Below are 115,343 nucleotides of genomic sequence, written 5' to 3' on the forward strand. Positions count from 1 at the left end.
TGAACGAGCAGATGAAGGCGATCCAGAAGGAACTCGGTGACGGCGAAGACGGCCGTGACGAGATGGCCGAACTGGAAGAACGCATCTCCCGCACCAAGCTCTCCAAGGAGGCCAAGGAAAAGGCCGAGGCGGAGATGAAGAAGCTGCGCCAGATGAGCCCGATGTCGGCAGAAGCCACCGTCGTGCGCAACTACATGGATTGGCTGCTTGGTCTGCCATGGGGCAAGAAGTCCAAGATCAAGACTGATCTGAACAAGGCTGAGGAGATTCTCGAAGTCGATCACTTCGGTCTCGACAAGGTCAAGGAACGTATCGTCGAATATCTGGCCGTGCAGGCACGCGCCACCAAGATTCGCGGACCGATCCTGTGCCTCGTTGGCCCTCCAGGCGTTGGTAAGACTTCCCTTGCCAAGTCCATCGCCAAGGCAACCGGCCGCGAATATGTTCGCATGGCGCTGGGTGGCGTACGCGATGAGGCGGAAATTCGTGGTCACCGCCGCACCTACATCGGCTCCATGCCGGGCAAGGTCGTGCAGTCCATGAAGAAGGCCAAGAAGACCAACCCGCTCTTCCTGCTCGATGAAATCGACAAGATGGGCATGGACTTCCGTGGCGATCCGTCGTCGGCTCTGCTCGAGGTGCTGGATCCGGAACAGAACTCCACCTTCATGGACCACTACCTTGAGGTGGAATATGACCTGTCCGACGTGATGTTCATCACCACGGCGAACACGCTCAATATTCCAGGCCCGCTGATGGACCGTATGGAGATCATCCGCATCGCCGGTTATACCGAAGATGAAAAGCGTGAAATCGCCAAGCGTCACCTGCTGCCTAAGGCCATCAGGGAACATGCGTTGCAGCCGGACGAGTTTTCCGTCAGCGACGATGCGATCATGGCGGTCATCCAGCAGTATACCCGTGAAGCCGGCGTTCGTAGCTTCGAGCGTGAATTGATGAAACTGGCACGTAAGGCCGTGACCGAAATCATCAAGGGCAAGACCAAGTCCGTGGCTGTAACGGCTGCCAACATCAATGACTATCTGGGCGTTCCGCGCTTCCGTCATGGTGAGGCTGAACGTGAAGATCAGGTCGGTGTTGTCACCGGTCTCGCATGGACCGAAGTTGGTGGCGAACTGCTGACGATCGAAGGCGTGATGATGCCGGGCAAGGGTCGTATGACCGTGACCGGTAACTTGAAGGAAGTGATGAAGGAATCGATTTCGGCAGCGGCATCCTATGTCCGTTCGCGCGCTGTTGATTTCGGCATTGAGCCTCCACGTTTCGACAAGAGCGACATCCACGTTCACGTTCCCGAAGGTGCCACTCCGAAGGACGGCCCATCGGCAGGTGTGGCGATGGCAACCGCCATCGTATCGATCATGACCGGCATTCCTGTTTCCAAGGATGTCGCCATGACCGGTGAAATCACACTGCGTGGTCGTGTTCTGCCCATCGGCGGCCTCAAGGAAAAGCTCCTTGCAGCTCTGCGCGGCGGCATCAAGAAGGTGCTCATTCCGGAAGAAAACGCCAAGGATTTGGCCGAGATTCCGGACAATGTGAAGAACGGAATGGAGATCATTCCTGTGTCCCGCATGGGTGAGGTTATCGAGCATGCGCTGCTGCGCAAACCCGAGCCGATCGAGTGGGATGGCAGCATTGAGACGCCACTCGTTGCCACCGTCGAAGGTGTCGATGACGCCGGTCAGACGATCGCACATTGAGGTTTTACGACCTCACGTGAAGCCATATTGGTAAAAAACACACAAAGGCTGGCAGAAATGCCAGCCTTTGTTGTGAAAAAAGCAGCTAGACCTCTTGTTTTTCAGGCGATTCCGGCGCTTTTGAGTTGCGGGTCGCAGGTAGCTAGCTATTCTGCGCCCGGCTTAATTTGAGTCGTTTCAAACCATAGAAAGGGGTGGAAACATGAATAAGAATGAGCTCGTTTCCGCAGTTGCCGAAAAGGCCGGTCTCACTAAGGCAGATGCTGCTTCCGCAGTTGACGCTGTATTCGAAACCGTCCAGAGCGAACTGAAGAATGGTGGCGACATCCGCCTCGCAGGTTTTGGCAGCTTCACTGTCAGCCGTCGTGAAGCCTCCAAGGGCCGCAACCCGTCCACGGGTGCTGAAGTTGATATTCCTGCCCGTAACGTGCCGAAGTTCTCGGCTGGCAAGGGTCTCAAGGACGCCGTGAACTCCTAAAGTTTCCACTATGCGCTGCCTCGCGGCGAGTGAGCGCATATTTGGCTTGTGAGTACTGAAATTGAAAGCCCGGTGCCTTTGCATCGGGTTTTTATTTTGACTTGCGTCTGTTTGCTGTGGATGACCCGGCTAAATAACCGATGTCTGTCATTCGTGTGTAACATGCGTGCAGCAGAAGCCGACTGTTCGATTTAATGGAACAGGAGGCTTCCCATGACGTTTCGTTTTACTTCGGCCGGCCTGATGGCTGTGCTGCTTACTTCCGTCGCCTTGCCTGCTGCTGCTGATCAGGTTTTCAACCGCATTGCATCTTTCCCGGTGGCGCTAAACCTGCCCAAGGACAAAGACGCCAAAACGGTATCGTCTGCTGAGATCATCGCGGCCAGTGAAGATGGCAATACACTGATCTATTCCGACAGCCCGCTGGGCGGCATTGGCTTTATCGACATTACCGATGCCAAGGCACCGAAGGCTGGTGGTGCCCTGCTGCTGGAAGGTGAACCGACGTCGGTTGCCGTTGCTGGAACCAAGGTTCTGGCCGGTGTGAATAGCTCCGAAAGCTTCACCAAGCCATCCGGCAAACTGGTGACTGTCGATATCGCCAGCAAAAAGATAGAAGCCAGCTGCGATCTGGGCGGTCAGCCTGATTCTGTCGCCATTTCACCTGACAAAACATTTGCCGCCATCGCGATCGAAAATGAACGCGATGAAGACGTCAATGACGGCGCATTGCCGCAGATGCCGGCTGGCTATCTGGTCACAGTTGCCCTCAAAGACGGCGTTGCCGATTGCGCCACCGTCAAGCACATTGACATGACTGGCCTGGCAGATATCGCACCGGAAGATCCAGAGCCGGAATTCGTTTCCATCAACACGAATGGCGACATTGCCGTGACGCTGCAGGAAAACAACCACATCGTGATTGTTGATGGCAAAGCCGGCACGGTCAAAAGCCACTTCTCCGCTGGGACGGTTGACCTGGAAGGCATCGACACCAAGTCGGACGGCGCCCTGAAGTTCACGGACAAGCAGGAAGCCCGTAAACGCGAACCTGACGCCATCAAGTGGCTGGGCACAGATCGTGTTGTCATCGCCAATGAAGGCGACTGGGAAGGCGGCGCACGCGGCTTCACCATTTTCGACACAGCTGGCAAGGTCCTCTATGAAGCTGGCGCTTCCTTAGAACATGCCGTCGCCAGTATCGGCCACTATCCCGAGAAGCGTTCGAGAGCCAAGGGCGTAGAGCCTGAAGGTCTTGAAGTCGCAACCTTTGGCGATGACCGCTTTATCTTCGTTCTGTCCGAGCGTAGCTCTGTGGTTGGCGTTTACAAGGATACCGGCGCAGAACCTGAGCTGACACAGCTTCTGCCATCCGGCATCTCTCCAGAAGGTGCTGTGGCGATCCCTGGCCGCAATCTGCTAGCAACTGCCAACGAGGCCGATCTGGTCGAAGATGGTGGTGCCCGTTCGCACGTCATGTTGTTTGAGCGTGCAGAAGGCGAGGCGGCCTATCCGCAGCTGGTATCGGCAACGGTAGACGGCGCGCCAATCGGCTGGGGTGCATTGTCCGGTCTGGTCGCTGACGCTGAAAAGGATGGCATCCTTTATGCGGTTTCCGATTCGGTTTATGGCATGCAGCCATCGATCTACACGATCGACGCAACCCAGAAACCTGCTGTCATCACCTCTGTCTTGCACGTGAAGCGTGATGGTCAGCCTGCCCAGAAACTCGACATCGAAGGCATCACTCTCGATGGCAAGGGCGGTTTCTGGCTGGCATCGGAAGGCAACAGCGAAAAGCTGCTTCCGCACGCACTTTACAACGTCAACGCCAAGGGTGAGATCAAGGCCGAGATCGCACTGCCGAAGGAGTTGCTTGAGGGTGAGACCCGTTACGGCTTTGAAGGTGTGACCGTTGTGGGCGAAGGCGACGACGCCACCCTGTGGATGGCTGTGCAGCGCGAATGGGGCAAAGACGAGAAGGGCTTCGTGAAGCTCGTCTCCTATAACCCGAAGGCCAAGGAGTGGGGCGCTGTGCGTTACCAGCTCGACAAGCCTGAAGCCGGTTGGGTTGGCCTGTCGGAAATCTCTGCCCATGGCGACCACGTCTACATCGTGGAACGCGACAACCAGATTGGTGATGCCGCAGCCATCAAGAAGCTGTACCGCGTTGCAAAGGCTGACCTGAAGCCTGCCAAGATCGGTGGCGAGCTGCCTCTCGTGACCAAGGAACTGGCCCATGACTTCCTGCCAGACCTTAAGGCGCAGACCAATGGTTACACCGTCGACAAGCTGGAAGGCTTTGCTTTCGACAAGTCTGGCAAGGCTTACGCCGTGACCGACAATGACGGCGTGGATGATTCCTCGGGCGAAACACTATTCTTTGCAGTGGACCTCAAGGGCACCAACTGATTTTTAACGCACTAAAAAACGGCCGGACACCAAAATGTCCGGCCGTTTTTGTTTTGGAGTGAGAAAATTCGGGCCACTGACGACGAATCGCATCCTGACGTCAGGACTCAGACGGTGATGTGCTCCGGCAAACGGGCATCAATCCACGCCACCATGTCGTCCAGTACGCGTTCCTTCCCCAGATCATTGAGAAGATCATGGAAATGCCCCTCGTAAAGTTTGAGGGTTTTGTCGCTGGAGCCTGCCGTTTTGTAAAAAAACTCGCTGCCGCTTGGCACTGTCGCTTTGTCAGCAGTGCCATGCAGAATCAGCAAGGGAAGTTTTATGGTCGGAAATTCCCGCTTCAAATGTTCATCGGCACGCACCAGAGCAGCAACTGTTGCAGCTGGCTGTGTTTCATTGGCAATCAATGGATCGGCATTGAGAATACGTACAGCCTCGCCATCGCGTGAAAAATCTTCATTTTTCAGTTTGAGCACCGGTAGGCGAGGGAAGAACCCACTTAAAAATTTGGTGATTCCAAGAACGAAATTGGGGGCGGGCACCTTGAAAGCAAAACTTTCGCAAATCAGGCCGGCCAATCCATCCTGCATTTCCAGAGCATACGAACATGAAACGACGCCACCAGCGCTGTGACCCAGCAAAAAAACTGGCAGATTCGGATTGCGGGATTTCGCCAGATCAATGACGATGCCGAGATCGGCGACATAATCGGCAATATTATCGACATAGAATCGCGGTCCATCGGATTTCCCTCGGCCGCGTAAGTCGAGTGCATAGACAATAAAGCCTCTTTGCATGAATTTTTCGGCGGCCCAGAGATACTGGCCGCCATGAGAATTCACGCCGTGGCAAATCACCACGACGGCCCGAGGCACAGAATCGGGTTTCCACGAGCGTACGAAGAGTCGCAGCCCGCCTGTTGTTGATAAAAATTCTTCCTGAAATGCACTGCCTTCCATCTGCGTCATCGGAAACTCCCGTGGTCAAGGCGTGGGAATTGACCTTTATCACGGGAGCAGCGACGAGCGAAGCGCAAAAATACGCGCTATGATTGCGATGGTGGAGCGAATAAAAACGATGCGGTCAGCGAGTAGGTGCGTTTCTTATTCTTCGTCGGATAAAAGGCCGTCATACACCTCGAGCAACGCAGCGGTTATTGCGGCACCGAGTGCATTTGCAGCCTCGCGAATGGTCTCTTCACTGCTGTCGCGCACTGCAATCGCCAGGGATGAGCCCTCAACGGCAATGATCTCCTTGGCGCGTTCGATTGCCCACAGACCGAAATCACCACGATTGTCGATTGAGATAGTGTCCATGTTGATAATTCCCGTTGGTTGTTTTTTCTGACCAAGCGGAAAACAATACGCCACGAATAAATGGCGACATTCAAGATACTTAAAAGGGGAGACAAGAAGGAAAATGGTGGGCGATGAGAGACTCGAACTCCCGACATCCTCGGTGTAAACGAGGCGCTCTACCAACTGAGCTAATCGCCCTTCGCGTCTTGCGAACCGTTTGTTGTGTTCGCCGCGTCGGTGGCTGTGATCTATGCGGATCAGAAAAAAAGCGCAAGTCCCCTTTGTGAAGTTTTTTCAAAATTTTCTGATTTCGCTGTGCGCAATTGCGTAACATCCCGAGAAAATAAGGGTTTTTCCCAATCATAAAAAATTCAAGAAAATTTCACTCTCTATAGGACGCCCAAAACAGGGGAGGGCTGTGGATAAAATCAGCCGTTTGGGAGGGATTTTGAAAAGAAAAAAACGAAAGCGTATTTTTTGTCATGAAACCTGTTGACACCCAAACATGAACCCCGTAGTTAGCCGCTCACGGACAGTCGAGGCTGCTTCGTTAGGCAGGTTTCTGCTGAATAAGGATTAAGCGGGTGTAGCTCAGTTGGTTAGAGTGCCGGCCTGTCACGCCGGAGGTCGCGGGTTCGAGCCCCGTCACTCGCGCCATCCTTTCCTCGAAAAACGCAGATGAAAATCTGCAATGCGCGGGTGTAGCTCAGTCGGTTAGAGTGCCGGCCTGTCACGCCGGAGGTCGCGGGTTCGAGCCCCGTCACTCGCGCCATTTATTTTTAAATGTCCCCTCCATCATTGTTTATACGCTCGTCTCTCCAGAGACTGTGGCGTGCTTTGCGCGTTGCGTGCGGTTCAAATGAATCGCGTTTGCCGCCCAATATTTCCTTCCTTTTTTGCTCATATTTCCGTTGTGCAAAATGTGCTTTTTGCAGTGCAATTTCCAGCAAATTTCTCACCTTTGTGACTTTGTTTTTTCTTTGGCGGAATATTCATTTTTTTTAAGTATTTAGCGGTATCCAAAGGGGTGGGTGCCAAGGTAGTGTATCGTTATTGTTGCGAAACGATGCGGCAACCGGGTTGAAATGATGCAGAAACTCTTGCAGAGAGAACCCGGCTGCGCTAACGACTTTGGCGTTGCAACATGATTTTTGTCCTTGCAGACGGTTTGTCGCAAGGGATTGTCCGGCGCTCGGCTCGGACAGGGAAGAGTACGATGACTGAACTCCTCAGTTCCTATATTCCGATTGCAATTTTCATTGGTATCGCGCTGGTCATCGGACTGGCGCTGCTTATCGCGCCATTCGCAGTTGCTTATAAAAATCCGGACCCGGAAAAGCTGTCTGCGTTCGAGTGCGGTTTCAATGCCTTTGATGATGCACGTATGAAGTTCGACATTCGCTTTTATCTGGTGTCGATCCTATTCATTATCTTCGACCTTGAAGTTGCGTTCCTGTTCCCGTGGGCTGTGTCCTTCGGTGAGTTGGGCTGGTTCGGCTTCTGGTCCATGATGGTGTTCCTCGGTGTTCTCACCATTGGCTTCATCTATGAGTGGAAGAAGGGAGCTTTGGAATGGGCGTAGGTCAAGACAACACGACGCTGGTTGCTCCGAAGCCGAAAGGCATTATCGATCCGTCGACGGGTAAGCCTGTTGGCAGCAACGATGCGTATTTTACCGAAATCAACGACGAACTGGCCGATAAGGGCTTCCTTGTCACCTCGACCGACGAGCTCATCACCTGGGCTCGTACCGGTTCGTTGATGTGGATGCAGTTCGGTCTGGCCTGTTGCGCCGTTGAAGGACTGATGCAGGCCTCTGGCCCGCGTTACGACCTTGAGCGCTTCGGTGTTGCACCGCGTGCGTCACCGCGCCAGTCGGACGTTCTGATCGTTGCCGGTACGCTGACCAACAAGATGGCTCCGGCTCTGCGCAAGGTCTATGACCAGATGCCTGAGCCACGTTACGTTATCTCGATGGGTTCCTGCGCTAATGGCGGCGGTTATTACCATTATTCCTACGCTGTGGTGCGCGGTTGTGACCGAGTCGTCCCGGTAGATATTTACGTTCCGGGCTGTCCCCCCACGGCAGAGGCGCTGCTTTACGGCGTGCTTTTGTTGCAGAAGAAGATCCGCAGAACCGGAACGATCGAGCGTTAAGGGCAAAGGACAGTACCAATGAGTGAAGCTCTTACCGATCTGGCTGCCTATGTTAAGGAAGCACGTGGTTCGCTGGTTGAGTCTGCCGATATTGCTTTCGGCGAACTCACCCTGAACACAACGCCAGCCAATGTTATCGCACTTCTGACCTTCCTGCGGGATGACGTCCAGTGCGGTTTTATCAACATTATCGATATCTGCGGCGTTGACTGGCCGCGCCGCGAAAAGCGTTTCGATGTTGTCTATCATCTTCTGTCTCCGCGCCAGAACCTGCGTGTGCGGGTGAAGCTGCAGGTGGCGGAAGACGAGGGCGTTCCATCCTCGACATCCGTGTTCATGGGTGCGGAATGGTTCGAACGCGAAGCATGGGATATGTACGGCATTCCGTTTGAGGGCCATGCCGACCTTCGTCGTATTCTCACCGATTACGGCTTTGAAGGCCATCCGCTGCGCAAGGACTTCCCGGTTACCGGATTTGTGGAAGTACGTTACGATGACGTACTGAAGCGCGTTCTGTATGAGCCGGTCGAGTTGAAGCAGGAATTCCGTAACTTCGACTTCCTTTCTCCTTGGGAAGGAACGGATTACGTTCTTCCGGGCGACGAGAAGGCGAAGCAATGACGACCGAAACAACGCGAGAGCAGGGGCAATGTCTTTGCGGCGCCGTTCGCTTCGAGGCACAGGTTGGTGCCCGGGAGGTCGGTGTCTGCCATTGTTCCATGTGCCGTCGCTGGTCCGGCGGCGTATTTCTTGCGGTTGAATGCGAAGGTGTGACGTTTGCAGACGAAAAGGCGCTTGGCGTCTATTCGTCTTCTGAATGGGGTGAGCGGTGTTTCTGCGCGTCGTGCGGCAGCACTCTTTTGTGGCGTTCCAAGGATGGTGCGCACACGGCCGTTTCCGTTCAGGCATTCGAGAACCCTTCCGATTACCGGCTCGTTTCGCAGATTTTTATAGACGAAAAGCCTGATTGCTATTCATTCACCCAGGCCACGAAGAACATGACCGGTGCCGAATTCATCGCCATGGTCACGTCGGCGGAGCAAAAGCATGACTGAACATAATGTTCGCAACTTCACCATCAACTTCGGCCCGGAACACCCTTCCGCGCACGGCGTGTTGCGTCTTGTTCTTGAACTGGACGGTGAAATCGTCGAGCGCGTCGATCCGCATATCGGTCTGTTGCACCGCGGCACGGAAAAGCTGATCGAAACCAAGACCTACCTTCAGGCCGTGCCGTATTTCGACCGTCTGGACTACGTTTCGCCGATGAACCAGGAGCATGCCTTCGCGCTTGCTGTTGAAAAGCTTCTCGGCCTTGAAATCCCGATGCGTGGTCAGTTGATCCGCGTGCTGTTTTCCGAAATCGGCCGCATCCTGTCGCACATCATGAACGTCACCACGCAGGCTATGGACGTTGGCGCCATGACACCGCCTGTCTGGGGCTTCGAAGAACGCGAAAAGCTGATGGTGTTCTATGAGCGTGCCTGCGGCGCGCGCATGCACGCAGCCTATGTTCGTCCAGGTGGCGTACACCAGGACATCCCGCCAGAGCTGGTCGATGATATCGGCAAGTGGTGTGACCCGTTCATTACCGTTCTCGACAACATCGAGGGCCTGCTGACCGATAACCGCATCTATAAGCAGCGTAACGTCGATATCGGCGTTGTCACGCTGGAAGACGCGTTCAACTGGGGCTTCTCGGGCGTTATGGTTCGTGGTTCCGGCGCTGCCTGGGACCTGCGTCGTTCGCAGCCTTACGAATGTTACTCCGATCTGGAGTTCGACATTCCTGTCGGCAAAAACGGCGACTGTTATGACCGTTACCTCATTCGTATGCAGGAGATGCGCCAGTCGGTCCGCATCATGAAGCAGTGCGTTGAGCTTCTGCAGGGCAAGTACCGCGTTGGCGCCGTATCGGCGCTTGACGGCAAGGTCGTTCCGCCGAAGCGTGGCGAAATGAAGCGTTCGATGGAAGCGCTCATTCACCACTTCAAGCTCTACACCGAAGGTTACCACGTGCCAGCCGGTGAGGTTTACGCCGCCGTTGAAGCACCGAAGGGTGAGTTCGGCGTCTATGTTGTCGCCGACGGCAGCAACAAGCCTTACCGCTGCAAGATTCGCGCTCCGGGCTTTGTGCACCTGCAGGCCATGGATTTCCTCTGCAAGGGCCACCAGCTCGCCGACGTGACGGCTGTTCTTGGTTCTCTCGACATCGTGTTCGGGGAGGTCGACCGCTAATGCGTCTGCCACTGGCATATATGGCTGTTCTGTTGTCTGGCGCGTCTGCTGCATTTGCACAGACATCGGACAACATGAGCTCCGCATCCAGTGGCGGCGTTTCCACCATTCGAGGACTTCTGTCCGCAGGCTACGAGATCAAAGCCTCGGTGCCCAACGGCAAGAAGTTCATTGTATTTTTGCAAAAAGACAAATCGGCTTATGCCTGCGAATTCGCCACGGTGGTGGAGTCGCGGTGTGAGCCGTTAAACTGATGAGGCGTGAGCTAGTATGTCCGTTCGTCGATTAGCCGAAGATCAGGTCCAGCCTGTCAACTTTGCCTTCAATGAGGCAAATGCTGCATGGGCGGAAAAGACGATCCAGAAATATCCGGAAGGCCGTCAGCAGTCCGCAGTGATTCCTCTTTTGATGAGGGCTCAGGAGCAGGATGGCTGGGTTACCCGTGCCTGCATCGAGCAGATCGCTGACATGCTGGATATGCCCTATATCCGCGTACTGGAAGTTGCGACCTTCTACACCCAGTTCCAGCTGAAGCCGGTCGGTACGCGCGCCCACATTCAGGTGTGCGGTACAACGCCGTGCATGCTGCGTGGTTCCGAAGCGCTGATGGATGTCTGCCGTCACAAGATCCACCATGATCCGCTGACGCCTAACGCCGAAGGCACGCTGTCCTGGGAAGAGGTTGAATGTCAGGGCGCCTGCGTTAACGCGCCAATGGTTATCATCTTCAAGGATGCCTATGAGGATCTGACGCCTGAGCGTCTGGAAGAGATCATCGACGCGTTTGAAGCAGGCAAGGGTGACACCATCACTCCCGGCCCACAGATTGACCGTCATTTCTCGGTACCTGAAGGTGGCCTGACGTCGCTGACCGAAGAAATCAAGCTGGTTCGTACCAATCTGGAAGCTCCGGCTGCTGCACCTGCTGAACCCAAAGCAGATACGGCACAGGTTCCGCCGTCCAATGCGGCAAAGCCTAAGACGGATGCACCTGAAACAGATCCAAAGCTGAAGACACCTCTTACTGCCCCAAAGGCAGCCGAGGAAAACGTCAAGGCAGCCGAGAAGGAAGCAACTGGCGTAGAGACGAAGACTGAAAAGCCTTCTCTGGACGACAAGAACCGTCCTGCCGCCGTTGCAAAGCCGGAAACCCCGGATGATTTGAAGTTGATTTCGGGTGTAGGTCCGAAAATCGAATCCATTCTGCATGACATCGGCATCTTCACCTTCGCGCAAGTTGCGGGATGGAAAAAGGCCGAACAGGAATGGGTTGATGGCTACCTGAATTTCAAGGGTCGTATTGTGCGGGACGATTGGGTCCGCCAGGCCGAGGCGCTCGCCAAAGGTGGCGAAGCCGAATACATTAAAGTCTTCGGCAAAAAGCCGCGGTAAGAGGTGACGTATGTTAAAAGATCAAGATCGCATCTTTACCAATATCTACGGCCTTAAGGACAAGTCCCTGAAGGGCGCGATGTCGCGTGGCCATTGGGATGGTACAAAGATCCTTATCGAAAAGGGCCGTGACTGGATCATCAATGAGATGAAGGCCTCCGGCCTTCGTGGTCGTGGCGGCGCTGGCTTCCCGACAGGTCTCAAGTGGTCCTTCATGCCGAAGGAAAACGACGGCCGGCCACATTATCTTGTGGTCAACGCCGACGAATCCGAACCAGGCACCTGCAAGGACCGTGAAATCCTGCGCCATGACCCGCATACCCTGATCGAGGGTTGCGTTCTGGCCGGTTTCGCCATGGGTGCCCACACGGCCTACATTTATGTTCGCGGCGAATACATGCGTGAGCGTGAAGCGCTGCAGGCCGCAATCGATGAATGCTACGACGCCGGTTTGTTGGGTAAAAACAACAAGAACGGCTGGGACTTTGATGTTTACGTGCATCATGGTGCCGGTGCCTACATCTGCGGCGAGGAAACGGCACTTCTGGAAAGCCTCGAAGGCAAGAAGGGCCAGCCACGTCTCAAGCCGCCATTCCCGGCCAACATGGGTCTTTATGGCTGCCCGACCACCGTTAACAACGTTGAGTCGATTGCGGTTGCGCCAACCATCCTGCGCCGTGGCGCTGCATGGTTCTCCGCCATTGGCCGTCCAAACAATGTCGGCACCAAGCTGTTCATGGTGTCCGGCCACGTCAACCGTCCTTGCACGGTCGAAGAAGCCATGGGCATTCCGTTCCGTGAGCTGATTGAGCGTCACTGTGGCGGTATCCGCGGCGGTTGGGATAACCTGCTGGCTGTTATTCCGGGCGGTTCTTCCTGCCCGGTCGTCAAGGCCGAGGATATCATCGACGCACCGATGGACTTTGACGGCATGCGTGACGTGAAGTCGTCCTTCGGTACGGCTGCTGTGATCGTGATGGACAAGTCTACCGATATTGTTAAAGCCATCTGGCGTCTGGCTGCTTTCTACAAGCATGAAAGCTGCGGCCAGTGCACGCCTTGCCGTGAAGGTACAGGCTGGATGATGCGCGTCATGGAGCGCATGGTGAAGGGCAACGCTCGGAAGCGCGAAATCGATATGCTGCTGGAAGTGACCAAGCAGATCGAAGGCCACACCATCTGCGCGCTGGGCGATGCGGCTGCATGGCCAATCCAGGCTCTGATCCGCAATTTCCGTCCGGAAATCGAACGGCGTATCGATGAATACACCTACAGAGCCATGGATCATGGTGCTGTATTGGAAGCCGCTGAATAATCGGTTTCGATTGTGCAGGGCAGGGTGCCGGTAATGATACCGGTGCCTTTGACAAAATGAAGCATGAAGCGCAGTTCGTTTGCGCTATTGCGATGAGGATTTGTCGCGGAACGCAAAGAGTGCGGGACGGACAGGCAACAGGACGTAAGTAGAACCATGGCAAAGCTCAAGGTTGACGGTAAAGAGATCGAGGTTCCGGATCATTTCACGCTGTTACAGGCGTGTGAGGAGGCTGGAGCTGAAGTTCCGCGCTTTTGTTTTCACGAGCGTTTGTCGGTCGCGGGTAACTGCCGCATGTGTCTTATCGAGGTAAAGGGCGGACCGCCCAAACCTGCCGCATCCTGCGCCATGGGCGTACGCGATGTGCGTGGCGGCCCGAATGGCGAACTGCCTGAGATTTTCACCAACACACCTATGGTCAAGAAGGCCCGCGAAGGTGTGATGGAATTCCTGCTGATCAACCACCCGCTTGATTGCCCGATCTGTGACCAGGGCGGCGAATGCGACCTTCAGGACCAGGCTATGGCCTTCGGTATTGCCGGTTCGCGTTATGCTGAAAACAAGCGTGCGGTTGAAGACAAGTATATTGGACCGCTCGTCAAGACCGTGATGAACCGCTGCATTCACTGCACGCGTTGCGTTCGCTTCACGACGGAAGTGGCTGGTATCGCTGAACTCGGCCTGATCGGCCGCGGTGAAGACGCTGAAATCACCACCTACCTCGAGCAGGCTATGACATCCGAGCTGCAGGGTAACGTTGTTGACCTGTGCCCTGTTGGCGCGCTGACCTCCAAACCGTTCGCGTTTACGGCCCGTCCGTGGGAACTGAACAAGACTGAAACCATCGACGTGATGGATGCTCTGGGTTCTGCAATCCGCGTTGACACCCGTGGTCGCGAAGTGATGCGCGTCATGCCGCGCGTCAACGAAGCCATCAACGAAGAGTGGATTTCCGACAAGAGCCGTTTCATCTGGGATGGTTTGAAGACCCAGCGTCTCGATCGTCCTTACGTTCGCCAGAACGGCCGTCTGGCACCAGCATCCTGGGGTGAGGCCTTTGCCGCCATCAAGTCCGCAGTGTCCGCCGCAAGCGGCGACAAGATCGGCGCGATCGCTGGCGACCTGGCATCGGTTGAAGAAATGTTCGCGCTCAAGTCGCTGCTGGCATCGCTTGGTTCAGCCAATGTCGACTGCCGTCAGGACGGCGTTGCTCTTAACCCGGCGCTCGGCCGTTCAAGCTACCTCTTCAATGCCACCATCGAAGGTATTGAACAGGCTGACGCATTGCTGATCGTTGGTGCCAACCCACGTTACGAAGCTGCCGTGCTCAACGCACGCATTCGCAAGCGCTGGCGCCGTGGCGGTTTCCCGATCGGTCTGATCGGCGAAGCTGGTGAACTGCGTTACTCCTATGACTACCTCGGTTCCGGCACGGACACGCTGAAGGAACTGGCAGATGGTTCGCACAGCTTTGTTGAAAAGCTGAAGAACGCCAAGAACCCGCTGATCCTCATCGGCCAGGGCGCATTGTCGCGCGCTGATGGTGCAGACGTTCTGGCAACTGCTGCGAAGCTTGCCGTTGCTGTTGGCGCCGTCTCCGAAGAGTGGAATGGTTTCTCGGTTCTGCACACCGCAGCATCGCGCGTTGGCGGTCTGGATCTCGGCTTCGTGCCGGGGCAGGGCGGTGTCGCCGCTGCTGAAATGGTATCGTCGATGGACGTTCTGTTCCTGCTCGGCGCAGACGAAATCGACCTGTCGGCCAAGGCTGCGAAGTTCACGGTTTACATCGGTTCGCATGGTGACAACGGCGCAATGAATGCCGACGTGATCCTGCCCGCTGCTGCCTACACCGAAAAGTCCGGTATCTGGGTCAACACCGAAGGCCGCGTTCAGATGGGCAACCGCGCCGGTTTCGCACCGGGCGACGCTCGTGAAGACTGGGCAATCTTGCGTGCGCTTTCCGACGTCCTCGGTCATAAGCTGCCGTTCGATTCGTTGTCTGCACTGCGCGCACAGCTTTATGCTGCCCATCCGCATTTCGCCGGTCTCGACGAAATTGCAGCTGGCAACGCATCCGATATCGAAGCTCTGGCCAAAAAGGCCGGTAAAATGAACAAGTCCGGGTTTGCTTCACCCGTGAAGGACTTCTATTTGACGAACCCTATTGCGAGAGCGTCCGCCGTGATGGCCGAGTGCTCCGCATTGGCCCGCAACAATTTCAAGGCTGCGGCAGAGTAAGGCAGGAGATTATGGATTCGTTTTTCTGGAGCTATGTCTGGCCCGCGCTGATCATGATCGGCCAGTCCCTGCTGCTTCTCGTTTGCCTCTTGGTTTTCATCGCGTTCATCCTGCTGGCTGACCGTAAGGTGTGGGCTGCTGTTCAGCTGCGCCGTGGTCCAAACGTTGTTGGTCCTTGGGGTCTGTTCCAGTCCTTTGCCGACCTTTTGAAGTTCATTCTCAAGGAGCCGGTCATTCCGGCCGGTGCCAACAAGGCGGTTTTCCTTCTGGCGCCGCTGGTTGCAGTGACGCTGGCTCTGGCGACTTACGCCGTTATCCCCTTTGCGGATGGCTGGGTCATCGCGAACATCAATGTCGGTATTCTTTATATCTTCGCGATTTCGTCGCTCGAAGTTTACGGCATCATCATGGGTGGTTGGGCGTCCAACTCCAAGTACCCGTTCCTCGGTGCACTTCGTTCCGCCGCGCAGATGGTGTCTTATGAAGTGTCGATCGGTCTCGTTATCGTGACCGTTCTTCTTTGCGTCGGTTCGTTGAACCTGACCGATATCGTCAATGCACAGCAGACCGGACTTGGAACAATGATCGGCCTTCCGGCTTCGTTCCTCGACTGGCACTGGTTGCCATTGTTCCCGATGTTCATCGTGTTCTTCATTTCGTGCCTTGCAGAAACCAACCGTCCTCCCTTCGATCTTCCGGAAGCGGAATCGGAACTGGTTGCAGGTCACATGGTGGAATATGGCTCGACCCCATACATGATGTTCATGCTCGGTGAATATGCGGCCATCGTTTTGATGTGCTCGCTCACAACCATCCTGTTCTTAGGGGGCTGGTTGCCGATCGTCGACGTGTGGTTCCTGAACTGGGTTCCAGGCATTGTGTGGTTTATCCTCAAGGGCGGCATGGTCTTCTTCATGTTCGCTCTGGTGAAGGCATTCGTTCCGCGCTACCGCTATGACCAACTGATGCGACTCGGCTGGAAGGTCTTCCTTCCTCTGTCGCTCGCCATGGTCGTTATTGTTGCATTCGTACTCAAGCTGACGGGAACGGCATAATGATGTCCGTTCAGTCCGCTTGCAGATTTGGAGGTTGAGATGGCAAGCCTTTCACAAGCCGTCAATTCACTGTTCCTCAAGGAATTCGTCGGAGCTATTTTCCTGACGATGCGCCACTTCTTCAAACAGAAGGCAACGGTGAACTATCCCTTTGAAAAGGGCCCGGTCTCTCCGCGCTTCCGTGGTGAACATGCGCTGCGCCGTTATCCAAACGGCGAAGAGCGTTGCATCGCGTGCAAACTGTGTGAAGCCATCTGTCCTGCGCAGGCCATTACCATTGAAGCTGGTCCGCGCCGTAACGATGGTACACGTCGTACCGTTCGTTACGACATCGACATGGTGAAGTGCATTTATTGCGGTTTCTGCCAGGAAGCTTGCCCGGTTGATGCGATTGTCGAAGGCCCGAACTTCGAATTCGCCACTGAAACGCGCGAAGAACTTTACTTCGACAAGGCTCGTCTTCTGGAAAATGGCGATCGCTGGGAACGGGAAATCGCGCGCAACCTCGCGCTCGACGCACCGTACCGCTAAGAAAGCATGTTTCCGTCGCTCTGACTGTTACGGAAAACCGCAAATTGTAAGTAGGGCCTGCCGGTTTTACCGCAGGCCTCCAAACGGGCAGGGTGACAGGTTTCGCTCGCCCGATCAGGACAAAAAGGCACCAACATGGGTCTGCAGGCTGTATTCTTTTATATATTCGCCTTCGTCGCGGTCGCGTCGGCATTCATGGTTATCTCGGCAAGGAACCCGGTCCACTCGGTTCTCTTTCTGATTTTGACCTTCTTCAACGCTGCTGCTCTCTTCCTGCTGACGGGCGCTGAATTCCTCGGCATGATCCTGCTGGTCGTTTATGTCGGCGCTGTGGCGGTGCTCTTCCTGTTCGTCGTCATGATGCTGGATGTCGATTTCGCGGAATTCCGCTCTGGCGTTCTGCAATATGCACCAATCGGCGCATTGGTCGGCGTCATTCTTGCCGCCGAACTGATCATCGTGATTGGTGGCAGCATGATTTCGCCTGAGGCAGCAAAGTCGATTAGCATGCCAATACCGCCAATCGCGGAGCGCACCAATACGGCGGCTCTCGGCGATGTGCTCTACACACATTACGTCTATTACTTCCAGCTTGCTGGCCTTGTGCTTCTGGTCGCCATGATTGGTGCGATCGTACTGACCCTGCGTCACCGTACGGACATCAAGCGTCAGGACATTTCCAAGCAGGTTGCCCGCGATCCGAAGACGGCTATCGAAGTCGTCAAGGTAAAGCCGGGGCAGGGTATCTGAGGCGCGGACGGATCAAGGAATAGAAAATATGGAAATCGGACTTTCCCACTACCTGACGCTCAGCGCCATCCTCTTCACGATCGGCGTGTTCGGCATCTTCCTGAACCGCAAGAACGTCATCATTATCCTGATGTCGATTGAACTGATCCTGCTTGCCGTGAACCTGAACATGGTCGCTTTCTCGTCGTTCCTCAACGACATCGTTGGCCAGGTGTTCGCCTTGTTCATTCTTACCGTTGCTGCTGCTGAAGCCGCTATCGGTCTTGCAATACTCGTTGTCTTCTACCGCAACCGCGGCTCGATTGCCGTGGAAGACGTTAATATGATGAAGGGCTGATAAGGCTATGATCTATAAGGCTATCGTCTTTCTGCCGCTTATCGGCTTCCTGATCGCAGGCCTCTTTGGCCGCTCGATCGGCGCGAAGGCTTCGGAATATGTCACCAGCGGTCTGATGATCGTTGTCGCAATCCTGTCGTGGATTGTTTTCTTTAACGTTGCGCTCGGCCATCACGGCGAGGGCGGCGAAGTGATCAAGGTTGAAGTGCTGCGCTGGATCCAGTCCGGCGGCATCGATGTCCAGTGGGCATTCCGTATCGATACATTGACGGCTGTGATGTTCGTGGTGGTCAACACCGTGTCCACGCTGGTTCACCTGTACTCGATCGGCTACATGCACCATGATCCGCATCGCCCGCGCTTCTTTGCATACTTGTCGCTGTTTACCTTTGCGATGTTGATGCTCATCACCTCTGACAACCTGCTGCAGATGTTCTTCGGGTGGGAAGGCGTGGGTCTGGCTTCGTACCTGCTCATCGGTTTCTGGTTTAAGAAACCGTCGGCTTCTGCTGCGGCCATGAAGGCGTTCATCGTCAACCGCGTCGGTGACTTTGGTTTCATTCTCGGTATTTCCGGTGTGTTCGTGCTGTTCGGCTCGATCAATTTTGAGACGATCTTCGCGGCTGCCAGCACCTATCTGCCTGCAGAAGGTGCTGCATCGACCGAAGCTGTCATCAACCTGTTCGGAATGCAGCTCGACAAGGGACATGCGATCACCGCTGTCTGCTTGCTGCTGTTCATGGGTTCGATGGGTAAATCGGCGCAGTTCCTGCTGCACACCTGGCTGCCAGACGCGATGGAAGGCCCAACACCTGTGTCGGCGCTCATTCACGCTGCGACCATGGTGACCGCGGGTGTCTTCCTTGTTGCCCGTATGTCGCCTCTGTTCGAACTGTCGCCAGATGCCCTGACATTCGTGACCCTGATCGGCGCGATCACTGCATTCTTTGCAGCAACGGTTGGTCTGGTTCAGAACGACATAAAGCGCGTTATCGCTTATTCGACCTGTTCGCAGCTCGGTTACATGTTCGTGGCTCTCGGCGTTGGCGCTTACGGCGCGGCCGTATTCCACCTGTTCACGCACGCCTTCTTCAAGGCGCTGTTGTTCCTTTGCGCCGGCTCGGTCATTCACGCCGTGGATGGTGAGCAGGACATGCGTTACATGGGTGGTCTGCGCAAGCACATCCCTGTCACCTTCTGGACAATGACAATCGGTACGCTGGCTCTGACGGGCGTTGGTATTCCTGGAACAGTGATCGGCTTTGCCGGCTTCTTCTCCAAGGACGCGATCATCGAATCTGCCTTTGCCTCGCATTCCAGCCTTGGCGGTTTCGCCTTCACGCTGCTGGTTATCGCGGCTCTGTTCACCAGCTTCTATTCATGGCGCCTGGCGTTCATGACCTTCTTCGGCAAGCCACGCGCTTCTGACGATGTCATGCACCACGTTCATGAATCGCCAATGGTCATGCTCATTCCGCTGTTCATCCTGACGGTTGGTGCGCTGTTTGCCGGTGTTGCCTTCGTGGAATACTTCTACGGCCATCACTATGAGGAATTCTGGAAGGGTGCATTGTTCACCGGTCCTGAGAACCACATCGTGCATGAGTTCCACAATGTTCCGACCTGGGTAAAGTGGAGCCCGTTTGCGGCAATGGCTCTTGGTTTCGTGACGGCCTGGTACATGTATATCAAGTCGCCTTCGGTACCGAAGCGTCTCGCCGAAACACACCGTGGCCTCTACCAGTTCCTGCTCAACAAGTGGTATTTCGATGAACTGTACGACTTCCTTTTCGTGCGTTCGGCCAAAGCCCTTGGCAAGTTCCTGTGGAAGAAGGGTGACGTCGCTGTCATCGACACCTACGGACCAAACGGTGTTGCAGCACGCGTGGTTGATGTAACCAACCGCATCGTTCGCCTGCAATCCGGTTACCTCTATCACTATGCCTTTGCGATGCTGATTGGTATCGCGGCCCTTGTTACCTGGATGATGCTCGGGAGTGCCCTGTAATGACCGATTGGCCAATTCTTTCCACGGTCACGTTCCTGCCTCTGGTGGGCGTCGCACTTCTGCTGCTGACGAATGAAAACGGTCCGTATGGTCGCCGTAATATTCTGAACGTCTCCCTGTTGACGACAGTGTTCACATTCATCGTGTCGCTGTTCGTCTGGATCGGTTTCGACAATTCGAACCCGGGCTTCCAGATGGTTGAGAAGCATGCATGGTTCGGCGAGATCGCCGCTTACCACCTGGGTGTCGACGGCATTTCCATGCTGTTCGTCATCCTGACAACATTCCTGATGCCGTTCTGTGTTCTGGCCAGCTGGAACTCGGTTGAAAAGCGCATCAAGGAATACATGATCGCCTTTCTTCTTCTGGAAGTGGTCATGATCGGTGTGTTCGTGGCGCTCGACATTGTTCTGTTCTACGTCTTCTTCGAAGCAACACTGATCCCGATGTTCGTTATCATCGGTGTTTGGGGCGGCAAGGATCGCGTCTACGCATCCTACAAGTTCTTCCTCTACACGCTGCTCGGTTCCGTTCTGACCATGCTGGCCATCATGGCGATGTACTGGCAGGCTGGCACGACCGACATCACCGAACTGCTTAAATTTGGCTTCCCTGCAGGTATGCAGACGTGGCTGTGGCTCGCATGTTTCGCGGCGTTCGCGGTGAAAATGCCAATGTGGCCGGTTCATACATGGCTTCCGGATGCGCACGTTCAGGCACCGACCGCTGGTTCGGTTATCCTGGCTGGCGTCATGCTGAAGCTTGGCGGTTACGGTTTCATCCGTTTCTCGCTATCGATGTTCCCGCTGGCATCCGACTATTTCGCGCCGTTCGTCTTCACGCTGTCGGTTCTTGCCATCATTTACACCTCGCTGGTCGCGCTGATGCAGGAAGACATCAAGAAGCTGATTGCTTATTCGTCCGTTGCCCACATGGGTTACGTGACCATGGGTATCTTTGCTGCCAACGTGCAGGGCTTGCAGGGCGCTATCTTCCAGATGCTGTCACACGGTATCGTATCGGGTGCGCTCTTCCTTTGCGTAGGCGTTGTTTACGACCGCCTGCACACTCGTGACATTGCCGCTTACGGTGGTCTGGTCAACAACATGCCGAAATATGCTGTTGCCTTCATGATCTTCACCATGGCCAATGTCGGCTTGCCTGGCACCTCCGGCTTCGTCGGCGAATTCCTGACACTGGTCGGCGTTTTCCGTGCCAACACCTGGGTCGCCCTGTTTGCCGCCACTGGTGTTATCCTTTCTGCCGCCTATGCGCTGTGGCTCTACCGCCGCGTCATTTTCGGTGCGCTTGAAAAGGAAAGCCTGAAGGCGATGCTCGATCTGTCTCCACGCGAACAGGTCATCCTTTACCCGCTTGTTGCCCTGACGATCTTCTTCGGTGTCTATCCGGCTCCGGTATTCGATGCGACTGCCGCATCGGTCGATCTGCTGATCAACAACTATACGGCTGCACTGCAGGCGGCGCAAAATGTTGCGCTCACTTTGAATTGACGACAGGACCCGTTGGACATGACCGCTGAACTCCTCTTAGCCAGTCTGCATATCGCGACACCGGAACTGATCCTTGCGGTCGGTGCCCTGGCGTTGCTCATGGTTGGCGTATTCTCGGGCGACAAGTCGACAACGACAGTCACGGGCCTCGCAGTTGCGCTGCTCGTCATTGCGGGTCTCTGGATCGTCTTTAACCCCGCAAGTGGCGTCGCTTTCGGCGGCGCTTTCATCGCCGACGCTTTCGGCAACTTCATGAAGGTGATTGCCCTGATCGGTTCGATCGTGGCGATGATCCTGACCATCGGCCACAACCGCGTTGAGCCGATAGGGCGCTTCGAATATCCGGTTCTGCTGGTGCTTGCCACCCTTGGCATCTTGCTGATGATCTCGGCAAACGACATGATCTCGCTCTACATGGCGTTGGAACTTCAGTCGCTTGCTCTCTACGTCATCTGCGCCATCAACCGCGACAGCCTGCGCTCAACGGAAGCTGGTTTGAAGTACTTCGTGCTCGGCGCGCTGTCCTCCGGCATGCTGCTCTACGGCATGTCGCTGGTCTATGGCTTTACCGGTAACACCGGCTTTGAAGAAATTGCCAAGGTTCTGACGTCTGAAACCCGGTCGCTCGGTCTGGTCTTCGGTCTGGTGTTCGTGCTGGCTGGTCTCGCGTTCAAAATCTCTGCCGTTCCGTTCCACATGTGGACGCCAGACGTTTACGAAGGTGCACCGACCCCGGTTACTGCGTTCCTGTCCGCTGCTCCGAAAATCGGCGCGATGGCCATTCTGGTCCGCATCGTGGTTGAAGCCTTCCAGCCGGTATTTGCCGACTGGCAGCAGATCGTCGTGTTCATCTCGATCGCATCCATGTTGCTTGGTTCGTTTGCCGCTATCGGCCAGCGCAACATCAAGCGTCTGATGGCCTATTCCTCCATCGGTCACATGGGTTACGCGCTGGTTGGTCTTGCCGCTGGCACGGAAGCGGGCATCTCCGGTGTTGTCATGTACATGACTGTCTACATGGTCATGACGCTCGGCACCTTCGCTTGCATTCTGTCCATGCGCCGCAAGGAAATCGGCAATGTCGAGAGTGTCGACGACCTCGCAGGCCTGTCCTCCACCAACCCGTTCATGGCCGTTGTCCTGACCGCACTGATGTTCTCGCTGGCCGGTATTCCGCCGCTGGCAGGCTTCTTCGGTAAGTACTTCGTGTTCCTGGCAGCCATCGAAGCCAAGCTCTACGCACTGGCTATCATCGGTGTGGTTGGCTCGGTTGTTGGTGCATTCTACTACCTGCGTGTGGTCAAGGTGATGTGGTTTGACGATGCCAAGGGTGAGTTTGAGCGCCCAGCTATCGAACACCGCATTGTGTATGCGCTGTCCGGTCTCTTCGTTCTCGGCTTCATTCTGTTCGGCGGACCTGTCGGTAACGCAGTCAACGCTGCAGCCAAGACATTCTTTTGAGCGGAACCAGCATGAGACCCGGCCGGAAATTCATTGATGAATTCCGGCACGAGGGTCTGGATGAAACCTCATCGACCAACATCGAGTGTTTCGCCCGCGCAAAAGCGGGCGAAACTGGTAATCTCTGGGTTACCGCTGCCCGCCAGACAGGCGGGCGTGGCCGGCGCGGCAGGCCCTGGGTCTCAGAGCGCGGCAATCTCTACGCTTCTCTTCTTCTGATTGATCCATCTGCGCCTGAACAAATGGGCTCCTTGCCACTGGCTTTTGCTCTTGGTGTTTATCGTGCGCTGCGCACAGTTTTGCCCACAGGTGGACAGCCACTTGAGATCAAATGGCCAAATGATGTCCTGATTGGTCGCAAGAAGACCTGTGGCATCCTGATGGAAGCGGAATTCTTGAGTGACGGACGCCGCGCCGTTGTCAGCGGTATTGGCATCAACATTGCCCACAAGCCTGATAATCCGGCCTATCCGGTGACGATGTTGTCGGAACATGGTGCCCCCTGTTCACCGGATGAATTGTTTGCCCATCTGTTCCGCGAAACGGCGTCTGTACTGGAAATCTGGAACCGCGGGCAGGGTGTTGCCGAGATCATGAATGCCTGGCGGGCTGCGGCCTGCGGCATTGGTGAGCGGATTACCGTCAATCTGCCGGATCGTTCCATTTCCGGGCGCTTCACCGGAATTGATGATAATGGTTTCCTTCTGCTGGACGAAGACGATGGCCCCTCACGCGCCATTGCCGCCGGCGATGTATTTTTTGGTGGCACCTGACCGGTAACCGCAACTTCGGTATCGCAGGCAACACCTTTGGACTTGGAGCATCCTTGCAGCTCGGTAATCGCAAGGCGTCACAGCGGGTGCGCATCGGCTCCGTGAAACTGGCGGTTTTAAGTAAATGCCGATGTTTGCAAGCGGTGATGAAACAACGACCGGTACCGGTCCCGTTTCGCCGCGATATGGAAAAGAACGATGTCGAAACAGGATGAACTCGTATTCCTGCCACTGGGTGGTGTTGGCGAAATTGGTATGAACCTAGCGCTGTATGGTTACGGCCCGGCTGCCAAACGCCAGTGGATCATGGTGGACTGCGGTGTAACCTTTGCCGGTCTGGATCTGCCGGGTGTTGATTTGGTGCTGCCTGACATCAGCTACATCGAGGCGCAGAAAAACAATCTCAAGGGCATCATCATTACCCATGCCCATGAAGACCATTACGGCGCGCTCAATGATCTGTGGCCGGGCCTCAACGTGCCGGTCTTCGCCTCGGGCTTTACGGCAGGCATGCTGGAAGCCAAGCGCAATTACGAAGGCACCCGTGCTGAAATCCCGATCACGCCGTTCAAGGCTGGCGACCGTATCAATGTCGGGCCATTTGAAATTGAGGCCGTGGGCGTCAACCATTCCATCCCCGAGCCAATGTCGCTTGTTATCCGTACGCCACTGGGTAACGTCATTCACACCGGCGACTGGAAAATCGATGACGCACCGTCACTTGGGCCTTTGACCGATGAGGCCCGTTTCCGTGCGCTGGGTGATGAGGGCGTACTGGCACTGATGTGCGACAGTACCAATGCGCTCCGTGACGGTGTTTCGCCATCCGAACACGAAGTGTCGGAAGGTCTGCGCCAGATCATTGAAAATGCCGAGGGCAGGGTGGCCATTACCACCTTCTCTTCCAATGTTGGCCGTATCCGGTCGATTGCTCAGGCGGCGGAAGCCGCTGGCCGTGAAGTGCTGCTGCTTGGCAGTTCGCTGAAGCGCGTTGTCAACGTTGCCCACGACATCGGTATCATGGAAGGCATTAAGCCGTTCCTGGCGGAAGATGAGTATGGTTACATCCCACGCGACAAGGTGGTGCTGATCCTCACCGGGTCGCAGGGCGAGGCGCGCGCCGCACTTGCCAAGCTGTCACGCGATGAGATGCGCAACGTGGCGCTGGCGGCCGGTGATACTGTCGTGTTCTCCTCCCGTGCCATTCCGGGTAATGAAAAGGCCATTATCGACATCAAGAACGGCCTGATCGAGCAGGGCGTGCATATCGTTACAGACAATGAGGCACTGGTGCATGTCTCCGGTCACCCCCGTCGCAACGAACTGTTGAGAATGTATGAGTGGACCCGTCCACAGATTCTCGTGCCTGTTCACGGTGAAGCCGCTCATCTGGTTGCCCAGAAGGAACTGGCAGAGCAGGCCGGTATCGCTACGGTGCCAAAGGTGCGCAACGGCAATATCCTGCGCCTGGCACCTGGCCCGGTAGAGGTCATTGATGATGCGCCCCATGGCCGCGTCTTCAAGGACGGTAAGCTGATGGGTGATTTCGAGGAAATGGGCATCGGCGACCGACGCAAGCTGTCCTTTGCTGGCCATGTCTCTGTTAACGTCGTGCTCGACAGCCGTTTCGACTTTGTTGGCGATCCGGACGTTGTGCCTTTTGGCCTGCCAGAGTTCGATGACGAAGGCGAGGATATGGAAGACACGCTTTATGACGCCGTTCTTGGCGCTGTGGAGAGCATTCCACGCAGCAAGCGCAAGGACCTCGACATGGTACGCGAAGCGGTGCGCCGCGCCGTGCGTTCCACAGCGCATCAGAGCTGGGGCAAAAAGCCTGTTGTGACGGTATTCCTGACCAAAGTCTGACAGGCGGCGGCCAGAACGTCATTCTAAAAACGATATGGGCAGGAATAACTGCCCATATCCTGTCGACCCACAGGCTTCGGGGAGGAGGCTATGCTCGGACGTATCAACCATGTGGCACTTGCGGTGCCTGACCTTGGCGCCGCAGAGGCAGCCTACGGCCAGATGCTGGGCGCCAGCCTGTCGGAACGGCAGGCGTTGCCGGAACACGGCGTAACCGTGGTATTTGTCGAACTTCCAAATTCCAAGGTTGAACTGCTGGAGCCGCTCGGCGACGCGTCGCCGATTGCGGCCTTTCTCGCTAAAAATCCGGCTGGCGGCATGCATCACATCTGTTACGAGGTAGAGGACATCGTTGCCGCACGTGACCAGCTGAAACAGTCCGGTGCGCGTGTTTTGGGCGATGGTGAGCCCAAAATCGGTGCGCATGGCAAGCCGGTGCTGTTTCTCCATCCCAAGGATTTTTTCGGCACGCTGATCGAGCTTGAGCAGGTCTGAAACAGATCTGGCAAGCCGCACTTCAAGTGGTTTCTCAATTTCTGGCGTTTGATAAAGCGATTCTGAAACAATGCCTTGCCGCGAAAAAGTGAATCAATTTATGCGCTTGGCCACAAAGGACTGTTGAAAACATTGTTTGTGCGCCAGCCTTGTTTGCCTATAGTTGCCCATAACAGCCTGTCTTACCGTCACACGTATCAGTCGGGTAAGATGCGCTCCAAACCGGATAGCAGGTGCCCATGACCGTTCTCTCGTATTTCGCAATCTACTTCGTCATCTGGTGGACCACGCTGTTTATCGTGCTGCCCATTGGTTTGCGGACGCAGGCGGAAGAGGGGGCGGTTGAACCCGGCACGGTGGCCAGTGCTCCAGCCCGTTTCCGCGGTTTGAAGGTCATCGCTCTCAACACCGCCGTTTCGGCCGCACTGCTTGCGTCCTGGCTGGTTTTGACCTGGTGGTTCAATTTTGAACTGGAAGACATCTTCGAGCTGTTCCCGATGTTCAATCGGTGATTTTGCACGCTCCATCAGCCGACGCACGGACAGCGTTTCCTGCACACTGTGAGAGTGTGCAAAGTGGTGCGTTTCAATGCTGAAATCAGTCCGGGTTGGTGCTCGACCCTCATGTGTGAGGAGATGAGTCTTTTCACACCAAATTTGCCGTCACATGCCTGTCATGAACAAGCGGCACAGAGTATTTCGAGTGATTTAGTGGACTTGACAGTCGCAATTTCGACCAAATTTGCGTCGCCCGGTTTAAGGGGTTGCTAAAAGGCAAAAAAAAACAAGGCGTTGAAGCCTTGTTTTCTAATTTTCGCGTGATCTGTAACCGTTGCCGGGGCAGCGACGAAGCGCGCCTAAGATCTGATCCTCCCAAGACTGACCGCGAAATTGGCAGGAATTTGTTCTTCATGCCTGTTTTATGAGCTAAAGCTAGCCCAATCTCCGATGCTTGTCATTAGATTTTTTGCATTTTTGCTACAGTCGGCAAAAAATTCCCTATTGGGCGATATGTCGCAACGCAAGCGACAAAAATATTCTGCGACAATCAGTAATAGTGGATATTGATGTCGCAAAATCGTCATGTGCGTGGTTTCTGGTGTTGTCCAGTGCCGGGTTTCCTTCTGTCTGGGAAACGTTTATGAACGGCGCAAACAGCCCTTTGTTGCGGCGATTCCCGGCAGGAGAGTCCGGATCGCCAAAGTCACGGAATCCGATATGCGTCTCAGCCGTTATTTCATGCCCATCCTCAAGGAAAATCCCAAGGAAGCGGAGATCGTTTCGCATCGCCTTATGTTGCGTGCAGGCATGATCCGCCAGCACTCGCAGGGCATTTATTCCTGGCTGCCGCTGGGCAAGCGCGTTCTCGACAAGGTCAACAAGATCGTGCGTGAAGAACAGAACCGTGCCGGCGCCGTTGAACTGTTGATGCCAACACTGCAGTCCGCAGAGCTGTGGCAGGAGAGCGGCCGTTATGAAGATTACGGCAAGGAAATGCTGCGCATCAAGGACCGTCAGGATCGCCAGATGCTGTACGGCCCAACCAACGAGGAAATGATCACCGACATTTTCCGTTCTTACGTCAAATCCTACAAGAATCTGCCGCTGAACCTCTACCACATTCAGCTGAAGTTCCGTGATGAGCTACGTCCACGTTTCGGCACCATGCGCTCGCGCGAGTTCCTGATGAAGGATGCCTATTCTTTCGACCTGACGAAGGAAGGCGCCATTCATTCCTATAACAAGATGTTCACCGCGTACCTGCGCACCTTCTCGCGTCTTGGTCTGCGCGCCATTCCGATGCGTGCTGACACTGGCCCAATCGGTGGCAACCACAGCCATGAATTCATCATTCTGGCCGACACGGGTGAATCGGAAGTGTTCTGCCACAAGAGCTTCCTCGACCGCGATATTCCTGCTGCCGACACCAATTTCGATGATGTCGCCGGCCTGCAGGCGGTGTTCGACGACTGGACCTCGGATTACGCTGCCACGTCTGAAATGCACGACGAAGCCGCTTACGACGCGATGCCTGAAGACAAGCGCATTTCGGCGCGCGGTATCGAAGTAGGCCACATCTTCTATTTCGGCACCAAATATTCCGAGCCGATGGGTGCGAAGGTGCAGGGTCCGGATGGCAAGGAACACCTTGTCCACATGGGTTCCTACGGCATTGGACCAACACGCCTTGTTCCCGCCATCATTGAAGCATCGCATGACGAAAACGGAATCATCTGGCCGGATTCGGTTGCCCCATTTGATGTTGTCATCATCAACATGAAGGCAGGCGAAGCATCGACCGACGCCGCATGCGAAAAGCTTTATTATACGCTGACAAATGCCGGCAAGGATGTGCTGTACGACGATACCGATGACCGTGCCGGTCAGAAGTTCGCAACGGCCGATCTGATCGGTGTTCCGTTGCAGATCATCGTTGGACCACGTTCGGTTGCCAATGGTGAAGTTGAAGTGAAAAACCGCAAGACCGGCGAACGTGAAAACGTCACGATCGAAGCAGCATTGAACAGGGTCCTCGGCTGAACGGCTGAGGCGGGGAGACGAGATGGCACAAGCCGGGGCTGACAACGCTGCTGGTCAATCCGTGAAGGATACCGCTGCGCGGCCGTTTTCGGCCTTTGAGCGCATGGTCGCGTGGCGCTACCTGCGCGCCCGCCGCAAAGAGGCGTTCATTTCGGTGATCGCCGGTTTTTCTTTTGTTGGCATTATGCTGGGTGTGGCAACGCTCATCATTGTTATGGCGGTGATGAACGGTTTCCGCACCGAGCTGATTTCCCGAATTCTGGGCATTAACGGCCATATGGTCGTGCAGCCCATTGATAGCCCGTTCAACAATTACGATGAGCTGGCTAAAAAATTTGCAGGCATCAAGGGCATCACCATGGCACTGCCACTGGTGGAAGGCCAGACGCTGGCGCAGGGGCGCGCCGGTGCAGGCAGCGGCGCGCTGGTGCGCGGCGTGCGCGGCGAGGACCTTGAGAAGCTGAAAGAGGTTTCCAGCAACATCAAGGTCGGCGATCTCGTGGGTTACATGTCCGGTGAGGGCGTGCTGGTCGGTTCCCGCCTGGCCTCGTCACTTGGTGTCACAGCCGGTGACCAGATCACCCTGATTGCGCCGGAAGGCGACATCACGCCGATGGGTGTCAATCCGCGCGTCAAATCCTACACGATCTCAGGCGTTTTCGAGATCGGTATGTCGGAATATGACGCCTCGATGGTCTACATGCCGCTTCCCGAAGCGCAGCTTTATTTCAATGCAGATGGTCTGGTGCAATCGATCGAGCTGTTCGTGGAGCATCCAGATCAGGTTGATACACTGCGTCCACTGGTGGAAGAAGCCGCAGGCCGGCAGATTTACATCACCGACTGGCGTCAGCGTAACCAGACCTTCTTCTCGGCCCTTCAGGTTGAACGCAACGTGATGTTCATGATCCTGACGCTGATCGTGCTTGTCGCAGCGCTTAACATCATTTCCGGCCTCATCATGCTGGTGAAGGATAAAGGTAGCGACATTGCCATTCTGCGCACCATGGGTGCAAGTTCCGGAGCGGTCATGCGTATCTTCTTCATGACCGGTGCTGCGATTGGTCTTGTGGGTACCTTTGCCGGTGTTCTGCTCGGCGTGATTGTCTGCCTGAACGTGGAATCGATCCGCCAGTTCTTCTCGTGGGTGTCGGGTACGGTGCTGTTTGATCCGCAGCTCTATTTCCTCAGCCAGCTTCCGGCTGAAATGGATATTAGTGAAACCATTTCCGTTGTCATCATGGCGTTGACGCTGTCGTTCATTGCCACGATCTTTCCGGCATGGCGGGCTTCAAAGCTCGATCCTGTGCAGGCTCTGCGATACGAATAAGGAACGCGACATATCATGAGCAGAAACATCGCGTTGCGGCTGACGGGCGTACATAGAAGTTACGGGCAGGGCGACAGTGTCCTCCATATTCTCAACAATGCCGAGTTCGAATTGCGAAGTGGCGAGATTGTTGCGCTGGTCGCACCGTCGGGCACGGGTAAATCCACGCTGCTGCATCTTGCTGGTTTGCTGGAGCACCCGGACGAGGGTGAGGTTTATGTCGATGGTTTGCCTTGCGGCACATTGGCGGATGACAAGCGAACGGCAATCCGCCGCAGCGATATCGGTTTCGTCTACCAGTTCCATCACCTGCTGCCGGAATTCACCGCGCTTGAAAATATCATGATGCCGCAATTGATTGCCGGTCTTTCCGACAAGGAAGCCCGTCAGCGCGCCGCACAGCTTCTTGACTACATGCGGATTGGCCACCGTGCCGATCACCGTCCGGCTGAGCTTTCCGGTGGTGAACAGCAGCGCGTGGCCATTGCCCGTGCCGTTGCCAATGCACCGCTTCTGCTGCTGGCCGATGAGCCAACCGGCAACCTCGATCCCGAGACGGCCCATTATGTGTTTGAAGCGCTGGAAGCTCTGGTGCGCCAGTCTGGTCTTGCGGCGCTGATTGCGACCCATAATCACGATCTGGCCGCACGCATGGATCGTCGCGTCACGATCTCCGAAGGCAAGATCGTCAGCTTCTGATTTTGCCGCACATCACATGACCTGAGTTTGAGGAAAACCCGGCCACCGCGCCGGGTTTTCTTTTGCGCGCACATCACGCGGGAACTTTCACGCCGCAACGGAATTTAAAAGAGACCTAAAAAACATATTGACTCTGAAACAAAATGAGAACAAACTGGAAACATAACGAGTAAGGAGAGTACAATGACCGACATGATCCGTGACGTTGCCGCCTTCGCTTCCATCGCTGTCTTTGTTGCCAGCTTTTCTATGATCCTCACTGCACTCTGATATTTTTGCCGCACATAACAGCGTGTATGTGCGGTTGTCCTCGTTGTTCTGTGCTATTGGCTGTGGACTTTGCGGGCTGAACATCAGAAAATCCCCCGTGATTCAGAACACGGGATATGCGGCGCATGAGTGATACCAATTCCACCAATGGAAATGCAGGGCAGGCCGGTGGAACACCGGGTTTCGTGCATCTTCGGGTTCACTCGGCCTATTCGCTTCTGGAAGGCGCGTTGCCGCTTAAAAAGGTTATGTCCAAGGCTGTGTCCGATGGGCAGCCAGCCATTGCCATAACCGACACCAACAATCTGTTCGTGGCACTGGAATTTTCGGAAAAGGCGCGTGATGAGGGCTTGCAGCCGATTATCGGCTGTCAGGTTTCCGTTGATATGGAAGACGCCATTGAAGAACGGCGTTCGAACAATCTCGCAAAACTTCCCGCCCTTGTGTTCCTTGCAGCCACCGCTGCGGGTTACGAGCGCCTGGTGGATCTCATCAGTCGCGCTTATCTCGATGGTGAAAGTGGCCAGTCGGTACGCGTTCATCGCTCCTGGCTGGAAGAGGGCGATAATGACGGGCTGATCGTGCTGACCGGCGCCTCTGGCGGCCCTGTCGATATGGCCCTGAAAGACGGGCACACCGCCCTGGCTGAGAAGCGCTTACTGGCCCTCAAGGGCCTGTTCGGCAATCGCCTTTATATGGAATTGCAGCGGCAGGGCAATTATGACCGGGCGCATGAGCGCCGTGTCTTGACGCTTGCCTATGAGAACGACGTGCCGCTGGTTGCCACCAACGAAGCCTTTTTTCCGTCACGCGCCGATTACGAGGCCCATGATGCGTTGATGGCCGTGGCCCACAACGCCATCGTCTCCGATGATACCCGCTTTCGCCTGACGCCAGACCATTATCTCAAGAGCCGCGAGGAAATGGTGAAACTGTTTTCCGATTTGCCGGAGGCATTGGAAAACACCGTCGAAGTGGCGCATCGTTGCTCCTACGTGCTGAAAAAGCGCGGACCTATTCTGCCGCGCTTTACCGGCGCCAGTGACGATACCGATGCTGCCGAAAAGGCGGAGTCGGAAGAACTGCGCCGTCAGGCCGTTGAAGGCCTGGATATGCGCATCGAAAAGCTCGGTATTGCCGCTGGCTATACCGAAGAAGAATACCGCGAACGACTGGACTTCGAACTCGGCATTATCGAGCGTATGAAATTTCCCGGTTACTTCCTGATCGTTGCCGACTTTATCAAATGGGCCAAGAACCACGATATCCCGGTTGGTCCGGGCCGTGGTTCCGGTGCGGGCTCTCTGGTTGCTTACGCGCTGACCATTACTGACGTTGATCCGCTGCGCTTCTCGTTGCTGTTCGAACGCTTCCTCAATCCTGAACGCGTTTCGATGCCCGACTTCGATATCGACTTCTGCCAGGACCGCCGCGAAGAGGTGATCCGCTATGTGCAGCAGAAATACGGCCGCGAACAGGTAGCGCAGATCATTACCTTCGGTTCATTGCAGGCGCGTGCGGCGCTGCGCGACGTTGGTCGTGTGCTGGAAATGCCTTACGGTCAGGTCGACAAGATCTGTAAGCTGGTGCCGAACAATCCGGCAAACCCGACGCCACTATCCAAGGCAATCGAAGAAGAACCGAGACTGCGCGAAGAGGCAGAGGCCGAGCCCGTGGTGGCGCGCCTGCTGGATATTGCCCAGAAGATCGAAGGTCTCTACCGCCACGCCTCGACCCACGCCGCCGGTATCGTGATCGGCGACCGTCCGCTGTCAAAGCTGGTGCCGATGTACCGCGATCCGCGCTCCGACATGCCGGTAACCCAGTTCAACATGAAGTGGGTTGAAAGCGCCGGTCTCGTCAAGTTCGACTTTTTGGGTCTGAAAACCCTGACCGTGTTGAAGGTCGCGGTGGATTTTGTTGCCAAGCGCGGCATTCATGTCGATCTGGCCGGCATTCCGCTGGATGACCAGAAGACCTATGAAATGCTTTCGCGTGGTGAAACCATCGGCGTGTTCCAGGTGGAAAGCGCGGGCATGCGTAAGGCGCTGATTGGTATGCGCCCCGACTGCATCGAGGACATTATTGCGCTTGTGGCGCTTTATCGTCCGGGCCCGATGGAAAACATTCCGGTCTACAATGCCCGTAAACACGGCGAGGAAGAGCTGGAATCGATCCATCCGATGATCGACCACCTGCTGAAGGAAACGCAGGGCGTTATCATCTACCAGGAACAGGTGATGCAGATCGCCCAGGTTCTCTCCGGTTACTCGCTCGGCGAGGCCGATCTTCTACGTCGCGCGATGGGTAAGAAGATCAAGGAGGAGATGGACAAGCAGCGCGAACGTTTCGTCGAAGGCGCGATGAAGAACAATGTGTCGAAGGCGCAGTCCGACACGATTTTCGATCTTCTGGCCAAGTTCGCCAACTACGGCTTCAACAAGTCGCACGCAGCTGCCTACGCGATTGTCTCCTACCAGACGGCCTATATGAAGGCGCATTATCCGGTGGAATTCCTTGCCGCCTCGATGACACTTGATATGGCCAACACCGAAAAGATCAACGACTTCCGCCAGGACGCCTCGCGTATGGGCATCGAAATCGTCGCGCCTTCGGTGCAGACGTCGTTCCGCAAGTTCGAGACGGGTGAAAACCGCATCTATTATTCGCTGGCGGCCTTGAAGGGCGTCGGTGAAGGCGCCGTTGACCACATAGTTGAGGTGAGGGGTGACAAACCCTTTGCCAGCCTTGAGGATTTCTGCCAGCGCATCGATCCAAAACAGATCAACCGGCGTGTGTTTGAAAGCCTGATCAATGCCGGTGCCTTCGATTGTTTCGGACGTGACCGTGCCGAACTGATTGGTGGTCTTGATCGCGTTATCGGTTTTGCGCAACTGGCACAGGAAAATCGCGTCAGCGGTCAGTCGGACATGTTCGGCTCCGGTGGCGCCAATGGTCCGGAACGGCTTGCACTGCCAACCTTCTCGCCATTTCTGGCCTCTGAAAAGCTGCTTCGGGAATATCAGGTTCTTGGCTTTTACCTGACCGCCCATCCGCTCGATACATATCGTGCGACGCTCGAAAAGTTACGTGTGCAGAACATTGCCGATTTCACCGTCGCGGTAAAACAGGGCGCGACTGCCGGTCGCCTGGCCGGTACGGTAACCGGAAAACAGGAGCGCAAGACCAAGACCGGTAACAAGATGGGCATCGTGACCTTCTCGGATGCGTCCGGTCAGTATGAGGCTGTTCTGTTTTCGGAAGGGCTTGGCCAGTACCGCGATCTGCTGGAAGTTGGCAAATCGCTTGTTATCACCGTTCAGGCGGATGAGCGCCCTGAAGGCATCGGCCTTCGTATTCTGACCGCTCAGTCACTGGAGGAAAAATCCGTCTCGATGCAGAAGGCATTGCGGGTTTTTGTCCGCGATTCCGGTCCGCTTAAAATGATTGCCAAACACCTCAACGCCAAGGGCGATGGTCTGGTGTCCTTCATCGTGATCAAGGATGACGGGCAGCGCGAGATTGAGGTGGAATTGACTGAAAAATTCCGTATCTCACCGGAAATTGCCGCCGCCTTGCGGGCAGCTCCCGGCATTGTCGATGTCGAATTGATGTAAGGCCTTAAAACAATTATCGCCCCGTTTTGTCTGCGGGGCGATAAGGCAAGAACCGAAATCTGGCGGTTACGACGGGCGTCGTATCGTCTTGGTGATGGTAATGAAATCGGTCCCCTGTCCGGTCTCGGGGAAGTGACTGAGGTCTGTAATGGTAATCGATGTGCCAGCGACCAGCAGGTCTTCAATGCGTTTGCGCGCGTCGTTGGGAATGTCGATCCGGTCGAGAACTTCGCTGGCGCTTTCCTGCAATTCGAATTTGTCCGCATCGATACCGAGCCTGCGCATTGTAGCGGCAGGCAGGTGGTTTTCGAGCGTGATCGAATACCAGTCGGCCCGCCCACCGGCGTGATCAACGGCCGTTGCTTCCAGGAAATGTGTACCAAGCGGCAGGTTGGGGTCCTTGATACCAACGGCCACCTCGAACAGTGGCTTAAAGTCCTGGCGTACCTGAAGCTGCCCTGCCGGCGGGGCGTCGTAACCGCTCGCCGCATAAAGCGCTGTCACGAATGCATCGGTAACAGCGGTTCCTTTTTCGCTCAGGCCCTTCCAGCGTTTGAAGCCATTGATGGCGCTGATGGTCATCTGTCCCATCTGGCCATCGGTCTTGCCGGCGTCAAAACCAAGCGTGTTGAGCATGGTCTGGATGTCGACCATCTTTTCGCGGTCGCCGCGTCGTGTGATCAGGATACGCATCGGTTTGGTGGTCGGTTTAACGACCGTTTCCGGCGTCACTGAATTGGTGTGTTCATTCATCGCCACTTCCACCTTCAATGAAGGATCGAAGGAGGCGGGACGCAACTCGACATCGGACAGCAGCAGATTGCCATCAGGCTGTTCAACGGTCGGTTGGAACAATGTGCTGTGCCAGATGCGCTGCGGCTCAACCGGTTTTTCGGACACGATCACATGTACGCCGCGCTCGGTCTTGCCATAAAGCGATTGGGCAAACCCCGCCGGCAGGCGAATACAGCCATGCGATGCGGGGTAGTTCGGCACCTTGCCTTCGTGAAGCGCAATACCGGACCATGTCAACCGCTGCATGAAGGGCATCGGCGCATTCGAATAGATATTCGATTCGTGGTATTTGCGTTTCTCAAGAATTGAGAAAATGCCGGTTGGCGTGTCATGACCGGGTTTGCCGGTCGAAACTTTTGAGGTTTTTATCAGTTCGCCATTGTCATAAACGGCAAGAGACTGGGTGCTTTTCGAAACGATAATTTGCAGTCCTGCGGAATCATACGCAAAGGCACTTTGTGCCAGTACGGAAGTCGACAAAAGACAAGCACCCAGAAAAAGACGCAATACCATGGGGCTACTTACTCCAACGCAATACAGAGGCTTGGAGTTTATCAATTAGCATTTAATGAAGTTTTTAAGCGCCTTCACGACTTCGTGTAATTGCGCCGTTTTACAGCCTACTTTTTCACTTCGAACGTATAGCCGGTCTCAACGCTGGCCTTGCCAAACTTGTCGCGCAGCTTGTCCATGGCAGCTTCCGCCGCCGCACGCCGTGACGCCTGTTGGTCAATGAGATCGGGCGGATCGGCAATATGGCCATCGCTGAGATCAGACACCCCAATGCCGATCAGGCGGAACTTTGTACCATCCGTTTCCTTTTCCAGCAGGCTGAGACCGGTGCGGAAAATACGATCTGCAAGCTGCGTTGGGTCATCCAGTCGTTTGTTGCGGGTGCGGCTTTTGAAATCGGAAGTTTTCATTTTCAAAACAACGGTATGCCCGGCTATGCCGCTCTTCTTCAATCGCCAGGCAACTTTCTCCGATAGCGATCGCAGAATGCACACAAGGTCCTCATGCCGCGAAATATCGTTGAAAAAAGTCGTTTCGGACGACACGCTTTTGATCGGGTCGTTGTTATGCACCGTGCGGTCGTCAATGCCCCGCGAAAGGCGGTAAAGCCGCTGTCCCATCGTGCCATAGCGGCGCATCAGCGTGTCTTCTTCCATCACCTGCAACTGGCTTATCAAACGAATGCCATCGGCCTCCAGCGTCGCGGCAAAGGCCTTGCCGACACCCCAGATGGTGGTGACGGGGCGGGTGGCCAGAAAGCTGACGGCTTCCTCTTGCCCGATCACCGAAAAGCCGCGTGGCTTTTGCAGGTCCGACGCGACCTTTGCCAGAAACTTGCAGTAGGAAAGGCCGACGGAAATGGAAATGCCGACTTCCTTTTCCACGCGCTTGGCAAATTTGGCCAGAACGCGGGCAGGCGGGTCATGATGCAGAAGTTCGGTGCCGGACAGATCGAGAAATGCCTCGTCGATGGACAGTGGCTGCACAAGCGGCGTCAGTTCCTGCATCATGCTGCGGATCTGCCGGCCAACCGTGCTGTATTTTTCCATGTTGGGTTTGACGACAACCGCCTCGGGACAGGCCTCCAACGCCTTGAACATCGGCATGGCCGAGCGAACGCCATGAATGCGGGCAATGTAACAGGCGGTCGAAACGACACCGCGTTTGCCACCGCCGATGATCACGGGCTTGTCCATCAGATCAGGATTGTCGCGCTTTTCGATTGAGGCGTAAAACGCATCGCAGTCTATATGCGCCAGACTGAGATCATAAAGTTCGCCGTGATAGACAAGGCGAGGGCTGCCGCATTTCTGGCAACGGCGAATACCATCGGGCTGACCGGCCAGACAATCGCGGCAAAAACCGGGGGCGTGTTTTGTCATGGTCAACTCAGGAACAAAGAATGAACGTTCGCCACGTTATTCTGTTGCCGGAATTTACTCAAGACAGACCTATAAAAGAAACCCGGGTGAGTGGGTTCAATACACACCCGAATCGAGACCCGGACCGGAAAAATGGTGCCACGCGGCAGCAACGTCCTCGGGTTTTGTTTCTGTTGCTGCGCAAAATGCCATCAGGTCAGGCTCGTGGCTCATCAGAAAATCAAGTAATCCAGCAAAAAAGCCGGGGTCGCTGGCGGCATGTCGCAGCATATTGGCCTGCAGGCCACTCAGCGCCAGAAAGCGGGAAAGCAAGTCGGGTTCATTGGCCAGCCAGCCAAGTATGGCGGCGGCTGTTTCTTCCGGTTTTGCGGTGGCGGCAGCACTTGTTTTTTTGTCTCGCAGCATTTCTTCGCCGAAGTTACCTATTTTTCAACCAAATCGCATTAGCGTCGTTAAACTATATACGATGGAATCGGTTCTGCGACACACTTATATGTCGGTGGCATGGTTTCAAGGCGCATTGAGGAATTGTCGCTATGCCAAAACAGGTCATGATAGTTGAAGACAACGAGCTTAACATGAAGCTCTTTCGCGACTTGATCGAGGCGTCGGGTTATACCACGATCCAGACACGCAATGGCATGGAAGCCCTTGATCTGGCACGTAAACATAAGCCCGACCTCATTCTCATGGATATTCAGTTGCCGGAAGTATCCGGTCTGGAAGTGACCAAGTGGCTGAAGGAAGACGATGAATTGCACGTCATTCCCGTGATTGCCGTAACTGCATTTGCGATGAAGGGTGACGAAGAACGTATTCGTCAAGGCGGCTGTGAGGCTTACGTCTCCAAACCGATCTCCGTTCCCAAATTTATTGAAACTATTAAAACCTACCTTGGCGATGCCTGAAGGCATTTGAGGACTGATAATGACAGCAAGAATTCTGGTCGTTGACGATATACCGGCAAACGTAAAGTTGCTGGAAGCGCGCCTGCTTGCTGAATATTTTGATGTTCTGACCGCGGAAGACGGCTTCAAGGCACTCGAGATTTGCAACAACACCCAAGTCGATATTGTCCTGCTCGACATCATGATGCCGGGTATGGATGGTTTTGAAGTCTGCGAAAGATTGAAATCCAATCCGCGCACCATGCATATTCCAGTCGTCATGGTAACCGCACTCGATCAGCCGTCCGACCGGGTACGTGGCCTCAAGGCCGGTGCCGATGACTTTTTGACAAAGCCGGTCAATGACCTGCAACTGGTGTCTCGCGTCAAAAGCCTCGTTCGCCTGAAAACCATGAGCGACGAACTGCGCATGCGCGCAGAAACGGCGCGTGCCATTGGCATTGAAGACCTTCTGCGCGATGAAGGTCGCATCGAGGAGCCGGGGCAGGTGCTGCTGGTCGATCCGCGTGCGAATTCTCAGGAACGCATTATCAAGATGTTGAAGCCAGTCGCGGAAGTGACAGCCATTTCCGATGCGCAGGCGGCGATCTTCGAGGCTGCGGAGCAGGGCTTTGAACTGGTCATCGTTAGCAGCAGCCTTGATGACTACGACCCCTTGCGTCTGTGCTCACAGTTGCGCTCGCTCGACCGTACACGTTTTCTGCCAGTGTTGCTTATTGCGGAGCAGGGTGGCGAGGACATGATCGCGCGAGCGCTTGATCTTGGCGTCAACGATTACATTACCCGTCCGCTGGACCCCAACGAGCTTGTGGCTCGCACACTGACGCAGTTGAAGCGCAAGCGTTACAATGACCGCCTGCGCAGCAGCGTTCAGCACTCCATTGAGCTTGCCGTCACCGATGGCCTGACGGGCCTGCATAATCGCCGTTATCTCGACAATCACCTCAAGGTGCTGTTCAACCGAGCCGCAACCCGTGGCCGGTCACTGTCGGTATGCATTACCGATATTGACCGCTTCAAGGTGGTCAACGACACCTATGGCCACGATGCCGGCGACGAAGTCCTGAAGGAATTTGCCGCCCGCCTGCGTGCAACGGTTCGCGGTGCGGATCTGGCCTGCCGTTATGGTGGAGAAGAGTTTGTGGTGGTCATGCCGGATACTACGGCGGAAATGGCTGCCAACATCGCTGAGCGGCTGCGTATGAGCGTCGAGGGCAAACCTTTCGTCCTGCGTTCCTCCGGCCAGGAAATCAATATCACGGCGTCCCTGGGCATCTCGTGCAACAGCCCCAATGTCGAGACGCCAGAACAGCTTCTGAAAGAAGCAGACAATGCGCTCTATGATGCCAAGCGGGCAGGGCGTAACCGCGTTGTGGCCGCAGCCGCCTGACGGCCGGCCGCGACATCCCGTCCCCAAAATAGTCCAACGTTAAGTGCCACGCCTGTCGAGCCTCTTTAGAGGGGCGGTAGCGGTGTGTATTCGAATTCCCGAATTATCGGCCCTCAGAATTCAGGTATTGCGATCATTTGGCTTGTGGATAACATGGCGCAATCTTTGAGCGATCAGGCATAGTCTCGTGCCTGTATTTTCGCGCTCTTTTTTTGCGATTTGTCAATTTGTCACGTAACGTTGCGGCAGTTGGAATATTTCCTCTGCCTAATCATTGATATATTTCATCACAGATTTTTGATGATGCTCTCACCATTTTCGCCGGATCGCGCGGCTCTTCAAGTCAAGACTATGGTTCTTTAGAAAATCAGGAATTTTTACTTGAGTGTATTTTCCTTTATTTATGAAAGTGCTATGTTCGCTTAAATAAATACTGTGCCGCTTATGGTCATATTTAACCATATTTGCATTTCAAAACGGCATTGCTTTAAGAAGTTGTTGATTTTTTTCATCGTTTGCGCGACGTTTGGTTCAACGGCATAACTTTCGTGAATTGTGTGCAAGCACAGAGACAGAAATAACCGCAAGTTACTTGTCTATGGTGTTTCAGGGTTGGTTTTTACTTGGTCTATTGGCCGTAGTATCCAGCCTGGTAAGATACCCCATGATGCTCAGGTCCGCCGCATCTCCTGGGTCGTGGGGTCGGTCGGTTGGAGTGCACTAAACGGTTCCTCGTACCGTCTGCAACTCCGACCGACCCCCATTTCTCTCTCAAAACGTATCTAACTATAACGGTCGATCCATCTGGTCGCATTGTCACATCTGTCTGCTTGTGCGCGCTTGCGCCCCCCGCCGGCATGATGTCTGTGAGATCTGTCGTATGAAGAAGAGGCAGGGTCGCACCGTCGCCAGCGACAGCATGGTTGCCATAACGACTTGGCGCTCTAAATGACGGCTTGTGCTGTCATGCTGCACCAAACAAAACAGGCGAGGGGCCTGAATGCAAAAAGCGCACTTTCGGATGAAAGCGCGCTTTTTGAAAACTGCAAATTCCAGGAGAAGATTACTTGATCTTCGTTTCCTTGAATTCAACGTGCTTGCGTACGACTGGATCGTACTTTGTCTTCGTCATCTTGTCCGTGAACGTACGGCTGTTCTTGGTGGTGACGTAGAAAGTACCGGTGTCGGCTGTCGACAGCAGCTTGATCTTGATTGTTGTAGCTTTCGCCATGGTCGTCCTGCCTTTAACAAAATAGTGAGCCGCTGACCTGTTCGATCCCGGCTAAATCTGGCGCGAAACTACGGATCGCGCCCAAAAAGTCAAGCCTGTTTTGACTTCAAAACCAAACGTGCAATGGAAAGAACCACATAAAACGCGAAAAATGCGGCGAGAGCCCAAGCAAAACCATTGGTTCCGTTCAAATCCATCGACACGCCAACGATCTGTGGACCGCTGATCGTGCCAATCGCATAACAAAAAATAAAGGCTGCATTGGCTGAAACAAGGTCAGAGCCGGTCAGGCGCGAGCCCAGATGCGTCAGGCCCACCGTGTACATGCCGGAGACACAGCCACCCCACAAAAGCAGCATGGAGGCCAGCAAAGCCCAGCTTTGCACCAGAAATGGCAGGGTCAGCGTTCCGACAAAGCCTAAAAGCGCCATCAAACCCAGCAGCAGACGCCGGTCTTTGAGGCGATCGGAGAGCAGCCCGATCGGGATCTGGAAGGCCATGTTGCCCACACCCATCACCGTCAGCAGCAGGGCTGCCTGCGATTCGTTGAAACCTTCGCGCGTTGCATAGATCGGAAACAGCGAAAGGCCTCCCGCCTGCACTGAGCCAAACACAAATGCGGCGGCCGAGGCCATTGGCACCAGCCAGATGTAGCGGGCGAAGTGATGATTCGGCTTTTCGTCGAGCCGCGGGCTTTCCTTGCGGGCGAGGAAGATGGGAATCACCGCCAGCAGGATCACACCTGCGCCTGTCACAAACGGCGTGATGCCATCACTGCCAACCAGCGAAAACAGAAGCGGACCGGCCGCGAAACCAACGGCAAGGCCGGTAGCATACATGCCAAGCACCATGCCGCGCTTTGAGGGAGGAGCGGTGGCATTGATCCAGAATTCGGAGAGAATGAAAAGCGTGGTGGTCGCACCATGGAAGACGATGCGCAGCGGAAACCACATCCAGAAGGCGTCAGCGAAATAAAAGCCCAGCGCGCTGATGGCCGAGATGAACACGGCAATAATCATCGTGCGTGCCACACCGCAATCATGCGCCAGTCTTGACGTCAGCGGCGCGGCGAGCATCGAGGCTACACCAGCCATCGCAGAGTTCACCCCGATCATCGTCGACGATATGCCGCGCTTTTCGAGAATCATGCTGAGTAGCGGCAGGCCAAGCCCGATTGCCACGCCAACGGCGCTGATCGCGGCAATTGCCGCAAACAGGGAAGGCCAGTGAATTTTGTCGGTGGCATGGGTACCGCAGGTTTCAGGCTTTGTCATATAGACCTTCAAAGGTGCTCGCGGACGGCAAGTCCGTGACGCATGAAATAAAACGGTACCGCGTTTTCAAAGGATAGCGCTGGATCAACTATCATGAGCTTTGTGACATCTTCGAGAATGCTGCGCGTAATTTGCGCCATGTTCAGACTGCAAAGGGCGTCCGTGTCAAGCCATGACACGTCAACAAGTTCATCCGTATCGTGCATAGCACCGGGATCTACACCGGCTTCATCGGTAAAAGCACAGAAGAAACGTGTGTCATAGCGCCTGATATGGCCAGGTGGCGTTATGGCGCGTGCCACAAATCGCAGGCGTGAAAGATCCGGCACATGAGTTGTGGATGAACTGGCACACAGCCCGGTTTCCTCATGCAATTCGCGCAGTGCTGCCAGCGCAAGCGCCCGTGCGCCACCGACACCCAGTGGCCGGGAGACCCGTTTGCGCAGTCCTGAATGCACCAAGGGGTCAAGATCGCCGGTAAAGGGCAGGGTGTGGTCGTAACGGTCGCGCCGGCCGCCGGGGAAAACATAAACGCCGGGCATGAAAACATGTCCGGCTCCACGTTTGCCCATCAGGATTTTAGGGGTACCGCTGCTGCGGTCTATTAGGATGATCGATGCGGCGTCGCGCGGCCGTGTTGCCGCAAAACGTTGCTCCGGAGGCGTTACACCCCTGTCCGGTGACATTGTTTAGAACGATGAACCGTCGATTTGCACCTTGTCCGGTTCTCGTCCGAAACCGTGCATTTTCAGCGCCCACTGCAGGCCGATGACACCGCCCTTGATCGGTTGCAACGTCACGAGTGCGGCTAGAATGGTAATCGGCACCCAGATGGCGAAGTGTACCCACATCTCTACGGCCATGATCATGTCGGTCATCATGAAACCACCAACGGCTATGTGGCCGAGAATGACGATGGAAATATAGGGCGGCAGATCGTCGGACCGCTCGTGATGAATTTCTTCGCCACAGGCTGCACATTCATGCACAGGCTTCAGCCAGGCACGGAAAAGCTTGCCACTGCCGCAGGCCGGGCAGTTGCCGCGGATACCGCGCATGATGGAGCGTCCTGTGGGACGGTCGTTTGTCGAGTCGCCAAAAGTCACGGTATCATGGCTGTTATCTGCACTCATGACTGCTTCCTTTTTCTGGCGGCTCTTATCCGCCTGTGTTATCTGCGCCGTCTTGGTGGCCGTGTACCCGGTTTTGCCGATACCCTTGAGGTCTTGCGACCCGCCTTGTGAAAGGACCGCGTAGCGGTCGGCATTTTGCGACCTTCACTCAATATCTCGAACCGAAGCGCACCGGCCAGAGGCACAGCTTCAGCGAGGCGAACCTGAACAGTGTCGCCAAGCTGATAGCCAAGCCCGGTCTTTTCACCTGTCAGAGCCTGATGCGCCTCGTCGTAGATGAAATAGTCCGTGCCAAGTGTAGATATGGGTATGAAGCCGTCTGCACCATAGTCAGGTAGCGCGACAAAAAGTCCCGCTTTTGTAACGCCAGATATTCGGCCTTCAAATTCTTCGCCGACCCGCTCAGAGAGGTAGTGGGCAATCAAGCGGTTGATCGTATCGCGTTCGGCGGCCATTGCCCGGCGCTCGAATGTCGAGATTTCAGCCGCAATATCGTCCAGCATGCCTTCTTCTGTTGGCGTAATGCCACCTTCGCCAAAGCCAAGCGAACCGACTAGCGCGCGGTGCACGATCAAGTCGGCATATCGGCGGATTGGCGATGTGAAGTGGGCATACTTCATCAGGTTCAGGCCAAAGTGGCCTATATTGTCAGGGCTGTAGATTGCCTGGCTCTGCGAGCGCAGCACCATTTCATTGACCATGATCTGGTGTGGCGTGCCGAGGGCACGTTCCAGAATACCGTTGAATGAGTTGGCTCGCATGGCACCACCCTTGGTCATGGAAATACCAAGTGTGTTAAGGAACTCGCGCAGCGTTTCCTGTTTGGCAAGCGATGGCGTGTCGTGAACACGGTAGACCAGCGGTTGCTTTTTCTTCTCCAGCGTCTCAGCGGCGGCCACATTGGCCTGGATCATCATTTCTTCGATCAGCTTATGGGCATCCAGCCGCTCGGGAATGATGACCTTGTCCACCGTGCCATTGGGGCGCAACAGGATCTTTCGCTCCGGCATGTCGAGTTCCAGCGGCTGACGACGATCACGCCCGCGCTTCATGATCTCATAGGCATGCCACAGCGGCTTTAGAATCGGCTCCAGCAGTGGTCCGGTCTTGTCATCAGGCTTGCCATCAATGGCGGCCTGCGCCTGCTGGTAGGAGAGTTTTGCCGCACTCTTCATCATGATGCGGTGGAAGGTGTGGCCAGCCTTGCGGCCTTCCTTGGAGAAGGTCATGCGCACCGCAAGGGCAGGGCGGTCAACGCCTTCCTTCAGCGAGCAGAGATCGTTCGAAATACGCTCCGGCAGCATCGGTACGACGCGGTCAGGGAAGTAGACGGAGTTGCCACGTTTCAGCGCTTCCCTGTCCAGCTGCGAGCCGGTGCGGACATACCAGGACACATCGGCAATCGCCACGGTCACGATCACGCCGTCGGGATTGTCAGGCGATGTATCAGGTTCGGCATAAACCGCATCGTCATGGTCCTTGGCGTCGGCCGGATCGATGGTGATCAGTGGCAGGTCGCGCCAGTCCTCACGGTGCGTCATGGTCGCAGCCTTGGCCTCATCGGCCTCATCCATCACACCTTGCGGGAATATGTGCGGGATACCATGGGCATAGATGGCGATCATCGAGATCGCCTTTTCAGACGCAACGGAACCAACGACTGACAGTACCTTGGCGCGTGTCAGGCCATAACGACCGCTGTTGCGGCCAACTTCGACTTCGATCAGATCGCCGTCCTGCGCGGTGCCGACACCTTCCGGGTCGATCACCATTTCGTCGCCACGGCGTTCGATCGGCATCAGGCGTCCACCGCCACCGGGGGTGGATTTGAATACGCCGAGCAGGGCACCCTGACGGCGGTCAAGAATTTTAATGATGCGGGCCGTATAGGCAGGGCCACCACGATTCTTGGCGGGGAAAATCTTGGCCAGTACGCGGTCGTTCAGACCGGCGGTCGGCGCCTTCTTGCCACGGTCCTGCGATGACTGGCGGATCAGCACGGCAGGGGCAACGCCCTGTTCGTCCAGCCACTCGGCCGGCCGCGCAATCAGTTCGCCATCCTTGTCGCGGGTGGTAATGTCGAGAACGGTGACGGGCGGCAATGCACCCGGCCGTACCAGCGACTTACGGTTTTTCTGCACCATGCCGTCGACTTCCAGCTCCTTCAGCAGGGCTTTCAGTTCGACACGGGTTTCACCTTTCAGGCCAAAAGCCTTGGCGATTTCGCGCTTCGATGCCTGTTCGGGATGGTCGGCAATAAAACGCAGCAGCACGTCGCGCGGCGGTACCTGGCCGTGCACAATGTTTTCGCTTTCGCTCACCCGTTTTCCACGCCCTGTTCTTCCGAACCCATCGTTGGAGGAGCCGGTTGTCTTGCGTGGGGATTTGCTCACGATTCCGCCTTCTTTGCTTTCGGTGCAGCCTTCTTCGCCGCGGTCTTGGGCTTGGCAGCTGTCTTGCTTTTCGCTGCCGCCTTCGGCTTGGCCTTTGCCGTGGTCTCACCATCAGCCGATGCGGCCTTCGACGTTGCCTTTTTTGCCTTTACCGGCTTGCCACCGGTGCCGGTCTTGGCAATCCGTTCGGCAATCAGTACCAGGGCTTCTTCCATCGTCACGCTGTCAGGGGCCTGCGCCTTCGGAATGGTGGCGTTGACCTTGCCCCAGTTGACGTAAGGACCAAAACGGCCGTCACGCACGGTAATCGCGCCGCCATCCGGGTGGTCACCCAGGGTTTTCAGCGCAGCCGGTGTCGAGCCACGGCCACGTCCCGGTGCAGCCTTCTTTTCGGCAATCACGGTCACGGCACGGTTCAGACCAATCGAAAATACGTCTTCAACGCTTTCAAGGTTGGCATAACCACCATCATGCAGCAGGAACGGACCATAACGACCGATACCGGCAGAAATCATTTTACCGGTTTCGGGGTGCTGGCCGACATCGCGTGGCAGATTGATCAGTGCCAGTGCTTTTTCGTGATCGATCTCTTCCGGCTTCCAGCCCTTGGGCAGGGATGAACGCTTGGCATCTTTGCCTTCACCACGCTGGATGTAAGGTCCGAAACGACCCGAACGCAGTGTCAACTCTTCGCCAGTATGCGGATCAGCACCCAATGCCTTTGGTTCGTTGAGTGCGGCCGCATCTGCTTCCGCGCCCTCCGAGTTCAACTGGCGGGTAAAATTGCATTCCGGATAGTTGGAGCAACCAACGAACGCGCCGTATTTGCCGAGCTTGAGAGACAGGTTGCCTGTGCCGCAAACCTGGCAGATGCGCGGATCGGAACCGTCTTCGCGCTTTGGAAACACCAGTGGCGCCAGAACTTCGTTCAGGGCATCCAGCACGTTGGTAACGCGCAGTTCCTTGGTGTCTTCAATCTGTGCAAAGAAGTCCTTCCAGAAATCACGAAGAACCTGCTTCCAGTCCAGTTCACCAGCGGAAATCCGGTCGAGCTTTTCTTCCAGATCAGCGGTGAAGTCGTACTCCACATATTTGGTGAAGAAGCTTTCGAGGAAAGCCGTCACCAGACGTCCACGCGAATGCGGAATGAGCTTGCGCTTGTCGATGACAATATATTCGCGGTCACCAAGCGTTTTCAGCGTCGCGGCATAGGTGGAAGGACGGCCGATGCCGAGCTCTTCCATCTTCTTGATCAGCGATGCTTCCGAATAACGCGGTGGCGGTTCGGTGAAGTGCTGGCTGGCATTGATCTTCTGCTTGGCGAGGTCCTCGCGTGCATTGATCTGCGGCAGACGGCCTTCATCGTCACCGTCGTCACTCTGCTCGCCATCTTCTTTCTGGTCGGTATAGGCGGCAATGAAGCCGTCGAAACGGATGACCGAGCCGACAGCGCGCAAACCAGCCTGTTCGCCATTGTTGGTGGCAATAATTTCAACGGTGGTGCGTTCAATTTCAGCCGACGCCATCTGGCTGGCAATGGCACGCTTCCAGACCAGATCGTACAAACGGAACTGATCAGGATCGAGAAAACGCTTAACCTGATCCGGCGTGCGGTTGAAATCCGTCGGGCGAATGGCTTCGTGCGCTTCCTGAGCGTTCTTGGCCTTGGTGGAATAGAACCGCGCCTTGTCCGGCACATAACGCGCACCAAACTGCTCGCCGATCGAACTGCGTGCAGCATCAATCGCTTCCGGCGCCATCTGCACACCGTCGGTACGCATATAGGTGATCAGACCGGCAGTTTCGCCGCCAATGTCAATACCTTCGTAAAGCTTCTGGGCCACCTGCATGGTGCGGGAGGCGGAAAAGCCCATACGCGACGACGCGGCCTGCTGCAGGGTAGAGGTGGTGAATGGAGGGCCCGGATTGCGCTTGACCGGCTTTGCCTCAACGCTGTCAACGACATAGGACGCACCTTCGAGAAGGGCTTTCAGACGATTGGCGTCATCGCCGGTCTTGATGCCACGGGCCTGCAGGCGCTTGCCATCGGCAGCCACCAGCTTTGCCTCGAATTCGTCACCGCGTGGCGTCTTCAACAGCGCCGAAAGGTTCCAGTATTCCTCGGAAACGAAACGTTCGATTTCCGATTCGCGGTCGCAGACCAGACGCAAAGCCACCGACTGAACGCGGCCGGCCGAACGGGCGCCTGGCAACTTGCGCCACAGAACGGGGGAAAGATTGAAGCCAACGAGATAATCAAGTGCACGGCGGGCGAGATAAGCATCCACCAGCGGAATGTCGAGATCGCGTGGCTGCGCCATGGCATCCAGCACAGCCTTCTTGGTGATGGCGTTGAACACCACACGCTTGACCGGCTTATCGCCCAGCACCCGCTTTTTCTTGAGCAGGTCCAGCACGTGCCAGGAAATGGCTTCCCCTTCGCGATCAGGGTCGGTTGCCAGAAAAAGGCCATCGGATGCCTTCACGGCATCGGCAATATCCTTCATGCGTTTTTGCGACGCGCTATCGACCTCCCAGGACATTTCAAAGTCCTGGTCGGGCAGCACTGAGCCATCCTTGGCTGGCAAGTCCCGCACGTGTCCGAAGGATGCAAGAACCTTGTAGCCTGGGCCGAGATACTTGTTGATCGTCTTGGCCTTGGCCGGAGATTCTACGACGACGACATTCATATTATTGTTTCTCTGGACAAGGTTCCGCCAATAATTCCTGCCGCGCCCTTTGCCGACACACGGCTCTCAAGTCTTTCGACATGGACAGGGAATTGCTCCGGGTCAAGGGGGAAACGCAATTTTCTGTCCTGTAAAACAAATTGTATGAGTGGGTATTCCGATGCCATTTTACAATCGAAGATGGTTTTTTGGCCGTTTTCATCCATTGGAAATCAGCGATATCTTGCCGCCGGCATGGCGCTGGATGCGCCCGGCAATGTCCAGTTCCAACAGCACTAACATGATGGCCGATGCCGACAGACCTGTGTGGCGAATAATGTCATCCATCTCGACCGGCGAGGGGCCGAGCGCATTGGCAACCAGCGAACGGTCATCATCGCGCGGCTCGCTTATGTCGCTGTGTTGTACCGGTTCATTGATGTGGCCGAACAGCGGCAGATCGGGCGCGACCAACGGCGAGATAGCATCCAGCACGTCTTTTGCTTCGGTAATCAGCGTCGCACCGTCCTTGATAAGGCCGTTGGTTCCCTGACAGCGTGTGTCGAGCGGTGAGCCGGGAACCGCAAACACCAGCCGTCCGAAATCGCCAGCCAGTCGGGCCGTGATCAGAGAACCGGAACGTTGCGCCGCCTCGACAATGATGACGCCCAGCGAAACACCGGCAATCAATCGGTTACGGCGTGGAAAGTCACGGGCACGTGGCTCCCAGCCAAACGGCATTTCGCTGATGGTCACGCCGCCATTGGCGTAGATTTCATCCAGCAGCGAAAAGTTTTCCGGCGGATAGGGGCGGTCCAGTCCGCCGGCCAGCATGGCGACGGTGCCTGTTGCAAGGCTGGCTCGATGGGCGGCCGCATCTATGCCGCGTGCCAGACCGGAGGCGATCGTATAGCCTTCACGCCCGCAATCGCGCGCCATCATTGCCGCAAATTTTACACCGTTGATCGACGCGTTGCGGGAACCGACAATGCCAATGCTGGGGCGAGTTGCCGTGCGGCCGTCACCTCTCATGGCAATCAGCGGCGGCGCAGCATCAATTTCCTTGAGGGCTGGCGGATAGTCCGCCTCACCAATGCCGACGAAGCGCGCGCCAAAACGCTGGGCGATTTCAAGTTCGCGCTCAGCTTCGTTCAAGGTGGTAATATGAAGGTTGCGGGTGGAACCGCCCCGCCGCGACAGATCGGGCAGGGCATCCAGTGCCTTTTCGGCGCTGCCAAAATGATTGATCAACTGGCGGAAGGTTGCAGGGCCGATATTTTCGCTGCGGATAAGCCTCAGCCATGCAATTTTCTGTTTTTCGGAAAGCGGCATGCCGCTCGGTCTTGCACCGTCATCCGGCATTTCGCGCCCCCGCTTAGGGCCGCACATGCTGTCAGCCCTTTTTCCCTATCTTGCTTTCCGTGCCGGCAATCAGTCTGGCAATGTTTTCGCGGTGTTTCCACCAGGAAATGATGCTCAGCAACGACACCAGCAGGGCCGTCTTTTCCGGGCCCAGTATCCACAATGCAACCGGAATGACAAGCATTGCAACCAAGGCGGAAAGCGAGGAATAACGCGTGGTGAAGGCGCACAGCAGCCATATCAGCGCAAAGGCCAGCATCACGCGCCAGTCAACACCCAGCAATACGCCGATATAGGTGGCAACACCCTTGCCGCCCTTGAAACCCAGCCAAACCGGGAACAGGTGACCGATAAAGGCAAAAAAGCCAGCAACCAGCGAGGCTTCATAACCCCAGAGCTTGGCTGCGAGAAGCACAGCAACCGTGCCTTTCAGCGCATCGCCCACCAGTGTTGCGGCAGCCAGCTTCTTGTTGCCGGTGCGCAGGACATTGGTCGCGCCGATATTACCGGAACCGATCTTGCGCACATCGCCCAATCCGGCCATGCGCGTCAAAAGCAGGCCAAACGGAATGGAACCGAGCAGGTAGCCGAGAAGTGCAGCCGCCGCCAGAAGGGCAGGCGCCGTTTGCAAAGTCATGAGTTCACTCATTCAGTCCCCCTTATGCGCATCGGCTAGAGAACCGGACCCAATTTCCGGAAAGCCGATGCGTCATTCTATATATAGAGCATTGTTGTGTAGTGTCTTTAAAGACGCCCGTGCTCTACGCGCTGTAAACCAGCTTGCCTGCCACATAGGTCGAAACTGCCCGGCCACTAAACCGCGCATCTTCAAACGGTGTGTTCTTGGATTTCGACACCAGTGCGTCCCGTGAAACCAGCCATGGCTCGTCGAGATCGATCAGCGTGATATCCGCCTTTGCACCCGGCTTGAGCGTGCCGGCATCCAGACCGAAAATCTGTGCCGGACGGGTGGACAGCGCATCGATCAGACGCATCAATGGCACATGGCCGCTGTGGTGCAGACGAAGTGCTGCCGCCAGCATGGTTTCCAGACCTACGGCACCGCTTGCAGCGTCACCAAACGGCAGGCGCTTGGTGTCAACGTCCTGCGGGTCATGCGAAGACACGATGATGTCGATCGTGCCGTCCTTCAGCGCTTCAACCATGGCCATGCGATCATCTTCAGCGCGCAAAGGCGGCTGCAGCTTGAAGAAGGTGCGGTATTCACCAATGTCGTTTTCGTTGAGTGTCAGGTGGTTGATGGAGATGCCGCTGGTGGCTTTGACGCCACGGGACTTGGCAACCTTGATCGCTTCTGCCGATTCCGGCACGGAAATCTTGGCCGCGTGGTAGTTGGCGCGGGTCAGACCGGCAATGCGCAGGTCACGCTCCAGCGGAATGATCTCGGCTTCTTTCGGCACGCCGGACAGGCCCAGCCAGCTCGCAAAAAGCCCCTCATTCATGTCGCCACTGCCGATATATTTGTCGCGGGTTTCAAGGGCGATCACCGCGCCCAATTCACGGGCATAGGTCATGGCACGGCGCAGAACCAACGTATCGGGCAGCGTATGGCGACCATTGGTGAAGGCGACCGCACCGGCTTCCTGTAACAGGCCGAACTCGGTCATTTCCTCACCCTTCAACCCCTTTGTCAGGGCCGCTGCCGGGTGCACGTTCACGATGGCCTTGTCACGCACCATCTTTTTGACGAACTCGACCAGCGCGATATCGTCGATGACAGGATCGGTGTCCGGCATCATGATGAAAGACGTCACGCCACCGGCGGCCGCTGCGCGCGACGCGGATTCGATGGTTTCGCGGTGTTCGGCACCGGGTTCGCCAATAAATACGCGGGCATCGACCAGACCGGGAACGGCAAGCAGACCCTTGGCGTCACGCACGGTGGCACCTTCAGGCGTGCCCTGGTTCTGCGCATCCTTGCCAGCGGCGAGGATCGTGCCATCGGCGTCAATGATGATCGTGCCGGTTTCATCGATATTGCGGGACGGGTCGATGATACGGGCGTTCTTGAGAACGGTTGCGACGCTCATGCGCGTTCTCCCTGATTTTGCGACAGAAGCAGGGTTTCCATGACGGCCATGCGCACGGCAACACCCATTTCCACCTGGCTTTCGATCACGCTCTGCGGGCCATCGGCCACTTCGGAGGCAATTTCAACACCACGGTTCATCGGGCCGGGGTGCATGACCAGCGCGTCTTCCTTGGCAGCTTTCAGCTTTTCGGCATCCAGTCCGTAATAATGGAAATATTCGCGCACCGAAGGCACGAAGGAGCCGGCCATGCGCTCACGCTGCAAACGCAGCATCATGACCACGTCGGCGCCTTTCAGACCCTCCGCCATGGAGTGGTAAACTTCCACACTCATGTCGGCGATGCCGGATGGCAGCAGAGTTGGCGGCGCAACCACACGCACCCGCGCACCCATTTGGTTCAGGAGAATGATGTTGGAGCGGGCAACACGCGAATGCAGCACATCACCGCAGATCGCAACCGTAATGCCGGATAGACGGCCCTTGGCGCGACGGATCGTCAGCGCATCAAGAAGCGCCTGAGTCGGGTGCTCATGCTGGCCGTCGCCAGCATTGACCACAGAGCAGGCCACTTTTTGCGCCAGAAGTGCTGCCGCACCAGCCGAGGAGTGGCGCACAACAAGCACGTCCGGCCGCATGGCGTTCAGTGTCATGGCCGTATCGATCAGCGTCTCACCCTTTTTGACGGAGGAGTTGCCGACCGACATGTTCATCACATCGGCGCCAAGACGTTTTCCGGCCAGTTCAAACGACGACTGTGTACGGGTGGATGCTTCGAAAAACAGGTTGATCTGTGTCAGACCACGCAGAGTGGTGGTCTTTTTCTCGCGCTGACGGCTGATTTTGACAGCCTCATCGGCCTTGTCGAGAAGAGTGGTGATATCCTGATGGGAAAGGCCCTTGATGCCAAGCAGATGGCGGTGGGGGAAGAAGACCATGCGGTGTGCCTCCTGACGGGCGCCGCATCTTCCCTTGAAAATGCCCGGAACGCCCGAATGCTGTATCCGTGCGCTCCCATTCGCTGTGAACACGCCTGTGGAGTGCCGCGGAATTCGGTCCTGCGCTCTATAGAGAACGCATTGGCGTGGGGCAAGCGTCCGATGGTGGATGAATGTGAAAACGTGGTGATGTTTCCCCCACTTGCTTTATATCAAGGCGTGAACCGTGGTGAACGGGCAGTGTCGGGACAGGTTAAACGGTCAATACGGCCGTTCAGGGTAAATTGGAATCGAGAGAAATGCAGTCCTATTCCGCTTTTGCATTTGCCATTCTTGCGCTGTTGCTGACACCAGGCCCGACAAATACGCTTCTTGCCTTGTCCGGTGCCGGGCGAGGGGTGCGTGCATCGCTGCCTTTGATGCTAGGCGAAATCTGCGGTTATCTGCTGGTTGTAGTGCCTCTGACCATGCTGGCATCAGAGTTTCTGGCCACGCACACCGCCATTTCGCAGGCAATCAAGCTGTGTTCGGCGGTCTGGGTATCGTTTCTGGCGATTCGCCTGTGGACATTGCCACAGTCCACATCCACCGCACACGCCATCACCGTGCGCCGCGTTTTCATCACCACATGCCTTAACCCCAAGGCAATCATCATCGCACTCGTTTTAATGCCGCAGGGGTCGGTCGCGGAACTTCTCCCCTATATCGCCATGTTTTCCATGCTGATCGTCTGTGTGGCGCTGGTCTGGTTGTCGGCCGGTTCGTTCTTGATACGCGGCGCCAGCGAACATTCGCCACGGCTGGTACGCTGCGTTGCCTCGGTATTTCTGATGGTACTGTCGCTTGGCCTTGCCGGAAATGTCTTCGGTATTTTGTAAGGCTGGTTGCGAGGTAGAGAAAGTTGCACATGGGGGAATGGAATTGCCACGACAGCTTCTGATGGGTGCCATTATACAATATGACCCCCATGCAATTTGGAAAAAACTCAGCTAGAAGCAATTCATGACTCAGAATTCCCGGACTGAAGAAGCGCTCGCCGAATTGAATCAACCTGCCCCATGGGCGGAAATCAATGCCTATCGCTCGGACCCTCTTATCGTTGACCTGACATCGGATCTGGCGCGCCCGTTGCGTGACGAATTCGACCAGCTTGGACGCTATGTTACCTCGCCTGAGGCGCAGGAACTTGCCCGCATGGCCAATCAGGGCGTGCCGCAGTTGCGCACCCATGGTCCGCGAGGCGAGCGTCTGGATCAGGTGGAGTTTCATCCGGCATGGCATGCGTTGATGCGCCGTTCCATGGCGTCAGGCCTGCATTCCAGCGCCTGGGAAACCAATCCCGATACCCGTGGCAACGAGCATAAGGCACGTGCCACGCGGTTTTATCTGACAGCACAGCTTGAAGCCGGCCATCTTTGCCCGTTGACCATGACCAGCGCCTCGGTGGCCGCGCTCATGGCATCGCCACGCGTGCAGAAGGAATGGGCGCCGAAAATCCTGTCGCGCAAATATGATTCGACCAACAAGCCGGCCATGCAGAAAACTGCCGTCACTGTCGGCATGGGCATGACGGAAAAGCAGGGTGGCACTGATGTGCGTGCCAACCGCACCAGCGCAGAACGGGTGGGCGAGGGCATCTACCGCCTGTCCGGCCACAAGTGGTTCCTGTCGGCGCCAATGAGTGACGGTTTCGTCATGCTGGCGCAGATGGGCGAGGGCATGGGCTGCTTCCTGGTGCCGCGCATTCTCGAAGATGGTTCGTCCAACGGCCTGCGTCTGCAGCGCCTGAAGGACAAGCTCGGCAATCGTTCCAACGCGTCGGCGGAAGTCGAATTCACCGATGCCTTCGGGTACATTCTGGGCGATCCCGGTACCGGCATTCGCACCATTCTCGACATGGTCACGTTAACACGGCTTGATTGCGCGCTGGCATCGGCCGGCATTATGCGAGCCTCGCTGGCGGAAGCGGTGCATTATACCCGTGGTCGTCAGGTGTTTGGCAAAAACCTGATCAGCCAGCCGATCATGACCCGTGTACTGGCCGATATGGCACTGGATGTGGCAGCTGCCACGGCGCTGTCTTTCCGTTTGGCCTCGGCCTTTGACAATGCCCGTAACAATCCGGCCGAAGCCGCTTATGCACGCGTCATGACGCCCGCGGTCAAATACTGGTGCTGCAAGATCGCGCCTGCCTTGATCTACGAATCCATGGAATGCCTGGGTGGCAATGGTTACGTCGAAGAGCGTCCAATTGCCCGTCATTACCGTGAAGCCCCTGTGAATGCCATCTGGGAAGGCTCCGGCAACGTCATGGCGCTGGATGTCCTGCGGGTGCTGGAACGCGGCAAGGATCTTTTCGATCTGGTGTTCAGTGTGCTGGAACGGGATCTTGGCCCTTCGGGCAAGAAGACCACCGAAGTTCTGCGTGCCGCCATTGCGCTGTGCGAGCGTGATGAGGGTGCTGCCCGCCTGCTGATCGAACAGCTGGCACTGGCCGCAGCCGCTGCCGAACTGTGCCGACTGGGGGCAGGGCGCATCGCCGATGCCTTCCTGGAAACCCGTCTGGCGGGTGGCTGGCGCTCGACCTATGGCATGCTGGATTCGCGCTTCGACGCCTCATACATCGTTGACCTGCTTTATCCGCCTGTTTCATAAACCCTGACTGCCCATGACAGCCTTGATCGAAAATATCTATGATCCGGCGCTGGTTGAGGGGCAGTCCTCGCGTTTCATCATCCTGACTGGCTGCTCGGGCGGCGGAAAGTCCGCGTTGTTGTCAGAACTGGCAAAACGTGGTTTTGACGCCTGCGAGGAACCGGGCCGCCAACTGGTCAAGGAACAACTTTATATTGGCGGCGATGCGCTGCCTTGGCAAAACCTGTCGGCTTTCATCGATCTGACGATTTCGCGTTCCATCAATTTCATGATCGAGGCTGCCAAACGTCCCGGCGTGACGTTTTTTGATCGCGGTATTATCGATCAGATCAGTGGCGCGGCCCATGCCGGTCTTGAACCAAAACCGTGGTTTGAAACGGCGGCCCGCCGCTTCAGGTATAACGAGACGGTATTTGCCGTTCCGCCATGGCGGGAAATCTACCAGACGGACAGCGAAAGGCAGCATGGTTTTGACGATGCTGTGGCCAGTTACGAGGCCTTGATTCAAAGTTACAGCGATTATGGCTATCGCGTTGTAACGATTCCCAAAACAAATGTTGAGGATCGTGCGGATTTTCTGCTGAAAACAATTTCCAATCGCGATTCTATGCAGTAATCCGGCTAACAGCATGTCTCCCGGTGGTGAAACACATCAGGAGCAAAGACAGGCGACACAACATGACAACAGACAAGTCGCATGAATCAGATTGATGACGCAGCGCGCCGATGACGGCGCACCGCGTTGAAAGTTTTTTCTGTTTCCGGCAACAACAACAGACAGTTAGACGCCTTGCTCGAATCGATACTTGAAACAAAACCGGCCCCGCGCATCAAGGATCGCGCCGCGACGGAAAAGATCATCTTCAATGCCGCAAAAGCTTTGCTGGCAGAGGAAGGCTTTCAGGGCTTCGGCATCAACGCCGTTGCGCGCCGTGCTGGCTGCGACAAGCAATTGATCTATCGTTATTTCGGTGGGCTCGAAGGTCTGGTCGATGCAATTGGTGAAGACCTGGGCTCCTGGGTCAAGGACCGCATTCCTGAAGACACCGGCGGCATGTTTCTGCTGACCTATGGCGACCTGATGGAAAAGCTGGCGCTTTATTTCATGGATGCGCTGCGCGAGGATCCGCTGGTCTGCAAGATCGTTGCCTGGGAAGTGTCTGACAGTTCCCCGCAGGTGACCCGTCTGGCGGAAGCCCGTGCCAAGTCGTTAGCCAAGTGGCTGGAACGCATGAAGGGATCGCTGGCGGCACCCAAGGGTGTTGATACCGCCGCCGTTAATGCCGTTCTGTTCGGCGCTATCCAGCACATTGTTATTTCCGCTGCCACCAGCGGCCAGTTTGCCGGTGTCCCAATGAAGACGTCGAAAGATTGGGAAAAAATTGAAACCGCTGTGAAGCGACTGGTGAGGGGCGTTTACGGCTGAGATCGCCTATCTAGCAATGTATATAAGTGAATCAAAATACAAACCCGTCGGAACTTATCCGACGGGTTTTTGTTGTTTTGGCGGACGGAAAGTTTTCCACAGTTGGACGGCTGTCGTTAACCATGTTTTCATGTTGTGTTTGCGCCATCAATTCTGCAGGTCCACATTACGTTAATGATTTGTTAACCATGCGCCGGTTGAGCGTATGCAGAGGAACCGCCGTGTACCGTTGGATATCCTTGTGCGTCATGATGACGTTTTTTGCATTCTTGCCGTTGGACATTTATGCTCCGACTGTGAACCTGTGTATAATGGCCTTTGCCAGATGGATCGTCGTGTCCGGTCTGCCTTACGGTGTGTTTAATCAGGAGCAGGCGGCATGAAGTGGTTTCTGATTTTGTGGGCCGGGCCAATCACGCTTCTGGGTAGCTGGTATGGCCTGTCATACTACGACATGAGCTTCGGCATCTTCATGCTGACGCGTGAAGCGCATGAGTTGGTGTTCAATATCTATGGAAATATTCTCGGCATTCCGCCCGAGACAATTCCGCCATTGGTGGCACGCGCCATCGTGGTCGACAGTCTGATCGTGTTTGCGATCATGGGCTTTCGCAAGCGCAAGGCCATTGCCAAATGGTGGCGGGGAAATGCTCAGTCTTCAGATGGCAGCGAGATCGTCCTGCCAAGTGCCGACAATCTGTCCAGAGCGCCTTGAAGAATAAAGCTGGCGGCGGCCGAATCGATGCGTTCGGCCCGCTTGGCACGGGAAACATCCATTTCCAAAAGCGCACGTTCTGCCGCAACCGTTGAAAGACGCTCATCCCAATAGACAAAGGGCAGGTCGGTTTTTTCACCCATCGAGCGCACGAAGGCGCGAGTTGCCTGAACGCGTGGTCCCGCAGAACCGTCCATGTTCATTGGCAGGCCTATAACAAAGGCCAGAACTTTTTCCTTCGCCGCGAAATTCAGCAAAACCTGCGCATCCTGCGTAAACTTTACCCGTTTGATCACCGGACGAGGGGTGGCAAACCGTCGTGAAAGATCCGACATGGCAAGGCCTATGGTCTTGGTGCCAAGGTCGAGCCCGGCAATCGCCTGTCCCGGTTGGAGAACCTGCGCCAGTTCCTCTATGGTAATGCTCGCCATGGTTCTGCCCTGTCATGATGTGTTTATCGTTGCTGACATATGACATTTTCTGCCGTAACAGAAACGAAAATCTGAATTGAAATCAGGAGATACACGATGAAACTGACATGGCTTGGTCACTCCGCTTTCCGTCTTGAAACCGGAAATGCCAAAATTCTCATCGATCCGTTCCTGACGGGCAATCCATCCTTCACCGGCCAGGACGCCAAGGATGTCGCAAGCGGCATCACCCATATCCTGCTGACCCACGGTCACGGTGACCATGTTGGCGATACGGTGCGCCTGGCGCAGGAGACGGGTGCCACGGTTCTGGCCAATGCCGATCTCGGTGCATGGCTTGGCACCAAGGGCGTTGAAAAGATCGAAGTCGGTAACACTGGCGGCACCGTCGCGTTCGAAAAGTTCGGCTTTTCCGCCACCTTCACCAATGCGCTGCATTCTTCAGCACAGATCACTGAAGACGGCGTTTCACATGCACTCGGCAATGCCAATGGCCTGATGCTGCATTTCGAAGACGGTCCAACCGTCTACCACATGGGCGACACGGATATTTTCTCCGACATGGCGCTGATCAACGAGTTGCACCAGCCTGAAGTTGGTCTGGTGCCGATCGGTGACCGCTTCACCATGGGTGGTGCGGTTGCAGCGCTCGCCTGCCAACGTTATTTCAACTTCCGTTATGTCGTGCCTTGCCACTATGGCTCGTTCCCGATCGTCGACCAGACACCGGAAAAGTTCGTCGCTGGCATGGAAGGGGCCCAGTCCACGGTTGAAACGCCGAAAGCCGGGGCAAGCATCACGTTCTGATATTCTACCGTTGCGAATGACGGGCATGAACATTATAGCGAAGTAAAGCAGTTTCAGGAAAACCGGCCGCCGGTTTTTGCTGGAAACAGCACAAGAACACGAAAGGGCCGGTCACAGCTCCCGAAAGGGCGGTTACCGGCTCTGGATATTCCATCGGAGAAGAAACATGTCCGTCGATCTCGCCACCGTAAAACGCGTTGCGCAACTTGCCCGTATTGCCGTCACCGAAGACGAAGCAAACCAGATGCTGGGCCAGCTGAATGGCATCCTTGGCTTTGTGGAGCAGCTCTCGGAAGTGAATGTCGATGGCGTTGAGCCAATGACATCAGTTACGCCGATGGAGATGCGCAAGCGTGCCGATGCTGTGACTGATGGCAACAAGGCGGAAGACATTGTCGCCAATGCGCCGGTGTCCGAACGGAACTTCTTCATGGTTCCAAAGGTCGTCGAGTAAGCCGTGGATACACTGGTGCGAAACGCGTGACGCAGTTTTGCAAATGACAGTGCCAGACAGGAACTTGATAACCGCATTTGCCAGTCCGATTTTCTAAAATTCGAAAGCCGTTGCCGATATGACCGAACTGACCAGCCTCACCATTGCCGAAGCACGCGAGAAACTGCAGGCGAAGGACATTACCGCCGTCGAACTGACGGACGCCTATCTTGCGGCTATTGATGCTGCCAATGAAAAGCTGAACACCTATGTCGCCACCACGCCTGAAAAGGCACGTGAGATGGCAAAAGCGTCTGACGAGAAGCTGGCCGCAGGCAAGGGCGGTGCGCTCGAAGGCATTCCGCTTGGCGTCAAGGACCTGTTCGCCACGCGCGATATCCACACGCAGGCATGCTCGCACATTCTCGATGGCTTCAAGCCAAAGTACGAATCGACAGTCACCCAGAACCTGTGGAATGCTGGTGCGGTTTTGCTGGGCAAGCTGAACATGGACGAGTTCGCAATGGGCTCTTCCAACGAAAGCTCTTATTACGGTCCAGCCATCAACCCATGGCGTGCCAATGGTTCTGACCAGAACCTGGTGCCTGGGGGTTCGTCCGGTGGTTCGGCTGCTGCCGTTGCTGCACATCTGTGCGCCGGTGCAACCGCAACCGATACCGGCGGCTCCATCCGTCAGCCTGCTGCCTTCACCGGCACAGTCGGCATCAAGCCAACCTACGGCCGTTGCTCGCGCTGGGGTATCGCAGCCTATGCATCCTCGCTCGATCAGGCAGGTCCGATTGCCCGCGACGTGCGCGACGCAGCCATCCTGTTGAAGACCATGGCAAGCGTCGACACAAAGGATACCACGTCGGTTGATCTGCCGGTACCGGACTATGAAAAGGCCATCGGCCAGTCGCTAAAGGGCCTCAAGATCGGTATTCCAAAGGAGTACCGCATCGATGGCATGCCGGAAGAAATTGAAAAGCTCTGGGCACAGGGTATCGAGTGGCTGAAGGATGCGGGCGCCGAGATCGTCAACATCTCCCTGCCGCACACCAAATACGCTCTGCCAGCCTATTACATCGTCGCACCTGCCGAAGCCTCGTCCAACCTTGCCCGTTATGACGGCGTTCGTTACGGCCTGCGCGTTGACGGTGGCAACATTGCCGAAATGTACCAGAACTCCCGTGCTGCCGGTTTCGGCAAGGAAGTTCAGCGTCGTATCATGGTTGGCACCTATGTGTTGTCGGCCGGTTATTATGATGCCTATTACCTCAAGGCGCAGAAGGTTCGCACGCTGATCAAGCGTGACTTCGAAAATGTCTTCCATGAAGGCGTTGATGCCATTCTGGCGCCAATCACCCCGTCGTCTGCATTCGCCATTGGTGATGAGGAACTGGCATCGGATCCAGTCAAGATGTACCTGCAGGACGTGTTCACCATTACGGTCAACATGGCTGGTCTGCCGGGTCTTTCGGTTCCGGCCGGACTTGATGGCAAGGGTCTGCCGCTTGGTCTGCAGCTCATCGGCAAGCCGTTCGAGGAAGAAACGCTGTTCAAGACAGCTCACGCCATTGAGCAGGCCGCAGGCAAGTTCACGCCTGCCAAGTGGTGGTAAGCACCTTTTACATTCGCGCTATAAACGAGGCTGACCGTGAAGCGGTCGGCCTCGTTGGTTTTCGGGCATGGCAATCCAGCAATGCATTCGAGGATGTCTATCTCGATCCATCGGTCATTGAGCGTGTCCGGGGTGAATTTGCGCAATTTGCCGCCACATCAACCAGCGATATCGCAGTGGTCGAGATCGACGGTGAGATTGCCGGCTGGGGTGCGCGGGATGGTGAGCCCAACCACATTTCTGACCTTTGGGTGGGCCCTGAATGGCAGGGGCGTGGCTTCGGTCGGGCACTGGTCGAGTATTTTCTGCAGAAGATGCGCGCAGCCGGCATCGGGGCAGTGACGATCAGCACCCACGCCAAAAACGTCTCAGCCATCCGCCTTTACGAACGGTGCGGTTTTCAAATCGTCTGGCAGGGCCAGCAATGGTCTGACAGCATGAAGGTGGAACTGCAAAAGGTGCGGTTGGAACAGGTGCTCTAATCTGCGGAGATGAACCGGGCAGCAATGCTACTGCCCGGCACAGCCATTTACCTGTTGTCGAGTTCACCGCGTACCAGTTCCAGCCCGCGTGTGGTGATGCGATAAGGCTTGCCACCGGCAGAGGCGATGGCCCGCTTGCGTTTCAGCTTGCGGAAGGTCTCGAGGTTGAGGCCGCTGAAAATCCAGCCGTCACGGGTGTAAAGGCTCAGCTTTTCGATTTTGCGATTGTCGTCTCGAACGAGTTCTATTCTGCCGCCTTGCGCGAGCAGGTGAAGGATGCGCTGTTCGGCGCGTGAAATGTCCATTTTCGGAAATCCGGTCGGCGTCCTCAAGGACGCATGAAAACACACCCGGCTGCCATAAAGGCATCCGGCTCGGTTTCATTTGGGTCCGGCGCGCAAGATACTTGCGGGCAGGGCCGTTACCGGGACTCCGATTGAGAGAACATAAAGGCTCCTTCGTTACATTTTCTGGTTAGCGAGCAGGGCCGCCATGGTCAAGTCCAGGTGATTCTCGTGTTGTGCGCATCCTGTTTCAATCCGTGTTGCTGTGTTCGCATGGCCACGGAAAGCTGGTCACGGCGGTAATTAATACAACTCTCAAATATACATGTTGAATGAAGAGCTTGGCAAAAGCTTGTACTGGTCAAATGTGGGAATGAATGGTCTACTGCAACCGGACGATCGGAGGTAGCATTTGGTCAGCATACGCAATGCGCGGGAAGACGAAGCGGCATCACTTGCAGCCCTGGGGTTGCGGGCCTGGGAAATGGCCATGGCGCCGATTGGCGTTACCAAAGCGCTCAGTGAGAACGCCCGATCTGCCTTTGAAAATTTCACGCTGTCTTCGTGGCTGAGCATTACGGTCGCAGACCTGGATGGCGAAATTGTCGGTTGGGCGGCACGCGAACACTTCGATGACAAGATCAGTGATTTCTGGATAGCGCCGGAATATCAGCGCAAAGGCGTGGGGGCACTGCTTCTTGCCGATGTCGAGCGGGAAATTATCGAGCAGGGCTTCACATCGGTGCGGGTTGAAAGCCATGCCCAGAACGAGCAGGCTATCGCCTTTTTCCAGAAGCATGGCTACAGCGTGAACTGGTTGACCGTGACCTATGCGCCGAAGCTGGACCGCGACGTGCAATCCATCGGCTTGAGCAAGCAGCTGGTCGAGGAGCCGAAGGATACCTACGGCCCCGGATTTTGAGGTGTTGCACAGCCGCCCGAATTATGGGGCAGGCGACACGATCTCATAGGTGCATTTGAACGACGCGGCGGCGATCCGGTAGGTGTCCTTTTCGTCTGACGGCACCTGCACAATGGCATCGCCCGGCTTGGCAACCATGCTTTCACCCCAAGGCGCGGTGAAGGTAAAGGCACCGGTTTTCTCCGACACGATGAAATAGTTCATCTCGCTGCCTAGCGGCTTGAAGGCGCTGTAACCCTGCGCATCGGCTTTTGATTGCGCCTCGCCATAACGCTGTGGAAACTTGGCGGCATTGACCAGGATCTCCTCGTTGCCGGTTTCCGGGCAACGGTTGCGAACAACCCAGTCACCGGCTTCTGCCGGTTTGGATTTGGTCTCGACACCTTCACCCTTGATGATGGTCACGATAACCTCTCCCGCCACCGCGGGGCGGGCATCGACGTCCTTGGTCTTGCGGGCAATGCCCGTCAGTTTCTGTGCCTTGGCGTCGGTCATCAGGGCAACCTGATCCTTGACCGGTGCATCCTGGGCAGGCGCCATGCCGGCAAAAAAGAGGCTGGCTGCGAGTGATCCGTAAAAGAGCGAAGTTTTGTTCATGGCGATGATCTCTGTGTGAGGCGCAAAACGCTGACGGAACCGATAGAGTGCGGAGCGTTACCCAATATATTTTCCAATTGTGTGACAAGGCAACTTGTCTCGGCTTCAACAGCGCGACAAGTCTTGCGCATGCAGCACATTTGTTTTACCCCACAAACAGAAAAGAATGTATCCCGCGAGCTTGATATGACCCTTGTAGATGTGCGCACACCAGATCCGAAACGCTTCATTCCCGGTGCTACCGGCGATTGGGAAATTGTAATCGGAATGGAAGTCCACGCACAGGTTTTGTCCAATTCGAAACTGTTCTCAGGCGCATCCACGTCGTTCGGCAATGCGCCAAACGCCAACGTGTCGCTGGTTGATGCTGCCATGCCAGGCATGTTGCCGGTCATTAACCAGGAATGTGTCGCGCAGGCCGTTCGTACAGGTCTTGGCCTAAAGGCCCAGATCAACAAGCGTTCGATCTTTGACCGCAAGAACTATTTCTATCCGGATCTGCCGCAGGGCTACCAGATTTCGCAGTTCAAGGACCCGATTGTCGGCGAGGGCAAGATCATCATCTCGCTTGGACCGGACCGCCAGGGCAATTTTGAAGATATTGAAATCGGTATCGAGCGTTTGCATCTGGAACAGGATGCCGGCAAGTCGATGCATGACCAGCACCCGACAATGTCGTTTGTTGACCTTAACCGTTCGGGCGTTGCCTTGATGGAAATCGTCTCCAAGCCTGACATGCGCTCGGCCGATGAAGCCAAGGCCTACATGACCAAGCTGCGCGCCATCGTGCGTTACCTTGGCACCTGCGATGGTAACATGGACGAAGGCTCGATGCGCGCTGACGTCAACGTTTCCGTGCGCAAGCCGGGCGGCGAGTTTGGCACACGTTGCGAAATCAAGAACGTCAACTCCATCCGTTTCATCGGTCAGGCCATCGAATCCGAAGCCCGTCGTCAGATAGGCATTCTCGAAGATGGCGGTTCGATCGATCAGGAAACTCGCCTGTTCGATCCGGTCAAGGGCGAAACCCGCTCGATGCGCTCCAAGGAAGATGCGCATGACTACCGTTATTTCCCCGATCCGGACCTGCTGCCGCTGGAATTCGATGACGCGTTCATTGAAAGCCTGAAGGCTGACCTGCCGGAACTGCCTGACGACAAGAAAGAGCGTTTTGTCAGCGAGCTCGGTCTGTCGGTTTATGACGCTTCCATTCTGGTGTCTGAAAAGGCAATTGCCGATTATTATGAAGCCGTTGCGGCTGGTCGCGATGCCAAGCTGGCTGCGAACTGGGTTATCAACGACTTGCTGGGCGCCTTGAACAAAGCCAGCAAAGGCATTGAAGAGACTCCTGTTTCTGCCGATCAGCTCGGTGGCATCATTGACCTCATCAAGGCTGAAACGATCTCCGGCAAGATCGCCAAGGACCTGTTCGAAATCGTCTGGAACGAAGGCGGCAACCCGGCAGAGATCGTTGAAAGCCGTGGCATGAAGCAGGTGACAGACACCGGCGCCATCGAAAAGGCTGTGGATGAAATCATCGCCGCCAACCCGGATCAGGTCGAAAAGGTCAAGGCAAAGCCGACCCTTGCCGGCTGGTTCGTTGGTCAGGTGATGAAGTCTACCGGCGGCAAGGCCAATCCACAGGCCGTCCAGGCTCTGGTCAAGGCCAAGCTGGGCATAGAAGAATAAGGTCGTTTTGACAGAGATGGGGCCGGGACCGGAAAAGGTGCCCGGCCTTTTCTTTTTAGAAAAAGGAATTTTATCATGTTTTTCGTTCGCACCGCGAGTGAGCGCGATATTGAGAAAGTTCGCACATTGCTGGCCCAGACATGGCACGCTACCTATGACCCGCTCTACGGTAAGGACAAGGTCACGCAGATGATTGCCAGCTGGCATTCGCCACAGGCCATCAAGGAGCGCATCGAGAAAAAGGGCGGGGAGTTTCTGGTTGCAGATGACGGCAAGCGTCTGGGCGGCATGGGATATGCTGCCATGTCCACCAAGATGACCAAGACGGCATTGTTGTATCAGCTTTATGTTGCGCCGGAATTCCAGCGTCAGGGCGTTGGCCGGGACATTTTTGCCGAACTGGAAACCTGCTTCCCCGACGCGGAAATCATGCGCCTAGAGGTCGATCCCAACAACAAGCCCGCGATTGCCTTCTATCAAGGTGTTGGTTTTGTCGAGGTGGATGAAATCGATCGTATGGCCGGCGTTGACGGTTTGCCGGGCATCGTCATGGAAAAGAGCCTGCGCAGATGAAGATACCGGCCGAACAACTGACGATTCGTGAGGCGCAGGAGCGTGATATTCCAGCGCTCGCCGCCATTTACGCCGCTGACGAGGTTGGCTCGCACGGCGACACGACCGACCCGGAGGCGCTTGCTGATTACAGCAGGGCCTTTGATGCCATTGCTGCATCTCCCAATGAAAGCCTGTATGTGGTGGAGTTGGAAGGCGAAATCGTCGGTACGTTCCAGACGGTCGTTCTCAACAAACTGGTCGGCCGTGGATCGGTTTCCATGGCCATGGAAGCCGTGCAGACGCGGTCTGACATGCGCGGGCAGGGTATTGGCGCCATCATGGTCGATTACTGCATCGACAAGGCAAGAAAGCTGGATATCGGCACGGTGCAGCTCGTTTCGAACGTGGCCAGGCTGGACGCGCATCGCTTTTACGAACGGCTTGGCTTCGAGAGGCGACATTTCGGCTTCAGAATGAAGCTGAAATAACATTGTGATGGTTGGAAATACTGGACAATCGCGCCGCATGGCGGCATAAGCTGATGCCAGCATGCTGCGCTTGCGTAGGCGCTTGCATGGGCAAGCCGAAGGAACGGATATGAAGACTCTTATCACTCAAATCTTCACCTGGTGGAATGGCCAGACGATCGGAGCGCGCTTTCACACATGGCGTTTCGGCAAGAAGGTAGGGCAGGACGAGTTGGGTAATATCTACTACGAAGGCGGCACCACCTCCTGGGGCATGCCGCGTCGTTGGGTTGTCTACAACGGTTACGCAGAAGCTTCCGCAATTCCGCCAGGCTGGCACGGCTGGATGCACTACCGCACCGATGTGCCTCCTTCGCAGGAAGACTACAAGCCGCGCGACTGGCAGAAGGCACACCAGCCAAACCTCACAGGCACGTCGCAGGCTTATCGCCCGAAGGGCTCGCTTGCTGTTCCTGGCGAACGTCCTCGCGTGACTGGCGACTACGACGCCTGGACACCGGGCAACTGAATCCGGCTGCTGCACGCTTTTCGCCATATTCGCACTATAGCTGGAAAGCAGGTTTGCTTTGGCGTGCTTGCGGTTTCAATTCTTGAGGGACGGTTTGATATGAGGAAATTCACGCGGGATGGTTCTTTGCGTGTGCTGGCTGTTATTGCACTGGCATGCCTGCCTTCCCTCGCAGTGGTGAACAATGCCGCCGCGGAGCGTATTTCCAACAAGGTTGCTGTCTTCTCCGGTATCGACAAGATTACCGGCCGCATCACTTCTTTCGATGTCTATATCGATGAGACCGTACAGTTCGGCGCGTTGCAGGTGACACCGAAGGTCTGTTATTCGCGTGACGAAACCGAAGCGCAGAAGATCGATTCGTTTGTCGAGGTCGATGAAATCACCCTCGATCGTAAGGTGCGTCGCATCTTTACCGGCTGGATGTTCGCAGACAGCCCCGGTCTCAATGCCGTTGAACACCCGATCTATGACGTTTGGCTGACGGGCTGCAAGCAGCAGTCGGAAGTCGTTGCTCCATCGCAGACCAACTGATCGAGCCGTCGCGCTCCTCGGAAAACCATAGACTTTTCAAAACAGACACATGACGACCAAGCGCCTCTGCCTTTGATTGGCACGCGCTTTTTGTGCTGAAATCTCGGTGGTGTCGTTCTGGCCAGTGAAGAGCTCACGCCGCAGGTGAGGGGCTCAGATGCTGGCCCTTAAAAACGAATCGTCGGCCGGTCGACGGCCTTTTCCAGCAGCTTGGCATAATCTGCCTTGGGAACGTCGATGGCACCGAAGGTCATCAAATGTTCGGTCGTGAACTGCGTATCGAGTAGGGTAAAGCCCTTTTCCCGCAACCGCTCGACCAGATAGACGAGGCAGATCTTCGACGCGTTGGTGCGGCGGGAAAACATGCTTTCACCGAAGAATGCCGAGCCTAGAGACACCCCGTAAAGTCCGCCAACCAGTTCATCGCCTTCCCAGGCCTCAACACTGTGGGCGTGGCCCATCATGTTCAACTCGCTGTAAAGCGCGCGGATGGTGGCATTGATCCAGGTGCTGGGCCGGTCGGAGGCTTCCGCCGCGCAACCGCCAACCACGGAATCAAACGCCGTGTCGAAGCGGATATCGAACGGTTTGCGCCTGATGGCTTTGGCAAGACTTTTGGAAACATGGAAAGCGTCGAGAGGAATGATGCCTCTGACTTCTGGCTCGACCCAGAAAATTTCAGGGTCGTCAGCCGAATCGGCCATGGGAAACAGGCCAACGGAATAGGCGCGCAGCAGTATCTCGGGTGTTATTTCCGCGTTTCTGCTGCGTCGCCCAGCCATTTTTAGTGTGCGTCACCGGCCAGATATTTTTCCAGCCAGTGAATGTCGTAGTCACCCTTCAAGATGTCCTCGTTCTGCAGGAGGTCCTGGAACAGGGGCAGGGTGGTCTTGATGCCATCCACAACGAACTCGTCGAGCGCGCGGCGCAGACGTGCAATGCACTCCTCACGGTTACGACCATGCACAATCAGCTTGCCGATCATGCTGTCGTAATAAGGCGGGATCTTGTAGCCCTGATAGGCACCGGAATCGACGCGAACGCCAAGACCACCTGGTGTGTGGAAATAGGTCAGCGTACCAGGAGATGGGACGAAGGTGCGTGGGTCTTCAGCATTGATACGGCATTCGATGGCATGGCCATTGAACTTGATATCAGCCTGCGTAACCGAGAGGCCCTGACCGGAAGCAACGCGGATCTGCTCCTGCACGAGGTCCATGCCGGTGATGGCTTCCGTGACTGGATGCTCCACCTGCAGACGGGTGTTCATTTCAATGAAATAGAACTCGCCGTTTTCGTAAAGGAACTCGATGGTGCCTGCACCGCGATATTTCAGCTTGCGCATGGCGTCGGCGCAAATCTCGCCAATGCTCATCCGCTGCTCGACGGTCAGAGCAGGAGAGTTTGCTTCTTCCAGGACCTTCTGGTGGCGGCGCTGCAAGGAGCAATCGCGTTCACCCAGATGCACGGCATTGCCTTCACCGTCACCGAAGACCTGAACTTCGATGTGGCGTGGTTTGCCCAGGTATTTTTCCATGTAGACAGCGTCGTTGCCGAATGCTGCCAGAGCCTCGGAGCGGGCCGTGGAAACGGCTTCGTCCAGATCGGCCTCGGTCTTGGCAACCTTCATGCCACGGCCGCCACCGCCTGCCGTTGCCTTGATAAGCACCGGGAAGCCGATCGACTTGGCGATTTCCATCGCGTTTTCCGGCTTCACTTCACCATCAGAGCCGGGAACGACGGGGATACCCAGTTCCTGTGCTGTCTGCTTGGCGGTGATCTTGTCACCCATGATGCGGATATGGTCAGCGGTCGGTCCGATGAAGGTAATGCCATGCGCATCGAGAATGTCTGCGAACTTGGCATTTTCCGACAGGAAGCCGTAACCGGGGTGAACGGCATCCGCGCCGGTGATTTCGCACGCCGCAACAATCTGGTGAATGTTGAGGTAGCTGTCACGCGACGGAGGAGGGCCGATGCAAACGCTTTCATCAGCAAGGCGCACATGCATCGCATCCGCATCCGCCGTGGAATGCACGGCAACGGTTGGAATGCCGAGTTCCTTGGCGGCGCGCAGTACTCGAAGCGCGATTTCGCCACGGTTTGCTATGAGGATCTTGGATACCATGCTTATCCGCCTTATTCGATGACCACGAGGGCTTCACCATACTCCACAGGCTGAGCGTCGTTGACGATGATTTCCGTGACCTTACCGGACTTTGGAGCCGGGATCTGGTTCATGGTCTTCATGGCTTCAACGATGAGAAGCGTCTGGCCTTCCTTGACGGTGGCACCAACTTCGATGAATGCGCGGGCGCCTGGAGCTGGCGACAGGTAAACCGTGCCGACCATAGGCGAAGTAACGGTGTTTGCCGGGTTGCGGGCAGGGGCAGCAGACGCCGCTGGCGCTGCGAGCGGGGCCGGTGCTGCAGGGGCAGCTGGTGCCGGTGCTGCATAAGCAGGAGGAGCCGCTGCGTAAACGGTTGCTGCCGGTGCGGAGCGCGAAACGCGAATGCGCAGGTCGTCCTGCTCGATTTCGATTTCCGACAGGTCGGTGTCGTTGAGAATGTTCGCGAGATCGCGGATCAGTTCCTTGTCGATACCGTTTTTCTTTTCAGCCATAACGAGACCCTATTCTCTTGTTTATTCTTATTGCGTGATATTCTTCAGTGCGTTGAGCGCCATGATGTAGCCGTAGGGGCCGAAGCCGCAAACCATGCCTTTGGCGGCGGGCGCTATCATCGATTTGTGGCGGAATTCCTCGCGGGCGTGGATATTGGAAATGTGCACTTCCAGTACCGGCACGGAAATAGCGCGAATGGCGTCATGCAACGCAATTGACGTATGCCCGTAAGCACCCGGATTGATGACGACGCCGATCGCGCGGTCGTCGGCTTCGTGAAGCCAATCGACCAGCACACCTTCATGATTGGACTGGCGGCAATCCACCTCAAAGCCGAGCGACTGGCCTGCCTCGCGGCAATCCTGCTCAATATCTTTCAAGGTTTTTCCGCCGTAAATACCTGGCTCCCGCTTCCCAAGCATGTTCAGATTGGGGCCGTTGAGGACGAGGACTAGCTTGCTCATGTACGGTTCCGTCAAAAATTCAGCGCCACCTATAGACTTTAAGGCGATCAAGGAAAAGCCCTGTTCGCCTTAAAGCACGGGTTGTCCTTAATCTTATGGTCATGAAGAGCATTTTGATGTGGATTGTTTGATTGAAACGGCAAGGCCCGTGCTACTGCGCGGCATGAGCGTGATTCCTGCTTTGGCACAGAATAACCGCTCGTAACTGTCTGCAAGGGAATATTTCTTGTCAGCGGGATGACTAGGGCCGGTGGCAATTCCCGTGACCGGCACGGGAATTGAAGACCTTGAGGACGCAAGGCGCCGGCTGCTCTGTTACGAGCAGGTTGCCTTGCCGCAGGTGCGCATATTGGCAATCTTCTCTTTCAGTGGATCAGCGCCAACGGCGCCGAAAACGGCCTCGGTGCCGATGATGTAGGATGGAGTGCCGGTAATGCCGAGGTTGTTGGCAAGCGAATAGGCTTCCTGAACCTGCGGGGTGTTGGGGCTTTCTTCCATCGACTTGCGGATGGCAGCCTCATCGATACCGAGCGAGGTTGCGACTTCCATGGCGCTGTCTTCATTGGCGCGACCGGTGCTGCCAAGCAGCGTGCGCTGGAATTCCGGGTACTTCTCCGGCGCCACCAACTTCACGGCATTGGAAACCTTGTGGGCGGCCAGCGACTCAGGACCGAGGATCGGAAATTCCTTGAGCACGACGCGAATGTTCTTGTCGGACTTCAGGATGTCGTCCATGTCGCTCATGGCGCGCTTGCAGTAACCGCAGTTGTAATCGAAGAACTCGACGAGCGTCACGTCACCCTTCGGGTTGCCGAGGCTGATATCGAATTTCGATTCGAAAAGCGCTTTCTGGTTGCTGCTAACCGCCTCTGATGCCTTGGCGTTGCGTGCCTCTGACTGTTTGCGCTCAAGCGCATCCTGCACTTCCAGCATGATCTCCGGATTGGCGATCAGGTATTCCTTGATATACGCGCCGATTTCCTTTTTCTGCTGGTCATCCAGTGCGTGAGCAGGGGCGCTGATGCCAACTGCCGAGAAGGCCATGACGCTGGCAAGCGTTGCGGATGCTAGTGAAAATTTCATTTCGGCCTCGTTGTCATTGAAAGACGGTAGCAAACATATGGTGCGGTGTTTGCAGATTAATTCATTTTACGGCAAGCCATAAACGCCACAACCGAAAAAATAGCGCCCATTGTCGCGGCGGCTGGATTGTTATTGGCAAAAGAATGCGGCAAGTCTCCGACTTGAAAGCGGCCCACGTCCTCAAAACAACACATCCCTGTGCGCTACAGTTTTACCACCACACATCTTGCTTCACTAAACCCTAACCATTTTGGGGGCTGATGCTGGAGAAAATAAGAGAGGCTTCGTTTTGATTCCTGTTTCCAGCCGCAGTGCCGTTGAACCCTTCCATGCCATGGACATTTTGGCCGAAGCCAATCGCCGCAAGAAAGATGGTCGCCCCGTCATTTCCATGTCGCTTGGCCAGCCAGCCCATCCCGCGCCCAAAGCCGCTCTCGCGGCGGCCAGCGAAGCGCTGAAACACGGGCGGATTGGTTACACCGATGCGCTTGGCCTGCTTGAGCTGCGTGAAGCCATTGCCGGTCACTACCGCGTGCAGCATGGCATAGATGTTGACCCGGCGCGCATTGCGGTAACGACAGGCTCTTCCGCCGCCTTCAATCTGGCATTTCTGAGCCTGTTCGATGCGGGTGATACGGTTGCTATCGCCAGACCTGGCTACCCGGCCTATCGTAATATTCTCAAAGCACTCGGCCTGAAGGTTGTGGAAGTGCCTGTTACGGCTGAAACGGGCTTTACGCTGACGCCAGCAAGCCTCGAGCGGGCTGAAACGATTGCCGGCTGCAAGCTGAAGGGCGTTCTGCTGGCAAGTCCAGCCAACCCCACCGGTACCGTCACCGGACGTGAGGCACTGAAGCGGCTGGCAACCTATTGTGAAAGCCGCTCCATCGCGTTCATTTCCGACGAGATCTACCACGGACTGACATTTGTCGGCGAGGAAACCTCCGCGCTGGAAATCACTGATCAGGCTGTCGTCATCAATTCATTCTCGAAATATTATTGCATGACCGGCTGGCGTGTCGGCTGGATGGTGCTGCCGGAAAGTCTGGTGCGCCCGGTCGAATGTCTTGCGCAGAGCCTTTACATTTCTGCTCCGGAACTGTCGCAGATTGCTGCTGCCGCCGCTTTTGGTGCAGCTGAAGAACTGGACGTCTACAAGGAAAGCTACCACACCAATCGTGACTTCCTGATGGAGCGTCTGCCACAGATCGGCCTGCCGCTGGCGTCGCCGATGGATGGTGCCTTTTACGCCTATGTCGATGTTAGCCGCTTTACCAATGACAGCATGGATTTCGCAAAGCGGATGCTCACGGAAATCGATGTTGCAGCCACTCCGGGCATGGATTTTGACCCCACAGAGGGGCACCGAGCCCTGCGTATTTCCTATGCCGGTTCCGTGTCTGATATCGCCGAGGCGGTTGGCCGCATGGCCGGCTGGCTGAAAGAAAAGCGCTGATTTCAGCGCTTTGATCTAAGGGATAAAAGAATCTGATTTCAGTGCCTTGCGGCGATTTGCGGAATCAAACCCGCAGGCACTTGAATCAGTTTATCAACCGGCATTGTCGTCGGTGGTTTCATAGACAAACGTGCTTTCAAAAGCCGTACGGCCTTTGCTGGTGAAGGTCAGAACCCGACCTTCCGCACGCTTGATCCATTGTTTGTCCAGCATGGCGTTGAGCAGCGATGCACCGAGCGAACCACCAAGATGGTGGCGTCTTTCACTCCAGTCCAGGCAGTGCAGGCACACCGGACGACGCGCCTTTCGCAGGCTTTTCAGATCAATGCCGAAGTCGGAGAAAAACTGCTGGCCCTGATCGGTCAGAGTAATGGTTTCATCCTGCGAAATCACCAGACCGCGCTGGGTAATGCCGTGCAGCAATTGCACGCCGCTTTCCCCGGCCAGATGGTCATAACAGACCCTTGCTTCACGCAGCGCCGCGTCCTTGGGGCCAGTGCGGACCCGAACGGCGCCGGTGCGCTGGGCAAGCCCCATCAGCGCTTCGAGCACCTGCGCCACATCTTCGCCCGACAGACGGAAATAACGATGCCGTCCCTGTTTTTCGGCTTTCAGCAGATTGGCATCGCTCAGCTTGGAGAGGTGCCCGCTGGCCGTCTGTACCGTGACGCCGGCGGCGTTTGCCAACTCGCTGACGGTCAGCGCGCGGCCATCCATCAGCGCCGTCAGGATGTTGGCGCGGGCAGGGTCGCCGATCAGTGAGGCGATAGTTGCGATAATGGGTCCGTCTTTCATACTTCGATCATAGCCGAAGCATTGACGTACAGCAATGGCGTAGACCGGAGGCATGTCATACGAAAGGACATCGCTATGCTGACCTGCTTTATTCGATATGAGATTGACCCCTATAAGGTCGATTCTTTCGAACACTATGCCCGCAACTGGGGACAAGCCATTCCACGCTGTGGTGCAGAACTGATCGGTTATTACGCGCCGAAGGAGGGCTCTAGCACCATTGCCTACGGCGTCTATAATATCGAGAACCTCGCGGCCTATGAAGCCTATCGTGCACGTCTGGCAGCAGATCCACTCGGGCGTGACAACTACGAATTCGCCAGGCGCGAACAATTCATCCGCCGCGAAGACCGGCTATTCTTGCAACTGGCATCCGCACCACATGGGGAGAGTGAGCGATGATATCTGTGATATTCGAGGTGTGGCCAGCCGAGGGTGAACGGCAGCACTATCTCGACATAGCCGCCAGACTGCGCGCTGACCTCCAGACTATCGACGGGTTTATCTCGGTCGAGCGGTTTCAGAGCATCACCAATCCCGACAAGATGCTGTCGCTTTCGTTTTTCCGGGATGAGAAAGCAGTCAAAGCCTGGCGCAATCTCGATGCCCACCGCGCGGCCCAATCCGCCGGCCGCAATGGCGTCTTTGCCAATTACCGTCTGCGTGTTGCCAGCGTTATCCGTGATTATGGCTTAGATGAGCGCGAAGACGCCCCGCCGGACAGCCGCCAGCGTCATGAAGCATAGTCGCTGAAAAAGAGCACGGGCGCGCCGGCCATTTTTCCTCTCGCCAATCTGTCAGACAAAAGAAAACGCCCGCAGCGTCGTTGCGGGCGTCTTTTGTATTCGTCACGCTTTATCGCGGCGCTTTGGCGAAACCTTTGACAAGAATTGGCCCCGTGGGTCGACCAGTTGGTGATCCCCCAGCCGTTTCCAGCGTGATTTCGTAGAGCTGCTCTCCCTGCGGTTTGGGCAAGGCCGGTCCTTTCAGAGCAGCAGAGCGGCTGTTTTCGAGCAGACCGAGCGACACTGGCCCCATATCCTGAGAGGGCAGGGTCCACACCTGCAACGTCTTGCCTTCTGGGACAGTGAAATCGGCCAGCAGCTTCACCGTCGCCTGTTCGTTGCCGAAGTCTTCGACGATTGCCTGAGCTTCACCCTTGGCATCAAGCAGCACAGCGATCACGACAGGATCGGGTCTGGTGAGCAGGCTCCAGCCGAGCGTCACGGCAAGCAGCAATGTTGCTGCAAGCGAAGCCATCGCAGTCCAGCGCCAGCCGGACTTGACGTTGTCATTGCTGGCGGCAGGGGATGGCGCTGTGGCGATATCAGGGGCAGGGCGCGCAGCCGAAATACCAGCATCAATCCTCTGCCAGAGTTCCTCCGGCACGTCCAAAGGTTCGGCCGTCGCATCAAGCGGCAGAAAACGCTCGCGGCTCACAACGACCGCGGCACGCAGTTCGGCGTCTCTTTCGAGACGCACTTCGAAGGCCGCAGCCTCCATTGGCTCCATCAGGCCAAGGACATATTCATCGGCAAGGTGGATGATGTCGTGTTCAGGGTTGGTGCCGGTCATCGCATGCACTCCCTCAATGCGGAAAGTCCTCGTTTTATCCACGACTTTGCGGTGCCAAGCGGCAGCCGCAGGCGTCCGGCAATTTCGCCGTGAGTATAACCGCCGACATAGGCCATGAGGATTGTTCGCCGTCGCGTTTCTTCCAGTGCGCCAAGGCATTCATGCAGGCGGCTGCCACTTTCCAGACGTTGCCACGATGCCATGATCTGGTCGATCTGTTCGCGGTCCTGCAATTCCTCAAGTTTATCGCTGGTAACAAGATCTTCGCGTTTGCCATCCCGCAGCATGTTGAGCGCGTGGTTGCGAATAACGGCATAGATCCAGCCGCGTGCCGAACCGCGTCCCGGTTCAAATTGATGCGCCCTGGTCCATATACGGATGAACCCTTCCTGCACGGCTTCCTCAGCAAGATCGCGCCGCCTCAAAATGCGCTGGGCTACAGCCACCAGCCGTCCGGCCTCACTATCATAAATATGCCGCAGGGCTTTGCGGTCACCTTTTGCACAGGCTGCAAGCGCAGCGTTCAAATCTTCGCTTTGATCCTGCGTCACCAGCAAACGGTTCTCCTCCCGAACATGTCTCTCAAACGGGTATCTCACAGATAGGGCGCCTGTTCCAGACATCAGCTTGTCCTGTTTTTTGAACGCAAGGCTTCATCATTCTCTGTGGGGTTACCCCTCAAAGCCGCAAATGGATGCAGCATAATTTTTTTATTTGCCTGCATCCAAACGGCATCTCCCGTGTGTCTACCCATTGAGAGGCGCTTCACAGGTGTTGAAGCGGGGTTCTCTGAAACAGATATCCAAAGGGAGAAATGCCATGCACATGATCCGTTCCGTATTGATTGCCTCTACCGCCGTTCTTGCTGCCGCATCCGCACATGCCGCACCTGTTCTTGGCCTGACCGGCGACAAGACGCTGGTGATGTTTGACACAGACAAGCCGGAAGTTTCCAAGACCATGGATGTGACCGGTGTCGACAAGTTGGTGGGCATTGATTTTCGTCCCGGCAACAAGACCGTGGTCGGCGTAACGCCTGAGGGAACCATCGTCACAATCGATCTGACCAGCGGTGCCGCAACTGAAGTGGCCAAAATGGACAAGCCGCTGGGCATGACCGAGGCGCCTGTGGTCGTTGACTTCAATCCGATGGCAGACCGTCTGCGTTTCATGACCGGCACCACAAATCACCGTGTTCACCCTGATACCGGTGCTGTGACGGTTGACGGCACATTGGCCTATGAAGAGGGTGACATGCACAAGGGTGAAACACCCAACATCGTTGCGGCCGCTTACACCAACTCCTGGGGCAAGCCTGAAAAGACTGCGATGTACAATATCGATGCCACGATTGGCGCGCTGATCCAGCAGACCAAACCAAATGACGGTACGCTGAAAGCCATTGGCAAGCTTGGTATCGAAGGCACCCCGGCCACTTACGCTTTCGACATTCAAGGTGCGGAAGACGGCAAGAACACCGCCTATCTCGTCGCCAATAAAACCCTCTACACTGTCAATCTTGAGACGGGTGCTACCACGCAGGTTGGTGCAGTCACAGGTATCGACAACGAGGTGAGGGATATCGCTATCTTGCCTGCCATGTGAGGCAGCAACAGCTGAAACCTCACGCCAAGCAATGAATCAAAAAATGAAAAGCCGCCCGTAAGTGATTCTACGGGCGGCTTTTTTCGTATTCTATTAGGTTACTATCAGAAGAAACCGCGGCGCTGCCACCAGCCGCCCTTACGCGGCTTTGGATCATCGCCATCACCTTCGGTCGAGGCTGTGGACGTTACCACAGGCTCGGAAGATGAAACGTTCTCACCGCGGTTGGCGCGGACAGGTTTTGCGTCATCACTCAGATCGGCAGAAGCTTCACCAACTTCTTCAATCGCTGCGTCGACAACCGTCTCTTCAACAACCACAGGCTCTACGGTTTCAACCTTGGCCTTGGCAGGCTTTTCGGCTTTGGGAGCAGCAACAGCCTCTTCAGCTGGAGCGTCTTCCTGTGCCTTGGCCTTGCGGGTGCGGCGTGGCTTCTTGGCTTTTGGCTCTTCGGACACCACTTCGTCGCTACCACCTTCAACGACGCTAGCCGCGGTTTCTACAACGACGACGTCGCTTTCGCTGGCAACAGCGGTCTCAACCGCAACGCCTTCATCGGCAGTGCTGTTGTCGTCACCATCAGTTTCACCCGAGGCTTCGATATCGTTCTCTTCATCGGAGCGATTGCGACGACCACCGCGCTTGCCACGACGGCGACGCTTGCGCTTGTTTTCTTCGTCAGACGAACCGTTTTCAGCCGAAGCTTCATCGGCAGTCTCGTTGGCGTCACCACCAACGGTTTCTACGCCGTTGTCAGCATCGTCATCGCTCTCGTCGCCTTCATCATCGCCCTCGGCACCATTATCCTGTGCCTGCGCGTCCTGACCGTTCTGGCCGCCCTTGCGACGACGACGACGACGACGCTTGCGCTTGCCGCGATTGCCATCTTCATCACCCTCAGCGCGTGCCGGCTGGGCAACTGGTGCCTTGATGATTTCTTCCTCGTCTTCATCCTCTTCGATTTCGAAGACCGGATCATCTTCTTCTTCGATCACAGGCAGAAGCTGGAGCAGGCTTTCAATTCTGACCGGGTTTTCGACAGGTTCGCCACGATCGATAGCGAAGTGCTGCGAGCCAACGCTGGCATCGGCGGCGATGATGATCGACACGCCAAAGCGGTTTTCATAATCGACAATCGTGCCACGCTTGTGGTTGAGCAGGTAAAGGGCAGTGTCCGGCGTTGAACGCACAGTGATGTTGTGCGTTGTGTTTCGCAGCAGATATTCCTCGACGCCACGCAGCACGTGCAGGGCGATGGAAGACTCGGAGCGCACGTGGCCGGTGCCGCCGCAATGCGTGCACACCTGCGTCGTGGATTCCAGAACCGAAGCGCGAATGCGCTGGCGGGACATTTCCAGAAGGCCGAAATGCGAGATGCGGCCAACCTGAATGCGGGCGCGATCGTTTTTCAGGCAATCCTTCAATTTCTTTTCGACGGAGCGGTTATTGCGCTTTTCTTCCATGTCGATGAAGTCGATGACGACAAGACCGGCAAGGTCGCGCAGGCGAAGCTGACGTGCAACTTCTTCCGCTGCCTCAAGGTTCGTTGCCAGCGCGGTTTCCTCAATGGAATGCTCGCGGGTCGAACGGCCCGAGTTGACGTCGATGGAAACCAGAGCTTCTGTCTGGTTGATGATGAGGTAACCACCAGACTTCAGCGTGACCTGCGGCTGCAGCATGCGGTCAAGCTGCGCTTCGATGCCGGAGCGCGAGAAGATCGGGTGAATATCGCGGTAAGGTTGAACCACCTTGGCATGGCTCGGCATCAGCATCTTCATGAAGTCTTTTGCTTCACGGTAGCCTTCTTCGCCGGACACGATGATTTCGCTGATGTCGCGATTGTAGAGGTCGCGGATCGAACGCTTGATCAGCGAGCCTTCCTCGTAAACGAGGCAAGGGGCTGTGGAGTTCAATGTCAGTGTGCGGACATTTTCCCACAGGCGCATCAAGTATTCGAAGTCGCGCTTGATCTCGACACGTGTGCGGTTGGCACCTGCTGTACGCAGGATAACGCCCATGCCGTTTGGTACTTCCAGATCGCGTGCGATTTCCTTCAGGCGCTTGCGGTCCTGCGGCTGGGTGATCTTGCGGGAAATACCGCCGCCACGAGCCGTATTCGGCATCAGCACGGAGTAACGGCCGGCCAATGAAAGGTAGGTGGTCAGGGCTGCGCCCTTGTTACCGCGTTCTTCTTTGGCAACCTGAACCAGAATAATCTGGCGGCGCTTGATGACTTCCTGAATGCGGTACTGCTTGCGTGGCTTGCGCGCTACGCGATCAGGAACCTCTTCCATGGCATCTTCTGCGCCGACGGATTCGATAACTTCCTTCTCATGGTCGTCGTCATCGTCGTCATCGTCGTCAGAGCCATTGCGGCGAAGACCTTCGACCTCTTCCGAAATCGTGTCAGCGTCAACCATCGCAGCCATTTCGCCGCCTGGGGTCTCATCATCGCTGCCGTAAGCTTCGGCTGATGCTTCTTCTTCAGCATCGGCCTTCTTCTTGCGGGGCCGGCGTACGCGCTTCTTTGGCTTTTCTTCCTCGGCAGGTGCCTCAATGTTGGCGGCTTCTGCTTCTACGTCTGCAGGCGCAGCTTCAGCTTCAACTTCGGCAGTTTCCTGCGGCGCTGCGGATTGCGGCTCTGATGTGTCGGAGACTTTCGCATCAGTGCTCAGCGGTACAATGCCGATGTCCGGCTGGTCAGCTGTGGAAAGATCGACTGTCGCTGTATGGTCGTGCGGTGAATCCGCTGGCTCGAAATCATCGCTACCGCGATGTTCTTCGGCTTCTGCTCTCAGAAGTGCCTGACGATCCGCAAGCGGGATCTGATAGTAGTCGGGATGGATTTCTGCAAATGCCAGAAAGCCATGACGGTTCCCACCGTAATCGACGAAGGCTGCCTGAAGCGATGGTTCTACCCGGGTTACCTTTGCAAGGTAGATATTGCCCCGGATCTGCTTCTTGTGCTCGGATTCGAAGTCGAACTCCTCAATCCGGTTGCCTCTGACGACTACAACCCGCGTCTCCTCTTCGTGGGAGGCGTCGATAAGCATTTTGTCTGCCATGTAATCTCTGCTCCTCGACGCGACCCCGTGACAGACGAGGATCGTACCGCCGAAAAGGCGGTTCTCCCGTATCTATGAGAGGGTGCGTCGGAAATGATGTTTACCGCTTGGCGCGCGTCAACTGACAACAGCGAGGCGAAGGGCAATGCAAAATGCTTGCCGCTTTGGCCTTGTATGTAAGAAAGCTGTTGCAACGACACCATTTGCCCAAGCCGGTAATACGATAATAACTGGCCCCTTGAGGCCGATGAGTTTGCCCTTCCAGAAGGGCGGACGGTGGCATGCCACCGGGTATATGCCCGGCTCATGCCGGAATTGTTCCAGTTTCAGGAAAAATGTAGCGACGGCAGATGATTCCCGTTTTGCAGCGCCAGCGTCTTTACGATTGGCAGCCCTACGGGTATCTATCCCGTTAACATCTAAACCCTCAATTTGTGTTGTATGGTTTATCCGGCTCAATAGCAATAGGCACGCTAAATATGCCATATTGCTGGAGTAATTCAGGCGTTAACAAATGCTTCACCAATGGCTGTGAATGTGGTCTGACACGGACCGAAACAGGGCAGGGCGGCGCGGTTTCGAGAGGCATTGGGGGCTTTTGAAAGCACTTTTGCTAAAATGACGAATATGAAAAAAAGATTTGGGCTGTCATGATTATTGCACAAATGCGGGCGGCAATCCGGTGCTCGACGCGTATTACGCTGCGAATCACCCTTGCAGCCACTCTGACGGCAGTCACTTTCTTCTCCGTTCCAAACGCTGCTTTTGCAATCGGCGAGAGTTCAAGGATGGTGGCGAGCGCGGCCCGTATCGCCGGAAACGAAGCCCGTACCCGCGTTGTCATCGATTTTGCCGAAGAGCCGGAATTCGAGGTTCATTATCTCGATTCGCCGGAGCGTATCGTCGTTGATCTTCCATCCACCGATTTTGCATTCCCTGCCAAGGATCTCGAGGCTGCCGGCCTTTTCCGTGACGTGCGTTTCGGCACGATGGACGAGGGCCGCGCCCGGATCGTTCTGACCGCCAAGAAACCGGTGCGCCTGGCCATATCCGAGGTGCAGCCAAATTCTGAAGGCAATGGCGTTCGTCTGGTGCTGGACGCTGAAATCACCGACAAGGCGACCTTCGCCAATCTGGTCAAGGACCAGAGCTGGCAACCGCCATCTCCAGTCACCACCGCCTCGGTCGATGGCGTTGTCAGCGGCAAGAGTGACCGGCAGGCCCAGTTCATCATCGCAGTTGATGCCGGCCATGGCGGCATTGATAATGGTGCGCAGGGCGGCAAGACCGGTACGCATGAAAAAGACATTACCCTTGCCTTTGCCAAGGAACTGACAGAGCGGCTGAACAAGGAGCCCGGCATTCAGGCCGTGCTGACGCGCGAATCCGACGAGTTTCTGGCCCTTTCCGAGCGTGTGCAGATCGCCCGCCAGAAAGGCGCTAATCTTTTGATTTCCCTGCATGCCGATACGCTCAAACAAAAGGGCATTCGTGGCGCAACCGTCTACACCATATCAGACCGCGCATCCGACCGCATGGCGGCTGAACTGGCTGAGCGCGAAAACCTGTCCGACGAACTGGCCGGTGTTGCCATGCCGGCAAGCCAGCCGGAAGTGGCCGATATCCTGCTCGACCTGACACGGCGCGAGACACAGGCGTTCTCGGTGACCTTGGCCGGTAATATCCTGGCGTCGTTTGAAGGGCAGATCGGCCTGATCAACAACCCGCATCGCTATGCCGGTTTCCGCGTTTTGCAGGCGCCTGATATTCCCTCCATTCTGCTGGAAATGGGCTTCCTGTCCAATCCGGAAGATGAAAAGCTGTTGCTCGATGTCGAATGGCGTAAAAAGCTGGCCGATGTCATGGCAAAGGCGGTCGGAAAATATCACAATCAGTTCGTCGCCAACGGCGGTTGAAGCGTCCACTTTCCAGTAACTTTTTCGTGGGGTCGTGGCTTTTGCGGCGCCAAATACAACCACAGGGTTTGCTGCGGGAGAGGCAGTTCTCAGCTGTTTGACCTGTTGCGATAAGGTGACCCTTGGCCGGAAAAGGTCTTGGCAATGGCCCTAATGCCAGCTTTACTGGGGTAGGGCCCTATTTTACTCACATTCCCGGCGTTACTCGGCGTATGTGTGGGCGACTCGTCGCTTTTGCATAAAAGACTTTGTTTGGTGTGGCTTATGACCGGCTATATTGGCAAATGCTGATGTCCCGGCTTGTCATTGCCGGAGTGGTGTGCAAAACCGCACCGACTATGCGAAAATGCGCTTGATGGTGAGCGCGAATGCCACGTTCGGATTATCGGTAGCTTTATATGATAAGACTGATTGGATATTTCTTCGGTATTGCAAGCGCGCTTTTCCTGTGCGCTGCTGCAGGGGCTGCGCTTTATCTCTACACCCTTCGCGAGCAATTGCCGGACTATGCCGTTCTCAGCTCCTACGAGCCGCCGGTCACGACCCGCGTTCACGCCGGTAACGGTGCCCTGATGGCAGAATATGCGCATGAAAAGCGCCTGTTCCTGCCCATCCAGGCCATTCCAGACCGCGTGAAGGCTGCGTTCCTTTCCGCAGAAGACAAGAATTTCTATAATCACCCCGGCGTTGATATCTACGGTCTTGGGCGCGCTATTCTGGTCAACATCCAGAACCTCGGTTCCGGCCGTCGCCCGGTTGGTGCATCAACCATTACTCAGCAGGTCGCCAAGAACTTCCTGCTGACCAATGACCAGACCATCGACCGCAAGATCAAGGAAGCGATTCTGTCCTTCCGCATCGAGCAGACCTATTCGAAAGACAAGATTCTTGAGCTTTATCTCAATGAAATCTTCTTCGGTATGAATGCCTACGGTATTGCCGGTGCCGCGCTGACCTATTTCAACAAGTCGGTCACCGAACTGACCATTGCCGAAACCGCCTATCTGGCATCGCTGCCGAAGGGCCCGGCCAACTACCACCCGTTCCGTTACGAGAAGGCTGCTCTTGAGCGCCGTAACTGGGTGATCGACCGTATGGCCGAAAATGGCTACATCAACACCGCCGATGCGTCGGAAGCAAAAACCCAGCCGCTTGGCGTAAATCTGCGTCGCGGCGGTGCCCACCTGTTTGCGTCTGACTACTTCGCCGAAGAAGTCCGTCGCCAGATCGTTGATAAATACGGCGAGAAGGCCCTGCTGGAAGGTGGCCTTTCGGTTCGTACCTCGCTTGACCCGGTCTTGCAGGTTGAAGCCCGCAAGGCGCTGCAGGACGGTCTTCTTGACTATGACGAGCGCCGTGGTTTCCGTGGCCCGGTCGATGAGATTGACGTATCCGGTGATTGGGGCGCTGCCCTTGCCAAGATCCGTCCGCTGCGCGACGTGCCGGAGTGGAAACTGGCCGTGGTGCTGGATGCTGGCGATCAGTCCGTTGATATCGGCATGCAGCCGGAAACCGATGCCGGTGGCAAGGTTGTCCAGGACCGCGTCCGTGCAAGCATTCCAGCGGAAAACATGAAATGGGCTTACCGCGATGCGACCGGCAAGCGTAACACCGCCAAGTCGCCAAGTGGCGTTCTGAAGGCTGGTGACGTTGTCTATGTCCAGGCATTGACAGAAAACGGCAATACCTTCCGTCTTCGTCAGCCACCGAAAGTGCAGGGTGGCCTCGTTGCCATGGACCCGCATACCGGCCGCGTTCTCGCCATGGTTGGCGGTTTCTCCTACGGTCAGTCGGAGTTCAACCGTTCCACGCAGGCCATGCGCCAGCCTGGTTCGTCATTCAAGCCGTTCGTTTACGCTGCAGCGCTCGACAATGGGTATACGCCAGCTTCCGTTGTGATGGATGCGCCGATTGAGATCGTCTCTGGCGGTCAGGTCTGGCGTCCGCAGAACTACGGCGGTGGTTCCGCTGGTCCGTCGACACTGCGTCTCGGTATTGAGAAGTCTCGTAACCTGATGACCATCCGCCTTGCAGACGACATGGGCATGAACCTTGTTGCGGAATATGCGGAACGTTTCGGTATCTATGACAAGATGCTGCCGGTTCTCGCCATGTCGCTCGGTTCAGGTGAAACGACCGTGACCCGTATGGTCTCTGCCTACGCGGTTCTGGCCAATGGCGGCAAGCAGATCAAGCCAACCGTGATCGACCGTATTCAGGACCGTTACGGCAAGACGATTTTCCGTCACGAAGAACGCACCTGTGAAGGCTGCAACGCGCAGACCTGGTCAGGTCAGGACGAGCCGACCATCATCGATAACCGCGAACAGGTTCTCGACCCGATGACAGCCTACCAGACAACATCCATGCTGGAAGGCGTCGTCACCCGTGGTACGGCCGCTGGTAAGATTCCGGTCAAGGATCGTCCGGTTGCTGGCAAGACAGGCACCACCAACGATGAAAAGGATGCTTGGTTCGTGGGTTACACACCGGACCTCGTGGCTGGCCTTTACATTGGCTTCGATACGCCAGCACCGCTTGGTCGTGGTGGCACCGGTGGTTCGCTTGCAGCGCCAATCTTTGGCGAGTTCCTCGCAGCTGCTGCCAAGCACACACCGCCCGGCAAGTTCATCGTGCCTGAGGGGATGCAGTTCATCGCCGTCAACCGCAAGACCGGCATGTATGCCAATGAAGGTGATCCAGACACGATCATGGAAGCCTTCAAGCCAGGCACCGGCCCGGCCGACAGCTTCTCGGTTATCGGCATGGAAAACTACATGTCGCCGGAAGATATCATGCGTGCCTCACCACAGGCACAGCAGGCCATTACCAACGGTGGTGGCGGGCTTTACTAAGCTCCACACAACAATGCAGCGAAGGCGCGGGTCTTTACATCCGCGCCTTCGGCATTTATGCACCGGGGCCAGTTTTCCTGAGTGGGCTATGACGTCCAGAGACTTTCAACGAAGGTGAAATAGCAGCGAATGCGCAACGAGATTGTGAATGTTGTCGACGAAATCAAGCAGGCCATAAGCCTGCTGAGGAGGCATCTTTGACTGGGATCAGGCGATAAGACGACTGGACTGGTTGAATAACAAGGCAGAGGATCCAAACCTCTGGAACGATGCCACAGAAGCACAGAAGCTGATGCGTGAGCGCCAGCAGCTTGACGAAAGCATCAGCGGCGTCAAAGCCCTCGAGCAGCAGGTCAACGATAATATCGAATTGATCGAGATGGGCGAGGAAGAAGGCGATCAGGATATCGTCAAGGACGCCGAAGAGGCATTGAAGGCGCTGCGCAGCGAAGCCAACCGCCGGCAGGTCGAAGCGATGCTGTCTGGTGAAGCCGACGCCAACGACACCTATGTTGAAGTTCACTCTGGTGCTGGCGGTACTGAAAGCCAGGACTGGGCCAGCATGCTGTTGCGCATGTACACCCGCTGGGCTGAACGCCAGGGCTTCAAGGTTGAAGTGCTGGAAGTGCATGACGGGGAAGAGGCGGGCATCAAGTCTGCAACCATTCTCGTGAAGGGCCACAATGCATTCGGCTGGATGAAGACGGAATCGGGCGTTCACCGTCTGGTGCGTATTTCGCCCTATGACAGCAACGCGCGCCGCCACACCTCGTTCTCGTCGATCTGGGTTTACCCTGTTGTTGATGACTCGATCCAGATCGACATCAACGAAAGCGATTGCCGCATCGATACCTACCGTTCGTCGGGCGCCGGTGGTCAGCACGTTAACACCACCGACTCGGCCGTGCGTATCACGCATATTCCAACCGGTATCGCTGTGGCCTGCCAGCAGGAACGCTCCCAGCACAAGAACCGCGCCAAGGCGTGGGACATGTTGCGTTCGCGCCTGTATGAAGTCGAACTTCAAAAGCGCGAAGAAGCGGCCAATGCACAGGCAGCCTCCAAAACCGATATCGGTTGGGGTCACCAGATCCGCTCCTACGTTCTGCAGCCTTACCAGCTGGTCAAGGACCTGCGTACCGGCGTGGAAAGCACCGCTCCGATCAACGTGCTGGACGGCGATCTGAACGACTTCATGGAAGCCGCACTGGCTCACCGCATCAGCGGCGGTGCCGATATTGATGTTTCCGACATCGACTGATTTCAATATCTCCGTAAGGTGTATTGAAAACAAAGCATTAGAGCCTGTTGATGAATCAGATCGTGAGCGACTTGATTCAGTTTGACAGCACCAAAAGAACCCGCCTGAGCAACGCTTCGGCGGGTTTTCTTTTGGCAGCAAAGCGCTGCCTGAGATCAAGCTCCGGAGGAGACCAGGTATGTGGGCGTATTCATTTGCTCAGGCATAAAAAATCCCCGGTCGTGGCCGGGGATTGATCATGTCAGAAGTGATTGGTTCAGAACAGCCGCAGGCGGCTACTCCACAGCGTTCAGTTCGAGGCTCGCTCGATCTTCATGTCGCCAAGCTCATCAATCAGCACTGTCCAGGCTTCAGTCTCTGTCGACATCGGATCGGTCTTCAGGTGAACGGTAACAAATAGGCCCGGCACATTGCCGTTGCCTGACGAGCTTTCCGGACGAATGTCGGTGACATAGGCCTTGAACTTCGAAAACTCTTCCAGTTCCACCGTCTGGATCAGGTCAGGGCCATTTGGCGTGTAGGCAATCTGCTGCATAAAGATGCGTGCCGTGCCGTCATTCTGTCGCATCGCAACGACCTTGTAGTAACCACGGCGTGGCGGTGCGGCCGCAGGCGGTGGTGCTTCCGATGTCGCTGTCGTGGTCGTTGCCGCAGCGGGGGCCGGCTCGTCTTCCCAAAGGCCGCTGCTGGCGACGAAAATGGCAGCGACAGGCAGGTCCTCGATAGGGGAGGTTGGTGTCGTCTGAGCGTGAACGGCTTGCAGCGAAAGCGCAAACAGTGCGGCTGTCAGGAGGGCTTTTGTAACTAGACCTGGCATTTTCATCATTTCATCAGTTCGTGAATTGTTCAGCGAGAATTCGGTCCGACCATGAGCGGTCAGGATCGGACAAAATCACCGCAGTTCTATCCTGGGATTGTGCGATACGCACACTTACCACGGATTTAACCTCGGTGTGATCCGCAACCGCATTGACGGGGCGTTTTTCAACTTCCAACACATGAATATCCACCGTCACCTTGTTCGGCAACAATGCACCACGCCAGCGGCGCGGACGAAACGCGCTGACCGGGGTCAATGCGAGAAGGGGTGATTCCAGTGGCAGGATCGGCCCGTGAGCGGAGAAGTTATAGGCGGTGGACCCTGCAGGCGTTGCAACCATAACGCCGTCACAGATCAATTCCTCCAGCCGTATCTTGTCATCGACGGTCACCTTCAGCTTTGCAGCCTGGTGCGACTGGCGGAAAAGACTGACCTCATTCATGGCGAGCGCGGTAAATTCCGCTCCATGCACGTCCGTCGCGGTCATTTTTAATGGGTGGAAATCATTGCCGGTGGCAATCGCCACACGCTCATGCAGGTTGTCGACGCGGAAATCATTCATCAGGAAACCGACCGAGCCGCGGTTCATGCCATAGACACGTTTGCCGGAATTCATGGTTTCATTGAGGATCTGCAACAGAAAGCCATCGCCACCCAGCGCAATGATGACATTTGCCTCGTCAAAGGGGGCGTTTCCATACCGGGCAATCAATGCTTCGCATGCGGCGCGGGCATCCGGTGTGTTGGCGTGGACAAATGATAGCGACTGTTGTGAACCGGACATGCAATCTACCTTTTGGAACAGTACCTTGGTACAGGAAGTCAGGAGGGTGCGACAAGCTCTTTCAGGCCTGCAGCCGGCGCGTTTTATGATGTATGGCCTGATATTTTCGAACAAACGTCACAATGGTCGGCTCCCTGCCTGATTTGATGCACCCTATAGGCGGAAAATGGCAGTTCCTTATGACGGTGTCTGAAAATATGCGGCCGTTATGAAAACTGTTCACCATGCGCACGATTAATGGCGCTCCGACTTTATCAGTTGCAATGCCCATCATTTGCGGGCTTGCAGAGAAAGCCGGGGTCGGGCAGGTTGCGGCAAAAGCATAAGGAATAAAAAACGGCAGGAGACTGGTGTGGCGATCGAATACAGTATCTATGATGTTTTTACCGACAAACGTCTTGAGGGAAATCCTCTCGCAGTCATGTATGATGCTGATGGGCTTGATGACAAGACGATGCAAGCCATTGCTCGCGAGATGAACCTGTCGGAAACCGTGTTCATCCGCAAATCCGATAACCCTGCCTATGCCGCATCCTTACGCATTTTCACCCCCGGCGGTGAACTGCCCTTTGCAGGCCACCCGACAGTTGGGGCTGCCGTGGCACTGGGGGAGCGTAACCCCAATGGTGGCGACGTGGACATGGTTTGCGTTCTCGAGGAGAATGTGGGGCCAGTTCGCTGCGCCATCCGGCTTCGCAAGGATGCGCCTGGGTTTGCCGAGTTTGATCTGCCGCGAAAGTCTTCCCGTATCGAGCTGCCGCTTGACCGCGCGAAGCTGGCCGATGCACTCGGTGTCAGCGAAGGCAATATCGGTTTTGAAAATCACCAGCCCTCGATCTGGACGGCTGGTGTGCCATTCCTGCTGGTGCCGCTACACAATATCTCCACCATCAGAGAAATGGATTTTGATCCGCAATTGTGGGAACGCTCGGCGCCGCTTGTGGAGGGGAGGCTGGCTGCCTGCTACGTTTACTGTCGTGGTGGTGTGAACCACACCGCCAAATTTCACGCGCGCATGTTCTCGCCTGAAATGGGCATTGCCGAAGACCCGGCAACCGGTTCGGCTGCGGCGGCACTGTCCGGCGCCATCCATCATTTTGACGGCCTGTCCGATGGGCATTATCCGTTCATGATAGAGCAGGGCGTCGAGATGGGTCGCCCTTCCTTTATTCATCTGCATATAGATGTGAAGGCCGGTGATATATTCCGCGCACGTATTGGCGGCAGTGCCGTCCGCGTGGCGCACGGCACCATGGATATTTGATAAAAGCCTGAAAATTGGAACCATTTTTGTGGATTGCCCGTTTCCCTGACAGAAGGAGAAACGCGATGCAACACACGGGTAACGGCTCAGGTAGAAGTGGTAGCCGTCAACTGACGGCCGCAAATGGCGGAGCAAACTACTCTCCAAACATCATCCATTTGCATGGAACCCATGTGGCAATGATCTTTCGGCGTTTCTGTCCCAATCCTCTCGATCTGCGCAGCGAACGCCGGTCGGTGACGGATAAAGGTTCTGACGAACACGGTAAGAAAGCGTGATTTCGTGATTCTCGAATTGCGGGTTACTCTTCTCTGGCAGTGAAACAGCGAAAGGAGAATGATATGAAGGCAATTCTCATAGTCGCCTCAACACTTGCGCTTTCGGCCCCTGTAGCGTTTGCCGAATGCGCTGGACATGCCAAGCTGAACACATCAGCTGCAGTCGATAATGAAATCAAGACAGCCAGCATTGCCAAAACGGCAGATCAAAAGACCGATGAAGTCTTGATCATCCAGAAAAAAACTGAGACGCCCGAAACAGCTCGGCAGACAGAATAACGATATAGGTTTGATGTGATCCCTCGTGCCCTTTCTCCAGTCGGGCGCGGGGGATTTTTTACGTCACGACGAATGCGAAAATGATATGTCCGACGATGGAGATGGCCAGAGCGCCAAGAAGAACGATAAGCAAAATGCGGCTCATGACCCATCCTCGAAATCTGCATGAAAGACATGAGACGAGAGGCGGCGAAGTTATTTCGCAGTCTCGAATTTCACAGTCATTTCAGGAAGTTAATGGTGGGTGATGTAGGGCTCGAACCTACGACCCGCTGATTAAGAGTCAGCTGCTCTACCAACTGAGCTAATCACCCGCCGCCGCCCTCAGGCGGTGTGAGGGGGCTATAAAGAGGAAAAAAAGGAATGTCCAGCGCGGAAATGAAATTTCTTCGTTTTTTATGACAAAAAAATTTCACTCACGCTGGACACGCCCATCTTTTTCTCGAAGATCGACGGTAGAGAATGCTCTCGGGAATGTCTGTTAGTCGTTTGTAAATACAGGAGGAATCACCTCCGGAATGCACGTCCGACGGCAATGAGTATGCACGCGCCAACAAAGCCAGCAATGAGATAGCCCAGCCAACCGGTCAAAACGACGCCAAACAACGATAGTATCGCATTGGCGACAATCGCACCGATGATACCAAGGATGATGTTCATCAACACGCCAAGATTGCTTTTCATGAACTGTTCAGCGAGCCATCCGGCGACACCACCAATGACAATTGCTGCAATCCAGCCAACACCTGCAGATTCCATGATTTCCTCCCACGCTAACTGCAAGTTTAAATTTGGTGATTCTAATATTAAATACAAGGGAAAACAGCGGCTCTACAGCGTTTCTGGCCTAAAAAAGGACATCAGAAGCCGCTTGGAAGCCCTATTGTCGCGGCAATCGTTTTTCATAAACCGCTACGCGCATTATTTTGCGGCAAATTGCACGCCGAATTGCGGGTAGTCGAGGGGGATTGAGCAAGGGCTAAAGGCCATTTTGCCGGGCCAATTTTCAATCCTTCACACAGGTTTTGAATATTTTTGCGTGACACGTATGAAACTGATGTTCGTTGTGTGCTTGTTTAAACAGCGTGATGAATTTCAGATTCGGGTCGCAAGTGATTCCGTACGCCGGAAAGGTAATTGACGTGTTTGGCATTCCTGACGCCCGGCGTTTGCCGCGGCTAGCTGTATTGATTGTTCTTTTGTCGCTCAGTGCTTTGTGTGCCGTGCCTTCGTTGGCGCTATCGCAGGATGGAGTACCGGCGGATGCGTCGTCACCGATTGAGCAGATGCGGACCGACCTGCAAAACAACAAGGCTGCACTTGGTAACCTGGCAGAGACCGTTGAAGCGGCAAAAGATGATGATGCCAGACTGGTGGACCTTAAGGCCCAGTCCGATGCCATTGCGTCCAACGCGGTTAAATCTTCGGTCAGCCTGCGCCCACGTTTTGAGGCCGCCAAGACCCGTCTCGATGAACTTGGCGAACCGCCGAAGGATGGCCAACCGCCAGAAGCGCCGATCGTCACCGAAGAGCGCAGCCGTTTGATTGCCGAGAGAGCTGACATCAATGCGCTGACGGGCGAGGCGGAACAACTGTCCACGCAGGCCAGTCAGTTGTCCAACCACATTACAGATCTGCGCCGGTCTCTTTTCAAGGATACGCTTTTCAAGCGCACCGAGATTTCGCTGAATGTGTTTTCGGCTGCCGGTTCGTCGCTGGTCAACGAAGTGTCGTCCTTCCAGCGGGTGGTTGGCAGTTGGTGGACCTTCGTGTGGAACTACAAGCCGCTTCAACTGCTGTCTGCTATCTTCCTGTCGTTGCTGGCCGCCATGCTGTTTCTGGTCGGCGGCTACAAGTTCCTTGGCAGCCACATGGAACGCAGTGCCTTCTCGGGCGAGCCGGGTTATATCCGCCGCCTTTCGGTGGCCTTCTGGTCCACCATGGTGCAATCGGCCACAGTCGTTGCCTTCCTGGTGGCATCGGCGTTTTTGCTTGAAAACTTCAATGTGCTGCGCTCAGACATTGCGCCGATCGTCTTTACGGCCATGGGCTTTACCGGTCTGGTTTATTTCGTCTGGCGTCTGACATATGCAGTGTTTGCACCCAAGCACCCGAACTGGCGTCTGGTTCGCGTCAGCAATACTGGAGCGCACCACCTGACATGGGCCGTTTTGGCCATGACCGTGGTCAATGGTTTCGACTATCTGCTGAGCGGTATCAGTGAGGCGCTGTATTCACCTGTTATCCTGACGGTGGTGAAAAGCTTCGTTGCATCGGTCATTGTCGGTATCATCCTCATCATCATGTCCTTCATGCACCCGGTCATGCAGAAGGATGCCGATCCAGCCGCACCCGGACAACGCCTGCCACGCTGGATGAACGTGTTGTTTCGTCTGGCCGGCCTGTTTATCATCGGTGCGTGTTTGACGGGATATGTTGGCCTTGCTCGGTTTGTGTCGACACAGATTGTCGTCACCGGTGCCGTGCTGGCTACCATGTATATTGGCATTCTCTCCGGCAAGGCGATTTCCAAACAGGGCATATTTGCCGATTCCGTCGCTGGCAGTTTCCTGTACCGGCGTTATGGCCTAGGTCCTGTGTTTCTTGACCAACTGGGACTTGTTGCCGGTCTTGGCATCTATGTCGTCGCACTTGCCTTTGGCGTGCCGCTGATCCTGTTTTCCTGGGGTTTCCAGCCCGGCGATATCGAAAACTGGGGCTATCGCTTGCTGACTGGTATTCCGGTTGGCAACACCAATATCTCGCTGCTGGCGGTGTTCGGTGGCATAGCGGTTTTTGCGATTGGCTACGTCATCACCCGCTGGTTCCAGCGCTGGCTGGACAACAATGTCATGGCGCGCAGCAAGGCTGATGCCGGTGTGCGCAACTCGGTCAAGACGGGCATTGGTTATCTCGGTATCGCCATTGCCGCCATCTTCGGTGTTTCCTCCGCTGGGCTTGACCTCTCCAACCTCGCACTGGTGGCCAGCGCGTTGTCGGTCGGTATCGGTTTTGGCTTGCAAAATATCGTGTCCAACTTCGTGTCGGGCCTTATCCTGCTGGTGGAGCGTCCATTCAAGGTCGGCGACTGGGTGGTCACAGGCGCGACCGAAGGCACCGTCAAGCGCATCTCGGTGCGTGCGACCGAAATCGAAACCTTCCGCCGCCAGTCGATCATCGTACCAAACTCCGAGTTCATCAATTCTCCGGTTGGCAACTGGACACACCGTAACCGTATCGCCCGTTCGGAAATTCCGGTTGGCGTCAGCTATGAGGCTGATCCACGCAAGGTCATGGACATCCTGCTGGAACTGGTGCGCGCCCAGCCGCTTATTCTGAAAAATCCTGAACCGCATGTTGAATTCTTGCGCTTTGGTGACTTCTCGCTTGATTTCGAAGTGCGCTTCTTCCTGGCCGACCTGTCGGACGGTTTGCCGGTTCGTAACCAGTTGCGGATCGATATTCTCAGACGCTTCCGTGAGGAGGGCATCGATATCGCTTCGCCACAGCGCAATCTCAATGTGCATGTCGACCGTGACAACTCGCAGGCTCTGGCCAGCAAACTGGTGGAAGAGAGCGAGAAGCTCGCGCGGAAGGAAAAGGACGCGGAAGAGGGCGAGGGCGGAAATGTCGAGGTGAAGCCTGAACCGCAACAGGTTGAGGCGGCGGCGAACACAAAAGCGGCCGACAAATCTGCTGACGGTGTGTCCACTCGGCCAACGGCCAAATCGACAGACAAGAAAGGCTGATTGCCACTATTCAGCCTCTATTCATGGCGTGCCCCTTAGAATCACCGCATACTCTTTTTGACAAAGAGGTTGGGCTATCAAGGGGGGCGGCTACATCAGCCGAAAACGCATGAAGCATGTATTGTCCGTGATGATGGTTATTGTTCTGTCTGCGACAGCGGCTGTCTCGGCTACTATTACCAATAGCGACGCGGAGCCGGCTTCTCTGGCCGTTAGCGAGGGTGGAAATCGGTTTGATGTGGTGATTGCACCTGGTGCCTCGGAACAGGTCTGTGCCTCCAATTGTTTCGTTACCTTCCCGAATGGCGACCGCATTGCGCTGGAAGGCACGGAAAATGTTGAAATCGTCAAAGGTTCTGCTGTCGTCAAGTAACGGCGCACAGTGGCGATTTTCCGTGTTTTAAAAGCAATTTGCCAACCGTCGCGGCAAGCCTTGCGCATGTCGTAAACAGGCACCTGATATCGCTCTCGAATTGCATATTCTGACATCCGCCAGCAGTTTCGCAAAAGGCCGTATCAAACCGGCCGGCATGCCTCAGAGGGATTTCGGATTATGAAAACACATGCACGGGCCGTTGTTATCGGGGGTGGGGTTGTCGGTGTCTCGACGCTTTATCATCTGGCCACCAAGGGCTGGAGCGACAGCATCCTGATCGAGCGCAAGGAACTGACATCCGGTTCCACCTGGCACGCTGCTGGCCTGCTGCCGCTGTTCAACCTCAGCTATTCCGTGGGGCAGATCCACAAATATTCCGTCAAATTCTATGAGGAATTGCAGGAAGAAACCGGCATGAATGTCGGTTTCTCCAAAGTGTCCAACATTCGTCTGGCGCGCAGCAAGGATCGCTGGGACGAGTTTATGTATTATGCCGGTATCGCCGAAACCATTGGTGTCAACGTCAAGCTATTGACCCCGGAGGAGTTGAAAGAAGTCTGGCCGCTGGCAGAAACCGACGGCATTCTCGGCGCAATCCAGCACCCCGATGATGGTTACATTCAGCCGGCCGACCTGACGCAGGCATTGGCCAAGGGTGCGCGCGACAAGGGCGCCACCATTTACCGCAACACCACGGTTACCGCCATCGAGCAAATGGAGGACGGCAAGTGGAAGGTCACGACCGACAAGGGGGAGGTGATTGCCGAACACGTCATTTCCTGTACCGGCAATTTTGCCCGCAAGACCGGTGAGATGGTCGGCATCAACATTCCCGTCATCCCGGTCGAACACCAGTATATCGTCACAGAACCGCACCCGGCCATTCTCGAGCGCAAGGCTAAGGGCCTGCCGGAAATGGGCGTTCTGCGTGAATCCGACAGCGCCTGGTACATGCGCGAGGAAGCCGGTGGCCTGATCCTTGGCCCTTACGAACACGGCGCGCCGGTCTGTTATGTTGATGGTCCGTCGCCGGAAAGCGAATATGAACTGTTCCAGGAAGAGCTGGAACGCCTGATGCCGCATATCGAAACGGCGATTGCGCGCGTGCCGATCTTCGGTGAGGTTGGTATCAAGAAGGTCTATAACGGCGCGATTGCCTATACGCCGGATGGTAACCCGATTGTGGGTCCTGCACCCGGCCTGAAAAATTTCTGGCTGAATGAGGGCCATTCCTTCGGTATTACCGCAGCCGGTGGTGCTGGCTGGCAGCTGGCGGAATGGATTGTCGAAGGCGAACCAAGCCTTGATATGATGGGCGTCGATCCGCGTCGTTTCGGCCCCTATGCGACCGAGGGCTATCTCATTGCCAAGAATGAAGAGGCCTATGCCAACGTCTTCACCATGCATTACCCGGATGAGGAGCGTGCCGCGGCGCGTCCACTCAAAACAACACCCGTCTATGACCGCCTGAAGAAACTCGGTGGCGTGTTCGGCTCTGTCTATGGCTGGGAGCGTGCCAACTGGTATGCGCCAGAAGGTTACGAACTGCCCGAAAGCGAAAAGGGCGTCGGCGTCGATGTTCTGACCAACCACAATTATGCGCCACCGCTCGATGATGGACGCACGGTCGAAAAATGGTCGTTCCGCCGCTCCAACTATTTCGAGCATGTCGGCAATGAGGTGAAGAATGTCACCAACAATGTCGGCGTTCTCGACATGTCGGCCTTTGCCAAAATGGAAGTGTCGGGCCCCGGCGCACGGGCTTGGCTGGACAGCATTCTCGCCAATGCCATTCCCAAGAAGCGCGGCCGTATTGCGCTGACCCACCTGTTGACACCGGCCGGTGGCGTCAAGGCGGAATTCACGGTTTATGAATGGGCACCAGGTCGTTTCTACCTAGTTTCGGCAGGCGGTCTGGAAGCCCATGACCATGATGTTCTGCGTCGTCTGGCACCGACAGATGGTTCGGTGGTGCTGCAGCCAATCACCCAGAAATACGGCGTGCTTGTTCTGGCGGGCCCCAAGTCGCGTGACCTGTTGAAGAAGCTGACCCGCACAAGCCTCGACAACAAGGACTTCCCATGGCTGACCGCCAAGGAAATCTCGGTTGGTGTGGCGCGCGCCCATGCCTTGCGCGTCAACTTCGTTGGCGAACTGGGCTGGGAACTGCATCACCCCATCGAAACCCAGAACTATATTTTCGACCAGTTGATGGAGGCCGGTGCCGAGTTCGGTATAAAACCGTTTGGTATTCGAGCCATGGTGTCGATGTCGGTCGAAAAGTCCTATCGCAACATGGGACGTGAGCTGTCGGTGGAATATAACGCCTACGAATCCGGCCTTGATCGTTTCTTGCGCCCGGAGAAATCCTTTATCGGCCGCGATGCGCTGGTCGCCTATAAGGAGAAGGGCGTCAAATGGATATTCTCGACACTGGTGGTCGAGGGCAATACGGATGTCGATGCGCGTGGCTCGGAGGCAATTTACAATGCGAACGGTACGCTGGTCGGTCGTGTGACGAGTGGCGGTTTTGGCTGGCGGGTCGGCAAATCTCTGGCGCTCGCCATGCTGGCACCGGAGTTTTCTGAAATCGGCACACAGCTAAAAATCAAGATCCTCGGCAAGTTGTATGACGCTCAGGTGGTGGCAGAAAGCCCGTTTGATGGCGATAACCAAGTATTGCGGGCCTGATTTGCCCGTGTAAGGCAACAAATCAGCCCCGGCGTAGGCGTCCGGGGCTGATTTTAAATAGTGTATATCAGCAATACGCGATTAATTATTCCGCAAAAACTATTGGTTACAGTCCGGCGCAGAGGGGCTTTGTCCACAACCGGGGGTGTCATGAACTTTTTAGGAATTACCGGGATGCAATATTCCGGTGTACCGTTTTCTGCGCAACGTATCATTCTTGCCGAAGACACCAACGTCTTTACCCAGCTGGTCAGCACACGCCTGATGGATATGTTGGGTGTTCAGGTTACCATTTGCCGCAACTTCGAAGAGTTGCAGGAAGCTTATGATGCCGCAGATGGTCCGATTGATCTGGCGATTTCCAACATCAATCTGCCGGGCGCTGAAAACGGCGAGGCGCTGGAATATCTGATCGATCTGTCCGTGCCGACCATCGTGTTCACCAGCACGTTCCATGAGGCGACCCGCGAAAAGCTGATTGCCAAGGATGTGGTCGATTACATCATCAAGGACAATGTGTTTGCCGTGGATATGTTGACGGAATCGGTTTGCCGCTTCCTGACCAACAGCCGCCATCACGTTCTGATCGTGGACGATAGCCCAACCGCGCGTGCGCTACTGTCCAGCCGTTTGAAGCGTTATAACTTCCGCGTCAGCCTGGCCGAAAGCGGTGCCAAGGCGCTGCAGATCCTCAAGGACAACCCGGATATCGGCCTTGTCGTGACCGATTACAACATGCCTGATATTGACGGTTTCGAACTGACGCGCCGCATTCGCACCATGCGCGGTTCGCATGAACTGCGTGTCATCGGTGTGTCGTCATCGACCAATCGTCTTTTGTCGGCACGCTTCCTGAAGGCCGGCGGCAATGATTTCATGCTGCGACCTTTCATCGATGAAGAGTTCTATTGCCGCGTCAACCAGAACCTCGACACGCTGGTACAGATCCGCATGGCAAAGGTCGGTCGCGCCGCTTAAACGGTTGATATCGTAATCTGAAATTCTGAAAACGCCCTCTATGGCAACATAGGGGGCGTTTCGCCGTTTTGGCTGCAGGTGCGATATTTTTGCTTCGCCAGCGAATAATTACGCCGCCATTTTCTTTCGCTCCTTGTTGGTGGCGAAATTCGTTCCTATCTTCAAGCCGTAGCGTGTGGGGAGGATGCGCGGGAGAATGGCTGGCTTTTTTTAAAAGCCTGCTGAGCAAATGGAGCATTCCTTGGATATCACTGAACAGGCTGCGCAGGCTAAGCCCCTTGCGCCTTGGCCTACCACCCCGAACGATATTCTTGACTGGCTGATCAACGGAACCAGCCAGGAGCCTTTTATTGACCATTTGCTGAAAGGCCTGTGTGAGCGCATTGCCGCCTACGGCCTTCCGCTGGCCCGCTCGTCCATGCATTTCAGAACCCACCATCCGGAGTGGTTGGGTGCGCGCCTTTTGTGGGAAACGGGCTTTGACGAAGTCCAGATCGACATGTTTGGCCGTGATATGCTGCGCAGCGGCCAGTACATCAAAAGCCCGGTCAACGAAATCCTCGATGGTGCCGACGAGCTTCGCAAGAAGCTGGACAAAGAGATTGAGAATGGTGGCTGGCACGATTTTTATCATGAGCTGAAGCAGCAGGGTATTACCGATTACGTTGCCTGGCCGGTGATCCACACCCGTGGAAAACGCCATGTGGTGACTTTTGCCACCAAACAGCAGGGCGGTTTTTCGCCTGAACATATCGTCTTCCTGAAAGACCTTCTGCCGGTGTTGTCAATGGTGACGGAAATCCGCGTCAAGAACATCATGGCGCGGACTTTCTTGGAGACCTATGTCGGCCCTCACGCCAGTGAACAGATTTTGGCAGGTGCAATCACCAGAGGGTCCGGTGCTACCATGAGCGCCGCCATCATGATCTGCGACCTTCGTGGCTTTACCGAAATCTCCGATCTTTGGCCACGCGATGATGTGATTGAAATGCTGAACGGCTATTTTGACGCACTTTCCGAGCCGGTTGAAAATCACGGTGGCGAAATCCTCAAATTCATGGGCGATGGTCTTCTTGCCGTTTTCCCGATGGACAATGAAAATGCCTGCCAAAATCTGCTGGAAGCGATCCGCGAAGGCCAGAAGGGTATGGAGCGGCTGAATGCCGAAAACCAGCGGCGCGACAAACCTTTCCTGCGTTACGGCGTTGGCGTGCATGTCGGGGATGTGATGTATGGCAATATCGGTTCCAAGCGACGGCTGGATTTCACGGCCATCGGCCCGGCGGTCAACATCGCATCGCGGCTGGAAAGCCTGACCAAGGAAGTCGGCCACTCTGTGCTGTTCTCCAAGGAGTTTGCGAAAAAATCCGGTCACTGGAAAGAGTTGAAGCCGCTTGGCAGTTTCATGCTGCGCGGTCTCGGCGAACCTTTCGAGGTCTATGCCATGCCCGAAGAAAGCTGATCGAAGAAAACGGACTCAGGCCCCGCGCATTTTGCGCTGTATTCCCTCAGAATGAGATGCCCGAATGTGGCTTCTGTTCGGTCGCAAAGACCCTGTCGAGCGCGTCGATATCGGCGCGTTCTCCATGCAAGCGGCCGGACGCCGCCAGTGACCAGGCCGGGGATGCGCCAAACACCAGTTCCGTGAGCGTGTCGATTGGCAGGCTGATCTTTGGTGTCTCACTCGATTTTGCCGCGCCATCTGCACCAACCGTCCACACGCCATTATTGTCTGCGATCAGCGGATCGGTGACCTCTATCACCACACGGGCGTTGCTGTCGTAAGAACGGGCGTTCAGCAACTTATGAAGATCGAGTGGGCGTATCCAGCTTTCATCACGCAGCTCCGAGGTCTGCACGGCGCGCAGATTTTCAACCAGCCGCGGCAATGGATCATCGACCGGACGTGATGGCAAAATGACCTTGTGCAGAATGTCCTGCGACAACACATGGCCGAGCAGCGCTCGCCAGGCATCATCATCATGAGCGATCAGATCATCGACAATGGCCGTGCGCTGCGTTGAGGTAAACCAGTTGTCCGTTGCCTGAATATGGAAACGGATATAACCGCGTTCCGCCCCTTCAGCGCCAACCACCACGGCATGATGCGGGGTGGATGCACGTCGGGTGCGAAACTCCTGAATTTTCCACCAGCCGTCCCAGCGTTGCAGGCTGGCAGAACGTGGCGAGGGCGCTGCAGCTGCAACCCTCCGGAACAGGTCGAAACTCTCATAGGCATCAACCACGCGCAAATCCTTGCGCCGCTCTGGTCGTGGTCGCCCGCCATTGGCAAGGTCAACATTCTGCCGTACTGCCCAGGAGGCGATGCCATATCCGTAACGTCCATAGATCCGGGCGTCAGATGCGCGCAGGCCCGCCACCACATAACCCTCGGCATGGGCGCGCTTTAACTGCTTGCTCAACAGCGTACGGGCAATGCCGTTGCGTGTCTGGGTCGGCGCGACGCCAACATGCGTCACCGCAAGGTGACTGACGTAATTGCCTCCGGGTAGGGCAACAGAACCGCCATAACCATTGACCACACCCTGCAGTTCACCGTCGATAAATCCACCGAGCGGTGAACCGCTTTCCAGATAGGCGGTTTCGGCCTTCGCATCGGCGTGACCAATGTCGCCAATGCCAAGCATGGCCTGACGAAACTGGGCAAAGGCCTGTCGCTTTTCTTGCGTGCTGGTAAGGGCGCGAACCTCTATGGGGCGGGTCTGTTCAGTCATGTGGGGTATCCCGAAAATTGAAAGCAGCAACGCCTGCGCACAGCATTATCAATGCGCAGCCGTCTTTGGTGTCCTGTCAGGGCAGGACACCAATTTCTACATCACGACACCGGCGCCAGAAGACCACGGGATTTCAGGCGGGCGGCAGCGCCTTCACCAAAATGCCATGCTTCTTCCAGATGCGGTTGGCCGGAGAAGATGAAATGATCAAACCCTGCCTTGTGGTAGGTCTCGATCAGGTCCGCCACCTGTTCATGGCTGCCGACCAGCGCGGTTCCTGCGCCACCGCGCACGAGGCCGTAACCGGACCACACACCGGGATGGATTTGCAGTTCGCGGGCTGATTTTGGCAGGCCATCCCGTTCGGCATGCAGCGCCGTCATATGGCTTTGGCCGACGGATTCCGATTTTGCCGCGAGGCTTTTGGCGTTTGCCACCTGATCAGGGGAAACCCAACCGAGCAGCTTGTCGGCCACCGCCCATGCCTCATCTTCGGTGTCGCGGGAAATCACATGCAGGCGAATGCCAAATTTAAGGTCGCGACCCTTCGCCGCCGCCTGTGCCTTCAGCTTCTTGATGTTGTCGGCCTCAATTTCCGGCTGGCGTCCCCAGACCAGATAAACGTCGGAATGCGAGGTGGCGACTTCGGTTGCTGCGCCGCTTGCGCCACCGAAGAAGATCTGCGGCAGCCCGTAAGGGGCCGCATTGATGCGCGCTTCGCGGATATCGTAATGTTTGCCCTTGAACGAAAACGGCTCTTGGGCGCTCTCGTCGGAAACGCCGCGCAGCACCTGAATGAACTCGGCCGTCCGCTCGTAGCGTGCATCGTGGTCAAGGTGGTCGCCAAACCGCGCCTGTTCAAAACGGTCGCCGCCGGTCACCACGTTGAGCAGCAAACGACCCTGCGTCACCCGCTGAAAGGTAGCGGCCTGATGCGCAACCAGGGTCGGCGAAATCAGACCGGGGCGAAAGGCCACCAAAAATTTAAGCCGTTTTGTTTCGGCGGACAGGGCAGCGGTGGCAATCCACGCGTCTTCGCACCATGTGCCGGTTGGGGTCAGCACAGCGTGAAAGGGCTGGGCTTCTGCTGCCCGTGCGACCTCACCGAGATAGGCGAGGGTGGGGGCGCGGTAACCGCCGGCAAAGTCGATAAGGTGGCTGTCATTGCCCGAACCAGTCAGTCCGCGGCTGTCGCCATTGGTTGGCAGATACCAGTGCAGATGAATTTTGCCACTCATGACCGGGTCTCCGAAGCGACCGATGAAGGTCGCTTCCGTCTTGATGAAATGCTGTTATGTGTCATGCGAAGTCTCGTTGTGTGAAGGAAGGAACCCGGTGGTTTGCCTGTTCACGCCGGCCAGGTACGGCAGCGATGAGGGCGCGGGCATAGTCTGATTTTGGCGCGCGAACGAGCGCGTCGGCGGGAGCAACCTCGACAATCTGGCCGCGCTGCATCACCGCAATCCGGTCGGCAATCGAGGCGGCAACGCGCAGGTCGTGGGTGATGAACAGCATCGACAGGCCAAGGTCCTTTTGCAGTTCGGTCAGCAGCGTCAGAACCTGCGCCTGCACCGAAACATCAAGGGCCGAGACCGGTTCATCGGCCACCAGCAGTTTCGGCTGCAACATCAAGGCACGCGCCAGCGCGATACGCTGGCGCTGGCCGCCGGAAAAGGCGTGCGGCTTGCGGTCGGCTGACCGCACATCGATGCCCACCCGTTGCAAAAGCTCGTTCATCCGCGCTTCTGCATCATCCTTGCTGGCCCCGAAATGCAGGACAGCTTCCGTCAGGATACGGCGAATGCTGTGGCGCGGGTTAAGCGAAGACTGAGGGTCCTGAAACACCATCTGCACCAGTGGCCGCCGCTCACGGGTAAACAGGTCTTTGGCGCTGACGATTTCCTCTCCGGCAAACCGGAAGGTGCCGGCATCCCGTTCAATAAGCCCGGTAATGACCTGACCGAGCGTTGATTTACCGGAACCGCTTTCACCGACCAAAGCAAGCGTCTCACCCTCTCGCAGCAGCAGGTCAACGCCACCAAGCGCTGCCACCGGTTCACGTGCTGCGCGTAGCAGACGACGCGGGGCGGCATGGGTCTTGCGGATGCTGTCAAGCTGAAGCAGCACCGAACCATTGACCGGTGGGCGATGTCTTTTGTCATCAAGGTCAGGCACAGCTGCCAGCAACCGGCGCGTATAGGGGTGCTGTGGATGCGCCAACAGATCGGCCGCACTGCCAGCCTCAACGATTTCGCCGTTTTGCATCACCACAATACTGTCGGCAATGTCGGCAACCACACCAAAGTCATGGGTGATGAACAGCACCGCAAGACCGCGTTTCGCACGCAGATCAAGGATAAGCCTGAGGATTTCGGACTGGGTGGTAACATCCAGTGCCGTGGTCGGCTCATCGGCGATTAGCAGTTCCGGTTCGCAGGCAATCGCCATGGCGATCGCCACCCGCTGCCGCTGGCCGCCAGACAGTTCATGCGGATATCGCTGGCCGATCTTGTCGGGCTCAGGCAGTTTCATGGCCGCAAACAGTGCGGCGACCTTGTCTTTTGGTGCCGGAAAGCCATGGGCTTCAAGTGTTTCCGCCACCTGCCGACCAACCGTCAACAGCGGGTTGAGGGCGGTCATCGGCTCCTGAAAAATATAGCCAATGCGCGCGCCACGCAGTTTGCGCAGTTGCACGTCATTGAGAGACAGAACGTCTTGCCCATCAAAGGACAGGGCACCGCCGGTGACCTTCAATGTGTCGCCGGGCAACAGGCCGGCAATGGCGGAGGCGAGAACCGATTTGCCTGAACCGCTTTCACCCACGATGCACAGCACTTCGCCGCGTTCAATCGACACCGTTGCATTGGAAACCGCAAGTGATCGGTCTGCCCCCCTGGGGAGGGCGATATTGAGCCTGTCTATGGCAACAAGCGGGAGGTGTTTCTGGCTCATGGCTGATGCCTCCCGGCATGTTTGGGGTCCAGCCAGCGCTCCAGCCCGTCACCAACCAGATTAAAGGCCAGAACGGTGAGGAAAATTGCCAGCCCCGGCAGGGTGGAAAGCCACCAGTTGACGCTGAACGAGGTACGGCCAGAGGCCAGCAGAAAACCCCAGGATACGGAATCGCGGCTGCCAAGCCCAAGAAAGCTGATGCCGGATTCAATCATCACAGCGCCTGCAATCAGCAGTGAGGCCTGCACCACCACCTGTGGCAGCACATTTGGCAGCACATGCAAAATGGCGATACGCAGATGCGACAGGCCACTGACCCGCGCCGCTCGTACCCAGTCGAGACGCCGTATCGACAACACTTCGGCCCGCACAATGCGGACGATGGGCGGCCATGAGATGAGGGCGATTGCAAATACCACCGTCCAGCGGGTTGGCGAGAGAATGGCAACGATCATGATCGTCAGCAGAAAACCGGGGATCGTCTGGAAAAACTCGGTGATGCGAATGATCAGCTCGTCGGCAATCTCACCAAAATAACCGGCCAGCAGCCCAAGCGTCACACCAAGGCTGACGGCAAATGCCACGACACTGACAGCCACGGCCAGCGTTGCCCGGCTGCCATGTACCAGACCGGCTGTCAGGTCACGCCCCAGCATATCCGTACCGGCCGGGAAACCGGGTGATAAGGGCGGAAGGTTTGGCCGGGCGACCATACGCCATGGATCGCCGGGGTAGATCAGGTCTGCAAAAATCACCAGGAATGCCAGTGCGGCCAGCACCACAAAACCGAAGATCACAGGCGGTCTGAGCAGGGGATGGTTTGGCCAAAAGTTCATACCGTTCCCTCCCGGTCTAGGCGCGGGTCAATCAGTCGGTAGGCAGCATCGGCAATCAGATTGGCAAGGATCACCCCAAAGGACGACACGATGAACACGGCAAGAAGCACATTGTAGTCACGGGTGGTCAGCGCGTTGAAGGCCAGCCGGCCAATGCCCGGCCATGCAAAAACCGTCTCGACAAGGATCGAACCGCCAATCAGCTGGCCAGCCTGCAAGGCGGCTATGGTAATCGTCGGAAGCAGGGCGTTTCGCAGCAGATGGTCACGCCAGATGCGCCAGGGCGACAGACCCTTGGCCCGCGCAGTGCGAATGAAATCCATGCCGGACACCTGAAGTAGTGCGGTGCGCGACACCCGGGCGTGGATCGACATATGGAAAAGGCCAAGCGTCAGCACCGGCAGCACCATATGGGCCAGACGATTGACAAAGGCTGGCCATCCGCCTTGCGAGGCGATGGCGGGTGTTTCCATGCCGTAGGATGGCAGCCAGCCGAGTTTGACGGCAAAGATGATGATGAAGACAAGGCCGACCCAGAACATCGGCATGGCAAAAAACGCCACCGATATCGTGGTGATGACGCCATCCAGCGCCGAACCCGGTTTTCTGGCCGCAAGGGCACCCAGTGTCACGCCGAGGACGACCGAGAACAGAAAACCGCTGATCGTCAGAACAAGCGTTGCCGGAACTTTTTCAAGCACGATGTCAATCACCGGTCGCTGGTCACGATAGGACAGTCCAAAATCGAATGTCGCGACACTCTGCAGATATTTCCACAGTTGCAGATAAACCGGCCCATCCAGTCCGAGGTGACGGCGCAGGTCCTCGACAAAGGCCGGGTCACTGCCACCCTGGTCGCCGGCCAGAATGAGCGCCGGATCACCTGGCGCCAGACGCAACAGCAGGAAACTGCCGATGACCACGAACAGCAGTGTCAACAGCGCCTTGGAAAGCCGCAGCCCAATGGCATAGGCGGCAAGTGCCGACCGGCCTCCGAGTGCAGGGAGGTGCCCCTGCGCTGTGTTTTGCCTTGCCGCCATTACTTCTTCAGCCAGACATTGGCGAAATTGTCATCGGTGCCGAGCGCCGTGGTGATGAGGTCCTGAACCTTGTCGCGATAGAGCGTCGGGAAGACAATGTCGTGGGTCCAAACCATCGGCACATCCTGCGACAGGATCTTCTGGACCTTGGAGTAGATTTCCTTGCGCTTGGCGTCATCCTGCTCATGCGCACCCTGATCGAGCAGGGCATCCACTTCCGGGTTGGAATAGCCGTTGATGTTACCGCCGGTGCTGCCGGCATTGTCGCCCTTGACCGTCTTATAGCCGTAGGAAATGCCAATTCCCGGATCGGCAGTGGTGTAAACGAAGTTTTGGGCAATATCGTAATCGAAGGTGGTCAGGCGCTTGAACCAGCCTGCAACATCAACGGACTGGATATCCACCTTGATGCCAACGGCACCCAGCGCCTCGCGCAGATATTCCGCTTGCCGTGACCACAATTCACCATAGGGCAGAGGCACCAGCTTCAGGGTGAAACGTGTACCGTCGGCACCAGCCTTGTATCCTGCCTCATCCAGCAAAGCGGCGGCCTTTTCTGGATCATAAGGATAGGTCGTCTCGACACTTGTGTCCTTGTAGGCCGACAGGCTGGAGAACGGGCCGTTGATAGTCTTGCCGTAACCCGCAAAGATGGTGTTGATGATGAAGTCGCGATCGATCGCCTGTGTGATGGCCTGACGAACTTTCTGGTTGGCAAGAACCGGATTGCGGTTGTTGATGTGCACGTAACCGATTGGCTGCAGGAACTCCCAGCCACCCTCGTTGACCGCAACACCCTCAAGCGCCGAGAGGCGGGGAATGTCGAAGTTTTCGACGTCACCCGAGCGAAGTACATCGACCTGTCCCGTTTCAAACGCAATGGCGCGAGAATTCGCATCCGGCACGATCTGGAAGTCTATTTCATCAAGATAGGGTTTGCCCGCATCCCAATATTTGTCGTTGCGAACCAGGCGGATGATGCTGCCTTTGTTCCACTCCGAGAATTTGAACGGGCCGGTGCCGATAAATTCGGAATTTGCAGGCGCGGTGCGCAGATCGGTAACGCCGACATATTTATGGGCCGGAACAATTGCCACGTTGAGCGACCAGAGGAAGGCCGGGTAGGGTGCCTTGAGGGTAAAGACGACTGTTAGATCGTCAGGCGTTTCGATGTGGTCGATCTGGGCGCTGAGATCTTTTGAGCGAGCATGCTGTATTGGCAGGAAATCGCCGATGCTGAAGGCGACATCCTTTGATGTGAAGGGCTCGCCATCATGCCAGGTAACGCCGGGGCGCAGCTTGAACGTATAGGTCTTGCCATCGGCGGAGATTTCCCAGCTTTCCGCCAGCCGCGGAACAGGGGCGATCTCCTTGGCCGAATAACCAAGCAGCGAATCGTAGATCTTGTTGCCGACAAAGGTCGCCGGACCCAGGCGGTTGATGCCGGGATTGAGCGAGATGGGTTCCGGCTGGACGATCAGGTTCAGTGTTCCTCCACTTTCAGCTGCAAAGGCTGCCGACGATAATGCGGCGCCGACAAGTGCCCCGGTTAACCCAAGCGTAAATGATCTCCAGCTGCGTGCCATTAGTCCAGAATCCTTAATTTCTATACTTTTTATAGATATGCTACATAAACGAGTGGAAGGCGCGGCATGTCTGTTCTAAATTTTTGCCTATAAATGAAAATCTTCTATCGCCAGGCACCGACCCGGCATGATTTTCGTCATCTGATGATCCGCAGTTTTGACGCATGCGTACTGAGCGCGGAATGGGCAGGGCGGAAGTCTATTCCGCAGATTGCTTATTAAGCAGGCAGATATTTCCCCCTGAGCCGAGAAGTTTGGAAGTTTGCAACATTCTCGGAATGTCTAAAATCTATAAATATTATAGACATTATCAATTAAGGTTATTCCGATGAAATCTCATTCTCACCGCTCGGCACTGGGACGTGTTGCGTCGAGCCTTGCCATTATCGTTGCGCTTGGGGGACAGGCGCTGGCAAGTGAGCCGCAATATGGCGGTACGCTGCGTATTGCTTCCCTGCAGGCGGATCTCGATGCGTTTGATCCGCTGACCGGTTACAGCACGGATTCCTGGGAAATCTTGCGTGCGGTTACTCGCCAGCTGGTCACCTATCCCGGCGCATCCACCGACATAAAGGACGATACCAAGCTGGTGCCTGACCTTGCCAAGTCCTGGGACGTGTCTGACGAAGGCAAGACCTATACCTTTCATCTGAAAGACGACGTCTTCTTTTCCGGACCGATTGACCGCAAGATTGTAGCAGGCGATTTCGTTTACAATATCAAGCGCTTCTGTGATCCGAACAAGCAGGTCGCCGCCATCAACTACTTCAACCTGGCGATCTCGGGCTTCAAGGCCTATTGCGAAGAATTTGCCAAGGTTCCGACCGGTGATCTCGCTGCAACCAAAGCCTTCATCGACGCCCACGAAATCTCTGGCGTCAGCGCCCCTGATGACAAGACGCTGGTCATCAAGTCGGATTCCAAGAACTACGACTTCCTCAACATTCTCTCGATGAACTTCGTGTCTCCACTGCCACCGGAAGTCGCGTCGAAATATTTCCCTGACTCAGCCGAGTTCCGCAAGAACTTCCCGTCCAGCGGTCCTTATTACGTTGATAGCTATCAGGACGGCCAGAAGCTGGTTTTGAAAAAGGCCAAGAACTTCAAGCCGGAAAGTGACGAGGCCCGCAAAGCCTATGTCGATGAGATCGTCGTTGATTTTACTGCCAATAGCGAAGACAGCATCGTCCAGAAGATCGAGGCAGGTGAGGCGGATCTTTCGCTTTATCTCGACACACCGCCAAGAACCGCGATCAGACGTTTCCAGACCCAGAAGGCGGAACAGCTGCATTCGTCCAACAGCGGCGCGGCCAACTTCATCACCTTTAATGCTCGCCCGGAAGCACAGAGCGACGGTGCCAATGCGTTGAGAAAGCCGGAAGTGCGCCAGGCGCTGACCTATGCCGTTAACCGCGCCCACCTCGTGCAGGTTCAGGGTGGCCCGATTGCCGCCGTGCCCCTGTCGCAGATCATCACCTCGACAATTCTCGGTTATGAGGCGTTTGATCCTTATCCAACCGAAGGCAACAAGGGTGACGCGGCAAAGGCCAAGGAATTGCTTGCCAAGGCTGGTTATCCCAATGGCGTGAAGTTTGATGCCATCTACCGCACCACAGCCCAGTTTGAGGCGATTGCCGTTGCGGTGAAGGAAGATGTGGCGGCGGCAGGTATCGAGCTGAACCTGATCCCGGTTCCACCGACCCAGTGGTACGCCTTCATTCAGGATGCCAAAAGCAGATGGGACATCTCGCTTGGTGGCCAGTTTGCGCCAGATTGGCAGGGTCCAAGCACCCGTATGCTTCTCGGCGGTTGGTTGAACTCGGATGCCTCGCCATGCGGCACAGGCAACGTCAATTCGATCTGCTACAGCAATGCCGAACTCAACAAGCTGGCAGCTGAGGCATTCCCGTCTGACAATCCAGGTCCGATCTGGACCAAGGCCGACAAGATCGTCTCTGCAGACATTCCGTGGATCCCGCTGTTTGAAAAGCGCAAGATTGCGATCACCTCTGATCGCATCACCCACTGGGCATGGTCGTCGCTGGCTGTTCAGGCCGACATCACCAACATTGCAGTGAAGAACTAGTCCGATGAGCGTCTTTTCCGTTCACGATTTGCAGGTTCGTTTTGGCACCGTCGAGGCGGTCAGAGGCGTATCATTTGATGTCGAAGCGGGAAGGACGCTGGCAATCGTCGGTGAGTCCGGATCGGGCAAGAGTGCCAGCCTGCTGGGGGCAGCTGGTCTCCTGCCAGCCTCGGCAAAGGTTCGCGGCAGTGTTCTCTACCGGGGGCGGGAGATACTGGGCGCGTCACCGGCGGCGTTACGGAAGATAAGAGGGGCCGAGATCGGCTTTATCTTTCAGGACCCGCTGAGCAACCTTCATCCACTTAAGACGATTGGCGACCAGATCGGTGAGGCGATATCGGCGCACCGATCCATCGGCAAAAAGGAGAAGCGCGAGCGTGTCCTCGCGCTTCTCCACGACGTTGAAATTTCAAACCCGGAAAAGCGGCTGGATGATTATCCGCGCCATCTCTCGGGCGGTATGCGCCAGCGCGTGATGATTGCCATTGCCATTGCGCTGAACCCCGGCCTGATCATTGCCGATGAGCCGACCACGGCGCTCGACGTCACTGTTCAGGCATCCATTCTTGATCTGCTGCGACGTCTGCAGGAGAGGCACGCTACCGCACTGGTCTTCGTCAGCCATGATCTGGCTGTCGTGTCCGATATCGCCGATGATGTGGTGGTGATGCGGGACGGTCTTGTGGTCGAACGTGCCGCTGCAGATGCAATCTATACCACACCGAAACATGCCTATACCCGCGAATTGTTGAGTGCGGCGCGGCTGGACGGTCCCAGAAATTATACGCAGCCACCGGTCGTCAGCTCCGCCCAGTCGCTGCTTGATGTGGACGGTCTCAGCCGTTCTTTCGTTGCAGGCCAACCGGTGCTGGAGGACGTGACGTTTTCGATCGCCAAGGGCGAAATTCTAGGGCTGGTCGGTGAGTCCGGGTCGGGAAAATCAACCATTGGCCGGCTGATTGCCGGTCTTGACCGGCCCGATGATGGCTCCATTGCGCTGTCCGGCGTTAATTACGCAAGGGCTGGGCGGCCGACCACACTGACCGGTGCAGCACGCCGCGACATTCAGGTGGTTTTTCAGGACCCTTACGCCAGCCTCAACCCCAGGCGAAGCGTTGAAGCCATTCTTGGCGACAGTTTTGTGATTGCCGGTGAACGGGACCGCACACGCCTGCGCCAGCAAGTCCGTCAGTTGCTGGCAGAGGTGGAACTGCCGGAGGCCACTGCCACGCGTTTCCCTTCACAGCTCTCAGGCGGTCAGCGGCAAAGGGTGGCCATTGCACGGGCAATTGCTTCGCGCCCGTCGCTTGTCGTGGCGGATGAGCCGGTGTCGGCGCTCGATATCACCACACAGGCCAAGATCGTCGAACTGCTGCGTCGCCTGCGCGACCGGCTGGGGATTTCCTTCCTGTTCATTTCGCACGATCTCGGTGTGGTCGGTGAATTGTGCGACCGCGTCATTGTGCTGGAGAAGGGGCATATCGTCGAGGCCGGCCCGACAAGGCGCATCTTCGAGCGGGCAGAGCACGCCTACACAAAGCGTTTGCTGGCCTCGATGCCCGGCGGCAAACGGCAACCCGTCAATACCGTGGTGAAGGCCGTGTCCTATGTCGGTTGATGTTATCGAAGAGGCACCGCGCCGTCACTGGTTGCCGGAATTTGCCGCTGTCTTGTGGCTTGAACGCAGCGTGCGGGTTGGCGCGATTATCGTCTTTGCCGTGCTGGTGGCAGCCGTCTTGGCACCTCTGGCCGCCTATCTGACCGGGCATGGCCCGACTGACCTGTTTCCGGATGTGGCGCTGGATGAGATGGGCCTGCCGGTTGGACCATCCTGGGCCTTTCCGCTGGGGGCAGATGGCAACGGTCGTGATGTGTTTGTGCGCACGCTTTACGGCGCGCAGATTTCACTGCTGGTCGGCATTCCCGCCACCACGGCCGCGATGATCATCGGAACGCTGATTGGCATGATCAGTGGTTTTCTCGCCGGTCGCGTCGACCGTATTGTCAGTCAGGCCATCGATGTCGCCATGTCGTTTCCGTTTGTTGTCACGGCGCTCAGCCTGCTGTCTTTGAACAGGGGCGAGCAGGGCATGCCGGTAATTTCGCCTGTGATTGTCGTTATTCTGGTTATTGCGCTGTTTTCCTGGACCTACTTTGCCCGCCTGACGCGCGGCATGGTTCTGGAACTGCGCTCCAGCCCGATGATTGAGGCGTCGCTGGTTTCTGGCGCTTCAAAAGCCCGCATCATCTGTCTCGATATCCTGCCCAACATCCTGCCGACCTTGCTGGTCTATTGGGCCGTGCAGCTTCCGGCCAACATCGTGGCCGAAGCGACGCTGTCCTTTCTCGGGGTTGGTATTCAGGCGCCGATGCCAAGCTGGGGCAACATGATTGCCGAGGCGCAGCGCACCTCGCTTTATCAGGACCAGCCCTGGTTTCTGGCCGGCCCCGCACTTGCCCTTTTTCTCACCGTGGTCGGCTTCAATACAATGAGTTCCGGGCTCAGAACCGTGCTCGATCCGCATCAAAGGCGTTTGTAATCCATGACCAGAAACCTTCTTTCCACCGTGTTTCGGTCCGCCTCGACACTCGTCATCGTGCTGATCCTGTCGTTTTTCATCACCCGTATTGCCTACCGTAATCCGGCCGCCATGCTGGCACCGCGCAACGCCACGCAGGAAACCATAGACGGCGTGGCGCGGGCGCTGCGTCTCAACGAACCATGGTATGACCAGCTGTGGTATTACCTGTTCCGCGGGCCGGACATTCAAGGCGTGCCGATGGGGTTGATGCACTGGCCGCCAGCACTCGGCTTTTCCTTCCGCAAACAGGCACCGGTTACCGACCTCATTTTGGCCAAGGTGCCGGTGACGATCTCGCTGGCACTTGGTGCGCTGGTCATCTGGATGACGATATCGATCATTTCGGGTGTTGTCGCCGCCCGGTGGCATGGCCGCTTCATTGACCATGTGCTGGCCTTTTTCGCCTATATCGGCCTGTCCATTCCGACCTTTCTGAGCGGCATCCTGATCTCCTATTTCTTTTTCTACCAACTGACCAACCACGGCTACGGCTGGTTTCCGAGCAGTGGTTACGTGCCGTTGACGGAAAATCCGCTGGAATGGGCAAGGCACCTCATCCTGCCATGGGCAACGCTGGCGATTGCCGAAATCGGCATTTTCCAGCGCATCGTCAGGGCAGGCATGCTCGACGTGCTCGGCCAGGATTACATCCGCACCGCCCGTGCCAAGGGCTTGAGTGAAGGCAGGATCTACCTGTCGCACGCGTTGAAGGCAGCCCTTAATCCGATCATCACGCTGGGTGGGCTTGAGCTTGCCGTCATCATGGGTGGCGCCATCGTCACCGAAACGATCTTCGGCCTCGACGGCATTGGGCGCATGGCGATCACAGCTGCGCTGGATGGCGATTTCCCGCTGGTCATCGGTACGACGATCTTTGCCGCATCCGTCTTCGTGGTGTGCACCCTGACCGTTGATCTGGTCGCGCAATGGCGTGATCCGGCGTGACGCCGCGTGACCTGTCCAGTCCTGTTCGACGCGCTGATGGCAGCCCGTGCCGCTCAAACCCGACAATTATGCAGATGGGCCTTCAAGGCCCGTCGCCAACACAACAGACATTTGCGCAGCATCTTTTCCTGATGTTGCGCCATCATGAAGGAGAATGACATGACCGCAGTGGATGCAACGCTTTCCCGCACCTATTTGCGCCCCGCAACTGCCCGGGAAGAGACGCTTGTCGAGCGCTTCCAGCCGGTGTTTGACCGTATTGCCGAAGGCAGTATTGAGCGTGAGCGCAACCGCACCTTTCCCTTTGAACAGGTCCAATGGCTGAAGGATGCCGATTTCGCTCTGGTGCGTGTGCCAATGGAGTTTGGCGGTTTTGGCGCTTCGCTGGAACAGGTGTTTTACCTGCTGGCCCTGCTGGCAGAAGCAGATGCCAATGTCGCCCATATCTGGCGCAACCATCTGGCCTTTGTCGAAGACCGCCTGAATGCACGGCCATCTGCCGCCAATGAGCGCTGGTTGAAGCGTTTCCGCGACCGTGAATTTGTCGGTGGCGGCTGGACGGAAGCCAATAACGGCACCTACGCCACCATCAAGACCACGGTCACCAAAACCGATGACCACTACCGGGTCTCCGGTGCGAAGTTTTATGCCACCGGCAGCCTTTATGCCGACTGGCTGGATGTCATCGGCAAGGATGCCGAAGGCACGCTGATCACCACACTCGTCAACCGCCACCAGCCTGGCGTTGAACTGACGGATGACTGGCCTGGTTTTGGCCAGCGCACGACGGCCAGCGGCAGTGCGGTTTACAAGGATGTCGTGGCGCATGAGGGGGATGTCTTTCCCGCCAGCGAACGTGTTGTCTATCAAGGGCATTTTTACCAGACGGCGCTGTTGGCCGTTCTGACCGGCATTACCCGTGCTGTGCTGCGCGATGGTATCAAGGCGCTCAAATCCCGCGGCCGCAATTACCCGCAGGGCCTTGATCCGGTGCCCGCACAGGATGCGCAGTTGCTGCAGGTTATCGGTGAAGTGTCGGTGCGGGCCTTTACGACTGAAGCGGCACTTCGCCGTGCCGCCAGTTCGCTTGACCTGATTGCCGCCGCCCATGCGGTGGGCAATGTCGAATTGCGTGACCAGCGCGCAACGGCAAGCGAAGTGGCTGTTGCGCAGGCGCAGATCGCCATCGTCGAGAGCACGCTTTATGCCGCCACCCATGTGTTCAACGCGCTTGGTGCCTCGGCAACATCGGAGGAAACCGCGCTTGACCGCCACTGGCGCAATGCCCGCACTCTGGCGTCGCATAATCCGGTTGCCTACAAGGCGCGCATCCTCGGTGACTATCTGGTCAACGACAAGTCCCCGGTGTCGAGCATCGCGCGGCTTGGTCGTGGCGGGCAGGGCAACTGAGGAGTGGCACAATGACGAAACCCTATCTTGCCCTTGCACTGGCCGGGCCGCATTTGCTTGAACTGACCGGCAGCCGTGAACTGCTGTCGCGTTGGGATGCCTTGCCCGTTGCATTCACGGTGCTTGGCATCGACCGCATTGACGGCAGCGAACCTGCATCCGTCACCCTGGCCAGCAGTGCTGCCGGTGCCACACTGGCAGGCGCGACCGAAAACGGCCGTTTCCTGATTGCCGCCGCGCCACAACGGGACCACCCCTATAATCTGGCACGTCGTGTCGCGTCGCTTGCCCATCTCTCCGGCGGGCGCAGTGGTCTGCTTGTCGGCATTCGCGATGCCTATGCACCGGAGGGTCCAAAAGATGCTCCGGCATGGGGCGGGGCAGGGCTTGGCGGTGGCGCACAGCTGAATGCAAAGACAGCCTATGACACAGCCGTTGCCGTGCGGGCTCTGGAGCAAAGCTGGCCGCATGATTCCATCATCGGTGATCGCGATAGCGGCATTCTCGTACAGTCAGATCGTATCGTGCATGTCGATATCGCCAACAGCTTTTCGATTGCCGGGCCGCTCAACGCGCCGGAGCCACAAACCGGTGCCTCCGTCATCGCCTGGTATGGCCATACGAAAGCGGATGCACCGCCAGCGGGAGAAGATAACCCGATTGAGCTGGTGCTGGGTGGCGCAGGTACCGTGCATGTCGTTTCCCTGGGAGAGACGCCTCCCACCGATGCTGTGTCCGGTGTCGTGTTGAAAGCAGGCAACGATCAATCGGTGCGGGAGTTGCTGGATGTCGCCGAGCGCTGGCTGGCGGATGGTTTTGCACCAACCGCGCCTGGCGGTTCGCTCCGAGACGCCCTCAACCTTTCGGCGCCACGACCGCTGCCATCGACGGTGCGCCCCGCGTTTCCGGCGCCAAAACCTCACGTCTCTCTGTAGACGGTATTGGGAGACATTTCAGATGACAAACAAACGATCTGGCCACGTCCTGCTCGGCATCAACGTGCTGGTTCTCGGATATCTTCCGGCGGCGTGGAAAACCCCATTGCTGGAAAAGGATGCCTTCATTGATCCAGCCTATTGGGAAAATATTGGCAAGACCGCAGAGCGTGGCACGCTGGACGCGCTGTTTCTGGCAGACGGTCCGCTGCTCGGTGACCCGGCCTATGATGCCAATCCGGTACGGCTGGAACCGTCGGTCAACTGGGGGCATGTGGCGGCCGCGACCTCTCGTGTCGGTCTGGTGGCAACGGCGTCTTCAACCTTCAACGATCCGTTTGAACTGGCCGAGCGCTTCTTGTCCTGGGACCACCAGACGGGTGGACGTGCGGCATGGAATGTCGTAACAACCCGTGGCGTTCCGGCGGCCCGCAATTTCGGCATTTCAGACATTCCAGCCCGCGATGACCGCTATGAACGGGCCAGCGAATTTGTCGATGTCGTTCGGGCGCTGTGGGCGTCTGCGGCTGACGGGCGCGACATTGATCACCACGGCGAGTTCTTCGATATTTCTGGGCGCCTGCGTGTGCCGCCATCCAAACAAGGCCAACCGATTATTTTCCAGGCCGGTGGCTCGCCGCAGGGCCGCACACTGGCAGGCCGCATCGCCGAAGGTGTGTTTGCCGCGGAACTGACTAAGGCGCAGGCCATCGAGCATTATCGTCTGGTCAAGGGATTTGCCCGCGATAACGGCCGCTCGCCGGATGATGTGAAAATTCTGCCCGGTCTGTTGCTGAGCCTCGGCAGCACGGAAGAGGAAGCCCGTCGCCGCAGTGACGAAATCCATGACGCCGGTCCGGCATCCTATTCCATCGGTTGGCTGTCACAGGCCATCGGTTACGATGCCTCGAAACTGGAACTGGACGAACCGTTTCCCGATGAGGTTCTGGGGCCGATCAAGGACGCCAAGACCTTTCTTGGTAGCATCGGTTTTCGTGAATCCATCATCACGCAAATCCGTAAAACCAACCCAACGGTGCGTGAATATCTCAAGCAAACCCGTTACACCGGGTCGGGTCATGCCGGGTTTGTCGGCACGCCGGAACAGCTGGCCGACCACATTGAGGACTGGTTCCATGCCGGCGCCATCGATGGTTTCAACCTGCAGCCGGATCGGCTGATCGATGGTCTGCCGGTTATAGCAGACGAGCTGGTGCCAATTCTGCGCAAGCGTGGCCTCTATCGCCACGAATATGAAACCGAAACGCTGCGGGATCATTTTAGGGCGGCGTCACCAACCCCGGCTTTTTGAGGACGCTGGTTTTCCTCATGCCTTGTGCTTGTCACAGGCATCCAGTCGCCGCGCGTCTGCGCGGCGGAAAGGGTCTTTTCATCCCAAAGACTTGGGATGACTGGGGCCCTGTGACAAGCACAGGGAAGAGGGAGTGTGAGGCACGCTCCATAGTATCATTAGTTTTCAGGTCGACACACTTCTGGCGCCCACATGACCATTGCGTCCGGCAAACCAGCCATTGATGGCGGCGATGGTGCCAATCACCACAAACAGGATGGCGCAGCCAGCAAAGCTGCCGGTCCAGCCGCGGATGAAACCGACAATCAGAGGTCCGGTGGCCG

At 56.2% G+C, this 115,343-nt stretch carries 102 protein-coding genes, 4 tRNA genes and 1 pseudogene (2 of these 107 running past the window's edge); 68 read left to right on the forward strand and 39 right to left on the reverse strand.

Annotated elements, in window-relative coordinates:
* The 3 genes from lon to IB237_RS05470 all read left to right on the forward strand — a co-directional run.
* Nucleotides 1-1,724: the 3' portion of an endopeptidase La gene (gene lon / locus IB237_RS05460; protein WP_192487549.1), read on the forward strand. It extends 694 nt beyond the left edge of the window; 1,724 of the gene's 2,418 nt are visible here — the last part of the coding sequence; the start codon falls outside the window, past its left edge; it ends in the stop codon at nucleotides 1,722-1,724.
* Nucleotides 1,725-1,926: 202 nt separating this feature from the next.
* On the forward strand, nucleotides 1,927-2,202 hold the full coding sequence (gene hupB / locus IB237_RS05465; protein WP_192487550.1) for a DNA-binding protein HupB: 276 nt from the start codon (nucleotides 1,927-1,929) through the stop codon (nucleotides 2,200-2,202).
* A 213-nt stretch (nucleotides 2,203-2,415) separates the two neighbouring features.
* On the forward strand, nucleotides 2,416-4,614 hold the full coding sequence (locus IB237_RS05470; RefSeq protein WP_192487551.1) for an esterase-like activity of phytase family protein: 2,199 nt from the start codon (nucleotides 2,416-2,418) through the stop codon (nucleotides 4,612-4,614).
* A gap of 107 nt (nucleotides 4,615-4,721) precedes the next feature.
* On the opposite strand, the gene IB237_RS05475 is transcribed toward IB237_RS05470, so the two are convergent.
* From IB237_RS05475 to IB237_RS05485, 3 genes are all read right to left on the reverse strand, one after another.
* On the reverse strand, nucleotides 4,722-5,585 hold the full coding sequence (locus tag IB237_RS05475; protein WP_192487552.1) for an alpha/beta hydrolase: 864 nt from the start codon (nucleotides 5,583-5,585) through the stop codon (nucleotides 4,722-4,724).
* A 135-nt stretch (nucleotides 5,586-5,720) separates the two neighbouring features.
* Nucleotides 5,721-5,933: a hypothetical protein gene (locus IB237_RS05480; protein ID WP_192487553.1), complete on the reverse strand. Its 213-nt coding sequence runs from the start codon at nucleotides 5,931-5,933 to the stop codon at nucleotides 5,721-5,723.
* Nucleotides 5,934-6,037: 104 nt separating this feature from the next.
* Nucleotides 6,038-6,113 (reverse strand) — tRNA-Val (locus IB237_RS05485).
* Nucleotides 6,114-6,495: 382 nt separating this feature from the next.
* On the opposite strand from IB237_RS05485, the gene IB237_RS05490 reads away from it, so the two are divergent.
* From IB237_RS05490 to dnaE, 26 genes are all read left to right on the forward strand, one after another.
* Nucleotides 6,496-6,572: transfer RNA gene (locus IB237_RS05490), tRNA-Asp, on the forward strand.
* Nucleotides 6,573-6,610: 38 nt separating this feature from the next.
* A tRNA-Asp gene (locus tag IB237_RS05495) sits at nucleotides 6,611-6,687 on the forward strand.
* A 444-nt stretch (nucleotides 6,688-7,131) separates the two neighbouring features.
* Nucleotides 7,132-7,497, forward strand: coding sequence for an NADH-quinone oxidoreductase subunit A (locus IB237_RS05500; protein WP_192487554.1), 366 nt, complete (start codon nucleotides 7,132-7,134; stop codon nucleotides 7,495-7,497).
* The gene (locus IB237_RS05505; protein WP_192487555.1) at nucleotides 7,488-8,072 is read left to right on the forward strand and encodes an NADH-quinone oxidoreductase subunit B family protein; all 585 of its coding nucleotides are present in this window, start codon (nucleotides 7,488-7,490) and stop codon (nucleotides 8,070-8,072) included. The genes IB237_RS05500 and IB237_RS05505 overlap by 10 nt, the downstream gene beginning before the upstream one ends.
* Nucleotides 8,073-8,090: 18 nt before the next feature.
* Nucleotides 8,091-8,693: an NADH-quinone oxidoreductase subunit C gene (locus IB237_RS05510; RefSeq protein ID WP_192487556.1), complete on the forward strand. Its 603-nt coding sequence runs from the start codon at nucleotides 8,091-8,093 to the stop codon at nucleotides 8,691-8,693.
* Complete coding sequence (locus IB237_RS05515; RefSeq protein WP_192487557.1) at nucleotides 8,690-9,127, forward strand: GFA family protein; 438 nt, start codon at nucleotides 8,690-8,692, stop codon at nucleotides 9,125-9,127. The genes IB237_RS05510 and IB237_RS05515 overlap by 4 nt, the downstream gene beginning before the upstream one ends.
* Complete coding sequence (locus tag IB237_RS05520; protein ID WP_192487558.1) at nucleotides 9,120-10,310, forward strand: NADH-quinone oxidoreductase subunit D; 1,191 nt, start codon at nucleotides 9,120-9,122, stop codon at nucleotides 10,308-10,310. Before IB237_RS05515 ends, IB237_RS05520 begins: the two co-directional genes overlap by 8 nt.
* Nucleotides 10,310-10,564 carry a hypothetical protein gene (locus IB237_RS05525; protein ID WP_192487559.1) on the forward strand — a complete coding sequence of 85 codons (255 nt, stop codon included), beginning with the start codon at nucleotides 10,310-10,312 and terminating at the stop codon, nucleotides 10,562-10,564. The genes IB237_RS05520 and IB237_RS05525 overlap by 1 nt, the downstream gene beginning before the upstream one ends.
* 16 nt (nucleotides 10,565-10,580) lie before the next feature.
* The gene (locus IB237_RS05530) at nucleotides 10,581-11,702 is read left to right on the forward strand and encodes an NADH-quinone oxidoreductase subunit E (protein WP_192487560.1); all 1,122 of its coding nucleotides are present in this window, start codon (nucleotides 10,581-10,583) and stop codon (nucleotides 11,700-11,702) included.
* 10 nt (nucleotides 11,703-11,712) lie between these two features.
* Nucleotides 11,713-13,017, forward strand: a complete 1,305-nt coding sequence (gene nuoF / locus IB237_RS05535) for an NADH-quinone oxidoreductase subunit NuoF (protein ID WP_192487561.1) — start codon at nucleotides 11,713-11,715, stop codon at nucleotides 13,015-13,017.
* Between the two features lie 156 nt (nucleotides 13,018-13,173).
* Nucleotides 13,174-15,255, forward strand: coding sequence for an NADH-quinone oxidoreductase subunit NuoG (gene nuoG / locus IB237_RS05540; RefSeq protein ID WP_192487562.1), 2,082 nt, complete (start codon nucleotides 13,174-13,176; stop codon nucleotides 15,253-15,255).
* A gap of 11 nt (nucleotides 15,256-15,266) precedes the next feature.
* Nucleotides 15,267-16,310, forward strand: a complete 1,044-nt coding sequence (nuoH, locus tag IB237_RS05545; RefSeq protein WP_192487563.1) for an NADH-quinone oxidoreductase subunit NuoH — start codon at nucleotides 15,267-15,269, stop codon at nucleotides 16,308-16,310.
* A gap of 39 nt (nucleotides 16,311-16,349) precedes the next feature.
* A complete protein-coding gene (gene nuoI / locus IB237_RS05550; protein WP_192487564.1) occupies nucleotides 16,350-16,841 on the forward strand; it encodes an NADH-quinone oxidoreductase subunit NuoI in 492 nt (163 codons plus the stop codon).
* A gap of 135 nt (nucleotides 16,842-16,976) precedes the next feature.
* Nucleotides 16,977-17,591 carry an NADH-quinone oxidoreductase subunit J gene (locus IB237_RS05555; protein WP_192487565.1) on the forward strand — a complete coding sequence of 205 codons (615 nt, stop codon included), beginning with the start codon at nucleotides 16,977-16,979 and terminating at the stop codon, nucleotides 17,589-17,591.
* 28 nt (nucleotides 17,592-17,619) lie between these two features.
* Nucleotides 17,620-17,928 (forward strand): NADH-quinone oxidoreductase subunit NuoK, encoded by a 309-nt coding sequence (nuoK, locus tag IB237_RS05560; protein ID WP_192487566.1) that lies wholly within the window; start codon nucleotides 17,620-17,622, stop codon nucleotides 17,926-17,928.
* Nucleotides 17,929-17,935: 7 nt separating this feature from the next.
* The gene (gene nuoL / locus IB237_RS05565; protein WP_192487567.1) at nucleotides 17,936-19,936 is read left to right on the forward strand and encodes an NADH-quinone oxidoreductase subunit L; all 2,001 of its coding nucleotides are present in this window, start codon (nucleotides 17,936-17,938) and stop codon (nucleotides 19,934-19,936) included.
* Nucleotides 19,936-21,447, forward strand: a complete 1,512-nt coding sequence (locus tag IB237_RS05570) for an NADH-quinone oxidoreductase subunit M (protein WP_192487568.1) — start codon at nucleotides 19,936-19,938, stop codon at nucleotides 21,445-21,447. The genes nuoL and IB237_RS05570 overlap by 1 nt, the downstream gene beginning before the upstream one ends.
* Nucleotides 21,448-21,465: 18 nt before the next feature.
* Entirely contained in the window at nucleotides 21,466-22,908 is a 1,443-nt protein-coding gene (gene nuoN, locus IB237_RS05575; protein ID WP_192487569.1) for an NADH-quinone oxidoreductase subunit NuoN, read from the forward strand.
* An 11-nt stretch (nucleotides 22,909-22,919) separates the two neighbouring features.
* Entirely contained in the window at nucleotides 22,920-23,681 is a 762-nt protein-coding gene (locus IB237_RS05580) for a biotin--[acetyl-CoA-carboxylase] ligase (protein ID WP_192487570.1), read from the forward strand.
* Nucleotides 23,682-23,879: 198 nt separating this feature from the next.
* A complete protein-coding gene (locus IB237_RS05585) occupies nucleotides 23,880-25,547 on the forward strand; it encodes a ribonuclease J (RefSeq protein ID WP_192487571.1) in 1,668 nt (555 codons plus the stop codon).
* Between the two features lie 90 nt (nucleotides 25,548-25,637).
* Nucleotides 25,638-26,042: a methylmalonyl-CoA epimerase gene (mce, locus tag IB237_RS05590; RefSeq protein WP_192487572.1), complete on the forward strand. Its 405-nt coding sequence runs from the start codon at nucleotides 25,638-25,640 to the stop codon at nucleotides 26,040-26,042.
* Nucleotides 26,043-26,281: 239 nt separating this feature from the next.
* Nucleotides 26,282-26,554: a DUF1467 family protein gene (locus tag IB237_RS05595; protein WP_192487573.1), complete on the forward strand. Its 273-nt coding sequence runs from the start codon at nucleotides 26,282-26,284 to the stop codon at nucleotides 26,552-26,554.
* A gap of 705 nt (nucleotides 26,555-27,259) precedes the next feature.
* The gene (gene proS, locus IB237_RS05600) at nucleotides 27,260-28,582 is read left to right on the forward strand and encodes a proline--tRNA ligase (protein WP_192487574.1); all 1,323 of its coding nucleotides are present in this window, start codon (nucleotides 27,260-27,262) and stop codon (nucleotides 28,580-28,582) included.
* A 22-nt stretch (nucleotides 28,583-28,604) separates the two neighbouring features.
* Nucleotides 28,605-29,912: a lipoprotein-releasing ABC transporter permease subunit gene (locus tag IB237_RS05605; protein WP_192487575.1), complete on the forward strand. Its 1,308-nt coding sequence runs from the start codon at nucleotides 28,605-28,607 to the stop codon at nucleotides 29,910-29,912.
* Nucleotides 29,913-29,927: 15 nt separating this feature from the next.
* On the forward strand, nucleotides 29,928-30,611 hold the full coding sequence (locus IB237_RS05610; protein WP_192487576.1) for an ABC transporter ATP-binding protein: 684 nt from the start codon (nucleotides 29,928-29,930) through the stop codon (nucleotides 30,609-30,611).
* 395 nt (nucleotides 30,612-31,006) lie between these two features.
* Nucleotides 31,007-34,498 (forward strand): DNA polymerase III subunit alpha, encoded by a 3,492-nt coding sequence (gene dnaE, locus IB237_RS05615; RefSeq protein ID WP_192487577.1) that lies wholly within the window; start codon nucleotides 31,007-31,009, stop codon nucleotides 34,496-34,498.
* Nucleotides 34,499-34,564: 66 nt separating this feature from the next.
* On the opposite strand, the gene IB237_RS05620 is transcribed toward dnaE, so the two are convergent.
* The 3 genes from IB237_RS05620 to IB237_RS05630 form a co-directional block, all read right to left on the reverse strand.
* Entirely contained in the window at nucleotides 34,565-35,806 is a 1,242-nt protein-coding gene (locus IB237_RS05620; RefSeq protein WP_192487578.1) for a L,D-transpeptidase family protein, read from the reverse strand.
* 107 nt (nucleotides 35,807-35,913) lie between these two features.
* Nucleotides 35,914-37,188: a DNA polymerase IV gene (locus IB237_RS05625; RefSeq protein ID WP_192487579.1), complete on the reverse strand. Its 1,275-nt coding sequence runs from the start codon at nucleotides 37,186-37,188 to the stop codon at nucleotides 35,914-35,916.
* Nucleotides 37,189-37,284: 96 nt separating this feature from the next.
* Nucleotides 37,285-37,593 carry a DUF3572 domain-containing protein gene (locus IB237_RS05630; RefSeq protein WP_192487580.1) on the reverse strand — a complete coding sequence of 103 codons (309 nt, stop codon included), beginning with the start codon at nucleotides 37,591-37,593 and terminating at the stop codon, nucleotides 37,285-37,287.
* Nucleotides 37,594-37,724: 131 nt separating this feature from the next.
* Between IB237_RS05630 and IB237_RS05635 the strand changes: the two genes are divergently transcribed.
* Both IB237_RS05635 and IB237_RS05640 read left to right on the forward strand, forming a co-directional pair.
* Entirely contained in the window at nucleotides 37,725-38,096 is a 372-nt protein-coding gene (locus tag IB237_RS05635) for a response regulator (protein ID WP_060641199.1), read from the forward strand.
* 19 nt (nucleotides 38,097-38,115) lie between these two features.
* On the forward strand, nucleotides 38,116-39,486 hold the full coding sequence (locus IB237_RS05640; RefSeq protein WP_192487581.1) for a PleD family two-component system response regulator: 1,371 nt from the start codon (nucleotides 38,116-38,118) through the stop codon (nucleotides 39,484-39,486).
* 1,063 nt (nucleotides 39,487-40,549) lie between these two features.
* Here IB237_RS05640 and rpmG read toward each other — a convergent pair.
* The 10 genes from rpmG to IB237_RS05690 all read right to left on the reverse strand — a co-directional run bounded on the left by rpmG (nucleotide 40,550) and on the right by IB237_RS05690 (nucleotide 52,537).
* Nucleotides 40,550-40,717 carry a 50S ribosomal protein L33 gene (gene rpmG, locus IB237_RS05645; RefSeq protein ID WP_003496403.1) on the reverse strand — a complete coding sequence of 56 codons (168 nt, stop codon included), beginning with the start codon at nucleotides 40,715-40,717 and terminating at the stop codon, nucleotides 40,550-40,552.
* Nucleotides 40,718-40,806: 89 nt separating this feature from the next.
* Complete coding sequence (locus tag IB237_RS05650; protein ID WP_192487582.1) at nucleotides 40,807-41,991, reverse strand: MFS transporter; 1,185 nt, start codon at nucleotides 41,989-41,991, stop codon at nucleotides 40,807-40,809.
* 8 nt (nucleotides 41,992-41,999) lie between these two features.
* Nucleotides 42,000-42,677: an NUDIX hydrolase gene (locus tag IB237_RS05655; RefSeq protein WP_192487583.1), complete on the reverse strand. Its 678-nt coding sequence runs from the start codon at nucleotides 42,675-42,677 to the stop codon at nucleotides 42,000-42,002.
* A 3-nt stretch (nucleotides 42,678-42,680) separates the two neighbouring features.
* Entirely contained in the window at nucleotides 42,681-43,124 is a 444-nt protein-coding gene (locus IB237_RS05660) for a DUF983 domain-containing protein (protein ID WP_192487584.1), read from the reverse strand.
* Nucleotides 43,125-43,162: 38 nt separating this feature from the next.
* The gene (rnr, locus tag IB237_RS05665) at nucleotides 43,163-45,517 is read right to left on the reverse strand and encodes a ribonuclease R (RefSeq protein WP_192487585.1); all 2,355 of its coding nucleotides are present in this window, start codon (nucleotides 45,515-45,517) and stop codon (nucleotides 43,163-43,165) included.
* Entirely contained in the window at nucleotides 45,514-48,207 is a 2,694-nt protein-coding gene (gene topA / locus IB237_RS05670; protein WP_192487586.1) for a type I DNA topoisomerase, read from the reverse strand. The genes rnr and topA overlap by 4 nt, the downstream gene beginning before the upstream one ends.
* A 198-nt stretch (nucleotides 48,208-48,405) precedes the next feature.
* Nucleotides 48,406-49,548 carry a DNA-processing protein DprA gene (dprA, locus tag IB237_RS05675; protein WP_192487587.1) on the reverse strand — a complete coding sequence of 381 codons (1,143 nt, stop codon included), beginning with the start codon at nucleotides 49,546-49,548 and terminating at the stop codon, nucleotides 48,406-48,408.
* A 31-nt stretch (nucleotides 49,549-49,579) separates the two neighbouring features.
* The gene (gene plsY, locus IB237_RS05680) at nucleotides 49,580-50,197 is read right to left on the reverse strand and encodes a glycerol-3-phosphate 1-O-acyltransferase PlsY (RefSeq protein ID WP_192487588.1); all 618 of its coding nucleotides are present in this window, start codon (nucleotides 50,195-50,197) and stop codon (nucleotides 49,580-49,582) included.
* 112 nt (nucleotides 50,198-50,309) lie between these two features.
* Nucleotides 50,310-51,599: a dihydroorotase gene (locus IB237_RS05685; RefSeq protein WP_192487589.1), complete on the reverse strand. Its 1,290-nt coding sequence runs from the start codon at nucleotides 51,597-51,599 to the stop codon at nucleotides 50,310-50,312.
* A complete protein-coding gene (locus IB237_RS05690; protein ID WP_192487590.1) occupies nucleotides 51,596-52,537 on the reverse strand; it encodes an aspartate carbamoyltransferase catalytic subunit in 942 nt (313 codons plus the stop codon). The genes IB237_RS05685 and IB237_RS05690 overlap by 4 nt, the downstream gene beginning before the upstream one ends.
* A 299-nt stretch (nucleotides 52,538-52,836) precedes the next feature.
* Here IB237_RS05690 and IB237_RS05695 point away from each other — a divergent pair, with 299 nt between their 5' ends.
* The 5 genes and pseudogenes from IB237_RS05695 to IB237_RS05715 all read left to right on the forward strand — a co-directional run bounded on the left by IB237_RS05695 (nucleotide 52,837) and on the right by IB237_RS05715 (nucleotide 57,333).
* Nucleotides 52,837-53,415 (forward strand): LysE family translocator, encoded by a 579-nt coding sequence (locus IB237_RS05695; RefSeq protein ID WP_192487591.1) that lies wholly within the window; start codon nucleotides 52,837-52,839, stop codon nucleotides 53,413-53,415.
* Between the two features lie 124 nt (nucleotides 53,416-53,539).
* Nucleotides 53,540-55,192 (forward strand): acyl-CoA dehydrogenase family protein, encoded by a 1,653-nt coding sequence (locus IB237_RS05700; protein WP_192487592.1) that lies wholly within the window; start codon nucleotides 53,540-53,542, stop codon nucleotides 55,190-55,192.
* 13 nt (nucleotides 55,193-55,205) lie between these two features.
* Nucleotides 55,206-55,808, forward strand: a complete 603-nt coding sequence (locus IB237_RS05705) for an AAA family ATPase (RefSeq protein ID WP_192487593.1) — start codon at nucleotides 55,206-55,208, stop codon at nucleotides 55,806-55,808.
* A 174-nt stretch (nucleotides 55,809-55,982) separates the two neighbouring features.
* A pseudogene (locus IB237_RS26535) lies at nucleotides 55,983-56,180 on the forward strand (TetR/AcrR family transcriptional regulator); the annotation flags it as partial.
* Nucleotides 56,181-56,997: 817 nt separating this feature from the next.
* Entirely contained in the window at nucleotides 56,998-57,333 is a 336-nt protein-coding gene (locus IB237_RS05715) for a DUF6105 family protein (protein WP_192487594.1), read from the forward strand.
* On the opposite strand, the gene ruvX is transcribed toward IB237_RS05715, so the two are convergent.
* Nucleotides 57,270-57,764, reverse strand: a complete 495-nt coding sequence (ruvX, locus tag IB237_RS05720; protein WP_192487595.1) for a Holliday junction resolvase RuvX — start codon at nucleotides 57,762-57,764, stop codon at nucleotides 57,270-57,272. The two genes, IB237_RS05715 and ruvX, sit on opposite strands and share 64 nt — an antisense overlap.
* Before the next feature lie 96 nt (nucleotides 57,765-57,860).
* Here ruvX and IB237_RS05725 point away from each other — a divergent pair, with 96 nt between their 5' ends.
* The 4 genes from IB237_RS05725 to IB237_RS05740 all read left to right on the forward strand — a co-directional run bounded on the left by IB237_RS05725 (nucleotide 57,861) and on the right by IB237_RS05740 (nucleotide 61,107).
* Complete coding sequence (locus tag IB237_RS05725; RefSeq protein WP_192487596.1) at nucleotides 57,861-58,571, forward strand: metal-dependent hydrolase; 711 nt, start codon at nucleotides 57,861-57,863, stop codon at nucleotides 58,569-58,571.
* A gap of 166 nt (nucleotides 58,572-58,737) precedes the next feature.
* Complete coding sequence (gene gatC / locus IB237_RS05730) at nucleotides 58,738-59,025, forward strand: Asp-tRNA(Asn)/Glu-tRNA(Gln) amidotransferase subunit GatC (protein ID WP_192487597.1); 288 nt, start codon at nucleotides 58,738-58,740, stop codon at nucleotides 59,023-59,025.
* A gap of 118 nt (nucleotides 59,026-59,143) precedes the next feature.
* The gene (gene gatA / locus IB237_RS05735; protein ID WP_192487598.1) at nucleotides 59,144-60,625 is read left to right on the forward strand and encodes an Asp-tRNA(Asn)/Glu-tRNA(Gln) amidotransferase subunit GatA; all 1,482 of its coding nucleotides are present in this window, start codon (nucleotides 59,144-59,146) and stop codon (nucleotides 60,623-60,625) included.
* Nucleotides 60,616-61,107, forward strand: coding sequence for a GNAT family N-acetyltransferase (locus IB237_RS05740; RefSeq protein WP_371815237.1), 492 nt, complete (start codon nucleotides 60,616-60,618; stop codon nucleotides 61,105-61,107). The genes gatA and IB237_RS05740 overlap by 10 nt, the downstream gene beginning before the upstream one ends.
* A 47-nt stretch (nucleotides 61,108-61,154) precedes the next feature.
* Here the strand turns inward: IB237_RS05740 and IB237_RS05745 are convergent, their stop codons facing one another.
* Entirely contained in the window at nucleotides 61,155-61,412 is a 258-nt protein-coding gene (locus IB237_RS05745; protein ID WP_192487599.1) for a YjhX family toxin, read from the reverse strand.
* A 391-nt stretch (nucleotides 61,413-61,803) separates the two neighbouring features.
* Here IB237_RS05745 and IB237_RS05750 point away from each other — a divergent pair, with 391 nt between their 5' ends.
* Nucleotides 61,804-62,313: a GNAT family N-acetyltransferase gene (locus IB237_RS05750; protein ID WP_192487600.1), complete on the forward strand. Its 510-nt coding sequence runs from the start codon at nucleotides 61,804-61,806 to the stop codon at nucleotides 62,311-62,313.
* Between the two features lie 21 nt (nucleotides 62,314-62,334).
* Here the strand turns inward: IB237_RS05750 and IB237_RS05755 are convergent, their stop codons facing one another.
* Nucleotides 62,335-62,910: a hypothetical protein gene (locus tag IB237_RS05755; protein WP_210323813.1), complete on the reverse strand. Its 576-nt coding sequence runs from the start codon at nucleotides 62,908-62,910 to the stop codon at nucleotides 62,335-62,337.
* A 186-nt stretch (nucleotides 62,911-63,096) separates the two neighbouring features.
* Here IB237_RS05755 and gatB point away from each other — a divergent pair, with 186 nt between their 5' ends.
* The 5 genes from gatB (at nucleotide 63,097) to IB237_RS05780 (ending at nucleotide 66,684) form a co-directional block, all read left to right on the forward strand.
* The gene (gene gatB, locus IB237_RS05760) at nucleotides 63,097-64,599 is read left to right on the forward strand and encodes an Asp-tRNA(Asn)/Glu-tRNA(Gln) amidotransferase subunit GatB (RefSeq protein ID WP_192487601.1); all 1,503 of its coding nucleotides are present in this window, start codon (nucleotides 63,097-63,099) and stop codon (nucleotides 64,597-64,599) included.
* Between the two features lie 75 nt (nucleotides 64,600-64,674).
* The gene (locus IB237_RS05765; RefSeq protein ID WP_192487602.1) at nucleotides 64,675-65,172 is read left to right on the forward strand and encodes a GNAT family N-acetyltransferase; all 498 of its coding nucleotides are present in this window, start codon (nucleotides 64,675-64,677) and stop codon (nucleotides 65,170-65,172) included.
* Nucleotides 65,169-65,642 carry a GNAT family N-acetyltransferase gene (locus IB237_RS05770; protein WP_192487603.1) on the forward strand — a complete coding sequence of 158 codons (474 nt, stop codon included), beginning with the start codon at nucleotides 65,169-65,171 and terminating at the stop codon, nucleotides 65,640-65,642. The genes IB237_RS05765 and IB237_RS05770 overlap by 4 nt, the downstream gene beginning before the upstream one ends.
* A 109-nt stretch (nucleotides 65,643-65,751) precedes the next feature.
* Entirely contained in the window at nucleotides 65,752-66,150 is a 399-nt protein-coding gene (locus IB237_RS05775) for an NADH:ubiquinone oxidoreductase subunit NDUFA12 (protein WP_192487604.1), read from the forward strand.
* 99 nt (nucleotides 66,151-66,249) lie between these two features.
* Nucleotides 66,250-66,684 carry a DUF2155 domain-containing protein gene (locus tag IB237_RS05780; protein ID WP_192487605.1) on the forward strand — a complete coding sequence of 145 codons (435 nt, stop codon included), beginning with the start codon at nucleotides 66,250-66,252 and terminating at the stop codon, nucleotides 66,682-66,684.
* A gap of 167 nt (nucleotides 66,685-66,851) precedes the next feature.
* Here the strand turns inward: IB237_RS05780 and aat are convergent, their stop codons facing one another.
* The 5 genes from aat to IB237_RS05805 form a co-directional block, all read right to left on the reverse strand.
* Complete coding sequence (aat, locus tag IB237_RS05785; protein WP_192487606.1) at nucleotides 66,852-67,466, reverse strand: leucyl/phenylalanyl-tRNA--protein transferase; 615 nt, start codon at nucleotides 67,464-67,466, stop codon at nucleotides 66,852-66,854.
* Nucleotides 67,467-67,468: 2 nt separating this feature from the next.
* Nucleotides 67,469-68,812 carry an acetyl-CoA carboxylase biotin carboxylase subunit gene (gene accC / locus IB237_RS05790; protein WP_192487607.1) on the reverse strand — a complete coding sequence of 448 codons (1,344 nt, stop codon included), beginning with the start codon at nucleotides 68,810-68,812 and terminating at the stop codon, nucleotides 67,469-67,471.
* A gap of 11 nt (nucleotides 68,813-68,823) precedes the next feature.
* Nucleotides 68,824-69,306, reverse strand: coding sequence for an acetyl-CoA carboxylase biotin carboxyl carrier protein (gene accB, locus IB237_RS05795; protein WP_192487608.1), 483 nt, complete (start codon nucleotides 69,304-69,306; stop codon nucleotides 68,824-68,826).
* Between the two features lie 27 nt (nucleotides 69,307-69,333).
* Nucleotides 69,334-69,771, reverse strand: a complete 438-nt coding sequence (gene aroQ, locus IB237_RS05800; RefSeq protein WP_192487609.1) for a type II 3-dehydroquinate dehydratase — start codon at nucleotides 69,769-69,771, stop codon at nucleotides 69,334-69,336.
* Between the two features lie 315 nt (nucleotides 69,772-70,086).
* On the reverse strand, nucleotides 70,087-70,854 hold the full coding sequence (locus IB237_RS05805; RefSeq protein WP_192487610.1) for a DsbA family protein: 768 nt from the start codon (nucleotides 70,852-70,854) through the stop codon (nucleotides 70,087-70,089).
* Between the two features lie 334 nt (nucleotides 70,855-71,188).
* On the opposite strand from IB237_RS05805, the gene IB237_RS05810 reads away from it, so the two are divergent.
* Nucleotides 71,189-72,310 (forward strand): pyridoxal phosphate-dependent aminotransferase, encoded by a 1,122-nt coding sequence (locus IB237_RS05810; protein WP_371815255.1) that lies wholly within the window; start codon nucleotides 71,189-71,191, stop codon nucleotides 72,308-72,310.
* Between the two features lie 93 nt (nucleotides 72,311-72,403).
* Here the strand turns inward: IB237_RS05810 and IB237_RS05815 are convergent, their stop codons facing one another.
* The gene (locus IB237_RS05815) at nucleotides 72,404-73,105 is read right to left on the reverse strand and encodes a helix-turn-helix transcriptional regulator (RefSeq protein ID WP_192487612.1); all 702 of its coding nucleotides are present in this window, start codon (nucleotides 73,103-73,105) and stop codon (nucleotides 72,404-72,406) included.
* Between the two features lie 75 nt (nucleotides 73,106-73,180).
* On the opposite strand from IB237_RS05815, the gene IB237_RS05820 reads away from it, so the two are divergent.
* Together IB237_RS05820 and IB237_RS05825 are read left to right on the forward strand one after the other, a co-directional pair.
* The gene (locus tag IB237_RS05820) at nucleotides 73,181-73,507 is read left to right on the forward strand and encodes an NIPSNAP family protein (protein ID WP_192487613.1); all 327 of its coding nucleotides are present in this window, start codon (nucleotides 73,181-73,183) and stop codon (nucleotides 73,505-73,507) included.
* Entirely contained in the window at nucleotides 73,504-73,851 is a 348-nt protein-coding gene (locus IB237_RS05825) for an antibiotic biosynthesis monooxygenase (protein ID WP_192487614.1), read from the forward strand. Before IB237_RS05820 ends, IB237_RS05825 begins: the two co-directional genes overlap by 4 nt.
* Nucleotides 73,852-73,960: 109 nt before the next feature.
* Here the strand turns inward: IB237_RS05825 and IB237_RS05830 are convergent, their stop codons facing one another.
* Both IB237_RS05830 and IB237_RS05835 read right to left on the reverse strand, forming a co-directional pair.
* A complete protein-coding gene (locus IB237_RS05830) occupies nucleotides 73,961-74,680 on the reverse strand; it encodes an anti-sigma factor domain-containing protein (protein ID WP_192487615.1) in 720 nt (239 codons plus the stop codon).
* Nucleotides 74,677-75,234, reverse strand: coding sequence for a sigma-70 family RNA polymerase sigma factor (locus IB237_RS05835; RefSeq protein WP_246787701.1), 558 nt, complete (start codon nucleotides 75,232-75,234; stop codon nucleotides 74,677-74,679). The genes IB237_RS05830 and IB237_RS05835 overlap by 4 nt, the downstream gene beginning before the upstream one ends.
* Nucleotides 75,235-75,499: 265 nt before the next feature.
* Here IB237_RS05835 and IB237_RS05840 point away from each other — a divergent pair, with 265 nt between their 5' ends.
* Entirely contained in the window at nucleotides 75,500-76,285 is a 786-nt protein-coding gene (locus IB237_RS05840; protein ID WP_192487617.1) for a DUF4394 domain-containing protein, read from the forward strand.
* Between the two features lie 104 nt (nucleotides 76,286-76,389).
* On the opposite strand, the gene IB237_RS05845 is transcribed toward IB237_RS05840, so the two are convergent.
* The gene (locus IB237_RS05845) at nucleotides 76,390-79,350 is read right to left on the reverse strand and encodes a ribonuclease E/G (RefSeq protein WP_192487618.1); all 2,961 of its coding nucleotides are present in this window, start codon (nucleotides 79,348-79,350) and stop codon (nucleotides 76,390-76,392) included.
* Between the two features lie 650 nt (nucleotides 79,351-80,000).
* Between IB237_RS05845 and IB237_RS05850 the strand changes: the two genes are divergently transcribed.
* The 3 genes from IB237_RS05850 to prfB all read left to right on the forward strand — a co-directional run bounded on the left by IB237_RS05850 (nucleotide 80,001) and on the right by prfB (nucleotide 85,382).
* Nucleotides 80,001-81,266 (forward strand): N-acetylmuramoyl-L-alanine amidase, encoded by a 1,266-nt coding sequence (locus tag IB237_RS05850; RefSeq protein ID WP_246787651.1) that lies wholly within the window; start codon nucleotides 80,001-80,003, stop codon nucleotides 81,264-81,266.
* Between the two features lie 398 nt (nucleotides 81,267-81,664).
* A complete protein-coding gene (locus IB237_RS05855) occupies nucleotides 81,665-84,121 on the forward strand; it encodes a penicillin-binding protein 1A (protein ID WP_192487619.1) in 2,457 nt (818 codons plus the stop codon).
* Nucleotides 84,122-84,250: 129 nt separating this feature from the next.
* A protein-coding gene (prfB, locus tag IB237_RS05860; protein WP_192487620.1) for a peptide chain release factor 2 occupies nucleotides 84,251-85,382 on the forward strand; the annotation gives its coding sequence in 2 pieces (ribosomal slippage) (nucleotides 84,251-84,319 and nucleotides 84,321-85,382; 1,131 coding nt in all).
* A gap of 289 nt (nucleotides 85,383-85,671) precedes the next feature.
* Here prfB and IB237_RS05865 read toward each other — a convergent pair.
* The gene (locus tag IB237_RS05865; protein WP_371815238.1) at nucleotides 85,672-86,208 is read right to left on the reverse strand and encodes a hypothetical protein; all 537 of its coding nucleotides are present in this window, start codon (nucleotides 86,206-86,208) and stop codon (nucleotides 85,672-85,674) included.
* 4 nt (nucleotides 86,209-86,212) lie between these two features.
* A complete protein-coding gene (locus IB237_RS05870; protein ID WP_192487622.1) occupies nucleotides 86,213-86,986 on the reverse strand; it encodes an NAD kinase in 774 nt (257 codons plus the stop codon).
* 352 nt (nucleotides 86,987-87,338) lie between these two features.
* On the opposite strand from IB237_RS05870, the gene IB237_RS05875 reads away from it, so the two are divergent.
* From IB237_RS05875 to IB237_RS05885, 3 genes are all read left to right on the forward strand, one after another.
* Nucleotides 87,339-88,250: a PhzF family phenazine biosynthesis protein gene (locus tag IB237_RS05875; RefSeq protein WP_192487623.1), complete on the forward strand. Its 912-nt coding sequence runs from the start codon at nucleotides 87,339-87,341 to the stop codon at nucleotides 88,248-88,250.
* A 65-nt stretch (nucleotides 88,251-88,315) separates the two neighbouring features.
* The gene (locus tag IB237_RS05880; RefSeq protein ID WP_192487907.1) at nucleotides 88,316-88,528 is read left to right on the forward strand and encodes a hypothetical protein; all 213 of its coding nucleotides are present in this window, start codon (nucleotides 88,316-88,318) and stop codon (nucleotides 88,526-88,528) included.
* Nucleotides 88,529-88,591: 63 nt separating this feature from the next.
* Nucleotides 88,592-88,807: a hypothetical protein gene (locus IB237_RS05885; protein WP_192487624.1), complete on the forward strand. Its 216-nt coding sequence runs from the start codon at nucleotides 88,592-88,594 to the stop codon at nucleotides 88,805-88,807.
* 238 nt (nucleotides 88,808-89,045) lie between these two features.
* Here the strand turns inward: IB237_RS05885 and IB237_RS05890 are convergent.
* Together IB237_RS05890 and IB237_RS05895 are read right to left on the reverse strand one after the other, a co-directional pair.
* A tRNA-Lys gene (locus IB237_RS05890) sits at nucleotides 89,046-89,121 on the reverse strand.
* A gap of 193 nt (nucleotides 89,122-89,314) precedes the next feature.
* Entirely contained in the window at nucleotides 89,315-89,566 is a 252-nt protein-coding gene (locus IB237_RS05895; protein WP_192487625.1) for a GlsB/YeaQ/YmgE family stress response membrane protein, read from the reverse strand.
* A gap of 329 nt (nucleotides 89,567-89,895) precedes the next feature.
* Here IB237_RS05895 and IB237_RS05900 point away from each other — a divergent pair, with 329 nt between their 5' ends.
* The 5 genes from IB237_RS05900 (at nucleotide 89,896) to IB237_RS05920 (ending at nucleotide 98,063) form a co-directional block, all read left to right on the forward strand.
* Nucleotides 89,896-92,556, forward strand: coding sequence for a mechanosensitive ion channel family protein (locus IB237_RS05900; RefSeq protein WP_192487626.1), 2,661 nt, complete (start codon nucleotides 89,896-89,898; stop codon nucleotides 92,554-92,556).
* Nucleotides 92,557-92,665: 109 nt separating this feature from the next.
* Complete coding sequence (locus IB237_RS05905) at nucleotides 92,666-92,929, forward strand: hypothetical protein (RefSeq protein WP_192487627.1); 264 nt, start codon at nucleotides 92,666-92,668, stop codon at nucleotides 92,927-92,929.
* A gap of 180 nt (nucleotides 92,930-93,109) precedes the next feature.
* A complete protein-coding gene (locus IB237_RS05910; protein WP_192487628.1) occupies nucleotides 93,110-95,623 on the forward strand; it encodes an FAD-dependent oxidoreductase in 2,514 nt (837 codons plus the stop codon).
* A 150-nt stretch (nucleotides 95,624-95,773) separates the two neighbouring features.
* Complete coding sequence (locus IB237_RS05915; protein ID WP_192487629.1) at nucleotides 95,774-96,601, forward strand: response regulator; 828 nt, start codon at nucleotides 95,774-95,776, stop codon at nucleotides 96,599-96,601.
* 229 nt (nucleotides 96,602-96,830) lie between these two features.
* On the forward strand, nucleotides 96,831-98,063 hold the full coding sequence (locus IB237_RS05920) for an adenylate/guanylate cyclase domain-containing protein (protein WP_192487630.1): 1,233 nt from the start codon (nucleotides 96,831-96,833) through the stop codon (nucleotides 98,061-98,063).
* A 46-nt stretch (nucleotides 98,064-98,109) separates the two neighbouring features.
* Here IB237_RS05920 and IB237_RS05925 read toward each other — a convergent pair whose 3' ends face one another.
* The 6 genes from IB237_RS05925 to IB237_RS05950 all read right to left on the reverse strand — a co-directional run bounded on the left by IB237_RS05925 (nucleotide 98,110) and on the right by IB237_RS05950 (nucleotide 105,750).
* Entirely contained in the window at nucleotides 98,110-99,336 is a 1,227-nt protein-coding gene (locus IB237_RS05925; RefSeq protein ID WP_192487631.1) for a GNAT family N-acetyltransferase, read from the reverse strand.
* 101 nt (nucleotides 99,337-99,437) lie between these two features.
* Complete coding sequence (locus IB237_RS05930; protein WP_192487632.1) at nucleotides 99,438-100,574, reverse strand: LLM class flavin-dependent oxidoreductase; 1,137 nt, start codon at nucleotides 100,572-100,574, stop codon at nucleotides 99,438-99,440.
* A gap of 61 nt (nucleotides 100,575-100,635) precedes the next feature.
* Nucleotides 100,636-102,288 (reverse strand): ABC transporter ATP-binding protein, encoded by a 1,653-nt coding sequence (locus tag IB237_RS05935; RefSeq protein WP_192487633.1) that lies wholly within the window; start codon nucleotides 102,286-102,288, stop codon nucleotides 100,636-100,638.
* Nucleotides 102,285-103,124 carry an ABC transporter permease gene (locus tag IB237_RS05940; RefSeq protein WP_192487634.1) on the reverse strand — a complete coding sequence of 280 codons (840 nt, stop codon included), beginning with the start codon at nucleotides 103,122-103,124 and terminating at the stop codon, nucleotides 102,285-102,287. Before IB237_RS05940 ends, IB237_RS05935 begins: the two co-directional genes overlap by 4 nt.
* Nucleotides 103,121-104,164: an ABC transporter permease gene (locus tag IB237_RS05945; protein WP_192487635.1), complete on the reverse strand. Its 1,044-nt coding sequence runs from the start codon at nucleotides 104,162-104,164 to the stop codon at nucleotides 103,121-103,123. The genes IB237_RS05940 and IB237_RS05945 overlap by 4 nt, the downstream gene beginning before the upstream one ends.
* Nucleotides 104,164-105,750 (reverse strand): ABC transporter substrate-binding protein, encoded by a 1,587-nt coding sequence (locus IB237_RS05950; RefSeq protein ID WP_192487636.1) that lies wholly within the window; start codon nucleotides 105,748-105,750, stop codon nucleotides 104,164-104,166. Before IB237_RS05950 ends, IB237_RS05945 begins: the two co-directional genes overlap by 1 nt.
* 328 nt (nucleotides 105,751-106,078) lie before the next feature.
* Here IB237_RS05950 and IB237_RS05955 point away from each other — a divergent pair, with 328 nt between their 5' ends.
* From IB237_RS05955 to IB237_RS05985, 7 genes are all read left to right on the forward strand, one after another.
* Nucleotides 106,079-107,836: an ABC transporter substrate-binding protein gene (locus IB237_RS05955; protein WP_192487637.1), complete on the forward strand. Its 1,758-nt coding sequence runs from the start codon at nucleotides 106,079-106,081 to the stop codon at nucleotides 107,834-107,836.
* 4 nt (nucleotides 107,837-107,840) lie between these two features.
* Nucleotides 107,841-109,454 (forward strand): ABC transporter ATP-binding protein, encoded by a 1,614-nt coding sequence (locus IB237_RS05960; protein WP_192487638.1) that lies wholly within the window; start codon nucleotides 107,841-107,843, stop codon nucleotides 109,452-109,454.
* Nucleotides 109,444-110,376, forward strand: a complete 933-nt coding sequence (locus IB237_RS05965) for an ABC transporter permease (RefSeq protein WP_192487639.1) — start codon at nucleotides 109,444-109,446, stop codon at nucleotides 110,374-110,376. Before IB237_RS05960 ends, IB237_RS05965 begins: the two co-directional genes overlap by 11 nt.
* Before the next feature lie 3 nt (nucleotides 110,377-110,379).
* Nucleotides 110,380-111,363 (forward strand): ABC transporter permease, encoded by a 984-nt coding sequence (locus IB237_RS05970; protein ID WP_192487640.1) that lies wholly within the window; start codon nucleotides 110,380-110,382, stop codon nucleotides 111,361-111,363.
* Between the two features lie 159 nt (nucleotides 111,364-111,522).
* Entirely contained in the window at nucleotides 111,523-112,773 is a 1,251-nt protein-coding gene (locus IB237_RS05975; protein ID WP_192487641.1) for an acyl-CoA dehydrogenase family protein, read from the forward strand.
* An 11-nt stretch (nucleotides 112,774-112,784) separates the two neighbouring features.
* Nucleotides 112,785-113,708, forward strand: coding sequence for an LLM class flavin-dependent oxidoreductase (locus tag IB237_RS05980; RefSeq protein ID WP_192487642.1), 924 nt, complete (start codon nucleotides 112,785-112,787; stop codon nucleotides 113,706-113,708).
* 22 nt (nucleotides 113,709-113,730) lie between these two features.
* On the forward strand, nucleotides 113,731-115,020 hold the full coding sequence (locus tag IB237_RS05985; RefSeq protein WP_192487643.1) for an NtaA/DmoA family FMN-dependent monooxygenase: 1,290 nt from the start codon (nucleotides 113,731-113,733) through the stop codon (nucleotides 115,018-115,020).
* Nucleotides 115,021-115,185: 165 nt separating this feature from the next.
* On the opposite strand, the gene IB237_RS05990 is transcribed toward IB237_RS05985, so the two are convergent.
* Nucleotides 115,186-115,343, reverse strand: partial view of an MFS transporter gene (locus IB237_RS05990; RefSeq protein ID WP_192487644.1) — the end only. It continues 1,174 nt past the right edge of the window; only the last 158 of its 1,332 coding nucleotides appear in the window; the start codon falls outside the window, past its right edge; it ends in the stop codon at nucleotides 115,186-115,188.

It is taken from the genome of Agrobacterium sp. AGB01 (assembly GCF_014851585.1).
In the GTDB taxonomy this organism is placed as follows: Bacteria; Pseudomonadota; Alphaproteobacteria; order Rhizobiales; family Rhizobiaceae; genus Agrobacterium.

Coding starts and splice junctions, on each gene's coding strand:
- IB237_RS05610 (WP_192487576.1), top strand. CDS start 29,928: ATGAGCAGAAACATCGCGTTGCGGCTGACGGGCGTACATAGAAGTTAC.
- IB237_RS05660 (WP_192487584.1), bottom strand. CDS start 43,124: ATGAGTGCAGATAACAGCCATGATACCGTGACTTTTGGCGACTCGACA.
- IB237_RS05700 (WP_192487592.1), top strand. CDS start 53,540: ATGACTCAGAATTCCCGGACTGAAGAAGCGCTCGCCGAATTGAATCAA.
- IB237_RS05500 (WP_192487554.1), top strand. CDS start 7,132: ATGACTGAACTCCTCAGTTCCTATATTCCGATTGCAATTTTCATTGGT.
- aroQ (WP_192487609.1), bottom strand. CDS start 69,771: ATGAGCAAGCTAGTCCTCGTCCTCAACGGCCCCAATCTGAACATGCTT.
- IB237_RS05865 (WP_371815238.1), bottom strand. CDS start 86,208: ATGATGAAAATGCCAGGTCTAGTTACAAAAGCCCTCCTGACAGCCGCA.
- dprA (WP_192487587.1), bottom strand. CDS start 49,548: ATGCCGGATGACGGTGCAAGACCGAGCGGCATGCCGCTTTCCGAAAAA.
- IB237_RS05985 (WP_192487643.1), top strand. CDS start 113,731: ATGACAAACAAACGATCTGGCCACGTCCTGCTCGGCATCAACGTGCTG.
- IB237_RS05475 (WP_192487552.1), bottom strand. CDS start 5,585: ATGACGCAGATGGAAGGCAGTGCATTTCAGGAAGAATTTTTATCAACA.
- hupB (WP_192487550.1), top strand. CDS start 1,927: ATGAATAAGAATGAGCTCGTTTCCGCAGTTGCCGAAAAGGCCGGTCTC.
- IB237_RS05525 (WP_192487559.1), top strand. CDS start 10,310: ATGCGTCTGCCACTGGCATATATGGCTGTTCTGTTGTCTGGCGCGTCT.
- IB237_RS05585 (WP_192487571.1), top strand. CDS start 23,880: ATGTCGAAACAGGATGAACTCGTATTCCTGCCACTGGGTGGTGTTGGC.
- IB237_RS05925 (WP_192487631.1), bottom strand. CDS start 99,336: ATGACTGAACAGACCCGCCCCATAGAGGTTCGCGCCCTTACCAGCACG.
- IB237_RS05880 (WP_192487907.1), top strand. CDS start 88,316: ATGCAACACACGGGTAACGGCTCAGGTAGAAGTGGTAGCCGTCAACTG.
- IB237_RS05650 (WP_192487582.1), bottom strand. CDS start 41,991: ATGACAAAGCCTGAAACCTGCGGTACCCATGCCACCGACAAAATTCAC.
- IB237_RS05510 (WP_192487556.1), top strand. CDS start 8,091: ATGAGTGAAGCTCTTACCGATCTGGCTGCCTATGTTAAGGAAGCACGT.
- IB237_RS05935 (WP_192487633.1), bottom strand. CDS start 102,288: ATGAGCCAGAAACACCTCCCGCTTGTTGCCATAGACAGGCTCAATATC.
- IB237_RS05515 (WP_192487557.1), top strand. CDS start 8,690: ATGACGACCGAAACAACGCGAGAGCAGGGGCAATGTCTTTGCGGCGCC.
- gatA (WP_192487598.1), top strand. CDS start 59,144: ATGACCGAACTGACCAGCCTCACCATTGCCGAAGCACGCGAGAAACTG.
- IB237_RS05755 (WP_210323813.1), bottom strand. CDS start 62,910: ATGAACAAAACTTCGCTCTTTTACGGATCACTCGCAGCCAGCCTCTTT.
- IB237_RS05770 (WP_192487603.1), top strand. CDS start 65,169: ATGAAGATACCGGCCGAACAACTGACGATTCGTGAGGCGCAGGAGCGT.
- dnaE (WP_192487577.1), top strand. CDS start 31,007: ATGAGTGATACCAATTCCACCAATGGAAATGCAGGGCAGGCCGGTGGA.
- IB237_RS05685 (WP_192487589.1), bottom strand. CDS start 51,599: ATGAGCGTCGCAACCGTTCTCAAGAACGCCCGTATCATCGACCCGTCC.
- IB237_RS05955 (WP_192487637.1), top strand. CDS start 106,079: ATGAAATCTCATTCTCACCGCTCGGCACTGGGACGTGTTGCGTCGAGC.
- gatB (WP_192487601.1), top strand. CDS start 63,097: ATGACCCTTGTAGATGTGCGCACACCAGATCCGAAACGCTTCATTCCC.
- IB237_RS05655 (WP_192487583.1), bottom strand. CDS start 42,677: ATGTCACCGGACAGGGGTGTAACGCCTCCGGAGCAACGTTTTGCGGCA.
- nuoN (WP_192487569.1), top strand. CDS start 21,466: ATGACCGCTGAACTCCTCTTAGCCAGTCTGCATATCGCGACACCGGAA.
- IB237_RS05940 (WP_192487634.1), bottom strand. CDS start 103,124: ATGAACTTTTGGCCAAACCATCCCCTGCTCAGACCGCCTGTGATCTTC.
- proS (WP_192487574.1), top strand. CDS start 27,260: ATGCGTCTCAGCCGTTATTTCATGCCCATCCTCAAGGAAAATCCCAAG.
- IB237_RS05480 (WP_192487553.1), bottom strand. CDS start 5,933: ATGGACACTATCTCAATCGACAATCGTGGTGATTTCGGTCTGTGGGCA.
- IB237_RS05695 (WP_192487591.1), top strand. CDS start 52,837: ATGCAGTCCTATTCCGCTTTTGCATTTGCCATTCTTGCGCTGTTGCTG.
- IB237_RS05815 (WP_192487612.1), bottom strand. CDS start 73,105: ATGAAAGACGGACCCATTATCGCAACTATCGCCTCACTGATCGGCGAC.
- IB237_RS05830 (WP_192487615.1), bottom strand. CDS start 74,680: ATGACCGGCACCAACCCTGAACACGACATCATCCACCTTGCCGATGAA.
- IB237_RS05885 (WP_192487624.1), top strand. CDS start 88,592: ATGAAGGCAATTCTCATAGTCGCCTCAACACTTGCGCTTTCGGCCCCT.
- IB237_RS05805 (WP_192487610.1), bottom strand. CDS start 70,854: ATGAAATTTTCACTAGCATCCGCAACGCTTGCCAGCGTCATGGCCTTC.
- IB237_RS05900 (WP_192487626.1), top strand. CDS start 89,896: ATGAATTTCAGATTCGGGTCGCAAGTGATTCCGTACGCCGGAAAGGTA.
- IB237_RS05555 (WP_192487565.1), top strand. CDS start 16,977: ATGGGTCTGCAGGCTGTATTCTTTTATATATTCGCCTTCGTCGCGGTC.
- ruvX (WP_192487595.1), bottom strand. CDS start 57,764: ATGGCGAGCATTACCATAGAGGAACTGGCGCAGGTTCTCCAACCGGGA.
- IB237_RS05745 (WP_192487599.1), bottom strand. CDS start 61,412: ATGGACATTTCACGCGCCGAACAGCGCATCCTTCACCTGCTCGCGCAA.
- IB237_RS05530 (WP_192487560.1), top strand. CDS start 10,581: ATGTCCGTTCGTCGATTAGCCGAAGATCAGGTCCAGCCTGTCAACTTT.
- IB237_RS05630 (WP_192487580.1), bottom strand. CDS start 37,593: ATGCTGCGAGACAAAAAAACAAGTGCTGCCGCCACCGCAAAACCGGAA.
- IB237_RS05705 (WP_192487593.1), top strand. CDS start 55,206: ATGACAGCCTTGATCGAAAATATCTATGATCCGGCGCTGGTTGAGGGG.
- IB237_RS05855 (WP_192487619.1), top strand. CDS start 81,665: ATGATAAGACTGATTGGATATTTCTTCGGTATTGCAAGCGCGCTTTTC.
- IB237_RS05975 (WP_192487641.1), top strand. CDS start 111,523: ATGACCGCAGTGGATGCAACGCTTTCCCGCACCTATTTGCGCCCCGCA.
- accB (WP_192487608.1), bottom strand. CDS start 69,306: ATGGCTGAAAAGAAAAACGGTATCGACAAGGAACTGATCCGCGATCTC.
- accC (WP_192487607.1), bottom strand. CDS start 68,812: ATGGTATCCAAGATCCTCATAGCAAACCGTGGCGAAATCGCGCTTCGA.
- IB237_RS05960 (WP_192487638.1), top strand. CDS start 107,841: ATGAGCGTCTTTTCCGTTCACGATTTGCAGGTTCGTTTTGGCACCGTC.
- IB237_RS05950 (WP_192487636.1), bottom strand. CDS start 105,750: ATGGCACGCAGCTGGAGATCATTTACGCTTGGGTTAACCGGGGCACTT.
- IB237_RS05725 (WP_192487596.1), top strand. CDS start 57,861: ATGAAACTGACATGGCTTGGTCACTCCGCTTTCCGTCTTGAAACCGGA.
- nuoL (WP_192487567.1), top strand. CDS start 17,936: ATGATCTATAAGGCTATCGTCTTTCTGCCGCTTATCGGCTTCCTGATC.
- IB237_RS05780 (WP_192487605.1), top strand. CDS start 66,250: ATGAGGAAATTCACGCGGGATGGTTCTTTGCGTGTGCTGGCTGTTATT.
- IB237_RS05920 (WP_192487630.1), top strand. CDS start 96,831: ATGGAGCATTCCTTGGATATCACTGAACAGGCTGCGCAGGCTAAGCCC.
- topA (WP_192487586.1), bottom strand. CDS start 48,207: ATGAATGTCGTCGTCGTAGAATCTCCGGCCAAGGCCAAGACGATCAAC.
- nuoF (WP_192487561.1), top strand. CDS start 11,713: ATGTTAAAAGATCAAGATCGCATCTTTACCAATATCTACGGCCTTAAG.
- nuoI (WP_192487564.1), top strand. CDS start 16,350: ATGGCAAGCCTTTCACAAGCCGTCAATTCACTGTTCCTCAAGGAATTC.
- IB237_RS05825 (WP_192487614.1), top strand. CDS start 73,504: ATGATATCTGTGATATTCGAGGTGTGGCCAGCCGAGGGTGAACGGCAG.
- IB237_RS05520 (WP_192487558.1), top strand. CDS start 9,120: ATGACTGAACATAATGTTCGCAACTTCACCATCAACTTCGGCCCGGAA.
- IB237_RS05895 (WP_192487625.1), bottom strand. CDS start 89,566: ATGGAATCTGCAGGTGTTGGCTGGATTGCAGCAATTGTCATTGGTGGT.
- IB237_RS05690 (WP_192487590.1), bottom strand. CDS start 52,537: ATGGTCTTCTTCCCCCACCGCCATCTGCTTGGCATCAAGGGCCTTTCC.
- nuoK (WP_192487566.1), top strand. CDS start 17,620: ATGGAAATCGGACTTTCCCACTACCTGACGCTCAGCGCCATCCTCTTC.
- IB237_RS05570 (WP_192487568.1), top strand. CDS start 19,936: ATGACCGATTGGCCAATTCTTTCCACGGTCACGTTCCTGCCTCTGGTG.
- IB237_RS05930 (WP_192487632.1), bottom strand. CDS start 100,574: ATGAGTGGCAAAATTCATCTGCACTGGTATCTGCCAACCAATGGCGAC.
- IB237_RS05980 (WP_192487642.1), top strand. CDS start 112,785: ATGACGAAACCCTATCTTGCCCTTGCACTGGCCGGGCCGCATTTGCTT.
- IB237_RS05905 (WP_192487627.1), top strand. CDS start 92,666: ATGAAGCATGTATTGTCCGTGATGATGGTTATTGTTCTGTCTGCGACA.
- IB237_RS05605 (WP_192487575.1), top strand. CDS start 28,605: ATGGCACAAGCCGGGGCTGACAACGCTGCTGGTCAATCCGTGAAGGAT.
- mce (WP_192487572.1), top strand. CDS start 25,638: ATGCTCGGACGTATCAACCATGTGGCACTTGCGGTGCCTGACCTTGGC.
- IB237_RS05965 (WP_192487639.1), top strand. CDS start 109,444: ATGTCGGTTGATGTTATCGAAGAGGCACCGCGCCGTCACTGGTTGCCG.
- IB237_RS05505 (WP_192487555.1), top strand. CDS start 7,488: ATGGGCGTAGGTCAAGACAACACGACGCTGGTTGCTCCGAAGCCGAAA.
- IB237_RS05625 (WP_192487579.1), bottom strand. CDS start 37,188: ATGACAAAACACGCCCCCGGTTTTTGCCGCGATTGTCTGGCCGGTCAG.
- IB237_RS05910 (WP_192487628.1), top strand. CDS start 93,110: ATGAAAACACATGCACGGGCCGTTGTTATCGGGGGTGGGGTTGTCGGT.
- nuoG (WP_192487562.1), top strand. CDS start 13,174: ATGGCAAAGCTCAAGGTTGACGGTAAAGAGATCGAGGTTCCGGATCAT.
- IB237_RS05595 (WP_192487573.1), top strand. CDS start 26,282: ATGACCGTTCTCTCGTATTTCGCAATCTACTTCGTCATCTGGTGGACC.
- IB237_RS05945 (WP_192487635.1), bottom strand. CDS start 104,164: ATGGCGGCAAGGCAAAACACAGCGCAGGGGCACCTCCCTGCACTCGGA.
- IB237_RS05580 (WP_192487570.1), top strand. CDS start 22,920: ATGAGACCCGGCCGGAAATTCATTGATGAATTCCGGCACGAGGGTCTG.
- gatC (WP_192487597.1), top strand. CDS start 58,738: ATGTCCGTCGATCTCGCCACCGTAAAACGCGTTGCGCAACTTGCCCGT.
- IB237_RS05820 (WP_192487613.1), top strand. CDS start 73,181: ATGCTGACCTGCTTTATTCGATATGAGATTGACCCCTATAAGGTCGAT.
- IB237_RS05470 (WP_192487551.1), top strand. CDS start 2,416: ATGACGTTTCGTTTTACTTCGGCCGGCCTGATGGCTGTGCTGCTTACT.
- IB237_RS05775 (WP_192487604.1), top strand. CDS start 65,752: ATGAAGACTCTTATCACTCAAATCTTCACCTGGTGGAATGGCCAGACG.
- IB237_RS05635 (WP_060641199.1), top strand. CDS start 37,725: ATGCCAAAACAGGTCATGATAGTTGAAGACAACGAGCTTAACATGAAG.
- nuoH (WP_192487563.1), top strand. CDS start 15,267: ATGGATTCGTTTTTCTGGAGCTATGTCTGGCCCGCGCTGATCATGATC.
- IB237_RS05845 (WP_192487618.1), bottom strand. CDS start 79,350: ATGGCAGACAAAATGCTTATCGACGCCTCCCACGAAGAGGAGACGCGG.
- aat (WP_192487606.1), bottom strand. CDS start 67,466: ATGGCTGGGCGACGCAGCAGAAACGCGGAAATAACACCCGAGATACTG.
- IB237_RS05915 (WP_192487629.1), top strand. CDS start 95,774: ATGAACTTTTTAGGAATTACCGGGATGCAATATTCCGGTGTACCGTTT.
- IB237_RS05840 (WP_192487617.1), top strand. CDS start 75,500: ATGCACATGATCCGTTCCGTATTGATTGCCTCTACCGCCGTTCTTGCT.
- IB237_RS05640 (WP_192487581.1), top strand. CDS start 38,116: ATGACAGCAAGAATTCTGGTCGTTGACGATATACCGGCAAACGTAAAG.
- IB237_RS05970 (WP_192487640.1), top strand. CDS start 110,380: ATGACCAGAAACCTTCTTTCCACCGTGTTTCGGTCCGCCTCGACACTC.
- IB237_RS05810 (WP_371815255.1), top strand. CDS start 71,189: ATGGACATTTTGGCCGAAGCCAATCGCCGCAAGAAAGATGGTCGCCCC.
- IB237_RS05620 (WP_192487578.1), bottom strand. CDS start 35,806: ATGGTATTGCGTCTTTTTCTGGGTGCTTGTCTTTTGTCGACTTCCGTA.
- IB237_RS05765 (WP_192487602.1), top strand. CDS start 64,675: ATGTTTTTCGTTCGCACCGCGAGTGAGCGCGATATTGAGAAAGTTCGC.
- IB237_RS05715 (WP_192487594.1), top strand. CDS start 56,998: ATGAAGTGGTTTCTGATTTTGTGGGCCGGGCCAATCACGCTTCTGGGT.
- rpmG (WP_003496403.1), bottom strand. CDS start 40,717: ATGGCGAAAGCTACAACAATCAAGATCAAGCTGCTGTCGACAGCCGAC.
- IB237_RS05870 (WP_192487622.1), bottom strand. CDS start 86,986: ATGTCCGGTTCACAACAGTCGCTATCATTTGTCCACGCCAACACACCG.
- plsY (WP_192487588.1), bottom strand. CDS start 50,197: ATGAGTGAACTCATGACTTTGCAAACGGCGCCTGCCCTTCTGGCGGCG.
- IB237_RS05850 (WP_246787651.1), top strand. CDS start 80,001: ATGATTATTGCACAAATGCGGGCGGCAATCCGGTGCTCGACGCGTATT.